The organism is Pseudomonas sp. MPR-R2A5 (assembly GCF_058793055.1).
In genome coordinates this window covers 114,202-229,544 of sequence record NZ_JBXAFK010000004.1, presented here as the reverse complement: position 1 = coordinate 229,544, position 115,343 = coordinate 114,202, and the positions used below count along the sequence as shown (strand labels likewise).

Below are 115,343 nucleotides of genomic sequence, written 5' to 3'. Positions count from 1 at the left end.
GCGGGTGCAGGCAGCGCAGCCAGCAGATCAGGATGACGGTCATGCCCGCCGCCAGGCAGGCGCTGCCCAGGGTGCGCCCCAGTACCCGAGCAACCAACAGCGCGACCACTGCGGCACACAGGTAGCTGCCAATGATCGACCACGGCTGCGCCAGCGCACCGGATGAGACGGCGAACAGCAACACTGCCGAAGCGCCCAGAGGCCCCAGCAAGTGCAGGGCGACTTCCATGCCAAATACTTGGGCGCATACCCAGACACTGAGCAGGGTGCCCAGGGCCATGCCAATCGCGGCACGGCTCCATTCGGCGGGGCGGGTATTGATAGCAGCAGGTAACCAGCGAGCAAGCATTGAGAAAGGGTCCGTCAACAGCAGGCGAAAAAAAAGGCTTGCCTGGTTGCCCGGAAAAGCCCTTTGAACGTTCCAACATTTGGGGGAGGAACCTGCGTAGTGTGCCGGCCCTGATGCAAGGTCGCCAATGCATATTAATGAAGGTTAAGTTCAATAATGATGAACTCAGTTGAGCTGCGGCGAAGGAGTGGGGGCCTGGCAGACCTGGCCGAGGATGCGATTATGCAGTTCATCGCTCAAGAGCCGTTCCTGCAGGTTTTCGCGCACCTTGGGGTCGTTGGACAATGGACCTTTCAGCGCCACCAGGGCGTTACGCAATTCCATGAGGCGTTCCAGCCTGGGGATGGGGATGTAGCCGAGATGGACGTGCTCATGCGTCAACGGAAAAGGAGCATCAAGCAATAAGTCATCGCGCACGGCATCATCCTTTTTAATGAGGTACGCCACTGGGTTGCCTGCGGCTGATAGCGTCCTTGTCGTTATCCATTCGATCAAGGCGTGGCAAATAGTTACCGCCTTTGACGAGCGAGTTTACCGCTGGGCTTCGAGCACGGGGAAGGGGAGCGCCACGCGCCATTACCCATAGTTGTGTAGGAGTTTTCCGGGAAGTGCCGGCCGAAGCCGGCAGCGTCACGGTTGGATGGTTTTGGACAGGTGCAGCAGCACGTAGGGGTTCTTGTCGAACTCGCCGGTGAGCGTTGGCGTGATCGAACGAAAACGCGGGTCTTGCAGCTCTTCAAAGTCAGCTTTGCTCATCACCAGCCATGCTGGCCCCTGGATCGTCGCCAGTTCGGCAGGCAGTTGGGTAAACAGCGGTACCCGGTCGCAATCAAGGTTGACGATCAATTTGATCGCCTTGGCGTCCTTGCCCAGGGCATGCAGCACGACAGGCGCCGGTTGCTGCTTGACCTGCGCCTGAACAGCAAGGCTGAAGGTGCGGGTGTCGTAGAGGCTGCGCTCCAGCGGTTCGACCACCAGAATGTAAGTGCTCCATACCGCCAGCACCGCGGTCAAGGCAGGCGCGAGTGAGCGCAGCCGTGACTTGAATAGCGCCAGCAGCGCCAGTACCTGCAGCACGCCAAGTATGCCGAAGACGCCGCCAAGATGACTCAATTGCTCGGGATAGCGTGGGCGCGCCAGCCACAGGCCGACGATCAGCAGCCCCGGCAGCAGCGTCCACAGCCCCAGCATCAGGCCGCGCAACCAGCCAAACAGGCGGCCCTGCGTCACCTGGAACGGATACGCCGCAATTATTGCCGCCATCGGCAGCATCGGCAGCACATACCGCGCCTTCTTGGCCTGGGGAACCGACAAGCCGAGCATCACCAGCAGGCCCGCCGCCGCGCAATACAGCACCAACTGCAGGGCTGGATCCGGCGCGCGCCGTCCTCCTATCGCCACCGCGAGCAGCACCAGCAAGGCCAACGGGTAGGCCAGCGCGTAATTGCCCATGGAGCTGGTGAAGTAATACAGCACACCGCTGGAGCCTTCACTGCCATCCATGCGCCCCATGAACTGCATGCGGATCACGTCTTGCATGAACACTTCGCCGCCACTGAGCTTGGCCAGCAGCAACAGCAGGCCGACACACGCCACCAGCAGGGCCAGGGCCAGGAAGCCAAAGCTGAACAGCTGGCGCCATTGCCGGTTGATCAGGTAGTAGCTGCACAGCACGCCCGTAGGGATCACCAGGCCGATCGGCCCGCGAATCGCAAACCCCACGAGCAAAAGCAGATACAGCCAGTGCAGGCGCTTGCCCGCACCGAAGTGATCATGGGCATAGCCCAGGTAGAAGACTGCCAGGGCGACAGCCGCGAGCATCTGGTCCAAGGAAACGGCGCGGGTTTCGCTGATGAAGGTGCTGCTGAGCAGCAACATCGCTACGCTCAACAGGCCCCAGCGCTGGGAGTACGGCGCCGTCAGGCGGTACACCAGCATGACAATCAGCGCCGAAGCAATGGACGTTGGCAACCAGGCCGTGAAGCTGTTGACCTGGCCCAAGGGCAAGGACAGCAGCCAGGTCATCAGTGTCGAGGTCGCCAGGTAGTCGGCGTAGGGTTGCCCGTAGGTCGTGGGGAAGAAGCTTGGCCCATGGCGCAGCATCTCCTGGGCGAACACTACGAAGCGCGAGTCAAAGCCGATGATAGCCTGGTGCCAGTTGCCGGCAATGAACAACAGCAACGCCAGCAGCCCCAAGCCAAGGGACTGTCGGCGAATCGTTGCAGTAAGCAGGGGCGCTTGAGCTTTGTTCACGTCTCAGGCTTCCACAACCTGCGGTACCCACTGCTGCTGGGGAATCGGCAACTGGCAGGAGTCGCCACGGCCCATTGGGAAATACTGGAAGCCTTTGCGTGCCAGGCGCTCGCCGTCGTACAAGTTGCGGCCGTCGAAGATCACTGGGGTTTTCAGGCGCTGGTGGATCAGGTCGAAGTCCGGTGCCTTGAACTGCTGCCATTCGGTGCAGACAATCAGCGCATCGGCGCCACTCAGGGTGGATTCGGGGGTGCCCATCAGCATCAGGCGCGGGTCATCGCCGTAGATGCGTTGGGTTTCCTGCATGGCTTCCGGGTCAAAGGCGCGCACATTGGCGCCGGCGGCCCACAATGCTTCCATCAGCACGCGGCTTGGGGCGTCACGCATGTCGTCGGTGTTGGGCTTGAAGGCCAGGCCCCACAGCGCGAAGGTCTTGCCACGCAGGTTGCCCTTGAAGAAGGCATTGACGCGCTCGTACAGCTTGCTCTTCTGGCGCTGGTTGATGGCTTCCACGGCTTCCAGCAGGTCGCTGGAGCAATTGGCCTGCTTGGCGCTGTGGATCAGAGCGCGCATGTCCTTGGGGAAACACGAGCCGCCGTAGCCGCACCCCGGGTAGATGAAGTGGTAGCCAATCCGTGAGTCGGCGCCAATGCCCAGGCGCACGGCTTCGATGTCCGCCCCCAGGTGTTCGGCCAGCTCGGCGATCTGGTTGATAAAGCTGATCTTGGTGGCCAGCATGCAGTTGGCGGCGTACTTGGTCAGTTCGGCGCTGCGCAGGTCCATGAAGATGATGCGGTCGTGGTTGCGGTTGAACGGCGCGTACAGGTCGCGCATGACATCGCGCACTTCTTCGCGCTCGCAGCCGATGATGATCCGGTCCGGGCGGCGGCAGTCGGCAACCGCCGAGCCTTCCTTGAGGAATTCCGGGTTGGAGACGATATCGAACTCCAGGTGCCGGCCAGCCAGGTGCAGGGCTTTCTCGATATGGGCGCGCAAGGTGTCGCCGGTGCCGACGGGAACGGTGGATTTTTCCACCAGGATCACCGGTTCGATGCGATGACGGGCAACTGCGTCGCCCACCGACAGCACGTATTTCAAATCGGCAGAACCGTCTTCATCCGACGGCGTACCCACGGCGATAAACAGCACTTCACCATGTTCGACGGCGAGTTTTTCGTCATAGGTGAAGTTCAGTCGACCGCTTTCCAGGTTCTCCTTGACCATCGCTGCCAACCCTGGCTCGAAAATGCTCACATGGCCCTGCTGCAGCAGCTTGACCTTGTTCTGATCAACGTCCATGCAGATGACATCGTGACCGACTTCGGCTAATACGGTGGCCTGCACCAGACCGACGTAACCACTACCAAATACACTGATTTTCATGGGGCATTCCTGGGGCTTGCAGCGCTAGCACGGCGAGAGTTGATAACCAGTACTCCGAGGATGACCAAGGCCACCCCCAGGGTTTTTGAAAGCGAAAAATGTTCGTTGAACACCGGCAGGCTGGCTGCCAGCAGGTACACCAGCGCGTAGCTGATGCTGAGCAGCGAATAGGCGCGGCCCAGGGGCAGGTGTTTAAGCGCGCCGAGCCAGCAGAGCATCGATAGCGCATAGGCGATGATCGCCAGGATCACTACGCCGAGGGCAGACAGGTCGATGGTGGTGGTGAGCCATTCGTTGGGCAGGGGCAGGCGCGTCATGCTCCAGCGCATGCCCAACTGGGCGGCGCTGACCAGGCCGACACTGCCCAGGGCCAGGGCAAAACCTTGCGCCCGGCTCATACCTGACGCCCCAGCAGCACGACACCGGCAATCACCAATGCCACGCCCAGCCAATGGCGGCTGTCGATGTGCTCTTTGAACACAAAGCGCGCCATCAGTGTGACCAGCACAAAGTTCAGGCTCAGCATCGGGTAAGCCACTCCGACCTCCAGGCGCTGCAGCACCAGCAACCACACCAGCAGGCCGAAGCCCAGGCACAGCAGGGCAGCCCACAGCCAGGGTGAACGCAGTTTCAGCGCCCAACCGTCGGGCTGGTCGCGCCAGCTTTCCACGGCAAACTTCTGCGAGACCTGGCCCATGCAAGTGAGCAGGCAAGCGCTCAGCAACAGCAGCAGGGTGATCATGGTGCAACCTGCGGGAAGATCAGAATCACAAGATTGCCTTGCTCAAAGCGCTGGCCGTCTTCAGGCAGTAACGCAACCTCGGCTATTTCATCCTCGCCTTTAACGCGCATCACCACGCCGACTACGCCTTTTTTACGCGCATCGCTCATCCATTGCTTGACCTGGGTCATGTCGACCTTGTGATGGGTGGCGTCCGGGTAGGCGAGGCCGTATTTCACTTCGCCGACGGTGTTATAGAGGGTGACGTCGGGGCGTTGCAGGCGCCATGCCAGGGCCGATGCCGCTCCCAGGTCATTGCTCAGCAACGCGGCAGACGGTTGAAGGGCCGGCAGGTGATCGATGATGAACTGGTCCGGGGTCTTGTTGTACACCACCGAATGGGGCAGCGCAGCCGGGGCCAACGCCACCAGCAGCCAGCTGCCAAGCACCGGTGCCGCCCACCATTTCAGCGGGCGCGCGGCTTGCAGCAGGTTGACGATGATCCAACCGAACAGGAAAACGAATACCAGCACCAGGCTCAGGGTTTCCTGGCCGTGCTCGTACACCGGTTTTTTCAGTTGAAGCCAGGTCAACGCCAGCAGCGCCACGACCCCGATCACCAGGTTCAGCCAGCCATTGATGCGCAAGGCGCGATCGCGACCCTGAGCCAGTTTATCGGCCAGGGCGTTGCCCATCAGCAAGGCCAGCGGCAGCAGGCACGGCATGATGTAGGACGGCAGCTTGCCCTTGGCCAGGCTGAAGAACGCCAGCGGCATCAGCAACCACAACAACAGGAAGGCGATCCTGGGGGTACGTTTTTCCAGCCAGGCCTGCTTGAGCGTAGCCGGCAGCAATGCCACCCACGGCAACGAGAAGGCTACCAGCAGCGGCAGGTAGTACCAGAATGGCTCGGCGTGCTGGGCGTCCTCACCGGCGAAACGCTGGATATGCTCGTGCCAGAAGAAGAAGTTCCAGTAATCCGGCTCCTGCGAGTGTACGGCCAACGCCCAGGGCAAGCTGACGACGATAGCCACGACCACAGCGACCACGCCGTAGCCGAGCAGCTCGCGAAAGCGTTTTTGCCAGATTGCGTAGGGCAGGGCGATCAGCACGGGCAGCAGCCACGCCAGAAAACCCTTGGTCATAAAACCCATGCCGCAGGCCAGGCCCAGCAATGCCCAGGCGCCCAGGCGACCGTTACGCGTGGTGTTATCGAAGCAGAACCACAGCGCCACGCCTGTCAGGTTGACCCAGAAGGTGAACTGCGGGTCCAGGTTGGCGTAACCGCCCAGGGCGGCGACGCTGACGAAGCTCATGTAGAGCACGGTACTGACCAGGCTCTTGTGCGGGTCATTCCACAGCCGGCGCGACACCAGGTACACCAGCAGGATGCTCAAGCCGGTGCTAAACGCTGAGGCAAAGCGTACGCCGAACAGGTTCTGCCCAAAGATCGCCTGGCCCAGCGCGATCATCCAGTAACCGGCGGCCGGCTTTTCGAAATAGCGAATGCCCATGAAGTGCGGCGAGGCCCACTTGCCGGTCAGCAGCATTTCCTGGCTGATCTGCGCGTAGCGGGTTTCATCCGGAATCCACAGGCCATGGGTGGCCAGCGGCAGCAGATAAAACACACCGAACGCCAACAGTAGCAGGGGCAGCGCCCAACGGCGGATCATGCCTGTTGCACTCCAAGCCAGCCCTCACGCCCACTCAGGGCGCCACGCACCAGGTGTTGCTGGGGCAGGGTGGTCAGGTCCGCGGGCAACAAGTCGCCCAGGGGTTTGAAGTCGATGCCGCGCTGCCCTGCCTGGGCCAGCAACTGGCGAAAATCATTGGCCATCAGAATCCCTTCTACTTCTGCGTGGATCGTGTAGACGTTCAGCTTCGACTCGGCAAAGCGGTCGAGGATGAAGCGGTTGAAGTCCTTGGCAGCCACCACCGGCCCGACGACTTCGTCGAAGGTCGGCAGGTCTACCGGAATTTGTGGGGTGCCCGCGCTGCCATCGGCCAATGTCGGTCGAAACAGGCTGGTGCCCCGGCAATCGCTGTTGTAGCGAAAGTTGAAGCCTTGCTTGGCTTGCACCACGCGTTCATCGGCACGCCAACCGGCCGCCGCTGAACAGTCGATGCGTTCACCGAGGATATCGCTGAGGGTATCGACGCCACGGCGGATCTGCTCCACCAGTTGTGCCTCACTCCAGCGCCCGGTGTTGGCTTGCCAACCGTGGTGATCCCAGGCGTGCAGGCCGACTTCGTGCCCGGCGGCCTTGGCCTGGCGCATCAAGTGCCCCAGGTCACGACCGATCGGCTTGCCCGGCCAGGCGGTGCCGGCCAGCAAGATATCCAGGCCATACAGGCCTACGGCATTGGAACGCAGCATCTTCCACAGGAACTGCGGGCGGATGAGGCGCCACAAGTGGCGCCCCATGTTGTCCGGCCCAACACTGAAGAAGAACGTCGCTTTCACCCCGGCTTCATCCAGGGATTCGAGCAACCGCGGCACACCTTCACGGGTGCCACGGTAGGTGTCGACATCAATGCGAAGACCTGCCTGCATTACTTCTTGTCCGCGATTTCGAGCATGGCTTCTTTCAGGAAGAAGTCGAGGGTGTTGCCGATGGTCTCGCTCATCTCAACGGTTGGCTCCCAGTTCAACAGGCGCTTGGCGTTTTCGATGCTTGGCTTGCGGTGCGCCACGTCCTGGTAACCGGTGCCGTAGAACGCCTTGCTCTCTACGTCGCGGAAACCGGCGAACGGAGGGAAGTTGCTGCGCAGCGGGTGAGCTTCGAACTGACGCAGCAGTTCTTCGCCCAGTTGACGGATGCTGGCTTCGTTTTCCGGGTTGCCGATGTTGATGATCTGGCTATCGCAGACACCGTTGTCGTTATCAATGATACGGGCCAGGGCTTCGATACCGTCGGCGATGTCAGTGAAGCAACGTTTTTGCTCGCCACCGTCGAACAGACGGATCGGGGTGCCTTCCACCAGGTTCAGGATCAACTGGGTAATCGCACGGGAGCTGCCGATACGCGCCGAATCCAGGCGGTCCAGGCGTGGTCCCATCCAGTTGAACGGACGGAACAGGGTGAATTTCAGGCCCTTGTCGCCGTAGGCCCAGATGACGCGGTCGAGCAGTTGCTTGGAGACCGAGTAGATCCAGCGTTGCTTGTTGACCGGGCCGACCACCAGGTTGGAGGTGTCTTCGTCGAAGTACTGGTCCTGGCACATGCCATAGACTTCGGAGGTCGATGGGAAGATCACGCGCTTGTTGTACTTGACGCAGTAGCGCACCAGCTTGAGGTTTTCTTCGAAGTCCAGCTCGAACACGCGCAGCGGGTTGCGGGTGTATTCGATCGGAGTGGCGATGGCCACGAGCGGCAGGACGACGTCGCACTTCTTGATGTGGTACTCGATCCACTCGGTGTGGATGCTGATATCGCCTTCCACGTAATGGAAGTTCGGGTGGCTGCGCAGGCGCTCGATGGCGTCGGAGCCGATATCCAGGCCGTAGACCTCGTAGCGGTCGTCACGCAGCAGGCGCTCGGACAGGTGGTTACCGATAAAGCCGTTCACGCCCAGGATCAGTACACGGGTACGACGTGGCTTGCGGCCGGATTCGGCGCCGCGCAGGACGGAGCCGTCGACCAGGCCCAATTCGTTGGCCAGGGACGGGCCGGCCAGGTACAGGCCGTTGTCATTGCGCTGGCCGAACTTGACCACCAGGGAGTCTTCGCCGCAGGCGATGCGCAGCGGGTTGACGCTGATCACGCGGCCGGGCGCCAGGCCTTCGTTGCCCTTGACGACTTCGGCTTGCCACACGATCAGCTTGTGCTCGCCCACGGCGCAGAAGGCGCCTGGGTAAGGCTGGGTCACGGCACGCACCAGGTTGAACAGTTCTTCAGCCGGCTTTTTCCACTCCAGCTTGCCATCAGCGGCGGTACGGCGGCCAAAATAGGTAGCCTGGCTTTCGTCCTGGGCGGTTTCAGTCAGCTTGCCCGCGGCCAGTTGTGGTAGGGCATCGCGCAGCAGGTTGGTGGCGGCGTCACGCAGTTTGGCGTGCAGGGTCAGGCCGGTGTCGGTGCGCTCGATCGTGACTTTCTGCTGGGCGAGGATAGCGCCAGCGTCGGCACGCTTGACCATGCGGTGCAGGGTCACGCCGGTTTCGGTTTCGCCCTTGACCAGTACCCAGTTGGCCGGTGCGCGGCCACGGTATTTCGGCAACAGCGAACCGTGCAGGTTGAACGCGCCTTTGCTGGCGGTGGCCAACAGGGCTTCGCTGAGCAGGTTGCGGTAGTAGAACGAGAAGATGAAGTCCGGGTTGAGCTTGGCGATGCGCTCGATCCACAGCGGGTGGTTGGCGTCTTCCGGTGCATGCACCGGGATGCCGTTGCGGGCGCACAGTTGCGCGACGGAACCGTAGAAATTGTTTTCCTTGGGGTCATCGGCATGGGTGAACACGGCAGCAATGTCGTAGCCAGCCGTCAGCAAGGCTTCAATGCCAGCACAGCCAATATCGTGATAAGCGAATACAACGGCTTTTGAATTCATGACGAAACCTGATCGGAAGGAGAAGTAGTGGTGGTATGGGAGGACGCCAGGCCGTCGACGACGACCACGGGTGCCGGTGCTGCCGGTTGGTTGCGCAGCACTTTTTCAATAAAGAACCGAGGGCGGGCGCGCACATCGCTGTACATGCGGCCCAGGTATTCACCCAAGAGGCCCATGCCGATGAACTGGCCGCCGGTGAACACGAAGAGCACCGCAAACAGCACGAAGGTGCCATCACCGGCCCATTGGGCACCGAAGGCCAGGCGCAGGATGATCAGCGCAAATGCGAACAGCCCGCCCAGGCCCGCCAGGCAGAAGCCGACAATAGACAGCAGGCGCAGCGGGGTGGTGGTCATGCAGGTCAGCAGATCGAACATCAGGCTGATCAGGCGCATGGCACTGTATTTGGATTCGCCGTGCTCGCGCTCGGCGTGGTTTACGAGGATTTCCGTGGTGTGGCGGGCAAACCCGTTGGCCAGGATCGGGATAAAGGTGCTGCGCTCGCGGCAGGCAAGCATGGCGTCGACGATGGTGCGGCGGTACGCGCGCAGCATGCAGCCGTAGTCGGTCATGGCCACACCGGTGGAGCGTTGCACGGCCAGGTTGATCAGGCGCGAAGGCCAGCGGCGGAAGGCCGAGTCCTGGCGATTGTTGCGCACGGTGGCGACCACGTCGTAACCCAGGGCGGCTTGTTCCACCAGGCGCGGGATTTCTTCCGGCGGGTTCTGCAGGTCGGCGTCGAGGGTGATCACCACGTCGCCGCGGCACTGCTCGAAACCAGCCATGATCGCCGCATGCTGGCCGTAGTTGCGGTTAAGGATCACCGCCACCACGTTGCTACCGTCTTCTTCGGCGGCGTTTTCCAGCAACTGGGCGGATTTGTCACGGCTACCGTCATCCACCAGGATGATTTCGTATTCGTAGGCCAGTTGCTTGCAGGCTGCGGTGGTGCGACGCAGCAATTCAGGCAGGCTCTCTTGTTCGTTGTAGACCGGAATAACGATCGACACACAATGAATAGGGTAGGGTTTCAAAGATTCATGACCTCGGGGTTAGATCAGCTTGGTGCGTGAAAACAGCAGCAATCAGTGGGCGAAAATGCAGGCAACTGATCAAAAGGCAGTGGGGTGCGTGGTGTTCATTCAACGTCCTGAAGGCTGACCGTGTGTTCTTCCTAAGTGAACTGGAGTAAAGACCATTTCGCGCAAAGGTAAAGGGTAATCAACTAGTTAGTCCGTAAAGCGCGGTTTGCTCTCAAGTCCGTGAACCCAAGATTAAGCGTAAAAATGTTGTACGAATATGAAAGCCTGATGAAAAACTCGTTTATTTGACAGGTAGACAGCTAGGGTTCAGCTAGGTACCTAACGTGTTGAGCCGTGCGGTAAATCCGCGAAATAGACGCGTGTTGGCCGCTGATGGGAGCCTGCAGGCAAACAACGGCTTCGACCGCCGAATTTATTCAACAATCTTCTCTGCATTGCCGCTCAAGTGCCGGTAAAGTAAGCCATCTCTTGCCAGGGTACTCGGATGAATAGCGTGCAGCTTTTGCGTGGCCAGTTGCGGCCCGCGTTGATGGGCTTGTTGATGACGATGGCGTGTATCACGACCGTGCGGGCCGATGAGGGGGTGGCGCTGACCCCGGTCACCCAGGTGCCGGAGGGCGTTGAAGTCCGCGGTAAGCAGGTTGCCGCCTATACATGGGACGACCGGCAGGGCAAGAACCTGCTGGTGCTCGCCGAACAACTCAATGAACGCGAGGACGATGGCACCCAATCGGCATTTGTCTATGCAGCCCAATACCTGATCGATGGCGACCGCCCCAAACGCATGTGGATGCTCTACGACGATGTACAGCATTGTGAGTTCGACGCGGCGTTGCACTTCGACATGGCTGCGACCAAGGTCACCGACCTGGCCGGCGACGGCCTCACCCAGGCTACCGTGGGTTACTCGCGCACCTGCACCAGCGATGTCAGCCCTAACGAATTCAAGCTGATCATGCATGTGGGCAAGTCGCAGAAGTACCGTTTGCGCGGTGTCGACCGCTACGGCGCCAGCTGGTGGGACGAAGAGGCCGGCGCACTGCGCGGCATGCCGTTGCCCAAGGACTGCAGCGTAGCCGGGCAACAGGCGCTGGTCAGCCAGTATAAGGAGCAGGGTACCGAACTGCCGTTGCCGGGTTGCTATACCGACGAGAAGGATTTTGCCAAGGCGCCGGAGAACTACCTGACGTTCATGCGCCAGCACTGGTTTGCGCTGATGCAGAAGCAGGATGCCGAGTGGAGCCAGTCCCAGACCCTACCTCAGCCTCAGGAACCCACCGAGGATGACGAAACGGCCCCGTGATGTGGCAGGCGGGCGGGTCCTGCGTTAGACTCGCCCCCTCGCCATTCACTAAATACCTCGATTTAACAATGACTTGATCGAGGTATTTAATCCAAAGGCTGATCTACCTTGACTGAGTCTATCCGCAATCCACTGACCCTCTATCTCACTCGCCTGGCCCCCTCCAGCCAATTGACCATGCGCTATGTGCTGCAAGACGCAGCCGACCGCCTGGGGTACGAGGACATCAACCTCGAAGACATTGACTGGCACCTGCTGCAACCTGAACACGTGATCGCGCTCGTCGCTGCCTTGCGCGAGGACGGCTATGCCCCCAATACCTCATCGTTGTATGTGAACGCGGTGCGCGGGGTGATGAACGAAGCCTGGCGCATCAGCCTGATCAGCCAGGAGCATCTGTTGAAGATGCGTTCGGTCAAGGCGACTCCTGGCAGCCGCCTGGGCCAGGGGCGCAACCTGCGACGCACGCTGATCCGCGAAATGATGGAAGTCTGCGCCGCCGACCCGCGCCCCCAGGGCCTGCGCGATGCCGCTGTGATCGGCATCCTCTACGGTTCAGGTATGCGCAAGTCGGAATCGGTCAACCTCGACCTGGGGCAGATCAATTTCCAGGAACGCAGCTTGCGGGTGATCGGCAAGGGCAACAAGGAGCTGGTCAAGTACGCGCCAGACTGGGCTTTCGCCAAGTTGCAGGCCTGGCTGGCGTTTCGCCGCGAACAGCTCAAGGAAGGTGAACAAGACGATACCTTTCTCTTCAACCGCATCCGTCGGGGCAGCCATATCACACGCGAGCGCATCACCAAGCACGCGATTTACTACATTGCCCGTCAGCGCGGTGAGCAGGTCGGCGTGAAGATCATGCCCCACGATTTCCGCCGCTCGTTTATCACGCGGGTGATCGAAGAGCACGACCTGTCGATCGCACAGAAACTGGCGCACCACACCAATATCCAGACCACCGCCAGTTATGACGTGCGTGACGACAACGAGCGGCGGCGGGCGGTGGACCGGTTTGATTTGTAAACGATCAGCGCACTATTCAACCGTGTGGGAGGGAGCAAGCCTCTCCCACCGGGTAATGTGCAGGATCAGAGGATCGGTTTACCGCCGGTGACGGCGTAACGGGAGCCCGATATGTAGCTGGCTTCGTCCGAGGCCAGCAGCACATAGATCGGCGCCACCTCTACCGGTTGCCCAGGACGGCCCAGCGGTGTTTCGCTGCCAAAACTCTGCACATCTTCATCGGGCATGGTCGCCACGATCAACGGCGTCCAGATTGGGCCGGGTGCGACGCTGTTGACGCGAATACCCTTGCTGCCCAGCAACTGCGCCAGGCCACCGGTGAAGTTGGCTATCGCGCCTTTGGTGGCGGCATAGGCCAGCAACGTCGGCTTGGGCATGTCGGAATTGACTGAACTGGTGTTGATGATCGAACTGCCGGCCTTCATATGGGGCAGGGCGGCCTTGCAGATACGAAACATCGCGGTGATGTTGATATCGAAGGTCTTGACCCATTCTTCATCCTCGATTTCTTCGAGGGTTTCGTGGGTCATCTGGAAGGCAGCATTGTTCACCAGCACATCGATGCGACCGAACTGTTCGACAGTCTTGTCGACCAACGCCTGGCAGTTGGCCTTTTGCGCGATGTCGCCGGGCAACAACAGGCACTGGCGACCGGCTTGCTCGACCCAGCGTGCGGTTTCACGGGCATCTTCATGTTCGTCCAGGTAGGCGATCGCCACATCGGCGCCTTCGCGGGCAAATGCGATGGCCACAGCGCGGCCAATACCGCTGTCGGCACCGGTAATCAGAGCGATTTTATTCGCCAGCCGGCCTGAGCCCTTGTAGCTCTGCTCGCCGCAGTCGGGGTACGGGTCCATTTTTTTCTGGGAGCCGGGTACCGATTGGGCTTGAGGGGCGAAAGGCGGGCGAGGGTAGTCGGTCATTTCAAACTCCATAGCTGTTTAAGGGTGCTATGGAATTAGGTGTTTGCCCGCCCGCGATAGTTGTAATGGATGCCTTCCAGGCCCGACGAATGGTTACGGCGAAGGCAGGCCACTGGAGCGCAAGTGTGCCGGCAGACGGCGCAAGGTCCATAAAGTGGTGAACATTGCGGCCACGGCACACAGCGCGATACCGAGTAGCATGGGGGCCGGAGTGTGGTCTGCAAACAACCCGACCAGGGTCATGGACGCGGCCGCGGTGATCATCTGAATGGCACCGAGCAGGGCTGACGCAGAACCGGCCACCGCGCCATGATCCTCCAGGGACAGCACCCCGGCGGCCGGCAACAGCAAGCCGAGAAAGCCAAAACCGATAAACAGCAGCGTCATCATCAAGGCCAAGTGGCTGCCCCACAGCGTGGTGGTGGCCAACACGAGCATGACCGCCGCTACCGCCACCACCGACCAGCGAATCAACGGCGCCAGGCCAAAGCGTGCGCTCAGGCGTGCGGTGAGTTGGCTCATGGCAAAGAACGAGGCCGCGTTCAGCGCAAAGCACAGGCTGAATTGGGTCGGCGTCAGGCCGAAATACTCGATATATACGAACGGTGCGCTGCCGATAAACACGAAGAACGTCGCCAGGCCAAACCCGCACACCACCGACAACCCGGTGAACACCGGGTCGCGCAGCAGGGCGCCGTAGCTGCCGAACGCGCTGCCCAGGGTCTTGCCCAGCCGGCGTTCGGCGGGGTGGGTTTCGGGAAGTTGCACGATGGTCATCACCAGGCAGAGCAGCGCCACCACGGCAAGTACCACGAATACCTCGCGCCAACTCCAGAGCGAGATGACCAGGCTACCGGCCAGCGGGGCCAGGATCGGCGACACACTCATCACCAGCATCAGCAATGCCATCAGGCGCGCGGCCTCATGGCCGGTGTACAGGTCGCGCACAATCGCCCGGGGAATCACCATCCCGGCACACGCACCAAAGGCCTGAACCGCGCGAAAACCAATCAATACTTCAATGCTCGGCGCCAAGGCACAACCGATACTGCCCACGGCGAAGATCAACAGGCCGGCGTAGATCGGCAGCTTGCGCCCGAATACGTCGCTGATCGGGCCATAGAACAACTGGCACACACCAATGATCATGAAGAACACCGTGAGGCTCATCTGCACTGCCGAAGGCGAAGCGCTCAGGCTGGCACCCAAGGTCGGTAGCGCGGGCAGGTAGATATCGATGGCGAAGGGGCCGACGGCGGTGATCAGGCCCAACAGCACGGCGAGGTGGGCGATACGTTTGGGCATGGCAGTTCCGGGCGAAGCAAAGGCCGATCAGCTTAAAGAACCGCTTGCCTGCAAACAAGCCGCTGCACCGGCTTTGAGGTAAACCGCGCAGTTGCTCGAACTTAGGCTTCAATAACATAGAGCTTCAGCCGATAACGTGTTCAGTGATGTTCAAGCGGTAGGACTACCAACCGGCGGTCCAGGCTATGGGGAAAACCAGCATGACGATCAAACTACGCTTGATGTTGTTGATTGCGACCGGGTTGATCACCGCCCTGATCATGAGCCTGGCCAGTTATCTGGGGAATAACCAGATGAGCGATGCCGTGCGGGACAGCGAGGTCAGCATGACGGTGCTGCGCAACCATATGGAAGCCGACATGATGCACGACGCCCTGCGCGCCGACGTGTTGTCGGCGATGTTGGTGGGGTTGGGCAAAAGCACCAGCACCAAAGCCGAGGTCACTGCCTCGCTGAACGAGCATGCCGAACACTTCCGGCAGGTATTGGGAGATAACCTCAAGCTGCCGCTGGATGACACGCTCAAGGCCGCCCTGGAAAAAATCAAACCGAGTCTCGACACCTATATCAGCGCCAGCGAGCGTATCGTCGCGCTGGCCTTGGAGAATCCAGAGGCTGCTCGTGCCGATCTGGGCGCGTTCAACAGCATTTTCAGCCAGTTGGAAGAACAGATGGCGACCTTGAGTGGCCTGATCGAAAACAACACCCAACAAACCGGCAGCGAGACGCGCCAGACTATCAGCAACGCCAACTTCACCCTGGGCGCGGTATTGATTGCCAGTCTTTTGCTGCTCCTGGCGCAGGGGCGCTGGGTCACCCTGAGCATTATGGGGCCGTTGCAGGCCGCCAGCCGTATTGCCGATAGCATTGCCCATGGCAACTTGAGCGAGCCGATTATCGAGCCCAAACGCAAGGACGAAGCCAGCGCGCTGATCCGTAGCCTCGCCACAATGCAGCGGGATTTGCGCGGCATGATCGAAGTGGTGCGCAGCAATGCCCATGGCGTCAATGGCATGAGCGAGCAACTGAGCCATGGCTGCCATCAGGTGTCAGGCAGTAGCCAACAGCAGAGCGCCGCCGCCAGTACCATGGCCGCAGCGGCGAGTGAAATGACCGCCAGTATTGAGGAAATCACCCGCCATGCCGGACGAGCCCTGACCATGGCCAACCAGGCGCAAGCCTTGGCCACCGATGGTGGGCGGGTGATTCACCAGGTCGTCAGTGACATGGACGGCATTGCCCGTTCAGCGCAGCAGTCGGCCTTGGTGATCCGTACACTGGACAAGGAATCCGAAGCGATCTTCAGCATTATCCAGGTCATCAAGGGGATCGCCGACCAAACCAACCTATTGGCCCTGAACGCCGCGATTGAGGCCGCTCGCGCCGGTGAGCAGGGGCGTGGTTTTGCGGTGGTCGCCGATGAAGTGCGCAGCCTGGCCGGACGCACCAGTGCATCCACCCAGGAAATCGCCAGCATGGTCGGGCGTATCCAGCAAAGCACCCGGGAGGCGGTGACCAGCATGGAGGAGGGCGTCGCCCAAGTCGATAAAGGCATGGCGGTGACCGCTGATGTCGAGCGCGCCATCCGCGAGATTCTGCAGGCCACCCTCAATACCACGGAACTGGTGAACGATATTTCCCGCACCATCAGCGAGCAGAGCCTGGCCAGTAATGAAATTGCCCATCAAGTGGAGATGATCGCGGGCATGTCGGAAAACAATACTCGGGTGATAACACAAACGGCCTCGACGACGGATGAGTTGTCCTTGCTGGCAGGTGAGCTCTCACAGTCAGTCGATCGTTTTCGCCTTTGATGGTTTTTAATGTAACTTGTTGATTTAACTCAACTAAATAGTCATTTAGTTGAGTTGGGTAACGTCAGGAAACTGAAGGCTGGGCGAGGGCGGTTGTTCTTCGCTCGCTGATGCGCTCGACCGTTTCCATATGCTCCGTCCCCCAGGCGCACAGCGCGCCCAGCGCAGTGGCCAGGGATTGCCCGAAAGGCGTGAGGGAATACTCGACCTTGGGCGGTATCTCCTGAAAGTCCATACGCGCAATGATTTCGTCGCGCTCCAGTTCTTTCAATTGCTGGATCAATACCTTATCGGTCACACCGCCAATGGCGCGTCTCAATTCGCCGTAACGGTGAACATCCTTCGCCAGATGATAAAGAACCAACGGTTTCCACTTCCCGCCGATGACTGCAAGGGCTGCGTCGAGCCCGCAACTGAAAGCGTTATTGGCCATGGTCGTGCTCACTGATTGGGTACTTACCAAAAGGTGCATACTATTCAAATTAAAAGCGCGGATCTACAGTTGGGCCTCAACTTTTCTTGGGAAACCATCATGAACAGGCTCATCGGAAAAATTGCAGTCATTACCGGCGGGAACAGCGGCATCGGACTGGCCGCTGCCATACGTTTCGCTGATGAAGGTGCACAGGTCGTTGTCGTGGGACGCCGTCAGGCGGAACTGGACAAGGCGTTGCAGCTTATCGGCCATGACGCCGTTGCGATCCAGGGCGACATTTCCAGGCTGGACGACCTTGAGCGTATTTACACGCAAATCAAGGCGGACAAGGGGCGGATCGACATCCTGTTCGCCAATGCAGGGCTTGGGGATTTCCAGCCCATAGGATCGATCACTGAAGAGTCTTTTGACCGCACGTTTGGTATCAACGTCAAAGGCACATTGTTCACCGTGCAAAAGGCCTTGCCGCTGATGAGCGCGGGCGGCTCGGTGATCCTGACCGGCTCGACGACGGCAAGCATGGGGACACCGGCATTCAGCGTGTATAGCGCCACCAAGGCGGCGCTGCGTAATTTCGCCAGGAGCTGGGCGCTGGATTTGAAAGGCACGGGCATACGCATCAACGTGCTTTCGCCAGGACCGATCTCGACACCTGGCCTGGATTCGGCATTGGCCACAACGGGCCAGGCTGATGCGATCGTCGACGGTATGATCACGCAGTTGCCACTGGGCCGCATCGGCAAGCCGGAAGAAGTTGCCGCCGCGGCATTGTTCCTGGCTTCGGAAGAAAGCAGCTTTATGACCGGGAGCGAAATGTTCGTGGATGGCGGTTTCGCTCAGGTTTGAGACGACGCAGTTTTGGCCGATGGCCAAGAGGGGTTTTGCCTGCTGAAATCCGGTGGGCATTGTCCCTCAATACGTAACATCGTATTACGCATAATGTATATTATGTTAAATTGTGTGTCATGCCAGGTTACTGGCCAATCTCCCGCCAACTGTGACGCCTGATGAAAAAGTAGAAAATGACTGATTAAAAAAAATACCAAGATATCAGTGAGATGCAGCATTCTCCGCTGTCAAGGTTTCCCTTGCCCCCCCTCGTTAACGGTTAAAAAAGGAGAATCCTGATGAGGCTTTTGCCTGTTTAAAAAGCCTAAAAAGAAGACTAAATACTGTGCTATTTTTCAAGAGTACTCGTGACTTCCTTTTAGACCAATGGGATCGTCAATGTCAAAAGTCATAGACCCTCGGCCTGTCCTTGCTGGTCCCGAAAGTATGTCTCTCGATCTCGGGCTGTACTACGCTCGCTACCCCTGCATCGAAGCCTTCCTCAGTAGTCTCTCCGCTAATCTTGATGTAGAAACGGACTTAAAATGCGCTATCCGCTTTCTTGCATATCATAGTCACCCGCTTGGAACCTTTAATAATTACCGAACATTCGTTGAACGTTTGCTCCTATGGAGCTGGATTGTCGCCGAAAAAACTGTACTGACACTAGATAAAGAGACGTTTACGAATTTTATTACTTTTTGCAAGATGCCACCTTCAAATTGGGTTGGATTTTCTACAACCGCTAGATTCGCTCAAGTCGATGGTAATTCGGTTTTCAATGAATCATGGCGGCCTTTCAATATTCGAGCATCTAAAGATGTAGGGGCGCGCAGCCCTAAAGTGGAAACCTTGCGTTTCATTCGTAGCGTTTGTAGTTCATTTTATGGTTTTCTCTGCGAGGAAGATGTGATAGCGATAAATCCAGCTATATCATCACGAACTTTCTATGGAAGAGGAATGCGCGCTACTTACCCTGTGGAACGATATTTAACTTCCGAGCAATTAGGTCAGGTTCTGCAAGCGCTAGAATTTCATGCGCTGGGTGATCCTGCTGGTGAGCGTGCTCTTTTTATAATAGCAGCAACGACTCTTATGTGTTTGCATGCTGCAGACCTTGCAAATGCTGATAACTACTGCCCATGCATGAATTGCTTTGTTCTAGACGATGCCAGATGGTGGTTGATACTAGAGGCGCCAGGTCGGCTGCTAAGGAAAGTTGAAGTCACTCCAGAGTTCCTGCCCTACTTGAGACGCTATCGAAAAAGCCGAGGACTACCCCCGTTCCCAGAGCAGAACGAAGAAATCCCTATCTTGGAGGCTAGTCACGGGCGCCCCGGTCTTTCCGTGCGACAAATACGAAGCATTGTTAAAGAAGCGCTTATGAAAGCTCATGCAAGCATTACTTCTACAGACAAAGGCGGTGAGCACTGGAATATCCTGCTTGGTGGCAGTATGCGTTTTTTGAAAGAAAGCGGCGCAAAGATTCGTGCGCAAAGCTTCCGCCCTGCCGAGTTGCAGAAATATCTAGGCATTTTCAGCTTGGCTTATACCTATGGAAGGTATTATGGTTGATAGAGCGTTCCCCGCTAGCTTAAATTCCTGGCCTATAAGCTTCTCTGGCGGGACGCCCGGCAGACTCATTTCTCCCATTTAAAAATCCGACTCCAATCGTAACTGCATGTTATTAAACGTATTATTTGTAAGGATCATGGGGTTACAGATTTTAAGAAGGACAGCGAGGATTGATCGGAGAAATCTAAGCAATATCCGATAATCACCAGACCCGGATATTGCTCTATACTACGCTGAAAGACCGATATAGACGCATTCGCCCAGGTTGAACCACTTCATGTCGCAGCATCCCCAGCCGCTTTTCGAGACCTTTGATCGCTTCCACGAACTCAACTTTCTTCACCTCAATGGCGAGCTTCCAGCGGTTCGGGACTTCCTCCATGGTTGTGCCGATGAGCTCCAGGCCGTCGAGGGCTATCGCGCCGTTCGGGGATTTCTGAAGTCCTACGCCGGCAACGAAGCCACGTTCAACTCCTATCGAACCCACGTCGAGCGGCTGCTGCTCTGGTCCCTACTGGTGGCTGTCAAGCCCCTTGTTGAACTGCGTCGCCGGGACGCCGAGGCCTTCATGGAGTTCTGCCTCAACCCGCCCGCCGACTGGATAGGTCCGGTCGTAAAGTCCCGCTTCCTGCGCGTGGGTGGTCGCAAGAAGCTCGACACGGACACCTACATCGTCAATTTGCAATGGCGACCTTTCAGTCACACTGTGGCCAAGCGCGAACGCAAGATTGCCGAAGAGGCCGTTGCCGCCCTTCCCTCCCGTCCCTACCGCTTGTCCCAGGGATCGGTGGCTCAGGTATTCGCAGTCTGCGGCAGCTTCTTCCAACACGCGATTGATGAGGGTCTCACCGAGGTGAACCCCTTCCGGGCGGTAAAACAGAAATCCATCTACAAGCAACGCAACACCTTGGATGTGGCGTCACGTTCCCTGACTCCGCTGCAGTGGAGCTACGTGATCGAGACTGCCGAGCAGATGGCCGCGACCGACCCGACACACGAACGCACTCTGTTCATCGTTGCGACTCTGTTCTCCATGTACCTGCGAGTCTCCGATCTGGTCGGGCGTGACAACTGGACGCCTACCATGGGCGACATCCGCCGCGATAGCATGGGCAACTGGTGGTTTCATGTGGTGGGCAAAGGCAACAAGGCCGCCAAGATCAGCATCCGCGACGAATACATCCAGAACTACCTGATACGCTATCGCCAGCATTTACAGCTCTCCCCCCAGCCATCTGCCCACGAGAAAACACCGTTGATCAGTTCCCTGAAGGGGCGTGGTGGGCTATCTGATCGACATATTCGCCTGCTGCTCCAAGGGCTATTTGATCGCGCTATGGGGCGTATGGCTGAGGAAGGCTGGAGCGATGACGAAATAGACCAGTTGCGTTCAGCTTCACTGCATTGGTTACGCCACACCTCCGCAACCTTTGATGCACCATATCGAGAGATGAAGGACCTCCAGGCTGACCTTCGTCACAATAGTCTCAGCACTACCCAAAATACGTACTACAACTCGCTGGACGAACAACGGGCACACTCGGTGAAAAGCCTTCCAATCAGACGTTAGACGCCCATTAAACACACACTTGTTTAGCCATCGCGCATAGCTTGAGAACGAGAAAATTTTCCTTGGCTCAGGTGATGGGTGAGTTATGCAACCAGCGCATGCTCGACCTCGACTCGCGGACATGCCATCTGCTTGCTGGCGCGTTTCTGCGCCAGCAAGAAATCAGGAGGTCGCGCTTCCGTCGTCATTGAAAAAGTCATCACGGGAGATGCGTCCGAAATCGCTGAGGTCTTGGTCTTACTGGTCTTCAGCGACCGTCTCGAAGATCGTCGATCATTGCAGCCTTCGTGCTGTACTTGGCTCCGAGATGTACCAGCCTCTCGATGTTCGCGGCAGTGAAGAACTGGTGGCCGGCAGCGATGACTCTCTGTGCTTTGATAATCCCGTGCAGGACTTCACCCACCCATTTCGCAGGCTGCGATCTTCAGGCGTTGGGGTTCGACAAGGCCCGGTCTCATCGTACGGGGCGTCCTGATTATGATCCGGCTAATCTGCTCAAGATCTGTCAGTACGGCTACGTGCAGCGCAACCGTCACGTTCATTGAAAAGTATGGATGTGATGACCGGCGCCTCAGCACCTGCTAACCATCGAGTTGGCAGCCGCTTCGAGTCTCAAGGCTTTCTCATGATCCAACGCCTAGCCTAGGATCCGACTACGCACAGCGGATCGGCATCTATAGCAGCCGAGACCATGGTGGTTCCATATGCCGGTTGCGAGCGGTCAACCAGAGCACCACACCCGACATGGGTGCGGTGCTCAGTTCCTGATAGCAGTGGATCAGCCGGCAGTCGATTCCAGAGGTTTCTCCATCAGCGTGCAGACCTGACCCGGCCGGTGCCAGAGAAAACCCATAATGGCGGCGGCGCCCACCAGCCCCGGCAGCGCGAACGCCAGAAAGCTCGCCTGCAACGGCAGTTGCGCGGCGTGCAAAGCTCCGCCCAGCAACGGGCCGATGATGGCGCCAATACGGCCAATTCCCATCGCCCAGCCCAGACCAGTGGAGCGGATATGCGCGGGGTAAAATTGCACGGCGCAGGCATTGGCGAGGATCTGCGTACCGATAGTGCAGGCCCCGGCCACGCCGATCAGCAGGTAGAGCACCGGCAGCGGTGACTTCAGCGCCAATAGACTCAGCGACAGCGCACCGGTGGCGAAGAACGCCAGGAGTACCCGACCCAGGCCTATGCGATCTCCCAGCCAGCCGCCGCCGATTGCCCCGAAGATGGCGCCGAAGTTCAGCACCAGCAGGAACGCCAGGCTGGAGTTGAGGCCGTAGCCGGCAGCGTTCATAAGCTTCGGCAGCCAGGAACTCAGGGCGTAGACCATCAGCAGGCAGCAGAAGAAGGCCACCCAGAGCATCAGCGTTTTCAGTGCGCGACCATCCTGGAACAACTGGGAGATGGCCACCTTGCCCGCCTGCCCCTTTGCCAGATTGAGCCGGTCGTGCATTTTGGGCACGTAGTCGGGCTCTGCCCTGGCCAGCAGCTCTTTGGCGCGTTCGACCTCCCCCTGGCGCAGCAGGAAGTTCAACGACTCCGGCAGCTGGCGCACCAGCAACGGCAGCACCAGCAGCGGTACAACCGCCACGAAGAACACCGATTGCCAGCCCCAGCTGGGCATCAACGCCATGCCCAGACCCGCAGAGAGCATGCCCCCCACCGAGTAACCGCTGAACATGATCGCCACCAGGGTGCTGCGGATTTTCTTCGGCGCGTACTCGTTCATCAGCGCCACCACATTGGGCATCACCCCACCGATACCAAGCCCGGCGAAAAAGCGGCAAATGGCAAACTCCTCGGGAGTGCGCGCGAATCCGTTGATCACGGTAAAACCGCTGAACAGGACCACACAGGTCATGATGGTCTTGCGGCGCCCGATCCGGTCCGACAGTGGGCCGAAGAACAGTGCACCGAGCATCATGCCCACCAATGCGCAGCTGCCTAGCAGACCGGCCTGCAGCGCAGAGAGGTTCCAGGCTTGCATCAGCGACGGCAGCACCACGCCGTAGATAACCAGATCATAGCCATCGAAGATAATGATCAGCGCGCACCAGAACAGCACGCGCCCGTGAAAGGTATTGAAGCGGGCCCCGTCAAGCAGGGCGGAAACGTCGATATCACGCATGGCATAGCTCTTCTTGTCATTGTTATAGAGCCGGAACCGGCATCGAGGCCGATTCCGGTAGAACGACGCGCAACTAGGCGCAGTGGCTCAGGGCTGTCCAACCTAGTCGAGCGCGGGCATCTCGCACGTCAGCGTCGAGGTCGTGGTTCCACAACCAGTCGAAGCGGCTAGCCAAGGTAGCTCCCAGCGCCTGTTTGTCATCACCCACTGCCGGGTCACGCAGTTCGTAAAGTTCACCGGCTTCCCAGGAGGTACGCTGCACGCGGCAGGCACGCGGGCGGCGCAAGGCGTCGTAGGCAGCCAGCAACTCATCGAGGTTGCCGCGACTCACCTGAACATCTCCCAGCAGGCGGGCGAGGAAGTAGGCGTCCTCGAGCCCCTGCCCTGCCCCGGCGCCCTGGTGCGGCAGCATCGCGTGGGCGGCATCGCCGATCAGCGCCACACGGCCGTGGACATAACCAGGTAGCTCGGCGAGGTCGTGCAGAGCCCAGTAGGTTGGCGAGGGAATGCACTCCAGCAGGATTCGCGCAGCATCGCCCCAGCCGACGAAGGCGTCGAGCATCTCACGCTGGCTGGCCTGACGAACCCAGGGCGAATTCTCGGGCCAGGTGGGCGCGGGCTGACTGCGGTCAGATACGAAGGCCACCACGTTGATGATGCGCCCCCGCTTAACCGGAAAGGTAAGGATGTGGCCATCCAGGCCCAGGTACATCTGCGGCACGTCCACCAAGTGCTCGTCAACGCCAGCGGCACGGTAGGCCTCGCGCAGGTGCAGGCTATCGATCATGCCACGGTAGGCGCAGGTACCACTGAAGCGCGGCACGGCGGGCGGGGCCCCGATACCCTCGAGGACATGGCCACGAATAGCCGATTTGATGCCATCGGCGGCGATCAGCAAGTCACCGCGATATTCACTACCGTCGGTAAAGCGCACACAGGCCTCATCGCCGTGCTGCTCCACGCCCACGGCGCGCTTATTGAATCGGGCAATGCCCTCCGGCAGTCGGCTGGCGAGCACGTCGAGGAAATCCGCCCGGTGCACCGAAGACTGCCCCACGCCAGGAGCCACGCTCGCGCCAATGTAACCGGCGTCGACGCTGCGGCGCCATTCGAACCACACGTCCTGCCAGGGCTCGGGGGTGCGATCGGCAACCTGGGCGTAAGGCTCTGCAATGCCGAGACCGGCAATGGCTCGCACCGCGTTAGCACCGAAGGAAACGCCCGCTCCCACCTCACCGAAGGCCGGTGCGGATTCGAAGAGCTGGACGTCGAGATGGGAATGGCGGCACAGATCCAGTGCCAGGGCGACGCCGGAAATACCGCCGCCGATGATGCCGATACGCAGGGCAGGCTTGGTGATCATGTTTGTACCCATGATGTTGTTGTTGGAGTGAAGTCATCATGGGCGCACGAGAAATATTGATAAATACCGCAGCCTGCATACAAACTATTTCAAACCTGAATATTCCTACCAACCTATGAGGCAGACCATGGACCTGCGCGACCTGGATCTGAACCTGCTAGTGGTGTTCAACCAGTTGCTGATCGACCGCCGCGTCTCCACCGCCGCGGAAAGCCTGGGTCTGACCCAGCCCACCGTGAGCAACGCCCTCAGGCGCCTGCGTACAGCCCTGCAGGACGACCTGTTCGTGCGTACCTATCAGGGTATGGAGCCTACCCCCTACGCCCAGCAACTTGCTGAGCCAGTGTCGCTGGCCATCCATACCCTGCGCGAGGCGCTGAGTCGCCAAGACAGTTTCGACCCGCTAACCAGCGAACGCACCTTCACCATCGCGATGACCGATATCGGTGAAATCTACTTCACCCCGCGCCTGATGGATGCCCTCTCCCGCCTGGCACCAGGCTGCCGCATCAGTACCGTGCGCAACACCTCCGTATCCCTGATCGAGGCGCTGCAGAGCGGCACCGTCGACCTCGCCGTAGGCCTGCTGCCACACCTGCAGGCAGGCTTCTTCACTCGCCGTCTGTTCCATCATCGTTACGTATGCATGTGTCGCAAGGACCACCCCGTCACCAGCGAGCCGCTCACGCTGGAGCGCTTCTGCGCTCACGGTCATGTGCGGGTCATCGCCGCCACCACCGGCCACGGCGAAGTGGACGCACACATGGCGCGTCTGGGGATAGAGCGGGACATCCGTCTCGAAGTGCCGCACTTCGTCGCTGTGGGCCATATTCTCCAGCGCACCGATCTGCTGGCCACGGTACCCGAGCGCTTTGCCGAGTGCTGCGTCCAGCCCTTCGGTTTGGTGGCCCTGCCCCACCCCGTGCAGCTACCGGAAATCGATATCAACCTGTTCTGGCACGCCAAGTATCACCGAGACTCCGCCAACCGCTGGCTCAGGCAACTGATGTTCGAGCTATTTGCGGACTGACGGCGCCCGAAGTGCCTGACAGCCCATTGCCTGCCATGAGGGATCGGGCTGACTGCCGAGTCCTGCGACGGACTCAATACACGCAGCTCTCGCCCTGGCGCAGATACACCAGGGTATGGATCTCGCCGTGTGAATCCTCATAGACCATGGTCGCCTCGCCCACCTCACAGCCCTGAGGCATCTCGATCGAAATGACCCTGGCGACATCCATGGCCTGGCCATAATGGTATGGCTGCGCATCGTCGGCGACTGCCCACTGAGCGACAAGTGTCACGCCGATCATCCAGTATCTTGCTTTCATGCTGCACCTCGTAATGACTCGATGAGCATCAGCTTAAGGAGTGGTTCCGGCAAGAAACAGCGAACTCCAGGCAAGGTAGTTTTGCCTTTAGCGTAATAATCGAAGAGCGCTAAGCGACAGGGCATCAACCCTGGCCACACCGGTTTGCTCCCAGGGTCACGCCCAATAGGTGGGGTTTTCCACCAGGGTTCGATTACCGCGGAATACCAGGGGTAATTGCTCCTTGAGGAACTCCACCCAGGTTCTCACCTTGGCATCGAGAAAGCGCCGCGACGGGTACAGCGCATAGATACCCCGCTCGTGCAGGCGATGTTCGGCCAGCAGGCGTACCAGTCGGCCCTGTGCGAAGGCCTTGGCCGCTATCAGGTCCGGCAGTACGCAAATACCCATACCCTCTCCTGCCGCCTGGGCCATCGCCTCGGCGACGTTGACCTGAAATGTTTCTCCCAGACGGATCGCCCGCTCGACGCCGTTGTCGGTAAAGGTCCAGCTGTCGCCAAAAACCGGGTCGAGCAGGCGCAGGCAGCGATGCTGGCTCAGCTCGTCGAGAGTCATCGGAATACCGTGCTGCCCCAGGTAGCTCGGCGCCGCACAGACCACGCTGTAGGTAGTGCCGAGCAGTTGAGCGACCAGTTCGGAGTCGGGCAACTCCCGGGCCAGAGTAATGACCACATCCTGCCCCTCCTCGAGCAGGTCAGGGTGGCGCTGGGAGAGCGTCAGCTCAAGGTTCACTTCCGGGTAGAGCTCGCTATAGCGGGCGGCCAAGGGTGCAAGTAGATGGGTGCCCAAACCGGTGATCGCGTGCACCCGCAGGCGCCCCCTGGGCATCAGGTAGGCACCACCGGCCTCGGCGCCAGCGTCTTCCAGCTCGCTGAGAATATGCCGACAGCGCTCCAGGTAACGGCTGCCTACCTCGGTCAGCCCCAGCCGGCGGGTGGTACGTTGCAGTAGGCGTGCCTGCAGATGACTTTCGAGTTCGGACACCTGCCGCGACACCTGCGCGGTGGACAAGCCCAGCGTCTGTGCAGCAGCCGTGAAGGTGCCCGCGTCCACCACGCGAGTAAACACCCGCATTGCCTGAAAAACATCCATCTGACTGTTACCTATTTAGTAAGTGTTCTTTGCATAAGACGGCTATTTTTGCATGAAAGCATGGGAAATATACTGCCGCCTTCGCGGGCCGGCCCGGACTTTCCAGCGTGCGCCCGTCCCCCGACGCTTTGCTTAACCGAGGTATTCATGACTCCCGATCAACGATTTGCCCGCTGGGTTCAAATCGCTATCTCGGCCCTAGCCTGTTGCTTCATCTACTTCCTAACCGCCGACCTGAGCATGCCGTTGACACCACAGGCGCAGTTGACCCGACCGGTACTGAAGGTCGCGCCGCGGGTCGCAGGCCAGGTCAGTGAGCTGGCGGTGAGCAATAACCAGTACGTACAACCTGGCCAGTTACTGTTTCGCCTCGATCCGCAGCCATTCGAGCTGGAGGTGCAGCGGGCCGAGTTGGCGCTCGAACAGGCACACCAGGACAACACTGAACTCGATGCCCTGCTGGCCGCCGCCCGTGCCGAGGTCAGCGCGGCCCAAGCCAAGTCGAACGAGTCGGGCGCTCAGGCCCTACGCCTGTCGCGCCTGCTCGAACGCCAGCATGTCTCGCGCCAGGCCTACGATGCGGCCGAAGCGCAGCATCTGATGGCCCAGGCCCAACTGCGTACGGCGCAGGCCAGAGTCCGTGAACTGCAGGCCCGTCGCGGCGGCGCCGACGGTGCCAATCTACGGCTACGCCAAGCCCGCAATGCACTGCTCCGGGCGCACCTGCAGCGGGACTACAGCGAGGTTCGCGCCGAACGTGGCGGCGTGCTCAGCAACCTGCAGCTCACCCCCGGCACCTTCGTCGCGGCAGGAACGCCGGTGGCCGCTCTGGTCGAGGACCGCCTGGACATCATCGCCGACTTCCGCGAGAAGTCCCTGCGCTACATCGGCGTCGACACCCCAGCCGTGGTCGTATTCGACGCCCGTCCAGGCGAGCTGTTCAGCGCCCGGGTCAGTCATTTCGACGCCGGAGTCCGGGAAGGCCAGATCGATGCCAACGGCGAGCTGGCAACGCCCGCGCAATCCGAGCGCTGGGTTCGCGACGCGCAACGACAACGCGTGCACCTGGCACTCGATGAAGAGCTGCCGTTCCTGCTGCCCACCGGGGCTAAGGCCACGGTTCAGCTGAAGCCCTTCGACAACCCGCTGGTGAACCTCGCCGCTACGCTGCAGATCCGCCTGATCAGTTGGTTGCACTATGTCTACTGAACCCTCCGCGGCGGCACACACACTTGCCGAAAGGGCCACAGCGCCCCGTTTGTCACTGGGCAAGAACGACCTGCGCCAGTGTCTGCGCATCGCCACTGGCGGCAGTCTGGCCTTTGTCCTGTGCAAGCTGTTCGACCTGCAGTACGGTGCCTTCTTCTGCGTCTATCCGATGCTACTGCTCGGCCTGGTGCCGCGCCTGACTGCCCACCTGATGCGCCAGTTCTTCACCCAGGGACTGGTCGTCAGCCTGGAGGTCGCGTTGCTCTACGGTCTGTTCGGCGGCCGACCGCTGCTGATGATTCCGCTGGTGTTCTTGCTGTTTCTCTACCGTTTCGCGCTGATGGCCAGCGGCCCGAACTTCCTGTTCGGCGCCCTCGGCGCAGTATTTCTGTCGATCCAGCTGAACTTCGCCAGCTACCCGCACACCGACGTCATCGCCATGCTTGGGAGCAATGGCCTGGCCATCGTGCTGGCCGCAGCGATCGCCGTGCTGATGTTCTACCTGTTTCCCGACTGCGAGCCGCGCCCCGCACGCACGCCGCCGCCCAAAGACCGCGCCAGTCGGCGCCACGAGGCACTGCTCGGGGCAACGGTGGCGACGCTGTCGTTCAGCGTATTCCAGTGCCTGGATCTGCAGGACTCGCTGTCGGCTCAGGTCGCCAGCATCCTGCTGTTGTTTCCCATGCACTGGAACGGCTCACGCTTCGCCGGCCGTACCCGTGCGCATGGCACCCTGCTCGGCTGCGTGATTGCCCTGCTGATCATGCTGCTGCTCTATGATCACCACGACCTACTGCCGCTGGTCGCCCTGCTGCTATGGATCGCCGCCATGGTCTGCGCGCGCTGGCACATGCTGGAAAAGGGGGTGCCCGGCGTCGGCTTCGGCGCTTTGACCACCCTGGCCATCCTGTTCGGCCAGTCGCTTACGCCCAGCCACGACATCATATTTGCGACCCTCTACCGGCTGAGTTCGGTGTGTGTCTCGGTGCTGTTGACCCTGTTCGTCGTGTTCATGGTGCACCGCTTGCTCAACCGCTTTGTCACTACTCGCCACAGCAGCCATTGAAGCCAACAGCTGCGGCCACGGCGATTGTCAGATCAGCGCGCGTTTTTCCTGCTCGTACACAAAGCCGGCGACCGCGCACCGCTACAATTTGTTATCACGCGTGCAACACTTTCGCGGCAAGACGCGCTTGGCCGTGGATCCGAGCGTTTTACGATCATCTGGGAGAAATGATGCGAACGCGCGTGAACCGGCGAATCCACTTGCTCCGCCGGCCCCGAAACATCAGAAGGGATAAGGCTGATCAGATGGCTCAACAGTGACCCACTTGATTTCTGTGAACTCGTCAATCACAGCGCTTCCATCGAAACGGCCGTATCCACTCTGCTTCATACCACCATAGGGGGCCTGCGCTTCGTTTTGTACGGTGGCGCCGTTGATGTGGACACAACCTGCATCCAACCGACTTGCCAGCTCAAGCGCTTTGGAGACATTGGCGCTGAAAATTGCAGATGAGAGGCCATAAGCCGTGTCATTGGCCACTTCCAACGCCTCCTCTGCCCCGTCGACACGAACGATCGTGGTAATAGGACCAAAGGTTTCCTCGTCGTAGATTTCCATGTCCTTGGTCACGCGGTCGACTAGCGTGGGCTGCATCAAGGCACTGTCGGCGATACCGCCCGCGGCGATGACAGCCCCTTTGCCGAGCGCATCTTCGATCAGATGGTTGATCCGCTTTACCGAGCCCTGGGCGATGACCGGTCCGACTACGCAGGTCGGAGATGCGGTGGGGTCGCCAAGCTCCAGTTTGCCGATTCGCTCGGAAAACTTACTCACGAATTCGTCGGCAACACGCTGATCGACCACGAAACGCTCGGTCGACATGCAGATTTGCCCTTGATACAGGAACGAGCCGAATACTGCGGCATTCACTGCGCCGTCGATATCGGCATCCTCCAGCACTACGAAAGGAGCCTTGCCACCCAACTCCAACAAACAGCGCTTGAGATGGGACGCACAGGTTTCGGCGATCATGCGGCCGACCTTGGTGGAGCCCGTGAAGTTGACCCGGCGCACGGTATCGTGGGCCACCAACGCTTCGGTGACAGCCGATGCGTCTTCGGGCGCGGTAATCAGGAAATTGAGCACACCCGCCGGCAGGCCTGCCTCAATGAAGGCATCGGCCACAAGGGCATGAGTGCGAGGACTGTTTTCCGAGCCTTTGAAGATCACGGTATTGCCGCACGCCAGCGGATACGCGATAGCGCGAGCCCCCAGGATCACCGGCCCATTCCACGGCACAATGCTCAGCACGGTGCCCACCGGCTGGCGAAGCGTCAACGAGAAAGCGCCAAGCTTATCGGTTGGAATCGTCTCACCCTTGATTTGAGTAGTGAGCGCTGCAGCCTCGCGCAGCAGATTCGCCGATGCACCTACGTTGAACTGCGCCCAGAGCTGCGATGCGCCAATTTCCTCAGCCATGATCCGGCAGAATTCCGACATCTTGGCCTCGAGGACATCCGCTGCTGCGAGCAGGAGACGACGCCGCTCGGTCGGTCCGGTCTTGGACCATTTGCGGAATGCTCGCTCGGATGAGGCCGCGAGCCGTTTTGCGTCTTCCAGGGTGCAGGCAGCCGCAGTGCTGACCAGTTTGGCGGACACAGGGTCAAGCCGTTGGATCGTCTTGCCTCCGGTAGCGTCCAGCTTGATATTGTCGATTACCAGTTGTGCACTCATTTCTAGACCTTTTAGACAGTAGGAAAATTGTGTGACGCGACCGCATTCAGTCGGCAGCTCCGGGCATACGCAGAATGGGACTGCGCTGCGCAGCTGCGTCAGTGATTGCGCGACTACGCGTAGCCGGATCTGCTACCCGGCTATTGAAGATGGGCGTTGTGCCCACCCTGCGAGCCAACTCCAGGCGAGAAGGCATCACGTCCACGGCAATGGCGGAGTCATGCGGCCAGGGCCGCTTTCCAGCCTAAACGGCTGTAGGCCAAGTTCAGGTCTTGCTGCAGATCGTGATTCCACAGCCAGTCGAATCGGCTGACGAAGACTGCGTCACAACGATGGGGTCGCAAGGTGCCCACTTCAGCGATAGCCCGCTAACCCAGCAGCTCGACCATGTCCTGGGTCAAGGTGCGCTGCTCATTCAGGCGCCGAACGATGCGCTCGACCGTCTCCAGCCGCACCGCGGCGCCGGCACGCATCTCTGCCATGGCGCCCAGGGCCGCGGCGGACTTCTCCAGGCCGGTGCTGGTGGACTGGCCGATGTGTTCGACTCCCGTCCGCGCCTCCTGCGCCGACTTCTGCAGGCTGCCGGCGATCTGCTGGATCTCGCCGCTGGACTCGTTGGCGCGCTGGGCCAGGTGACGCACTTCGTCGGCGACTACGGCGAAGCCGCGGCCATGCTCACCGGCGCGGGCCGCCTCGATGGCCGCGTTGAGCGCCAGCAGGTTGGTCTGCTTGGCGATGTCCTGGATGCTGCCGACGATGGCGCCGATGCGCATCGACTGTTGCGACAGTTCGTCGAATACCTGATCGATGGTGCCCATGTAGCCGGCCAGCTCGCGGATCGCCGCCTCGCAGGCCTGGATGCTGGCGGCGCTGAACTGCACCTTTTCTCCGCCCGCGCGCGCCAGTTCAGTGGCGAAGAGCATGTCCTGCTCGGTGCGCAGGATGCTCTCGAGCAACTTCGCCAGGGGTGCGCGTAGCGGCAGGCCAGGGTCGGAAGGCGGCTCGGGAGCAGGCGCCGCCAGCAGCACCGGCGGTTCAGGCTCAGGCGCCGGTGGCGGCGCTGGCGCTGGCGCTGGTGGCGGCAACTCGACCAGGATCGGCGGCAACCTGTGGTAGAGCAGGCCGGCCAGGGCGACGCCGGCCAGCGCCAGGGCCGCCAGTGGGCCGTGCAGGCCGCTGTCCAACAGCAGCAGGCCGGCTGCGGCCAGCGCCGCCGTCGCTTGCAGCAACGCCGCCAGCGGCTTCTGCCAGTTTCGGGCAGGGGCGTCGGTCTTCTCGTTCATCGTCAGTCTCCCCGGCGTCACAGGCCAATATGTTCCTGGAGGATCTGCGGCTGGCACTTCAGCTCGACGCTGGGCCCGTCGAACACCACCCGTCCCTTGACCATGATCATGCTGCGGTCGGTCAGGTCGAGCAGCACGTTGACGTTCTTGTCCACCACCAGAGTGGCGATACCGCTGGCCTTGATCAGGCGGATCACGTCCCAGATCTCCTTGCGGATCAAGGGCGCCAGGCCCTCGGTGGCCTCGTCGAGGATCATCAGTTCGGGGTTGGTCAGCAACGCGCGGCCGATGGCGACCATCTGCTGCTCGCCGCCGGAAAGGTTGCCGCTCAGGTGGGAGAAGCGCTCGGCCAGGCGCGGGAAGGTCGCCAGCACCCGCTCCAGGTTCCAGTCGCGGCGCCCGTCCAGGCCCGGGCGGGCGGCCATGATCAGGCTCTCGCGCACGCTCAGGTTGGGGAACATGCCGCGGCCCTCTGGCACATAGCCGATACCGCGGCGGATGATCTGGTGGGTGGCGCGGCCGCTGCAGCGCTCGCCGCGGATCAGCACCTCGCCGCGGCGCGCCGGCGTCAGGCCGAGCAACGAGCGAATGGTGGTGCTCTTGCCCATGCCGTTGCGGCCCATCAGCGCCAGGGTCTCGCCCGGCTGGATCTGCAGGTCGACGCCATGCAGCACATGACTGTTGCCGTAATAGGTGTGCAGGCCGGTGGCCTGCACCAGGGCTTGTGCGCTCATCAGAATTGCTCCTCGCCGTCGCCCAGATAGGCCTGCTGTACCGCCGGATCGTTGCGCACCTGGTCCAGCGGGCCACTGGCCAGCAGCTCGCCGTTGACCATCACGGTGAGACGGTGGGCGATGCTGAACACCGCATCCATGTCGTGCTCGACCAGGACCATGGCGTACTGCTGCGACAGTCTGGCGAGCAGTTCGACCACCCGCGCCGATTCGTCCTTGCCCATGCCGGCCATGGGTTCGTCGAGCAGCAGGAAGCTCGGCTCGGTGGCCAGTACCATGCCGATCTCCAGTTGGCGTTGCTCGCCATAACTCAGGGCATCGGCCAGGGTGTCGCGGTGGGCGGCCAGGCCGCAAAGCTCCAGCGCCCGTTCGGCGCGCTCGCGTACCTCGACATAGGCCTCGCAGCGGCGGAAGAAACGAAAGGAGTTCTTCAGCCGCGACTGCGCCGCCAGCCAGCAGTTTTCCAGGCAGGTGAAGCTGGGAAAGATGTTGGTGCGCTGGAAGCTGCGGCCGATGCCCAGGTGCGACACCCGGTTGGGCGCCAAGCCGGTGATGTCGCGGCCGTGAAAGAGGATCTGCCCGGCGCTGGGCTGAAGATGGCCGGACAGCAGATTGACCATGGTGCTCTTGCCGGCGCCGTTGGGGCCGATGATCGCGTGTACCTCGCAGGGCGCCACGCTCAGGGAAATGTCGTTGACCGCACGCAGGCCGCCGAAGGCCTTGCTCAGTCCGCGGGTTTCTAGAACATGGGCGGTCATACGCCGGCCTCCTTCTTCATCGCGTCGGGGGTGGATACCGTACTTGCGTCGCAGGCCGTGGCTGTGCGCCGGTCGCAGAGCTGCAGCAGCAACCCGGCGAGACCGCGCGGCAGCAACAGAACCATGGCGATGACCACCAGCCCCATGGGCAGCTCCCAGTGCGGGGTCAGGCCGGCGAACAGATGGTGCAGGCCCTCGAAGGCGAAGGCGCCGAAGATGGCGCCGAACAGGCTGCCCATGCCACCGAGGATGACCATCACCAGGGCGTGGGCCGAGAGCTGCCAGCCGACCTGGTCGGGGCTGACGAAACCGTATTGGGTGGCCGAGAGCATGCCGGCGTAGCCGGCGATGGTGCCGGCAATGACGAAGGCCGCCAGCTTGTAGAACAGCGGGTTGTAGCCCATGGAACGGACCCGTTCCTCGTTGTGCTTGATGCCCAGCAGCACCCGGCCGAACGGCGCGCGCAGGAAGGTGCGCAGCAGCAGATAGACCAGCACCAGGGAGCCGAGCACCAGGTAGAACAGGCTGCGCGGGTTCTCCAGGTCGAGCAGATGCACCCCGGCGATGGCCACCTCGGGCTTGAGGAACAGGTAGATGCCGTCCGAGCCGCCGGCGAAGGCCGAGTCGTGGAACAGGTAATAGAGCATCTGCGAGAAGGCGATGGTCGCCATGATGAAGAAGATGCCCGAGGTGCGGATGATCAGCAGGCCCATCAGCAGCGCAGCTGCGGCGCTGACGCCCAGGCACAGCAGCAGCGCCAGCCAGAAGTTCACCGCCTCGAACTCCGGGGCGAACAACACCAGGCTGTAGCCGGCGATGCCGAAGAAGGCCGCCTGGGCCAGGCTGACCATGCCGGTCACGCCCACCAACAGGTCGAGGCTGAGAGCGACCAGGGCGAGAATCATGATGTGGGTCAGTTGCTGCAGGTGGAAGGATACTGTCGATCCCAAGCCATAAGCAATTGCTGTTGCTGTTGCTGTTGCTGTTGCTGACAGGACATGGACATGCCATAGCGATCCTACGTGTAGAAGGTCGGGCAAGCGACCAAGCCTTTCACTTCATCACGCGGCACTGCTGCTCGCCCTACGAAATCAATGCGGGTACTACACGTTCCGTAATAAGGGACTGTGGCACCATGCCATAAAGGAAGTTGCTTCGCCTCACCGACTGACGGATAGCGGTTGGTCAGGTCAACTTTCATGGCACGGAAGACGGGGTCACCAGCTACGCAGTTCTTACGACCTTATGTGCCTCTGCTTGAAGATTTCTGCCAGTGGCTATTACGACTGGAGGGATCGTGATCCAAGCCCCGAATGCTCGCCTGATTGCGACCGAGCGAATTCAATGATGGTAAGTACGCCAACGGCCTGCTTTGCCAACTGCCCTACCCGACCGATGACACGCGTTTGATCATTGCAGCGGCACAGGAGGGAATCAAAAGGCTGTAACGAGAGGGTTTCAGCTATGCCAAAGCCCAAGTGTTGCTGCTAGACCTGTGTAAGCGTGATGAGTACACACAGGATCTATTCGCACAGGAACAGCCAGCTCGAACAGAAAAGCTAATGAGCACATTGGATGCAATCAACGGTCGCTGGGGCGCCTTAAATCATCGCACCAAACCATCTTAGAGAGAGTTCACCGTCGCCCCTAACATGGCATAGGTGATGGATATCACCTTTATCCATACCAGCAGGACTGGCTGTGAAGGCAGCATTACTTCGCCTAATCTAGCGCGGCGGGATTAAAAAGGCGCAGAGCCTAGGTGTAGGACTCCGCGCAACGCTCAATCGTTAGAAATGTTAGGCACCTAGCTCGAACAGGGGGCGCTGTCGACGCGGATACAGGCCTCCAGACTCTGGTTGCGCGGCAACAGCCGTGAGAAGTAGACGGTGACGTAGAAATAGCCCGCGTCAATCTTTGTCTGCGCCACAACCGATGTAGCATGCCCGGGTTTTATAGACCGGGCCAAGATTAATGATGCTCGCCAAGTGGGGCCTGAGCGAGAATCACGTGCCTATTCGCCGGGCTCTTAGATACCACCCAGGCAGAGGTACTTGATCTCCAGGTAATCCTCAATGCCGTACTTGGATCCTTCGCGACCCAGGCCGGATGCCTTGATACCACCGAAAGGCGCAACTTCATTGGAGATCAGCCCAGTATTGACGCCGACCATACCGTATTCTAGGGCTTCGGCCACACGGAACACGCGCCCCATATCGCGGGCATAGAAGTACGAGGCCAGGCCGAACTCGGTGTCATTGGACATCGCGATCACGTCGGCCTCGTCCTTAAAACGGAACAGCGGCGCCAGCGGACCGAAGGTTTCTTCCTTGGCTACGGCGGCGTTATTCGGTACGTCAATGAGGATGCTCGGCTCGAAGAAAGTGCCACCGAGGGCGTGCGGCTTACCACCAGCGAGTAGCTTGGCACCCTTGCTAATGGCGTCGGCAATGTGCTCCTGGACCTTGGCCACCGCCTTGGCATCGATCAGAGGGCCGGTGGTGATACCTTCGTCCAAACCGTTACCAATCTGCAACTTAGCTACCGCGATTTTCAGCTTCTCGGCGAAGGCATCGTATACGCCGTCTTGGATATACAGGCGGTTGGCGCACACGCAGGTCTGGCCATTGTTGCGGTATTTGGAGATCAGTGCGCCTTCCACTGCCTTATCAAGGTCGGCATCATCGAATACGATGAACGGCGCGTTTCCGCCCAGTTCTAGCGACACCTTTTTAATGTCCTTGGCACATTCGGCCATTAGCTGGCGACCAATTTCGGTGGAGCCAGTAAAGCTCAACTTGCGCACGATCGGGTTGCTAGTCAGTTCGCTGCCGACTTCGCCAGCACTGCCAGTGATTACACTGAACACGCCTTTGGGGATCCCGGCACGCTCGGCCAGCACTGCCAACGCCAGCGCCGAATAAGGCGTTTGCGACGCTGGCTTGAGCACCATGGTACAACCGGCGGCCAGGGCCGGGCCGGCTTTACGGGTGATCATGGCTGCCGGGAAGTTCCAGGGTGTAATCGCTGCCGTTACGCCGATGGGCTGTTTGATCACGATCAGGCGTTTGTCCGGTTGGTGGCCGGGAATTACGTCGCCATACACGCGCTTGGCTTCTTCGGCGAACCACTCAAGGAAGGACGCCGCGAAAGCAATTTCGCCCTTGGCTTCGGCAAGTGGCTTACCTTGCTCCATGGTCATGAGACGACCCAGGTCGTCCTGGTTTTCAATCATCAGTTCAAACCAGCGGCGCAGTTTGTTGGCGCGGTCTTTAGCTGTCAGTGCACGCCAGGCTGGCAGGGCATGATCTGCTGCTTCGATGGCTCGACGGGTTTCCGCTGCCCCCATCTTCGGCACACTACCCATAACTTCGTTGGTGGCCGGATTGGTGACCTGAATGGTCTGGCCGCTGTCCGCGTCCAACCAGGTTCCGTCGATATAAGCCTGTTGGCGGAACAATTGGGTATCTTTGAGTTGCATGGCGTGCTCCTTCGCAGACTGCATTCAGTGCTGCTCAGCTATTTTCCAAGCTATGAATTTAAGCCGAGGAGAGCCACATAAAAGCAATTCTCTCCTCCCCCGGATTGATCTAACCAACCCACTGAGTGGTGTCGTCCAGCGCCCTGGCAAAGCGCTCTACAATCATTCCGACTTCCTGTTCGTTGACGATTAACGGCGGGCAGAAGGCCACGGCATCACCCATGGCGCGAGTAATCATGCCGTGTTCCTGGGCTCTGCCGGCCATGTAGCGTCCGAGGGTGCCTAGCGCCTGATACGGCGCCTTGCTCACGCGATCGCCAACTAGTTCTACCGCAGCGATCAGTCCACAACCGCGAATTTCGCCCACCAAGGGATGATCGATGAAATGCTGTAGGCCGCTGCGCAACAACTGGCCCATTTGCGCCGCATGCTCGACCAGGCTCTCCTCTTCAATAATCTTCAGGTTCTCCAAGGCCACGGCAGTAGCTACCGGATGACCGCTGCCGGTGAACCCATGCCCAAGCGCGCCAAGCGCTTGGCTCTGATCAGCGATGCCCTCAAATACTGGGGCATTGATCAGAATCGCCGCTATCGGCTGATAAGAAGATGACAGTTGCTTGGATAACACCATGATGTCCGGCTGGATACCAAAGGTCTGGCTGCCAAACATCTGCCCGGTACGCCCAAATCCACAGATTACCTCATCGGCGATAACCAGGATGTCGTACTTACGGCAAACTTTCTGGATCTTCTCCCAGTAGGTACGAGGCGGCACTATGACACCGCCAGCGCCCATCAATGGCTCGCCAATGAACGCTGCGATAGTCTCCGGGCCTTCGGCGAGAATCTTCTGCTCGAGCTCGACGGCAAGGCGGTCAGCGAAATGCTCTTCACTTTCACCGGCAAGGGCGAAACGATAATGGTGCGGGCAGCCGACATGCAGGAAGCCTGGAAGCGGCAGGTCGAAACCGCGCTGGTTGCCTGGAAGGCCAGTCAAGCTTGCGCTGGCGACGGTGATGCCGTGGTAGCCGTTGACCCGACTGATGAACTTCTTCTTGGCTGGTTTGCCTAGAGCGTTATTGAGGTACCAGACCATCTTCACTACAGTATCGTTAGCCTCGGAACCGGAGTTGGTGAAGAACACCTTACTCATAGGCACCGGCGCCATCTCGATCAGCTTTTCGGCTAACTCGATACTCGGGCGATGCGATTTGTGACTGAACAGGTGATAAAACGGCAGGGTGTTGAATTGCTGCTCAGCTGCCTTGATCAGACGTTGATTGCTAAAGCCAAGCGCGGCGCTCCACAACCCAGCCATCGCCTCGATATAACCCTTGCCCTGATCGTCATAAACATAGATACCCTCCCCGCGCTCGATGATCAGCGGGCCAAGCTCCTGATGAAGGCGAGCATTGGTGTAGGGGTGCAGTTGATACTGAATGTCTTTTTCTGGCAGCGAGGATACTGACTGGTTCATGGGGCGCTCTCAATATGACTAACAAGCATGGTTTCTGGGAGTAGCCTTATAAGTAGGCATCCGGCTTTTGATCACAATCACACACTTCAATTCGGTAACGAGTTCAGTAACGATGACTTGGCTCGGGGACGTTAAGTGCACTAGCCGATAGCCTATTAGACTGAGCCGGTGCGGGGCTTGTCGTCTTGCGCACAGTCTTGTTCGTTCCAGTGCACTGCCGAATTCGCCCCGCACTGCCTCATGCGGGATGTTGGTTTTTTACAAACCTGGGTAGCCCCTGCAGCTGTGCATCAATCTGCTTGATGATGTAGGCGCCTATGGGAATTGCAGAGGTAGCCGCCGGCGATGGTGCATTGCAGACGTTGACGCTACGGCGGGTATTGCGGAACAGGAAGTCCTCGATCAACTTGCCGTCCGCTGAAACCGCTTGGGCGCGGACGCCGGCCGGGTAAGGCTTGAGATCCTGCAGCGTTAAGCTGGGGCAGTACTTGCGTACTTGCTGTAGATAACCACGCTTGAACAGCGAGTTTTTCATCTCGATCAGGCCGGGCCGCAGATTGTCCTTGAGCACTTTAAGAATGCCCGGATTGGTGAGCATTGCGAACGTGTCGGACAAAGATATGTCACGCTTGCGATAGCCCTCACGCTTGAGTGCCAGCACAGCATTGGGACCGACTGTCACACTGCCGTCGATCATTCGCGTCAGGTGCACGCCGAGGAACGGCATGGAGGGATCGGGAATCGGGTAGATCAGGTGATTGACGATCCGGTTGTGCTGCTCAGGCAGCAAATAGTATTCGCCACGGAACGGGCAAATGCTAAAGCCAGGATCTAAGCCCAGTAGACATACAATGCGGTCGGCCATCAGACCCGAGCAGGTCACCAAAAAGCGTGCAATGACTTCTTCATGCTGGGTTTTAACCCGCATCTCCGTGGCGCGCTCTTCCAGGCCGATGACTTCGCTGTCGTAGCGAATCTCGCCACCGTGCCTCTGGAACTCGCGAGCCATGGCAGCGGTGACCTCGGCATAGTTAACGATACCACTGGAGGGCACGAAGATCCCGCCGATTCCGGTGATGTTCGGTTCGCGTTCCTTCAGTTGCTCCGCAGACAGCCACTCGCGCTCCAGACCATTGGCTGCAGTGCGCTCCCAAAGCGCGCGCATGCGCTGCATTTCCACCTCATTGGTGGCGACCAGCAACTTACCGCACTCATCGTAGATAATGCCGTGCTCGTTACAGAACGATTTGGTAGCACGGTTGCCTTCCAGGCAGAACTTCGCCTTCAAGCTACCCGGCGTGTAGTAGACGCCGGCGTGGATGACCCCGCTATTGTGCCCCGTCTGATGCTTAGCTGGCCCGGACTCTTTCTCGAGCAACAAGATTTTCGACTCTGGGTAGGCCTTGATTAATTGCATGGCAGTCGACATGCCGATAATGCCGCCCCCGATGATCACAAAATCGTACACCGCTATCACCTCTACTCGATCTGTTTTGCCCCGTGGACAAACGACAAGGGCTAAACCGCGCAGCCCCTGTTCAATTAATGGCAATTATTGGCCTTGCTGATGGCCGAGTTTGGGGTAACTGAAGTAACCGCGCTGGCGCATCAGTTCACGGCGCAGCCCAGGGTGAGGGGTGAAACGATCGCGGCCATGCAGCCAATACAGGTTATTAATCAGCAGGAAGCAGCCAACTGGCACCGGCACGGAAAGCTTCTGTTTACTGCCCTCCAGGGAGATAGACAGGTCGGTCAGCCAGTTGCCCTCGTCGAAGTCTTTGGGCTGAACAAATTGATCGATATAGCGAATAGTCGGCCGCCCTTCGGCGTCGACATCAAAGATCGAATGGAACACGTCCGTATCGACCCTTTTACTCGGCGGCGCGGTCCAGCGCATGACGCGCCGTGCTAGCGGATGATGGAAGAAAGCATGGCGATCCTCCCAGTCGTCCAGATGCAGGATCAGCGAGTTGCCACCTTCGATATTCTGCTCATCGATCTTCATCATCAGCACGTAGTCGGTGATCTGATCGACGAAAGTACCATCGTTGTGCAACTCCATTACCCGGTGAGGTTGGCGCAGGTAGCTGTCCGAATTATCGACGTTCTCGACCACGAAGCGTGCGTAGAACTGGCCGCTCATCGCATCAAAGTTCGACCGCCCCAGCAGGTGGGCCACAGCAGTCGAGAATTTGACCATATCATCAGCTTGTGCCACATCATTCAGGGCCTCCTGCTTGATTAACAGCCCTCCGGTGGCACGATCCATTAGGGCGTTGAGTAGCACCGGGCGCAGGCTGTTACCGCAGAGATCGTCAAGAATTTTGGCGAAGCGAAATCGCAAGAAGGACTTGTATTCCAGCGCCTGCACCGGCCACTCGGCCACTGCTACACAGAAAGCCTCTATCGTCGCCTTAGTGAAGGTCAGCTCGAACAAACGGGGCGACTGAGCGGAGGGTGAAAGAGAAAACCCCTTAACGGCGGTCGGTAGCGGCATCACAAGATCTTTGAGCTGGGTAAAGGCATTCATGGCAGAGTCCTGACGAAAAAATTGTCTGTACGCCGCCCCGAGATTTACCAGAACAGCCGGACTAAAAATATAGCTATTTTATAAAAATGTCTACGCTTTTATAAAATAGCGACACTCGGCAACTGCATCTCCACTTAGTAAATATTTCTGCAGTTGCGTATGATGGATAAAACCCGTTGAGGAGCATGGTTTATGGATACGCTCGCCCCCCGCCAAAACTCAGCAGTCAGCGGCTATGAGTGGCTCAAGCGGGACATAATTCAGGGCATGTTCAAGCCCGGAGAAAAACTGCGAATGACTGCGCTTAAGGAGCGCTACGACCTAGGCGTAGGCCCTCTGCGTGAAGCGCTATCGCATCTGATTGCGGAAAATCTGGTAGTAGCTATCAGTCAGCGTGGCTACCGCGTCGCTCCTATGTCGCTGAGCGAAATGCAGGACATCTATGACGCACGGGCCAATCTCGAAGCGCTGGTACTTAAGCTCGCCATCGAACGCGGCGATGACGCCTGGGAGGCCCAGGTGTTGGCCTATTCGCATACATTGGCCAAGGTAATGGAGGTCAAGACCCAGGAGCAGATGCTGGAAATATGGGATGCCCGACACAAGGCCTTCCATACAGCTATAGCCTCCGGCTGTGGGTCTAGACACCTGCTGCAGGCGCGCGCCTATCTGTTCGATCAGGCCGAGCGCTATCGCCAGCTGTGGCTGCGGCGCACGGTGCTATCCGAGGAGGCCTTGTCCCTGAAACGTCAAGAGCACAGCGAACTGGTAGAAGCTATCCTTGCCCGTGACGCAACGCGAGCAAGCGCCATGATGCAGGCTCATCTGATGACACCAGTACCGATCATCGAAGGGATCATGCGCAACAGCAACCTGAGAGCATCCCAGTCCGCCCCTGAAATCATGGGATAGTTACCGTGTCTCGCCCTTAGAGGGGGTGCCTGCGGAATTTCAGCATGTTTTTTGCAGGACAGACCTGAAGCAATTACTACCCAACACCATAGCTTTGCACCTAGCATGGTTCCGTCTTACGCTTGTGAAGCCTGCGCCGCTCTCAGCCCGCTCGCGTGAACCTAAAACAATAAGCTTGGCTTGATCAGCAACACCAGCTACGCATGAGTTTGCCAATGCAGACGACAAAGGCTTACCCAAGTTAGCGCCCGTATGGAATATCAGACGCCGATATATAACTGGTACTCCCGCAACGGTGAAAAGGCGTGGAGCCTTTATGGGGAGCTACGCCGAGTGACTTCTAATCCCCCAGAGCACATTGACAATAAAGTAACCGGCTACGGCTTTAACGAAACGGCTCGGGCTTCACTGGCAGTACAACTAAAGTGCTGGCGAAAATGCCGGGAAAATTGTGCCTGATCACTGAACCCCCAACGATATGCCAGCTCACCGATTGATAGGTGGCAGTGGGGATCACGTAGGCGTTGATATACAGCCTCCAATCGTTTCAGGCGAATCCATTCACCGAGACTGTAGGGCGTACTGAAAAATAATTTATGCAAATAGCGAACCGATAAGCCGCAGGCCTGAGCAATATGCTGCGGGTTTAGTTCAGCTGAACACAAGTTTCGGTCGATGTAGTGCTCGATACGCTGCAAATGCAGGGCAGCTAGACTCGAACTCTCACTATTAAGGACGCGCTCATCTTGGCGCAGAGCCATTAACAACGTCGAAAGCACCTGTTCCAGCAGCATATGACGGGCATCCGCATCGCATTCGTCGAAGCGCGCGGCACACATCGCCAGTTGATCAACAAAAATTCGTCCCAATCCACGCCGAGCCTCGAAACAGAAACGGGTGTAGCGCTCGGCTCCACGTATCTGTCCATGTAGCGCGCGCTCAGGCAGCTTGAATACCCAAAGGTCGTTGTCGCAGGAGTAGTGAAAACGATAAGGCGCATCGCCTCGCTCGAAGATGAACCCACCTGGCTTACAATGGAGCTCACGACCGTCTTGCTCGAAGTGTACTTCGGTAAGGCGCGGCACTGTTACAAGGTAACAGGGTTCAGTATCTTCGCTAACCTGGCTCTCGCTGCGCGAATAGCCTAGCTGACTGGAGCGCAGGCGCGATAACGCCAACGGCGTACTGCCCGTTTTCCAAATTTTCAGGCTGCCTTGGAAAATGGCGCTGGAATTGAACTCCAACGACAATGGAAAATATGTATTGCCGATGGCTTCGGCCCAACGCGATTGCCTTTCTCCCTCAGGCCAATACCGCGTAGACAATTGATCTGTCATGAAAGGTCCTCAATTTGTAGTTATTATGAGGGCGGCACCAACGGTGAATGCCGTCGGTGCCGTTGTTACACAATCCTTTGTTAAAAATCCCTGACGGTCAATGACCGGGAGTCAGTTCATATGTGGCCGAGGGATCCAGACTGACCCGCCAGCCCGGTGGAACAACGATGTTTGTGGTCGCTTCCTCAATCACACAGGGACCTTGAATAATCTGCCCTACTTCTATGCGGTCGCCGTTGTACACAGGCGTGTCCTGCCAATCGTCTTGCGCATTGAACAGCATCGGACGATGACCAGCCGGAATCGCGGCCGTTGCCTTGAGCGGGGTTGCAAGTTCAGGCATTGGTGGACGCTGTAACCGCGCGATCACCGAGCACTCTAGATTAACTAGTTCGACCGGGCTGTTAGGCTCACTGAAGGAAAACAGCGCCTTGTGCCGCTGGTGGAAGGATTCGCGCAGGGCCGCCAGGCTGCTACGGTCGAGCCGGTCGCAGCTCAGTTCGACGCTGCACTCGTGGATCTGTCCGAGGTAACGAATCTCCAGGCTGTACTGGCATTCAATACGATTGTCACCACCGAAACCATCGTCTCGCAGGTTCGTCATACCACGCTCGCGTAACTGCTGCAGGGCCTGGTTTAGTTGCTCCAAATCGACGAACTCGTCATCCAAACGCATCGGCAAAGTAGTCAGCTGATCATAGCGGATGTCAGAGAGAATCTGGCCGAAGGCGCACAGCCCCGAAGCCACCTTGGGAATCAGCACAACCTTGCTGCCGATTTCCTCAGCTAGTCGCATCACGTGCATGCCCGCTGCACCACCGGCACCGATCAGGGCGAAGTCACGGGGATCATAACCACGCTCAATGGACACGCGGCGGATACCACTAACCATGCTCAGGTTAACCAGGGTAATGATACCGACGGCCGCGCGCTCGACACTGATACCCAGCGGTTCGGCAATTTTACTGCGGATCGCATCGATCGCGGCTTGTCGATTTAGACGGATGCTGCCACCGAGCAGTGCACCATCAGCCAGATAACCGAGCGCCAGGTTAGCATCGGTTACAGTCGGCTCGACCCCACCCTTTCCATAACACACAGGCCCGGGGTTAGCCCCGGCACTGCGTGGACCGACCTGGAGCATGCCGAAGTCGTCAAGGTGGGCGATCGAGCCACCGCCGGCGCCAAGGGATTCCACCTGAATCATTGGCACGCCGATACGGTAACGGAGGAAGTCGCTGTCTTTGCTGAAGTTGGTGCGACCGCCTTTGCTAAGAGTGATGTCGAACGAGGTACCACCCATATCGACGGTGATTACGTTGTCGATACCGAATGGCTGGGCCACGCACAAGCCGGCTTGCGGGGCAGATGCCGGACCGGAGTTGATCGCGTTGACCGCCCGCTCACGCATTACCACGCCAGGAGCCAGACCTCCGTTGGACTGGAAATAGCGGGTAGGCTGCTGCGCGCCCAGCTCCTCGAACAGCGCGTCGATGCGTTCGATATAACGACCCATCACTGGGCTAAGGTAGGCGTTGACCACGGTTGTCGAGGTGCGTGTGTATTCGCGAATCTGCGGGAACACCTCGTGGCCGCTGCAGACAAATACGTCAGGTAAAGCCGCACGCACCATAGCCATAGCGCGCTGCTCGTGACTAGGGTTGCGCACCGACCAGACGAAGGAGATCGCCACCGCCTGCACCTGTTGTTCGCGGAAGTAGTCGATGGCGGCATGAATCGCCGCCTCGTCTAGCGGGCTGAACTCGCTGCCGTCACTGATAATACGCCCGCCGATTGGACGGCGCAGGTGGCGCGGCACTAACATATGCGCCGGTGGATAAGTGGCGTCATAGCGATGGCCATCTTCTTTGTGGCCAAGGCGAATTTCCAGGCTGTCTTCATGGCCATCGGTACACAGCAGGCCCACCTTGACCCCGGTCTTTTCGATCAGTGCGTTGAGCGCCACAGTCGTCCCGTTGATGCACAGATCGCAGTCGGCAATGATCTCGGCTGGTGTACGGCCGAGGGCATCGGCGATTTGCGCCAGACCGTTGCGTATGGCCAGGGTGCCGTCATGTGGGGTGGACGGCGCCTTGAACAACTGCACGTTGCCCTGATGGTCGGCGAGGATGAAATCAGTGAAGGTGCCGCCGGCATCGATGCCCAGGCGATATTGTTGTTTGCTCATTTTCGAATTCTCTGCATTGCTCAAAGGGGCTGTGCTCAGTGCGCGGCTCGGTGTGCGTGGGTTGCGGCTTCATCGAGTTGGCCGTTGCCGTCAATCACTACGCCGTATTCAAGGCGCGCGCCGTCAATCGAGACCAAGCCGTTGCGCACATCGGCTAGAACCGTGGCCAGCGGACGACGTAGTGGGTCGCCATAGCCACCACCGCCCGGGTTGACGTTGATTACGCGCTCACCTGGTTGTGCGGTCAGCAGAGTGTTCTGGATGTAATGGTCTTCCTCACCGTCGACATGTCTATGGATCAAGCGGCCGAGCTTGGGCTCGAGCAGAACATTCTTCGCCCCTGCCGCACCGGCGGTAGGCAGCTGCCGGCCCTCACCGAAACCGACCACGGTCATGGCGTGCTTCAGCGGCTCGAGCTCCAGGCGAGTACCAGAGCCACCGCGGAATTCACCGGCGCCACCACTGTCGGTCATCAGGCTGTAGCGGTGTATCAGTACCGGATAGGAGTACTCAAGCAGTTCGATATCGCCGGACGTCAGCGCGCCGAAGCAGCACAGCGGGCCGCAAGCAGGCCAACCATCCATAGCCTTGTTAGCGCCAGCGCCGGAGATGACCGAGGCCAGCACCATGGTCACATATTCATCGTTGTTGTTGCGTGGGTCGTGCCCAGCGATATTGATCCCGCTGGCATGCCCCCAGGAGGCGGTCACACGCTCCGGAGCCGCCTGTTCAAGGGCCAGACGCACGGCATCGGCGAGGGTTTCCATCGGAGTAGTGGTGCAGTTGACGTGCGGTGCCGGCTCCTGGGCGTTGCACAGAGTACCGGACGGGCCAAGGTCTACACTCACGCAGCGATAGAGGCCTTCATTGTAGGGCGGTGGCACCTGGGCGAACATCATCAGTCCGAGGTAAACCCCGGAGATCGAATTGCCCGCGTAGGAGTTGATGAAGTAAGGCACCTGCGGCGGGCTCTCTATCAGAACGTGCGCCTCGTCGCCGCGAATTTCCACCTGGGCAGTGATCGACAATTCTCCCAGACCATGACCGGAGTCTTCGAGAATGGCAGTGCCGCTGTAGAAACCGTCTGGCACATCACGCAACAATGCGCGCATATGACGGTCTGCCATATCTTTCAGCTCGGTAATGCACGCTCGGACCTGGTCGACGCCATAGCGATCGAGCAACTCGATCAGGTGACGCTCGCCCACGCTGCAAGCACCGTACTGGGCATTCAGATCGCCTTCTTGATAGGCGCGGGCGCGCATGTTGGTCAGCAGCAGGTTGATTACGTCTTCCCGGCGCTGGCCCTGGGCCCACAACTTGACAGGCGGGATGCGCAGGCCCTCTGCGTAGATTTCTTTTGCGTCCGGGTTGTAGCCGGCCGGTACCGGGCCGCCAATATCGGTCAGGTGGCCCTTGCAGACCGTCCAGAACACCAGCTCGCCCTTATAGAACACCGGTTTGTACATGCAGCAGTCGAGGATATGACTGCCCATGTAGGCTGGATCGTTATGATAAATAACATCGCCCTCGGCAATCTCATCACCGAAGAAGCCAGCAACGCATTTCATCGCTGGGATAAGCGAACCGAGATGAATAGGAAGGTCCTGGCCTTGCAGGATCATTTCCGGGAGGTGATCGAAGAGTGCGTTGGAATAGTCGTGGGCGAGGTTGAACACGCTCGAGCGACTGGTCTTTTCCAGCGTCAGGGTCATTTCTCGCTGGGCTGTTTCGAGCGCACCGCGCACGACTGCCAGGGTGATCGGGTCTACTATGTTCATGGGTCACCACAAATCTTGTTTTTGTCTGGGGAGGCGTGACGGATGTCTTGCCCACATCGCTAAGCTACGCGCGGGCCTAGCGGCTGGCTTGTCTTCAAGCGCACCGTTTTTTGGCCTGAAGTGAACTGTTTCTACTGGTGCATCTACTCAAGATCTAATGCCGGGAGGCCGGAACGCTGCGATCGGGTAGGAGGCGGCCTCACGGCCGCCGTCCTCCCACACCACCGTGCGTACGGTTCCGTACACGGCGGTTCAGGCCATGCGGTTAAGCCGATTGATCGTATCCAGTATCGAGACCAGTCAAAGTCTGTCCCATAGCTTCTTCGGCAGCGCCTGATTCATATGCGGCGCTCCTGAGTTCCACCACGGGCCTCGGCCATTGAAGGCCGACTTGCAGGCACGCTCCTCGCTCAATCCCAGGCGCATCAGGTTGCGCGCCCTCGTAGAGGGCTGCTTCCATTGCCGCCAGATGACACAGCGAAGTTTGTGCCTGACCCAGCCATCCAGCTCTTCCAGTGGACGCTTGCTCTGGCTGAGCTTGAAGTAGCCTGCCCAGCCTCGCAGCACCGGGTTTACCCGCTCGATGACATTCGCCATCTTGTGGCCCCGCACCCCTCGCAGCAGTTCCCTGAGACGGTCGCGCACACGGCGCAGGCTCATGGTTGCCACTCGCAGTCTAGGCTGCGAGTGCCAACTCATCCCATACCCCAGGTAGTCGCATTTCCACGACCCAGCCACGCGACTCTTGTCCCGATTCAGTCTCAGTTTCAGACGGTGATTCAGGAACCGCTCGACACTGGCCAGCACTCGTTCGCCAGCACGCGGACTACGGACATAAATGTTCGCGTCATCGGCATAGCGCACGAAGCGATGGCCTCGCCGCTCCAACTCACGGTCGAGTTCATCGAGCAGGATGTTCGACAGCAGCGGCGAAAGCGGGCCGCCTTGCGGCGCCCCCTCCTGCCGATGGCTGACAACCCCGCCCGACATGACGCCCGCTTCGAGGTAACGGCGGATGAGTCTGAGCACCTGTTTGTCTTCGACATGGCGCTCAACACAGAACATCAGGATGTCGTGGTTGACCCGATCAAAGAACTTCTCCAGATCGAGTTCCACGCAACACCTATGACCCGCCGCCACATGGGTGCGGGCCATCTCGACAGCCTGGTGAGCGCTTCTGCCCGGACGGAAGCCGTAGCTATAGTCCGAGAACAGCGGATCGAAGATCGGCGTGAGCTGTTGCAGCAGGGCTTGCTGGATCAGGCGATCCACGACACTGGGAATGCCCAGTTGCCGCATACCGCCCTGCGGTTTGGGAATTTCGACCGCCCGCACTGCCTGGGGATGGTATTCACCTGCCAGCAGCCTGACCTTCAGGATGGGCCAATACTGTTTCACGTAGCCTGCCAAGTCGGCGACCGTCATGCCATCGGCACCCGGCGCCCCCTTGTTGCTGACCACGCGCTGATACGCACGCTTGAGATTGAGCGGCGCAAGCACCCGCTCCATCAGCGTGTCCGGCTCCGCGTTCATCCACGTCACCGACGCCGCCGATACCTCTGCGCTGTCAGGCGTCATCCTCGGCCTCTGGCCGGGACTCGGGGTGACAGTCTTCTCTTGGAGAAATTTCTGCATTTCGGTTATCGACGAGACGCTGACGCCTACTGGCGGCATGACCTGTTCGGCCCTTGATGGCGTGGTTGACCGCCACTTACTACGGCCTCGGCTGACTTCTGCACGCCCATCCCGTCGCCTCTCGACAATCGGTAGCACAATGGCAAGCGTACAGATCTCCCAGGGTAATTCGCGCGACCTTCCTGCTTATGCCTGTCGGATCTACGTCGCAGCGTTCCGTGCAAGTATCGGGCTTTGGCGATTATGGCCACCTCACCCCGCTGCGCCGCCTCATCCGCTTCCTGTTCGTCAGGCCAGCATTTTGTCTCGGGCTTCCTTCAGATTCGCAGTCGCCCGCGACACCCTTGCCTTCAGCTAACACTTCCCCTTGCCGGGTGTGTAGAGGACTTTCACCTCCAAGTCGCCAGGCTCACCACCACAGTGAACCCGACAGCGCCAGTCACGGCGCTACGCGCCATGCCTGGCGCACCATAAAAAAACGCCAGCACATGGCTGGCGAAAATAGGAGCGTGAGTGGTTGCTAGGGGCGCTTATTGCCTCAGAAGTAGTAACCGATATTGGTATACAACTGGTTTTCCCAGCGTTCGCTACCGCCGGCGCCCAGGCTCTGGGTGTAGCTACCGCCACCGATGTAGGGATCGTGCTTGCCGTGCAACCACTCGACGGCGATCCATAGGTCTTTCAGCGAGAAAGATGTGCCAAGGATGAAGCGCTGGGAATCCTCGAAGCTGGACTCATCCTTGTCGAACAGGCTGTAGTTACCGTAAACCTTGACACCAGAGAGCCACCCGAGTGAGCCAGGAATGTCATAGCTGAGGTCGGCTACATAGAGGTTACCCTTGGCGGCAACGTTAAAGGTGCCGTCGAAGCTGCCGAAGCTAACCAGCTTGTCTCTGCCGGGATTCTCCGGGCTCATGTCCTGGCGAGTGGCTTGCAGTTGCACGCCCCAGGGGCCATTCTTGCCCGAGTAGTGGACTGCTAGGGCATTTCGGCGGCCGCTATCACGACTGTCCTGGTTCTGCAGCGTCGAGGTCAATGCCGAGGCGCCGATCTCCGACTGCCAGCTCCCAAGCTTTAGGTTGCGGGCCAGACGCCCGACTAAGATGTCGCGCTCGTGGTTATCGCTGCCGTCGACGACGTAGTCATCTGCCGTAGCAACACTGGTTGCATAGGTCCGCCCGCCGCGGCTTGTACCTTGACCCTGATCAGCCGGGCTTAGGTAGTAAGCGAGTTGGAAGTTCCAGTCATCCTGCTGCTGGATGTATTTAACACCAAGGTTCGCAATGTCTTCCAGGCCGATCACGCTGCCCAAGGTCAAGAAGAAAGTGCTGCCGGCATAGGGCAGCAGGCCGAACGGAATCTTGTTTAGTCCCACCTGAATCTGACGCGACTCATCGAACTTGTAGCCGATCCATGCATATTCGGCGAAGGCGATGTCACCGATCTTGTCGGTATAGTCGAAAGGGTAAGCGTCGCCATAGAAACGGTATTTAGCCGCGCCGATCCAACTATCGGAGTTGTAGGTAGCGGTGAGAAAGGCAGTATCGAAACTCAGCTTCTCGATATCCCGGTCGGGGTCGTAGTCGATACGCGCACGCACGGCGCCGCCAATGTCCAAGTTGTCATTGATAGCCACCGCACCTGCGGGTAGCGCGAGCGATGCCAACAATGGAAGTAATATGAGAGTTGCTTGTGGGTGCAGGTTGATCATTTTCATGAATTGGCTCTTAGCATTGTTAGTCTTTTTTTCAGCTACGCAGCACTAAGCCGCTGCGGTGTTGCGGCTTAGTTTTGGATCGGGTTTGGTAGCTGCAGCAAGTTGCCGGAGCCGAATACATCGGCCCGGTGGGCGCCGATATTGGTTTCAGCTGCAGCTGGTGCGGACAAACCAGCTGCGTTTGGCGCTGTTGAGTAGCAGCCAGTAGCTGGCGAACGCGCAGACAAAGGTCACCGGCGCTGAGAAGGTCGCCAGCGTTGCTCCGCCGAAATTCAGCAGCACTATCCCCAGGCCAGCGGCAAAGAACCAGGCGATCAAGCCGCACGGGTTGAAGGCGTTGACTCGTTCGAGAGCGAATTCAATATTGCCCTCGAACAGCTGGGTATATTTCGGCGAGAAAATATGCGCCAAAGCGATCGCTACCCAAGCCACTACAAAGATGCTCTGGTATGCCAGGGCTTGCAGAATGTAGCTGAACACATTGAGCAACATCATTGTGTAGACCACGATGCCAACTACTACGGCCCATGCCATATAAGGCACAGCCGCCAAGCCAAAACGGCCGAAGAACGCATGCATGTTGCTAGCGGCCATGAAGAAATTTGCGGTATTGATACGGGTCTGGCTGACCCAAACGAACAACAACCCCCAGATACCCATCAGCTCGACAATGGCCAGCACCACCGAGACCTCAGACAGGCCGCCCTCTGTGGGAATGGTGGCGGCGAGAAAGATGCCGACCAGACCGTTAATAAGAAAGCTGAAGATATAGAATGGTAGGCCGAAGTTAAATTTAGCGTGGTAGCTGGCGTCCTGCTTACGACCGAAGCGTGCGTAGTCCCAGGTGTACATCATGAGAATCCACACTCCCATGAAATAGGTGAAACAGTCCCACCAGCCATTACTTACTGGCCCGCTCTCAGGCCCCATTTCCAACCAGGCAGAACTGTAGCCGTATTCACCGACGGCCATCGCTACTACGGCAATCAGACCAATCAGGTAGAGCGGCAGCAGCACGCCATTGAACTTATCCAGCCAGGTCTGCACGCTACCGAACACCAGTGGCACGCTGTATAGCACCACTATTAGGTAGGCTTGATTGAGCGTGATGTCGGACACGTAGTGTTGGATAGCAATGGCGATCACCGAGCCTTCAAACACGCTGTAGTAGATCGCCGTGGCGAAGAAAATCAGGGTGGCCAGTGCTGCGCCGGCGCGTCCGAATAGCACCCGGGAGAAGAGTGCGACCGATAATCCGGTCTTAATGGCGTAGCGGGCAATGACCCCGTTGATGGCCGCATAAGTTACGACCGACAAGAGTAAGCCGATTATGGCATTCATCGTACCAAAGCTCATTGCCAGGGTGGCGGACACCACCAGCCAAAACATAGCACTGCAGATGGCCCACCAAGCCATCGTCAGTGAGCCTTTGCTCATGCGGTGTTCTTCCGGAACCGCGACGGTGCTGTAGTCGATACTATCGACCTGTTTTTTGATGTTTCCGGCCATGGCTCTTCTCTTGTTTTTGTAATGAGTGGAGTCATGATCATAAGTACTTCAGGCGGGCGACCACTTGCTGCTGAGCGCACTCTCTTTTGTCATACCTGAAGCTTCTTGCTCTCTGGAAGATGGCCCACCCAGACGAAACTCCTCCAGCGGAAAGCGATGAGAAAATCTCTCAGGCTGTCCAAGTCAGAATAAAAGACCTCAATGACGCTATGGCTTACATCTCTTTCCGAGAGAGCGTTATTAGCGAGCGAGTCACCTAACAACACCTACACTCAGCGTGATAGCCAGACAGACAACATAGCGCTTAAACGTTTCAAGCCAGTAGGACTACAAGCAAAGCACTCAATGACGGGCTCGAGGCCGATTCAATCTCGGCACAACCACCCTAAGCCAGCAACCAGCACTACATGCTACAAGAAGTCAAAACCGGGTACAAAACCGGGTACAAAGAATAACGAAAACAACCAGAATGCCTAAGCTCAAACGCTCAAGCATCAGACTTACCGCATAACGTGTAAGTCAAAAAATTGTCTTTCCCGCACGTCAACTCTATGTTTCAAATGCATTAGCCCTGAAACCCGCACGCCACTTGAGTATGCACGCATAGCACAATTCTATAGGTATTGCAACACATTCCTTTAGGGCTTCAGATCACTTGCTGCAACTGCGGCACGACCTCGAACAAGTCACCCACTAGACCGTAATCCGCCACCTGAAAAATCGGCGCCTCTTCGTCCTTGTTGATTGCCACGATGACCTTGGAGTCTTTCATCCCGGCCAGGTGCTGGATGGCACCGCTGATGCCGACGGCGATGTACAGCTGCGGCGCGACGATCTTGCCGGTCTGGCCAACCTGCATGTCGTTGGGCACGAAACCGGCGTCGACCGCAGCGCGCGAAGCACCGACGGCGGCGCCGAGCTTGTCGGCCAGGGCATACAGGTGCTTGAAGTTGTCGCCGTTCTGCATGCCGCGACCGCCGGAGACGACGATCTTGGCCGCGGTCAGTTCCGGACGATCGGACTTGGCCAGCGCCTCAAAGACGAAGGCCGAGATGCCGGCGTCGCCGCCAACGGCCACGGCTTCCACGACAGCACTGCCGCCTTCGCCGGCCACCGGATCGAAACCGGTGGCACGCACGGTGATCACCTTCACCGCCGCCGAAGACTGCACGGTGGCGATGGCGTTACCGGCGTAGATCGGCCGCTTGAAAGTGTCGGCGCTTTCCACGGCGATGATTTCGGAGATCTGGTCGACGTCCAGCTGGGCGGCGACGCGCGGCAGGATGTTCTTGCCGTTGCTGGTGGCGGCGGCGAGGATGTGGCTGTAACCCTTGCCCCCTGCTTCTTGAACAAGAGCAGCTACCAGCGGCGCAACGTTTTCCGGCAGCTGATGGGCGAAGGCGGCGTTGTCGGCCACCAGCACCTTGGCCACGCCGGCGAGCTTGGCAGCCGCTTCGGCGGCGGCGCCACAGGCGGCACCGGCAACCAGGAGGTGGATGTCGCCACCGATCTTCTGCGCAGCGGCCACGGTGTTGAGAGTGGCCGGCGCCAGGGCGGCATTGGTGTGTTCAGCGATAACCAGGATAGTCATTTAGATTACCTTCGCCTCGTTCTTCAGTTTCTCGACCAGTTCCGCCACCGACTTGACCTTGATGCCGGCCTGGCGGGCAGCCGGCGCTTCGACTTTCAGGGTCTTCACGGTGGACGCGGTGGCAACGCCCAGGGCGTCCGGGGTGAGCACCTCCAGCGGCTTCTTCTTGGCCTTCATGATGTTCGGCAAGGAGGCGTAGCGCGGCTCGTTCAGACGCAGGTCGGTGGTGACGATCGCCGGCAGGTTCAACGCCACGGTCTGCAGGCCGCCGTCGATCTCGCGGGTCACGTTGACCTTGTCGCCCGCCACTTCGACCTTGGAGGCGAAGGTGCCTTGGCCGAAGCCGGTCAGCGCGCCGAGCATCTGGCCGGTCTGGTTGTTGTCGCTGTCGATGGCCTGCTTGCCGAGGATCACCAGCTGCGGCTGCTCCTTGTCGACCACGGCCTTGAGCAGCTTGGCCACGGCCAGGGAGTTCAGCTCGTCAGCACCCTCTTCCTTGACAGCCTCGACCAGGATGGCGCGGTCGGCACCGAGGGCCAAAGCAGTACGCAGCTGCTCTTGCGCCGCCGTCGGGCCGATCGACACCACGACGATTTCACTGGCAACGCCCTTCTCTTTCAGGCGTACGGCTTCTTCCACGGCGATTTCGCAGAAGGGGTTCATCGACATCTTAACGTTGGCGAGATCGACGCCGCTGTTGTCCGCCTTGACGCGAACCTTGACGTTGTAATCGACCACACGCTTGATCGCTACGAGGACTTTCATAAAGGCTCCATGGGAAAAATTGCCCCGGCAAGCTGGCTGGCCGGGGCATGGCAGGTTCAGCGTTCACCAAGCTGTTCGATGATGCCTTGTGCCTTCAACTCGGCCAGGCGCTCATCATCGAGACCCAACTGGCGCTTGAGCACCTCATCGGTATGCTCACCCAGCATCGGCGCGGGGCGCAGGTACTCGACCGGTGTGCGAGACAACTTGATCGGACTGCCGACCGTGACGAAGTCGGCTTTCAAGGGATGGGGAATGTTGACCAGCATGTTGCGCGCCAGTATCTGTGGTTCGTCCAGCGCCTGGGCAATGCTGTTGATGGCCCCTACCGGTACGCCCTGCGGGTGAATGCGCCCTACCCACTCATCGGCGAGCCCTCCGAGAAAGTGACGCGACAGGATGGCAACGATCTCCTCGCGGTTGCTGACTCGGTCGGCGTTGCGCGCGAAACGCGGATCTTTCGGCAGCTCTGGCAGGCCGATGGCGTCGCACAGTGCGACGAACTGTGAGTCGTTGCCGCAGGCAATGATGAAGTCGCGATCACTGGCGCGAAACACCTGGTACGGCACAATGTTGGCGTGGGCGTTGCCATAACGCCCGGGCGGCTTGCCGGAAGCCAGATAGTTCTGGCTCTGGTTGCACAGTGTGGCGACCTGAACATCCAGCAACGCCATATCGATATGTTGACCAAGCCCGGTCTTTTCTCGGCTGAGCAGCGCAGCTTGGATAGCCACCGTCGAGTACAGGCCGGTCATCAGGTCCGCGAAGGCAACGCCTACCTTTTGCGGGCCGCCACCGGGCAGATCGTCGCGCTCGCCGGTGATGCTCATCATTCCACCCATACCCTGAATGATGAAGTCGTAACCCGGTTCTGCGGCGCGCGGCCCGGTCTGGCCGAAACCCGTCACCGAGCAATACACCAGGCGTGGATTGAGCGCAGCGAGGCTAGCGTAATCCAGCCCGTACTTGGCCAAGGAACCGGCCTTGTAGTTCTCGATCAGTACGTCGCAACTGGTAGCCAGGGCCCGCACCATTTCCTGCCCCTCGGGGCTGGCGATGTTTAGCGCCACCGACAACTTGCCGCGATTGGTGGACTGGTAATAAGAAGCCTCGCCGGTGGACTCGGCGTTCTGCCCCTTCATCCATGGCGGCCCCCAGCCACGGGTGTCATCACCCGCGCCCGGCCGTTCGATTTTGATCACTTCGGCACCCAGATCGGCCAGAGTTTGGCCGCACCAGGGACCAGCCAGAATGCGGCTCAAGTCGAGCACGCGATACCCAGTCAAAGCACCCATTTCATTTCACCTTTGCTTGCGCGCACTTACACACGCTCCATCACCATGGCGAGGCCTTGGCCCACGCCGATGCATAGGCTCACCACAGCGTAGCGTTTGCCGCTCTGTTGCAGCGCGCGAGCGGTGCTCAGGGCCAGGCGCGCACCGGATGCACCTAATGGGTGGCCGACGGCGATGGCGCCACCGTGTGGGTTTACCCGCGGGTCGTTGAACGCAACACCCAGACCTTTCAGGCAGCCCAGCACCTGGCTGGCGAACGCTTCGTTGATCTCGATAATGTCCATATCCGCCAGGCTGAGCTGCGCGCGAGCCAATGCCTTATGAATAGCCTCCACCGGGCCGACGCCCATAATGCGCGGGGCCACACCCACGGCGGCGGCCGACAGAATGCGCGCCATCGGAACCAAGCCGTGCCGTTCGCCCGCCGCGGCCGAGCCAATCAGCAATGCCGCCGCGCCATCGTTGACGCCTGATGCGTTGCCGGCGGTAACCACACCACCTTCGGAGAGAGGATTCAGGCGAGCCAAAGCGATCAGGTCCGATTGCGGGCGCGGGTGCTCGTCCTGCTCCACCACATTGGGTGGCGTCTTGCGCCCGGTGGGCACGCTGACCGCGAGCAGTTCTTCCTGAAAGAAACCTGCGCTACGTGCGGCTTCATAACGGGCCTGAGAGCCGGCAGCAAAGACGTCGGCCTCAGCACGGGAGATGCCGTACTCCTGAGCCACGTTATCGCCCGTTTGCGGCATGCTGTCGTTGCCAAACTCGGCGACGATCTTCGGGTTGGGAAAACGGGCGCCAATGGTACTGTCGAACACCGTCAGTTCGCGGCTATAGGCCGCTTCTGCTTTAGCCATGACAAAGGGTGCACGGGACATACTCTCCACCCCGCCGGCGACAAACAGTTCGCCTTCGTTACAGGTCACTGCGCGGGCGGCATCGATCACCGCCGCCAGACCACTGGCGCACAGGCGGTTAACTGTCTGCCCAGGTACGGTCACGGGCAAGCCTGCAAGCAGTGCGGCGTGACGCGCGATGTTGCGGCTGTCCTCCCCTGCCTGGTTGGTATTGCCCAGAATCACGTCCTCGATGGCTTCGCCAGGGATGGCGTGGCGAGCGAGCAATTCGTGGATCACATGGGCGGCGAGGTCGTCTGGGCGTACCGAAGCGAGTGCGCCGCCGTGGCGGCCAAATGGCGTGCGCAGTCCCGCGAAGATGTAGGCGTCGAGCATGGGAAAATCCTAGCGTTGAGGTTCAGTCGGGAGTGGTTCGTTGTGACGCAATGAAAGGCCCAAGGCGGCCCGTCGCCGCAGCCAGGGACCCGGCCGATAACGGGGATCGCCCGTCAGTTCGGTCATGCGTTCAAGAGTGGTGAGCAAACGCTTGGGCCCGACACTATCGCCCCAGGCCAGCGGACCTTGCGGATAACCAAGACCACGGCGCACGCCTTCATCCAGGTCATCGACACTGGCGATACGCTGCTGAACGATATCGCCCGCCAGGTTGACGATCATGGCCAGTACCCTTTGGGCCACAAAGCCGACACTGTCATTGATCACACTGACGCCCACGCCATCGCGGCCCAACAGCGCATGGGCGGCATCGCGCATGTCGGCATGGGTAGCGGGATTTAGCATCAGCGTGCGGTAGCGGGCGATATCCAGCAGCGGGTCGATGCACACCGTGCGCTCAGGATCGGTGCCAAACAGGCCGACGGCGCCGGTGGCATCCAGACCGTAAGGTGCCAGCAAACACAGGGCCTCGCTGCTTGGGACCGTGCCCTCTTCGACCCGCGCGCCCACCTGCTGAAGAAGCTCGGTGAAACGTGCACGATCCTCGGGGTTTTCAGTGCCAAGCCAAACCGGCGGAAATGCTTCCAGCGCAGGTACTGCCTGTGCGGCGGGTGGATCGATCATCTGGCCGTCGGCGTATCGGTAAAACCCACGCCCGACCTTGCGCCCGACGTAGCCGGCATCCAGCATCTGGCGTGTTAGCGCTGCAGGCCGATACCGCGGTTCCTGGTAGAACTGGTTGTAGATCGACTCAATGACTGGATGGGAAACATCAAGAGCCGTCAGATCAAACAGCTCCAAGGGCCCCATGCGAAAACCCAGACCCTCGCGCAGGATACGGTCTACCTCGGCGGGTTCGGCTACGCCTTCCTTGAGAATTTGCAAAGCCTCAGTGCTATATGCACGGCCGGCGTGATTGATGATGAACCCTGGTGTGTCCTTCGCCCGAATACCCCTATGCCCCATGCGGGCAGCCAGGGCTCGGAGGCTGTCGCCTACCTGCGGGTCAGTCGCCAGACCATCGATGACTTCCACCACTTTCATCAGCGGCACAGGGTTAAAAAAATGAAAGCCAGCGATGCGTTGGGGAAGTCGGCAATTGCGAGCAATGCTGGTGACGGAGAGCGATGAGGTGTTGGTAGCCAGAATGCAGTCATCGGCAACCACGGCTTCCAACTCGGCGAGCAAGCCCTGCTTGGCGTCGAGGCGCTCGATAATGGCTTCCACTACCAGGTCGACGTCGCTCAGTTCCGTAAGGGCGCTCGCCACTTGCACGCGGGAGAGCGTGGCCAGCGCATCGGCGTTGGCAATCTTGCCTTTGTCGACCAGCTTGTCCAACGTGCCTTTCAAGCTTTCGCGGGCGCCCTGCGCAGCGCCTTCGCGACTATCAAACAGCGTGACGCGAATGCCCGCCTGAGCGGCGATCTGAGCAATACCTGTACCCATGACTCCGGCGCCAACAACCGCCATCCGGTTAATTTCACGTGTCATCGCTCATTCTCCTGAGAAGATCGCTTTGCGTTTTTCCAGGAAGGCTTGAGCGCCCTCTTTCTGGTCGCTCGAATCGAATAGCAATTGGAAGGCCTTGCGCTCCAACACCAGCGCGCTCTCCAGCGGCAGGTCAGCACCGGCCAGCATCACTTCTTTGATCTGCGCGACGGCTAGCGGCGGCAAGGCGGCGATTTCAGTGGCCAGCTCTAGTGCACGGACAATGGTCTGCTCGTCGCCCACCACTTCACTCAGCATGCCCATGGCCAAGGCTTGCTGGGCCGAGACCAAGCACCCGGTAAGGGCAATGCGCATTGCCTGGAACTTGCCGACCGCGCGGATCAGACGCTGAGTACCGCCGGCGCCCGGCATCAGGCCGAGTTTGACTTCTGGCTGGCCAAAGCGCGCCGACTCGCCGGCGACGATGATGTCGCAGTGCATGGCCAGCTCACAGCCGCCGCCAAGGGCGAAACCATTCACTGCAGCGATGACCGGCTTGGGGCAGCGGGAGATGGCTTCCCACAGCAGCTCGGTATGGCGCAGGTACATTTCAATCGGGCGCGCTTGGGCAAACTCGCGGATATCGGCTCCGGCCACAAAACAGGTGTCACCGCCGGTAAGTACAATCGCCCGCACCTGCCCATTGCGAGCCAGTGCCCGAAAGTGCTCGGCGAGTTGTTCACGCACCGCGCTATTGAGCGCGTTCTTGGCTTCTGGCCGGTCGATGCGTACGACGGCAACGCCGTCTTCTCGAATTTCCAGGTTCACTACAGATTCAGGTTCGTGACTCATACCCACCTCTAAACACGTTTCGCTATACGAAATTGCATTTCGTATTTACGAGATATCATAGGTAGGGTCGCGAATTCATGTAAATCAGAAATCTGAACTATTTTATTATTTCTTTATTAATCAATATATTATCTATCTAAAAATGAGCGTTTTGCATTTCATCTCGGCTCAAATATAATTTCGCCTGACGAAACGTACTTTTATTTGCTTGCAATTTCCAAAAATGAGGTTCTACCATGGCACGCAACAAAGCGGATCAGCAGAAGGCTGAGAGCAGCACTGGAGCGGATGAAATCGCTTTACTGAAGATGGGCATGCTCGACCCGGCCAGTGCGTCGAGTGAGGACGAAACCAGCGGCCAGTTCGTGACTGCGCTGGCACGTGGGCTGGAGCTGATGCGGTGCTTTACCCCGCGCGACAACGTGCTGGGCAATCAGGAACTGGCGCGGATGACCGGGCTACCCAAGCCGACCGTGACGCGCTTGACCAACACCCTGATGCGCCTTGGCTGCCTCAAGCGTGAGGTGCACTCGGGCAAGTACCAGCTGGATGTCGGTGTGCTGGGGTTCGGCTACGCCATGCTGTCGAATCTGTCGATTCGCTCGGTGGCGCACCCGCTGATGGAAGAGCTGGCCAATCACGCTCAAGCCGCAGTGGCAATGGCGGCCCGGGATCGCCTGCAGATGGTTTACCTGGACGTCGTTCAGGGCCAAGGCAATACCACGATGCGGCGGCAGATCGGCAGCTACTTGCCACTGGCGCAAAGCTCGGCGGGACGCGCATGCCTGGCGGCGATGCCAGAGAGCGAGCGAGAGTTTCTCCTCGACCACATGCGCCAACGCGAAGCAGCACAGTGGCCGGTGATCCGCAAGGGCCTGGATCGCGCGTTTCGCGATTACACCGATTACGGCTTTTGCCTATCGATCGGCGAGTGGCACCGCGACGTCAACTCAGTCGCCGTGCCGCTGTTACACCCGCAGTTCGGGTTACTGACCTTCAACTGCGGTGGACCGAGCTTCCAGCTTCCACGGGACAAGCTCACTGACGATATCGGGCCTCGCCTGATCAACATGGTTAACAACATCGGCGCCGCCGCTCGGTAACCCTTCAGGGTGACGGTGCACCGTACTACATCGGCCCACTTCCGGGCCCAGAGGAGCGCACATGATCCGTGATACCGAAACCCTGCAGATTCTGCTGGATTCTCTTCGCCAGTTCGTCGGTGAGGTACTGATTCCTCGGGAAAACGAGGTGGCTGAAACGGATGCGATCCCTAAGGACATCGTCGATCAGATGCGCGAGATGGGCCTGTTCGGGTTAACGATTCCGGAAGCCTATGGCGGCCTGGGCGTGACTATGGAGGAAGAGGTAAACATCGCCTTCGAGTTGGGTCGCACCTCACCGGCTTTCCGTTCCTACATCGGCACCAACAACGGCATTGGCTCAATCGGCATTTTGCTTGACGGTACAGAGGAGCAGCGCAACCAGTACCTGCCGCAACTGGCAAGCGGCGAGCTGCTCAGCTCGTTCTGCCTGACCGAGCCAGATGCCGGCTCCGATGCGGGCTCGTTGAAAACCAATGCTGTGCGTGACGCTGACAGCTACATCCTCAACGGTACCAAACGTTACATCACCAACGCGCCACACGCGGGCATTTACACGGTGATGGCCCGTACCAACCCGGAAATCAAAGGCGCCTCCGGTATCAGCGCCTTTATCGTTGAGCGCGGCACACCCGGCGTGTCGCTGGGCAAGACGGACCACAAGATGGGCCACAAAGGCGCCCATACCTGCGACGTGATCTTTGAAAATGCGCGAGTGCCCGCCAGCCAGTTGATAGGCGGCGTCGAAGGCGTTGGTTTCAAGACCGCGATGAAGGTGCTGGATAAGGGCCGCCTGCATATCGCTGCACTGAGTGTCGGCGCAGCCGAACGCATGCTGGACGATGCCCTGCACTATGCGCTGGACCGCAAACAGTTCGGCCAGCCCATCGCGGAGTTCCAACTGATCCAGGCGATGCTGGCTGATAGCAAAGCCGAAATCTACGCGGCCCGCTGCATGGTGCTGGATGCCGCGCGCAAGCGCGACGAGGGCAAGAACGTCAGTACCGAAGCCTCCTGCGCGAAGATGTTCTCCACCGAGATGTGCGGTCGTGTCGCCGACCGCTGCGTGCAGATCCACGGTGGCGCCGGCTACGTCAGCGAGTACGCCATTGAGCGCTTCTACCGTGACGTGCGGCTGTTCCGTATCTACGAAGGCACCACACAGATTCAGCAGGTGGTTATCGCCCGTAACATGATCCGCGAAGCGCAGCGGTGACACGGCACCTGCTCTGACACCAGTTGGGCTCCAGTCGCGCCGAGACTCAATAGCGCCACATCCTGGCTTCAAGGTAGTTGTTCGACATGAGTGCGTGTTCCACTGGTGTGGTCCCGAAAGCCTCAGCCTGCGAGCTTCCCGTCAACCTACCCCCAGATGAACTGCGGGGTAGCTGCACGAAACTGGAATTCCAACTACGCCACAGTAGGTCGCACAGCACAGTGCAGGCGCTGCCAGCGGCAACGATGAGGCTATAGGGAAAAGTCGAGCTGGCAATACCAGCAAGATTCACCTGGCGGTGGACGCCCACGGCTTGCCCATCGAGTTTGAAATCACAGGTGGCCAAATCAATGACTGCACTCAGGCACCCGCGTTGATTTCCAAGCTCCCGGCGGCAGAAACCATCGTCGCGGATAAGGGCTATGACAGCGAGAGAATCCGGGAGCAGGTTGAGCTACAAGGGGCCAAGGCCGTGATCCCGAGAAAGCGTAACTCCGTGAAAGGCAACGCGGATCTGGACAGAGGTCTTTACCGCAATCGGCACCTGGTGGAAAACGCCTTTGCCCGGCTGAAGCATTACCGGGCGGTGGCATCTCGATTCGACAAGCTCAAGAGAAATTACGAGAGCGTGGTGGCCATGGCCTGTGCCTTCCTATGGCTACCCATGTGAAATGGCAACAGCCCCTAGCGGTACTTAGCAACTGTTGATCGCCGGTGCGCCGGTAAATGGCGGGCTGATTGGAGAAATAATTTCTACATATAGGCGATTTACAGCGTGTTTATCGCCTTCTGTATCTCTCCTATTCTCTCTCGACTGCTCTGCTGCATTGATTGGCTGAGCCCGGACTGACCGCATGGTTAGCCCTAATCGCGCTAAACCCAACCTGAATAGAGGATCACTCCATGCCCGTTGTACGAGTCAGCTGGTTCGAAGGAAAAGACCACGCCGCGAAGGAAGCTGTCGCTGCAGAAATCACCCAGAGCATCGTGAAAAACACCGGTACCGATGCCAATTACATCTACGTCATTTTTGAAGACGTGGCGCCATCGGATTGGGCCGGTGCAGGCAAGCTGTTCGGCGACGATCCGAAGAAGACCTAAGGTCATTCGGCGTTAATGGCCAGTGGGCTGCAAGGAGTGTTACATCTTCTTTGCAGCCCGGGCTTGGCTCTTTTGTGCTGGGTAGCCGGACTCCCAGTCGACCTGCTCAAACTGTTCGACCAGAAAATTGATAAATGCCCGCACCTTGGATGCCAGGTGTTTGCGGGTTGGGTAGACGGCATAAATACCCAGTTCTACCGAGCGATACTCCGGTAGCAACTCCACCAGATCACCCCGCCGAAGATCCTCACTTACCATAAAGCTTGGCTGCAGCAAAATGCCGCCAGCAGTCAACGCAATAGATCGGCATGTATCACCGTTATTGCAGCGAATGACCGAACGCGTGTTGACCTTATGCTCGCCATCGGGCCCGGTAAAACTCCATTCGTTCCCACTGGAAAAGTTGCTATAGGCAATCACCCGGTGCTCGGCCAGGTCTTGCGGCACTTCTACTGGTGCATGGCTTTTGATGTAGCTCGGGGCTGCACACAGGCGCATCCGCGTGCTGGCAAACCGGCGCCCCACCAGTGAAGAGCTTTCCAACCGGGCGATGCGCACCGCGACGTCATACCCCTCCTCCACCAAATCGACCTGGCGATCGTTCAGGCTGATATCCAGCTCAATCTTCGGGTTTTGCTCCAAAAAGGCAGTCCACAGCGGCGCCAGGTGCAACACACCAAAACTCACCGGCGCATTGACCCGCAGCACGCCGGCAGGCTCATGGTTGCCCGAAGAAACAGCGCTTTCCGCCTCCCCCATCAACGCCAGCACTTCCCGCGCTTGCTGGTAGAAAACCCGTCCTTCTTCGGTCAGTGATAAGCGTCGCGTGGTGCGTTGCAGCAGGCGTACGCCCAGGCGTTCCTCCAGCGCATTTACATGCCTGGAAACGGCGGCCTTGGACATTTCCAGCGCATCGACGGCACCGACAAAGCTGCCCTTGTCGACCACGGCGCAAAACACCTGCATCTCCAACGCGCGATCCATTATTGCCTCACTTATCGGAACTATAAGTCACATTAAATCATGTTTATCTCGTAAATCGAATCTTTAAACTGGATCCCATCACACACAGCACGAGGCAAAAGACATGAACATTACCCTTATCGGTACCGGCAACATGGGCTCGGCTTTCGCTCAACAGTTGTCCCAGTTTGGACACCATGTTCGTATCACCGGCCGTGATCTGGACAAGGCGCACGCCCTCGCCGCGCAGCATCAAAACGTCGAAGCATTCGCCGCTGATCAGGCCCTTGGCCAGAACGAAGTGGTGATCGTCGCCACTGCTTACCAGGACGCCTTAACCGCGCTGAAAAGTCTGGGCAGTCTCGAAGGCAAAGTGGTCATCGACATCACCAACCCGCTGACAGCCGACTACATGGGTCTGACCATCGGCCACAGCACCAGTGCAGCGGAGGAAATCGCCAAGGCGCTGCCAGGTGTGGAGCTGGTCAAGGGCTTCAACACCCTGTTCGCCCAAGTGCTGGCCAGCGGTCCCACATTTGCCAACGAGCAGCAAGGCAGCGTGTTCCTGGCCAGCGATAGCGCACGAGCCAAACAAACCGCCGTTGCTCTTGCGCAAAGCCTGGGTTGGAAAACCGTGGATGCCGGCGGTTTGGTAAACGCGCGTTATCTGGAAGCGTTGGCCGGGTTGAACATCTACCTCGGCTATGGCGCAGGGCTCGGCACGCAGATCGCGCCGGTCTGGCTCAATCGTTAATTCCCACTTACCCAATGCCTGGCGCCACGGCCGAAACAGCTGTGGCCCCGGGCAACCCACACTCCCCGTATTGGAAAACACCCATGACCGCCGCTAGCCGCACCCTCCCCTATGCCGCCCTGGTACTACGCCTAATCCTTGGCGTGATGTTTCTCGCTCATGGCCTGACCAAGCTGCTGGTGTTCACCCCGGCCGGCACAGCAGGTTTCTTTGAGTCCGTTGGCTTCTCCGGCTTTCTTGCCTATCCGGTCATTGCCTTTGAAGTGGTCGGCGGCCTGTTCCTGATCCTTGGTGTACTCGCTCGCTGGGTAGCGGCCCTAGCCACCGTGCAACTGCTGGTGGCAGCAAGCGTGCACTTCGGTAATGGCTGGAGCTTCACCAACGCCAATGGTGGCTGGGAATACCCGGTCTTTCTGGCATTCACTGCACTGGCCTTGGCGCTGCTGGATGACGGAGCCTTCGCCTTGAAACGTTCAGCACGTAACTAACCGCTCGCTGCTTTCGGCCAGGTTGCCTTTGCCGGGTTCTCGCCAAACTTGGCAAGGGTAAAATCCAGAAAGCTTTTCAGCCTTGGTGTCATGCCCCGGTCCGGCGTACGCAGCACATGAAAGGGTCGAGTGGGCATGGGATATCGAGGCAGTTGGACGATCTATCCGCTTGGCTTTCAAGTCTTAAATAAACAAGGTAATCCCCCGGCTTAGCCGAGGGACTCCTTGAGGTTGACCGTGTGATGCGGTCATCAGGAACCTTCTATCTCGACCAAGAGATAGGGGTACCCAATGAGAGATTACCAAAGCCTTGCTCACACGAAGTGGGACTGTAAGTACCACGTTGTATTCATCCCGAAGAGGCGTAAGAAGGCGATCTTCGGAGCGATCCGCAAGCACCTGGGGGGAGGTGCTACATGAGTTGGCGAGGCAGCGTGAGTGCCGGATCGTGGAGGGTCACTTGATGCCAGAGCCGAGCCCGAACGATAATTTCAAGATGGAGCCGGACTAATGCGACGCGTCGTTCAGCCGACGCGTATCCGGACTTTCAATCCGTAATTCACTAACCCACCGACTTCAGTCGGTGGTTGTTTAGTGCTACCACCGGCGTAGACGAACTGATGATTGATGCGCGCATCTACGACCCGACGGCGCGTTGCCGTTCGTATCAACTGGCAGCGGAATCGATTGGAGATCTGCTCACTCACTGACAGCGTGCGCGCCGGTGACCTTCAGGTCACCCGTGCGGAACACACGTGCCAGGTAGTCAAGGGTTCAGAGGATATCGTCCACCACGCCGCCATCGACCCGCAGCGCAGCGCCGCTGGTGGCTGACGCCTGGGTGGAGCAGATATAGACGACCATATTGGCGACCTCATCGACCGTGGCCGCACGTTGAATCAACGAGGTGGGACGGTGGGTCATGACGAATTCGGCAGCGACGGCCTCCAAGGATTTGCCGGAGCGGGCAGACTCTCCTTTGAGCAGCTCAGCCAAGCCATCAGACAGTGTCGGGCCTGGCAGCACGCTGTTAACGGTTACGCCGCTGCCGGCCACACGTTTGGCCAAGCCACGCGACAACGCCAGTTGCGCCGTCTTGGTTACGCCGTAATGAACCATATCGGCCGGGATATTTCGGGCTGACTCCGAGGAGATAAACACCACCCTACCCCAACCTCGTTGGACCATGGCTGGAACCAACGCGCGGCTCAGGCGAACACCGGACATTACGTTAGTTTGCCAATAGTCTTCCCAGCAGTCGTCATCGGCCTCGAAGAAATCGGCCAAACCATAGATGCCGGCGTTGTTGACCAGAATGTCGATGGTGGGAAGCGCAGCTGTAAGAACGCCAACGCCGTCGGCATTGCCCAGATCAGCCGCGACTCCGCTGAAGGTGGCCTGCGGTACCGCTTCGCTCAAACGTGCCAGGGCTTTTTCGACCGAGCTGTCACTCCGCCCGTTGATGATCACGATAGCGCCGGTGAGCGCCAGGCCATGGGCAATGGCGAAGCCGATGCCGCCTGTGGAGGCAGTAACCAAAGCGGTCTTGCCGGCAAGATTGATGTGCATGCGTATTGACCCTCTAGCGCCAGGTAGTACCCGGCAGGTTAGATCGGTTGCTGAATAGTCAGCGGTCTTGTCCGCCGGCTACTGACTGGCGGTGTCAGGTCCGGGTAAACCCATCAAACGGATTCATGTACACCGCGCCAAAGGCATCCAGGTGCTTGCGCGTCGGCGCGTCTGGGTTGCCATAAACTAGCAGGCTGGTGATTTTCACCAGCTCGAGAAACTTTTCGCCGAACGGCGCGAAGGTTTCTTCAATATGGTTAACGACAGCATCGGCACGGTAACGCTCGATAATGTGCACCTCAGTGCGAGCCTCGTTGACGCTGTATTCGTACATCAAGGTGCCAGGCTCTTCGCTCGTAGCGGCGACAATCTTGGCAACCAGCGTTTTAAATTCAGGGAAGTCTTCCGGAGCCAGGCTTAGGGTAAAAATGCTGATGACTTCGTCTTTCATGGGGCGTCCTCACAGAAGTAAATGACCAACCCCATGCGATAGATGCAGAGGGTTGCTGAGTCAGCAGCCATGCTAAGGTAGAGCAGCAAGCTGATAAACAACCTTGAAATCACAGATAGGTAGCGTAATTTGCTACCAACTCTTGCGCCTAGGAAAACGGCAATGACCTCCGAAGATTCCTTCAGCGGCATCCATATTTTTCTCGCCACCGCCCGCTCTGCGACCTTCACAGAGGCAGCCGAGCGCCTGGGGCTGTCCAAGTCGGCCGTAGGTAAGGCGATTGCACGGCTGGAGGCACGGGTGGGTACCAGCCTGTTTTATCGCTCGACCCGCCGCTTGTCCCTGTCTCCGGATGGCGAGGCCTACTTCACCGTGTGGTCCAATGCGCTGGAGGAGATCAAGGCCACCGAGAGCAACCTCGGCAACAAGTTAGGCGTGCCCACAGGGCGCTTGCGGGTGGACATGCCGGTCGCGTTCGGTAAACAGGTGGTACTGCCGGTGCTACTGGAGATGAGCAAACGCTTCCCGCAGTTGCAACTGACCTTGACCTTTAGCGACCAACTGGTGGACCTGACGGAAGAAGGTATCGACCTGGCCATTCGTTTTGGCAGCGTCGACAACGTCCCCGGCCTGGTGGCCAGACGCCTGACGTCACACCGCTGGGTAACCTGTGCAGCGCCGGGTTATCTGGAAGAATATGGTACGCCGTTGACGCTCGAGGACATGGGCCAGCACCGCAGCATCGTCGGCTATCGCCGCGGCAGCCTAATGCCCTGGAAAATGGCCCAGGCCGGGCAATCCTTGAAGTTCTCGCCACCACCGACCTATCAGTTTGACGATGCCGAAGCGATGATTGAAGCCACGCGAGCCGGCCTCGGTATTTGCCAGATGCCGCTCTGTCTATTTGAAAAGGACATCGCCCAGCAGGTTGTTGTTACGGTACTCGAGCCCTTTGAACCGGCGCCTGTCGAGGTCCACGCACTATGGTCGAAGAGCAATCATCTGCGGCCCAAAATTCGTTACCTGGTCGACGAGTTATTGAAGCTGTATGGCCACAGCTAACGGCAGAACGGACAGCTACTGCGCGACCTTGGCGCGGGGTTGATCAACGCCAGCCCCATTAACTCAGGGTGCCACTCAGCAGCCATAGCGATGAGCGCGGACTGATCTGTAACAAAGCCAGGGAGCCCCCAAATACTAGAGCCCGCCGACCAGGGATCTACTCACCAACCTGCGTTCTGGCCAGGCGCAGGGGGCAATATTGGCACCTTGATGTGTAGCTCAGCGCTCCGGCTGGCAGCGGCCTGAAGAGTCGACAAGTGACCGCCAATTATCCCGGTTTTCGAGATAGTTATTCACCAATATCTGAGTTTATCTCCAAAATCGAATCTATAAACTTTGAGCCATCCCCAGCCAATCAGTGCGCTGTGGGTAGGCAGGTCAGTGAGCGGCGCACACGCTTTGCAACGCCGATCAGTCCACCTCTTGCTGCTGCGGCCCCAATATCTAAGCAGGATTTCAACCATGAGTCTGGCCTATCCAGTGTTGTTCGTGTCCCACGGAGCACCAACCTTTGCCATCGAACCCGGCCAGGCCGGGGCACGCCTGGCTGAGCTAGGCCGAGCGCTGCCACGGCCTAGCGCCATCGTAATCGTCTCTCCTCACTGGATGACCCGTGGGAGCGTGCGTGTAGGCAGCAGCAAGGCGCCGGAAACCATTCACGACTTCGGAGGCTTTCCGCAAGCACTGTATCGCCTGCAATACCCTGCAACCGGCAATCCTGCATTGGCCGAGCAAATCTGCAACCTGCTTTCCCGCAATGGGATTGCCGCAACTACCGAATCGAATCGAGGCCTGGACCACGGCGCCTGGGTGCCGTTGCTGCACCTATTGCCCACTGCGGATATCCCGGTGGTCCAAGTGTCCATGCCCCACCCGCTCAATCCATTGGGTGCCTGGCAGCTTGGCCAGGCACTCAAGCCGCTGCGCGATCAGGGCGTGCTGATCATTGGCTCCGGCAGTCTGACCCATAACCTTTATGAGTTCCGTAGCAACTACGGCGACCCGGCTGAGTACGTAGCGCGTTTTTCCGACTGGATCCGTGACGCCCTGCAAGCCGGTGACCTGCCAGCGCTGCTCGCCTACCGCCGCAATGCCCCGGAGGCCGAGCGTGCGCACCCCAGTGAAGAACATTTGTTGCCGCTATTTCTGGCGCTCGGTGCCGCAGGCGAGCACTACGCCGTGGATGTGCTAGAGGGCGGTGTCGCCGACGGCGTACTGGCTATGGACAGCTACCTGTTCAAAAGCCCAACCGCCACTCAGGAGATTACTCAAGCATGAACCTGCCACTAGCCATTTCAGAACTGCAGCAAGAACCGCAATCCGGCCTTGTCTATCGTCGGGTAATCCGTGCTGCTGCCCCTCGTGCACGTCTCCTGCTATTGCATGGTGTAGGCGGTAATGAAACCAATCTGGCAGGCCTTTCCGGCTTTATCCCAGAAGGAATTGAAATATTGCTGGTACGCAGCCGCCTGCAAATCGCAGCTGAGGGCTTTGCCTGGTTTCAGGTAAATTTCACCAACGAAGGCCCGGTGATCGTTGAAGAGCAAGCGGAAACCAGCCGCCAGAAACTAGTGGAGCTTGTAACTGCCTTACCACAAATGCCTACAGTGATAGCTGGCTTTAGCCAGGGCGGTATTCTCAGTGCAAGCGTCGGGCTTAGCGCCCCTCATTGCGTGCTAGGCTTTGGCTTGTTCAGCGGCAGAATTCTCCCTGAGCTGGCACCACACATTGCCAGCGCTCAAGCATTGAGTTCGCTATCGGCGTTTATTGCTCATGGCTATGGTGATAACAAGCTCCCCGTGTCTTGGGCACAAAAAGCGGATGCCTGGTTGCACCAACTGAACGTGCATCATGAAACATACCTGTACGACATGGGCCACGAAATCACCAATGAAGAAGTGGAAGATTTCATTCAGTGGCTGAAGCCTGTATTGAACATCGCCTGAGCGACCTTGATGGTGAACTCCCGCAGTAAACTTACGGAAGTGGATCTACTTCTTAAAGCGTTAGCCAGCCCCCAGCGCCGGTTGATCCTTGAGTGGCTCCGTGACCCAGAGAAACACTTTCCGCAGCAGGAACATGCATTCCTGCTCGGTGTGTGTGCCGGCCAGATTGAGCGCAAGTGCAAGTTGGCCCAATCGACCGTGTCCGATCACTTGCGCACGCTGCATCGCACAGGATTGATTACTTGCCAAAAGCTCGGCCCGATCCATTTTTTTCAAACGCTGCGAATACACCATCGAAATGCTGGTGAAAACATTGAAAGCGATGCTGTAAAGGGGATTTGAGAGCTCTGCCATGACTATTCGCGAGGACACATTTGCATCCATCGATCTCAATTTATTGGTGGTTTTTATGTGTATTTACAAGGAACAAAGTATAACGTTAGCAGCCAAGAGTCTTGGCGTAACACAGCCAGCCGTAAGCAATTCGCTGGTCAAGCTACGTGACAAATTTAATGATCCGCTCTTTACTCGTTCGGGCAGGGGTATTGTGGCAACACCGAAAGCGAAAAAAATTGCTTCTGAATTATGTCCAGCGATGAGACTGATTACAGCCACACTAGCATCGAACTTTAGATAATCCTCTTTGCAGCAGAGCACTATTGGCCTGCTCTAACCTCTCATGACTGGCGGTGTCAGGTGGACTGACAGATGACTGGAGTCTATGTCGCTGGTGGCATCATGTTATGCCGACGCAAGCTGAACATTCCTGTCTGTAATTGAGCAATCATCTGATGGCGAACTCTCATGGTTTACCGTCGCCCTTTCGATACGTATCAATAACACCAGCCACATCAAGGCCAAAGCCCAGCATTGGGTGTAATTGCTCCGCGGAAACAAAGCAGCCATCACCGGAAGTGCTGAATGGCTTGAGGCGGTCAACTGCCCGGCAGTGCAATTGGACGAGGCAAACTCGACAAAGCCTCCGCCTCCAGGCCTGGCACCATCGGCCGCAGTTGCCCGGGGAAAAAGCCGGTGCTGTCCACATAGAGCAGTACCGACTTGGCATCGCGCCAACCGACATAGCCCATCAACGCCTTCTGGTCCCAGCCACTGCGCGTGGCCCAGGTGGCAAAGCCACGGCGTAGGGAGTGGCTGCTATACAACTCGGCGGGCAATCCGGCCGCTTTCAGTACCGCCCGCAGCAGCGGGATGACGCTGTGCGGGTGCAGGCCCTGCTCGCGCAGGTGACCCCAGCGGTCAATGCCGCGGAACACCGGACCGCGGGCGATGCCGGCGACACAGATCCAGTCGTTGTAGGCCTGCACCGGGCAGAGGCGGGCCAGCGCCGGCGCACTGTAGGTCTGTCCCTGGTTGTCACGGTCGCCCTTGCTCCACGGCAGGAACAGCTGCATGCCCTCCCCCGGCCGTACCTGGATGTGCTCGACCTGCAGGCGGCACAGTTCGTCGCTGCGAAAGGCGCGCCAGAAGCCGATCAGCAGCAATGCGCGATTACGCCAGCAGCGCAACAGCTGCGGCAGGTCGCCCTCGTCCAGTGCTTTCTCGCCCGCCCGCTCCAGCCACGCCACGCACTGCTCCAGTTCGCGCAGCTGCAGCGGTTCGGCCTGCTTCTCCGGCTTCGGGTGCAAGGTACGAATGCCCTTGAGGATCTGACGAACCAGCGGGGTCTTGGTCGGATCCGGGAAGCCCTGGCTGACATGCCACTGCGCCAAGGCCGCCAGGCGCAGCTTGAGGGTGTTGCTGGACAACGTGGCGGCGTGATCGACCAAGTAACGCACGATGGCATCGCTGGTCGCCGGCAGAAAGCCGCCCCAGGCGACCTCGAAGTGCTCGAGCGCTTGCCGGTAGCTGCGCCGGGTGTTGGGGCGGGTACCGGCCTGCAGGTACCGCTCGATCTCGTGGCTCATCGACGCACATCCCCTTGATGTACTGGTGAGCGACTGCCAAACGACGAAAAAATCGCCTCACCTTGGATAATTAAAGATTATCCGACCTTATTTATTGGATAGTGGAAATATAATACGTTGGACGTATCATATATTACTGATCAGATGCCGTTGATCGACGAGCCCACCCTAGACCCCAGTAGATTGGCGTTGAAGGCTCAGGAGGCGGCCGCAGGCTTTGTTGCCAGCGGCACCGCCGAAAACACGGTACGGAGCTATCGCAGCGCCCTCGCCTACTGGTCGGCTTGGCTGCACCTGCGCTACGGCGTTGCGATGGGCGATGCGCCTGTACAGTCGACTGTAGTCATTCAGTTCGTGGTGGATCACCTGGCGCGCCCACTGGCAAATGGTGCATGGACCTATCTGCTACCGCCGACCATCGATGCCGCGTTAGTCGCGGCACGTGTGAAGGCAAAGCCGGGACCTCTGAGCTACAACACGGTATGTCATCGGCTTTCGGCACTGGGCAGGTGGCATCGCTTCAACAACTGGGAAAGCCCAACTGAAGCACTGGCAGTGAAAACGCTGCTGCGAGATGCGCGAAAAGCCCAGGCGCGCCAGGGGGTAGTTGTCCGCAAAAAGACGGCAGCTGTGGTGGAGGCTCTGGAGGCCATGTTGGCGACCTGTACGGATGGCATTCGCGGTACTCGTGATAGCGCCCTCCTCCTGATGGCGTGGAGTGGCGGCGGGCGTCGTCGATCCGAGGTGACCGGCCTGCAGGTCGACGATGTGCGCAAACTGGATGAAGACACTTGGCTCTATACGCTGGGCGTCACCAAAACAGACACCACGGGATCCCGTCGCGAAAAACCTCTGCTGGGTCGCGCTGCACACGCGTTGACGGCTTGGCTCATCGCCGCGCCCGCCGATACCGGTCCGCTTTTTCGGCGCCTCTACAAGGGCGGCAAAGTCAGCCCGTTCGGACTATCGTCTGATCAGGTAGCACGGATCGTTCAGCGCCGCGCCAAATTGGCTGGCCTCGACGGCGACTGGGCCGCGCACAGCTTACGCTCGGGCTTTGTAACGGAAGCGGGTCGCCAGGGGGCCCCATTGGGTGAAGTGATGGCCATGACTGAACATCGCAGTGTCGAAACCGTTATGGGCTACTTCCAAGCCGGAGTGCTGCTGAGCAGCCGCGCCTCGATGTTGCTTCAACCCCTGCCCGCCCCATCAGGCCCAACCAACCAGCCTGACTAGCGGTCGACGCACCGCGTCGGAAAATGCCGCGCACGCGTGTCCTATTGAGAGGTGGAGCTCCTGGTTATGAGTCCATTGCACGGTAGCGGAATTGATGCGCAACCCCAGCTGGGCACTCGCAACTCCGGGTGTAACCAATACATGACCGCATGGCGACGCCCAAGCAGCCAGCATCTCAGCATGCTTCGTCTACTCGGGTAGTTAAGCAAACAGCTGGCGGCCCTGCGCTAGACAGCGAAGGCTCCGTCGCAGGGGCAAGATAGTCAAGTGCTTACCAGTCGCTGTGGCCTGCGCTCGCCTTATGAATACGCCTGGTCGGCAGGTGCGCTTCAAATACCCACACTGAAAGTCTTACCAGACTCGACCCTGTGCTTGCTGCACAAGTCGCGAAGCTTTTTTTCCGAACCGTCAGGATGAATTTGTACGAGCACGCCATCCTTCGCCATTATCAGTGAATGCCCTGCGGCAACCGCACGCAGATACGCAGCATTAGTGGCGACGGCGGCCAGCTTAGGAATCATTGCCTCTAGTCGGTCTATTTCATCATCACTGAGTTCGCTCATGCTCTGTTCTCTGCTCCTGCCAGCCTGATGTCGATGCTGCCCGTAGAAAAGATATCCATGAGCGACCCTACGCCCCGATCACAGGTAAGTCGATCCCATTTTTGACGCACACAGTGAAGCCTCGACTTAGCCGCTCAGCACTCCACAGCGTACGTGCAAATTCGAGTCGATGTGACAGCAGCCTTGATGTGAACAAACCATCGTAGCCGTAGCAAGATGAGTGCATTCGCTTCTAAGCATCTGAGCCCTCTTCAGGTGGACAAAAAATGCCGTCAGCCCTTGGAAGGCTAGACCGCCAGCTGTCACCGGGCATGATCCGGCACATGTACAGATCGAACAGCGGCGCGGTAAAAGCGGCGCCGTTGTGGGGCGGCGACCAGATCATCCCTTTGCTAATCAGGGAGTTGCGAATTGAGGTGAGAGATCGGCTTGTACGGCCCAGGGATGCCGCAATGTCGCCCGAACGATGAGGCCCCTCCCCAAGCGAAGCCATGGCGCGCAAATAAATGTGTTCTGCCACGGTCATTCGGTCGAGTCTTACCCTAAAAAAACCTTCGTCCAGAGCAGCAATAACGTGCCCGGACGCCTTCTGGACGTCTGCAAGCGTGATGTGGTTATTCTGCCCTGCGTCCCAGACATGACTGCCCCACTCTTGAATGAAATAAGGGTAGCCGCGTGTGAGGTGAGCAACCATGTCGGCCGCTTCTGAGTCTACAGTCACGCCCTCGGCCTCCGCTGGTTTTACAAAGGCCAGACGCGTCTGGTGTGGCTCCAGCGAACCGACCTCTAGGTAGTCGAAGAGGCGCTTCGCGTGGTTTTTCACATGTCCAGCAGGGTGTCGGAGTTGTGGGAGGCCTGCACCGACGAGGGCAACCGGCAAGATCAATCGCGAGACGCGATGCAGCGCTGCGATAAGCGCGGCGAGCTGTTCTTCTGCTACGTTTTGCAGCTCATCCACGAAAATAACAAGGACGGTGTGAGCTGCTTTGGCGGCTTCACCGAGTTTAGTCAGCAGGGTTGTAAATTCCTCCTCGAGATCACCTTTGCCCGCCAGAGCTGCCTCGGCTTCGTAGTCAATACCGACCTTGAGATCGCTGAACTTCGGCTCCAAAGCCTTGGCAAAACCGGCTAAGGCTCGCAGTCCAGTTATCGCTGCGTTCTTGGCAGGTACGATACAGCTCAGCCGCAGCAAGGCGAGACGGAGCTGTGGCGCGAGTATCGCTGGCAGAGAGCGATACTCGGATGACTCAACGTAGACGGCGAGATTGCCCGAGGCTTCGGCATCTCGCAGCATCTGGTTCAACAGTACTGTTTTGCCGACACCCCGCACCCCAACCAGGATTACGCTTTTGGCAGGTCGGCCCACGCGAATTCCCCCGATCGACTGACGGACCCGCTCGCGCAGTTGATCGCGACCTGCCAGCTCAGGTGGAGGCGTACCAGCGCCAGGGGAGTACGGATTGCAGACGGGGTCCATATGCACCCGCGTTAATAGGAATAGCGAACAGCGGGAATGGGCCGATAAACAGCTAAATCCAAGCTTTTCACCCCGCCATCACCTGCATACCCGAGACTCGGCAAATGTTGGTCCAGCTGGAGTTACCTATCAAGCCAAGCTGCCTCCGTCATTGAAAAAAATCATCGCGAGCGACCCGTCCGAAATTGCCTAAGTCTTCGTCGACGTCGATGAACATGGTATTCACCATCCGCGCGCTCTTCAGGTCGGCCATTGTTCTGAAAAAAAGGGTTCGCAGAGATGGACCTCATAACGCTCACCATCATGAACCGAGCCGAATCCCCAACTGCCCTGAAGGGTCCCAAATTGCAACCCATATCCTTCAACACGCGTACTATCGCCGCAAACATCACAAAGGACGTCACTGACGCATTCGAACTGTTCCGCCGCTGTGATTTTCATTGAGAGGCTCCTTTGGGTCCAGTGAATCAGCTTGCTGCAGCGAGCCTGCGACCCGCCAGCATCACTCCGGTAACCGCCTGTACGGTCAGGCGTCGCCAACGCCTGGCACAGGCGGACCACAATGAGCCCGGATCCCGCCCTATCTCGCCATGCGTACCTTTCGGCATGGCCTGTTGTACGGTCGGCAGATCGAGTTAATGGCGGACGCCATTTTGTGCAGCATTTGCGGCGCAGATAAGACCGCACTTGGGGCAGTGCTGATCGGCGACAGACGATCCAAGCTATCCGTTCTGGACGAACTAGCAAATTGCATGTGCGCGATGCGCGCCACTGATGCCATGGCGCTGACGTGGGCGTCTTTAGCACTCCTTCAAGGCTTGCTCCAGTCAGCGACCCCTCCTTCAAACAAGACGCATCGAAGAGCAGTAAATTTGTTGCTTTGCTGCAGCCAAGGTGTGGCGGCAGTCTCTTTGAGAGTAGGTATGGCCCGAGGCCGTCTTAAAGTCGTAACCCATGACTCGCTCGTCCTGATCATAGACCCTAACGAGCTCTATGAGCATCTCCATCGTCCAATTACCGGATCCATTCAGCCGCGATGGCAACACCACCTGAACTGCCTCAATCAGTGTTCCTTCAGCGCGTTTCACTAGCATCTGCTCGAACTCATCCTCCGTTGGAATCAAGAGCATCGTCCTCCATGCGGCTGCCTTCTGGCGGCGGTTAATCATCACGTAAAACCAAGGGCGATGATCATCGAGCTCGACGAATCGCCACATCTGGGAGTCGTCTCCAAACAGCGCTGGATACATGATTTCAGCGCGCTTGTACGTAATAAACATCAGCACACCCTCTTTTAAGCTGTATATAGCATAGCTCCAGAAGCACTAAAAAGGCTTCATCGTTCCTTTTGCGAGACAGCAAATGGAACTGAATGAAGCGCTTGGTTTGGTGATCAGGAATCTACGTATTTCGAAGGATATGCCTCAGGAAGGGCTTGGGCCTAGTCAGAGCTATATCAGTGCGATCGAGCGCGGCAAATGGAAACCATCGATTGAAAAGGTTGAGCAGATTGCTGAGATCATTGGCATTCATCCCCTAACGCTTCTGTTCCTGGCTTATCAAAGGCAAACACCCGAACTAAAACCCGAAGACTTACTGAAAAAAATCCATCGAGAAATCACGAGCTTGAAGGGTTGCCTGAGACTTGAGTAGGTTCGACATGGAATCGAATCGGCAACCGATCCCAAAAAGCATTTGATCGCAACGTCGCCAGTTGCTCTGCTGCCCGGCGCGCGGGCTTTCTTGCTCGCAATCAACAGCGAGCATGAATTCAGTCGCGAATAGCCACTGCATGAATTCGAGTGATAGACCTCGCCCATCGCAACAAACATCGATGACACGTGCTTAGCGTGACGCAAGCCTTGAAGAGTCACGCCTCCACTGATCCGGCAAGGCTACTCCCCAAGGGACCTTCGGCAGGCGTTCCATGCTGTTCCGGAGGGCCTGTGCACATGCGATGTCTAACCCTTCGAGGGCGCCTGAGATAGCGACACGCCGACCATCTGCTCTTGATATGGGAAGTGTTCGGTACCGCCGTTCTGAATGGTAAGGTGTGATGTCGGCCATTTTGCCGCAGGGAACAGGGTATTGAACGGAACATTCTTTCCCGATTGCGGCGGGTGCTCCAGCAGGCAGATCTGCCCAAGGGACGCTCTGACGCCTACGAACACTTTTCACCGTAACAGTGATCCTACTGTCGGGCTAAATACCTCTAGCTTCCGCAAACGGCCAGAAGCGGACGGTACAACCCGGATTGCGACTTCAACACAGTTCCTGCCAGAATGTCGTTCGGCTCGACCTGCATCGCGTCTAGCGCCTTTAAACGTTGGGGGCGGGTGTTAGCCGGAAACGAACCGAGGTCAGCCAACTGTTGCCGACGCTAGAGCGCAAATACGTTGGTAAGAGTTCGCGTCGCTCGATCCTGCAAGCATCCCACAACGAGGTGACATGGGATGGTCGGCGTATCCAGTGTGAACAAGCTCGCCCGGTTTGAGGTGAGCAGTACGATCGGATCAACCACAATGTTGCAGATACAGAAGCCGCGCACTCTTATCGAGTGCGCAGAAATAACGGGCAAAACAGGCGCAGCAGCCCCAGCCGGTAGCTCAGCGTTATGGCCGTTGCTACGGCGGCGACCGGCAACAGGGTGAGCCAGACCAGCACCGCCATCGACGGATGGTCAGCCTTGAAGCAGCACACAGCCGATACCATCAGCGCCAGCCAGCCCAGGCTGCGTAGATAGTCCGGCGCAACCTCGTCGGCGCTGAACACCTGGCGCCAGTGCGCCGGCAGGGACAACGCCAACCAACTGGTCGCCAAGCCCATGCTGGCGGCGGCACCCAGCAACCACAGACCTGCATTACTCATAGGCCACCCCACCGATGCGAGTCCGGTCCGCGACCTCAACCGGCCTTGCCAGACGACGCGCGGTGAGTAGCGCTATCAGCGCGCAGGCCAACAGGCTCAGATCGACGCCGGCCACGGCCCAGTAGGGTTCAAGCAGCATCCTTTTGACCAGGTGGTCCCCCGTGGTGATCCAGTTGAGCAGCACCGCAGCGACGCAGAGCAGCGCCAGGCCGGATTGTGCCGCGCCTGGGCCACTGGTGCACTACGCAACAGCGCATGCAGCAAACTCAGCAGCCAGGCACCCCAGAACACCCACTTTTCCCATTCGCCACGGCCAGGCATGGGCTCAGGCAGCAGCCGGTTGGCCGCCAGCATGGCGACCGCTGCCAGCAGCATGCCGGTAACCGTGGTGACTGCCATGGCGTCAACCAACCGACAGCCCTGCAGCCCGAGTCGGGCGTGCTCCTGCTTGCGTATCTCGACGAAGAACACAAAACCGCTGGCGATGCACACACAGCCGAGCAGACCGCCCGCCACGTACAGCCAGCGCAGCGCCCAGTGTTCGAAGTGCTGCAGGTGCAAGCCGGTGAGAAATTGATTGACGGAACCAACCGGGTCACTCGGCGGGTCGTTGCGCAGTAGCTCGCCGGTACTGGCCTTGAAGTGAATGCCCTCCCCGACCAGCGCCACACGATCACTGCCGGCGCGGTAGATGCTGACGTAGCCGTTGGCGTCATTTAGATGCTCGATAGTCAGCAGCCCGACCTCTCCCGGCATATCGCGCGTAGCCCAGATGCGCTTGGCCTCGGCCACCATGGCATTGGCGGAGGCCATCTTCGCGGGCACACCGGCCTCATCATGGGGCAAGCCGGTATGCGCCGCCTCGATCACCTCATGCCGATTATGCAGCGGTTTGAGCAAGGTCCCGGAGACCGGGAAGTAGTACATCGACGCGAAGATCACCAACCGGTGAAGGCAAAAAAGAAGTGGAACGGCAACGCCACCACGCCAGTCATGTTATGCAGGTCCAGCGCGCTGCGCTGGGTCCGCTTGCGCGGACGGAAGGTGAAAAACTCCTTGAAGATCTTACGATTGATCATCCGCTGGGTCCTTTGGCTGGTTGGGGATACCAAACTCGCCACCAATGCTCAGCACGGGATCTCGGTGGGTGGTGTAGGCATAGAGCGAGACCATGGGCATGGTTTCCGGCGCCGGCAGGTCGCCGATTACCCGCCCTTTGGTTGCCGCCATATCCACCGGATGCGGTTTGAGATCGGCAAATACCTGTTTCAGCAGGTTGTTGTAGGACGGCATAGGCTGCGGCTCGAAGCGCGTATCGGGGATCGCCCAACGATCGATCTCGCGGTCGAACACCGACAGTGCACCGAAAAAGAAGACGACCATCAGCACGAAGCCCAGCACCAAACCGAACCAGGTGTGTACCCAGGCCATGGATTGGCGAAAGTTGTTCAGCATGGCTCTGCTCCTATCCGATGATCATGCGCTGCAGCTGCCAGGCAACAGCCAGCATCAAGACGCTGCCGAGCGCCAGTACCATCGAGACCCGCCACAGACTGGCTGCGGAAACAGCGCGAGATACAGGACGAAGGCCAGCATCATCATCGCCTGCTCGGCGGCATGGTAATCGACCCCAACCCCATTCAGCGCCGCCACGCCCTAGACGAATGCATAGCAGCCGAAGATCGCGGCCAGAACACGAGATACCACCACAACAGGAGCCATTACTGACAGGCTCACCAGCTGTAGCTCAGCTTGGCGGTGAGTTCTCGGCCCGGATTGTAGTAATCCGCAGTTCCGGAGCCCACGACATGCTGCTCATCCAAAAGATTACTGACATTGACCGCCAGATCCGTGTCCTTGGCAATCTGGTAATTGAAGGCTGCATCAAACAAGGTCGTCGCCTCGCTCTCGCCGGTGTCATTGAAATACCTTGAACTGAACCGTCAGCCCAAGCGAAAGAGCAGGATTGCGCTGTTCTGGAAATCCAGCCAAGCTCTTCTGAGGAAACGAATAGCTGCGGAGTCGTGGGTATGCCGTTCTCTCCAAAGCAGCCATCGCTTAGCACCCAAGCATGCAAAAAGATCAGCATAGACGCTCGCAGGTATGACGCAGGAGGGGCAAGGCGCAAATATATAAACTGCTTTATATCAATAATATACAGGTCTTATGTCCTGATTTTCCTTAATCTCGGCATAATCCTTACATTAACTAGCAGGAAATTAAATGTTAAAAGCCCTGCGTGCATCTAGCATGTGGAGTTTTTCTCCTTGCAGCCAGCCGGCAACGATAGGCATGCGCATTTAATAGCTCATTGTGAGTATCCGAATAGACGCTTGCCAAGGACACCATCTTGAACATACGAATGTTCTTGAAGTTGAAGATGGCGATCTAGCAACGGAAAATCTTTCCTAGGGAAACCCCCTAAAAAACGGTACAAGGTTTCATAGCCTGCCCTGTTGATATATGGAAAAATCGCTGCCTTATGCAGGTCTCTTGGGATCAGCATCCCGCCCCTTCTTTTCTCACACAGTTTAGTAAATATCAAAAACCTTGAGTAGGGGATAATCTCCAGTAGTGATGCGGTTAAGACCAAACTACCAAATCTACTTGATGGATCGGCCGTGGACGCCCCCAATAATATACTCTGCTCAAAAGAGCTTGCGTCGGGTGCTCGTGCATCTTTCCTCGTTTGCAAGTGGATTCTAGCGATTCCGCCTCTACTACCACGAAAGGGACATTGAAGGAAAATATTGAATAGCCTATAAAATAAATCGTGCAATGTAGGTTGTTGATTGTCTCTACTGATCAGAGCATGCTCAATCTTTGTGAAGGTACTTGAGCAAAAACGAAAGAATAGAGTTTCCTCTATGGAGGCATTGTTTGATATCGAATTGCAGCTTTGGACAAACGCATCCCATGCCCTTGAGTAACGCGGTGTATCAACTAGTCTCACCAACTCTCGATCATGGGCAGCGCAGACACAAGAATAAATGTAACACCAGTCCTTCCGCCATATAGGCAAACGACCATTCGCCACATCATCGCGTAAGCAATCAGGGCAAAAAAAACGGCGATACCTCCATTCGACTAATTTATCGCCTCGAAGGCAAAAAAAATTTCGTAATAGTTCAGGGGTAATGTCCCCGGCTACACAACTTAATCGCTGGCTGGCGGATAAGAATTCTGAGTCTGGGTCCGAATATTTGATCTCCACACCCTCCCACCAATACGCTGGGCGTTCTGTTGATGATAATCGAGGGAAGCCAGCGGCGTTTGGATTAATGCTGCATCGAAACAACCAAGATGAAAGTGTTTCTTCAGAACTTGGTGTTGGCAAGCCAGAGAAACTCACTACTAATAGCCCCAAGGATTCTTGTTTGCTCGCCGCAGCATATCAACATCCACCTTCTCCCCCCCCATTTTTATGGCATAACAGGCAGCCGCCCTTATCAATTCGAGTGTTTTGTCCATGCGCCCATTCGACATAGATAAAATAGTGCCTACCATCTCCTCAGAGTACAAATGTGATGGCTGTTTTAGCGGTAGGGACTCCTCTACCTCCAAGAGGAATGACCTGAACTCCTCACTCTCTATCCAGTCATCAAGAGCAACTTCGTGAAAACGTCTCTTAAATTCATAATTGGATTTAAGTGCGTTGCGCGCACTAGCAGTGCCAAAGCAAAATAGTTTCAATCCATATTCAGGGCCGAGCAGCTTTTTAAGAATAGACATGTTAAAACGCTGCTCTTGCTTCGAGCGTAGCAGTGCATCATGAAACTCGTCGATCACCAGCCCCCAAATTTGCCTCAGCCTAATAACCTCTCTAATCTCGCTTGGCAGGTCAGAGCTACTTCGGCGACTTGAGCCAGAGCCAACTGGTATTCCGAGCGCTAAAGCTATCTCATCTTTAAGGCTTTTTTTGGTATCTATTTCTGGGGATGCAGCCAAGGAGACAAAAATCAACCCTGCACTCCTTTTTACATGGTTTGGAATCTTAGATATTATAGCCGTCTTTCCAGAGCCACCTGGGCCAACCACAAGCAAAGCAGGCGCACTCATACGATCTGGTACATCCGCGATATTATTCATCATGCGAAAAACAGCTGCACTAGAGTTATTGTTCACCCATATTTCTTGATGAATTAAGGCTATTCGCGTATCAATATTAGAAGACAAATATTTTCTGATGTCCGACCGGACGTGCTCATCACTCATGACTCATCCCCAGGTCGAAATTTTTTTGGAGAGGCTGAATAATTTGGCTTGATATGTTCCCTGTCAGCGTTAAAGCTACTACTTCTAGGATTTGGATTTGCCTCAGTATAGACTTTTTCAGCGGCCTCTCGGCGTCTTTCCTTCTGCGTTAACTTTTTACTTTCCTCTTCAATTTTTTGCTTCCCTCTGTAGGCTTTTAACCCGCCATCACTATCTATGGCTCCGATGCGGACTGGGTGACGATAGAGCTTGCCGGCACGATATTCCTCATAGGTAGGAGCCTCAACGGTTACGTCAGACAGGTGTATTGGGCAAAATTGGCCATCCAATTTCACCCATACAACATTCATATCGTACGGGTCATATTTGACTATGACATTTCTAGTCCCCACATGAGACCCCAATATAGGATCCCAATAAACTTGGCCATGCAAATTAATGCCACCAGGATTAATTTTTCGGTCTTCTTGAGGCATGAACCAAATCTTTAATTGCTCGGAATTCAAGCCTGCCGGGGGGTAAGGAAGCCCTCCGTTGGGCGCGAAATAGTTTGTCCACGCTTGTCGCGGGCTACACTTTAATGCGCTATGAACTGTTGAGTGATAGACAACTACTTCGCGAGAGAACCAGCGAAAAAAATCAGAGAAGGTCATGGTTGCATTTCTTTCGCTGTTAAGTCCTCTGCGCGCAACAGAATTTGACATTGTAGTCCCCGGCAAGAAATGCACCTTAGTAGTCATGAACGTGCCTATCAGCCGTTCAACATGACCGCCAAAATGTTTTCTTCCTACAGGTCGGTATTCGGGGGAAATCCCAAAAGATTCACACCCTACTTTAAATTTTGGGCTGGTGAACTCTGCGGCATTGTCCATATGAAGGACTTCAGGCTTTCCATAGTAGGGGTAGTCTTCTGGATCCAAGCCAACACTTGCCGAAAAGTTTACTTTAGGAAGGACAGAATGACTAAGAGCGCAAGCCACTGAAACAGTAGACGGGACGTAAAGGCTAAGATAGTAACCAAGAATAACCCTGGTATAGACATCAATTACAATTGTCAGCCACGGGCGTCCAATAATATTTATGCGATCATCAGCCAACAGAATTATATCGACGAGGGTGTGATCCATCTGTACCCATTGCAGCGGCCTTTCAAGATTTTTTTTACCCGGGCGAGCTGAAAATTCTTGCGTCGCGGCATCAGGACCTTCTTTAATTCTCATTCTTGTTTTTTCTGAGAGGATTAAGCGTACACGCCTCAATACCGTATCTTTGGAAGGGCATGAAAAACCTTGCTCCTTACATGCAACATCCACCTCGCTCCACACTTTGCTGTAGCTGGCTCCTTTCGACTTGAATTTTTTAGCAGCCTTGAAAATTATGACCTCAACCGACTCATCCAGTCTCGTAACGCCTTTCTTGACACCCCGTGTCTGCGCAATTAAAGATAGTGGGCCTACGTCAGCGTCAAAAATTTTAGCCAAACGATAGAAGTAACTCTTTGATACACCCAGTAAAGAACAGTACTTAGTGACTACCCCTCCCTCAACCTTCCACTTTCTGATAATTTCAAAACGCTCAGCTGCCAATGAAAGTTGATCAACGGTGTAATCATTGACATTCAAACCCTCCCCATGATCACTACCATTAATTGCCGTAACACTAGGGATTCGCTGAATGTCGCGCGCCGACACCAGTATTACTTCACCAGAGTCGACAATTGTTACCCTTATCGTTTTGTCACTAAATACCTGTTTGACTTTCGCAACTTTTCCCTTGGCGACAATGAGTTCCCCAGGGGTTAGCTGATTTGCCATGGATGTACTCTCCACAACGCTAATCTAGGCGAAGTCTGCCGAGCGGCGACTTACATCAGTCTCTATCAACGATCGAAATTGGCTGCCGAACACGATACGACGTCACGTTCAAAAAATAGACTATTGCTAGCTTTTCTGCCGCGTCAGTCTATTTTTTAAAAGTTAATCAAGGTATGTGATTGATTATTAGAGATAAATGATATTCTTTTTTTTGATCGGGCATCACACCAGGCTAATCGGACACGATGCTTTTTGAGGCAATCGCGAAATAAAGAGACGTTACTTCGAAAAGCGCTTAACAGATTGATTTTACTGGGCATTACGAAAAATGTAGCGTAGGCCTCACCAACTGTTGCAACGTAATTATGAGACTACCGTGTAGCCAGAAGTTGGCGTGTAAGCCTTTATTTGCGAGAGTTTCAGCCTATTCCATCATTTTATTACTAGCTCAGAGTCTATCAACCGATCGTGAGACAACGTCGCGTATCCACGTTTGCGCAACTAATATAAAAATCAATAATATCAATCAGTTAACCATATTTTAAAGAAATCTTGAGACATAACCCGCAGCGCTTTTGGTGAAGGTTTGACGAGACACTTCTGGGCCCGAACGCTCTGGCGGCATAGGAAGAATTCCGCGCCAATCCACCGCTCGGATTGCTGAAGACCAAGCCTGACGCGAGTTTTCCTAAAATATTTTTTGGAAAAACTGGGCTGAGAACTGCTCTGCACTAGACCCATCCTAGAGCTATGGTTTTGGCTTCCCGGCACGAAATCGTGAGATATCACCAGTGGACTTACACTCCTGGCTACCCGCCACCCAGAAATTCCGGGCATTGGCGGGAGTGTGAGGTTTTCACGATATTTAGCCGTGCCAACGACGGGGAACGGAATTATGAGACTAAAACGAATTTTTAAGGACGTTCTGGTCTGTCGGATTCGACAGGTACGCGCCCTCCTCCAGGTTGTCTTCGACAAGGCTCTTGAAAGTATGCGCATCGAGGGGCGTGCGGTTCACGAGATGGAAAGCTTAAAGGTCGCTTCTCTGCACTGGCTGCGCCATACATCTGCGACGTTCGACGCGCCCTTGCGTAACGCCAAAGATCTACAGGTCGATCTGCGTCATAGCAATCTCAGCACTACCCAGAACACGTACTACCACTCACACGATCAGGAACGTGCACACTCAATTAAGCGCTTAGGTTTACGCGATCGTGGGTAAATGTCTTTAGCTCCAGACGTGGCGATGTGCAAATTGGCCAAGAGCTGGGAACGTTTATTGCGCAATATCCGAACAGAAAAAATGCAGGCAGGTATCTGACGGGCCGCGGCGTTCCCTCGCTGTGTATCTTCATTCGAGATCTCACGCAGCCTGCTCTTCAGAAAATGTCTGGGATGTCGACTGGATCTACGGGTACCAGGTGCTGAGCCAGCATCCGCAGCTTACCAAGCAACTCGTCAAATGTGACGACCTCGACGTCCTTACAGGCGTTGCGAAAGATCTCGAAGCTGCGCCGGCGGCCCTCTTCGGTTGGCTTGGTACCTGCAATGACGACGCACCTCGCTGTGTCTGGTTGCAAGTCTCGCATCGTCGGGTCTTGCAGGTGTGACAGCCAGTTGGAGCGCATCAGGCCTTGCTGATGCAGTACCTGAGTGATCGCTCCACTGAGCTGCAGATGTGGGCCGAAAACATCGCGATTGCGATACGGCCTGGTCTGCATGAGTGGGGTGGAAGGCTTCTTGATCTCCACGATGGCCAGCTCGCGTCCCTGCGCGAAAAGCAGGTCGCCGATGTGGGCGCCAGCTCCATTGACCATGGATCCCCGAGCATGGAACTGACTATGCAGAAGTGCCACCGGGCGCGCGAACACCATCCCTAAGATGAACACATTGGCCTCGAAAAACTGCTGCCAGAGCCCCTCGTTGAGGTTCTGGCCAAGCATGGTCTCGAACTTTTCGATCATCACAGCCAAGGTAACCCTCTCGATCTCAGCGCGCAGTTCGAAAAGTTCGCGAGGAGCTTCCTTTGCCAGCATCTCAACACCGACCTTCATCTCCCTAAGCTGGTGACGCCGCGCTCGCACAGCAGCTTGTGCAATTGTATTGCCGACCTTACGAGCATTCGTATCGCTCACCAGTACAGGGCGACTGCCTTCGAACACTACATTGGGCATCAGCGTCGGAAACACCTGGCTCATCACCCAGTGCAACTGGGCTGACGTCTCACTCTTTTTTCGGGCCCGGGTAATCCGCATGCATGTTCTACGGCATTCATCCACCCTCGCCTCACTCACAAAGACAATGTCGTCTGTGATCGAGGTGTCAATATCATCCGATATGACTAGGGTTTTTAAACCAGGAGCGAATCGCAAGCCTCGCCAGAGCGGGGTGAGCTGTTTCACAAGCCCCAGCCCTTCATCACAGGAATCAAACAGTTTGCGAGGGAGACTGACGTCGATATAGAGCACGGCATCATCCGGAGTGTCTGGAAAGTCGCGCGTCGACTGATGGCTGTACAGGATGCAACCCACGTTTCCGTTCTTAGGGCTCCGATAGCGCTGAGTGTGTGGGTTGGTGTAGATGGGATACATCGTAATCCAGCTAGGCTCGATCGTTGCTAGGTGATGCCATCCGTCTTCGGGCAGTGACCGCCATTTGTCCATGGAAACTTTTTCGAAGACCTGAAGATACAGGTCAACGCAAAAGCCGCTTTTCAATGGCCGGCGAATGGTGATGAAGCTCGGCTCAAGCACGTCCTCCCCATTCCACATGTCCTGCGAGGTTTGCTTAGGCCCTTCCATTGCTCTATCTCCATGACGATTGTTATTGGTATCGCTGGTTGCTGAACATGAGGCTCACATGCCAAGGACTGTCCGCGATATTGCCTAGCGAAGGCTGGTTGAGCTGACAGTGCAATGCTCTTACAGCATAAAGAGTCGGGGGACTTGCCTGTCGGCCCTTGCGACCCTAAATGCCGCACCTAGCTAACCAGTCCCTGGGGTAACCCCAAATAGTGATTTCGCCAGAGAGAATATAGGTTGTTGCCTAGAACTAAAGTTTGCCCCCTCGCAGGCGCCCTGCTCCTCTCAACTACGGCACCCAAACCGGCAGTTTCGAGTTACCAGGTTTGTCGATGATGATCGCTAAGCTTTGCTTGGCCCGTGTAGCAGCAACATAAAAGGCAGCCGCTGACGTTGCCTCCAGATAGGTCTGCTTCTGAATAAAGGCCTTGATTGGCGCGGTAGGCATGATCAGCACGCGCTCGAATGTGGCACCTTTCGACAATTTGAAATTCATGAAATCCAACGCAAACTCCTTGCCAGAAGCTATGGTGCTGCGCAGGCACTGAGGTCGGTATTGCTCAACGTATTGATGAACGTGCTTGGAATTCACTAAGTACACGCCATCATGTTCAGACACCGCGTGGTTCTCTGACTTGGTTCCTGGGAAGCCCCATGACGCATCAAAAATGGTGTCAGAGAACGTCGCGATTTCAGTTCGGCAGCGGTAAGTCGTGGTCGTATAGTCAATGCTAAGCAGCCCTACTTTTTCGCGTACAAGAAACCATTCAAGCGCACCTGCGTACCCATACCGTTTGTTTTTCTGTCCCCTCGGGTTTGTCGAGAGCACCGCTTGGCGCACGTCACCAACCATGCGGACGTCGATCCCCGACCCAAGTAATTCATGGACGATTTCCCAATCGTAGCCACTGAGATCTTGTACCTCGTCGATAAGAATCTCGTCGTAGATAGACTCCAGTCGTCGTAACAACATGGGTGTGGCTGCCATCAACTCGCGTGCGAGACGGCCGAGCTCGCATGCGTAGATCTGGTTGCTAACATCCATAAATCTCTGTTTGCCGTTCGCGTACATGCTTGGGCGACCCTCGAAGTTGAAGCCCCCTACCCGCTCCCTTGGGAATTTGAATGGCAGGAACGGTTTTGCAAAGTGGCGAAGCAAGAATGTGTACCAGCCCAGAACCTCGAGGTTGTGGCGATCGCCGACCTGGGTGCCGAGGCGATGGATCAGTTCCTGCTGATTCGTCTGGGTGAACGTGACAATGAGCACACGTCGATCGGTAGGCAACTCTTTGCAGTGATCGACCAGTCCTTGAGTTTTTCTACCACCAGCGACAGCCAAGGTCAGAAGGTTAGGCATTGTGGATAAACTCCGCAGCGGCCTTCATGTAGGCCGGTGGGGTGAGTACTTCAGTCGACTCAGCCAGTCGAATTGCCCCTTCTGTTTTCTCGCGCGCCATCCAGGTCAATAGGGTCGCTGCTGCAGTGATACCGAGCATCTTGCGCAACTGAGACTCGCCGTTCGCGGTGATGAGCTGGGGTTCGAGCGTGGTGCCGTCAGCGACGGAGCCGATGAACAGCTCTCTGCGCTTCACGTCCAGCCACTTTAGAACCGGAGTACGTAGGTCGATTGGGTCAACGCCGTCGTTGTCGCGCATCACTGCTACAGGTTTGTTGATCGCTGCACAAAGCTCAAGGCATCGCGCCAGTGCCAGTCCACGCATGCTGATGACATCTATCCCGTGGGCCATCGGGCGTGCGCCGAAGCAATCGTTGTAGACGCGTTCGAATATGATTTCGTCGGATGGCCCCTCGACCAAGACGACTTTTTTCGCTAGCACTAAGCGGAGGGTGTCGTAGCCAGGCAGCTTCTGAAAGTAGCTCACTGTATCCGGATCAAGTTCTGTGATTTTGGACGCACTGTTGCGGTGAAGAAGCAGCAATGCATCGAGGCCGAGCCGGTTCAACACGTAGGTGCTGTGAGTCGAAATGAAAAGCTGCTGCTCTTCCGTCGCCAGATCTTCAATGCGATTGAGTAGGGTTGTCAGGCTGGTGTGAGATAAATGGTTTTCAGGCTCCTCGATCATCACGATGTTCGCCTTCGAGGAATGACGCTTCATCGCGAGAGAGATCTTGATAGCAGCCTGTTGCCCCTGGCCTGCCATCGCGAACGGAAGCCCGTCGACATGTGGAGTAACCACGCTTTCCCAAGACGTACGAGATGTCTGATCCATTGCCAGCGCCATAGGCTCTGACTGTAGCGCGGCGCCCAGACCGGAAAGTCGCTTGTTCACCGGTGCCAGCGCGCCATCAGTCATAGATGCTTTGATACCTCGGTAGTCCAGAGAAATCTGTGCTTTCTCGGATGTTTCCAAGTGGTCGCTAAGGATCTGGCGGAGATGATAATCAACGCCGGCAGCGGATTTGACCGTGCGAGAATCGATGGTGGCCACCGAGAGCGCCCGTGGCCGTCGTGTGAGTTCTCTATCAGCGAAGGAGCGCCATTCGTAGGTGTAATACTCGACGGGGAGCAGTACGGATGGGGCTTTCAGCCATTCATCCAGCTCATACTGATACTCCTCATTGGGGGCAATAGAAAGAACGATTCCAGGACAGGCGTTCGTTGGGACGTCCGCGTTAACGGCGCCGAGCAACACCTGGAGTTCCAGTGTGTCTTGCAGGTAAAGCTCAAGCAGGATTTCCGGGAGTTTAGGCTTCTTTCCCGCATTCCTGAGAGCAAGAAATTCAGCCACCATCTCGGTGTTGAACCAGTGAGGGTTCAGCTCCTCCAGGATCCCCCGCCCACCGATCCGTCCGTTAAGCGCCAGCGAGATCGCCTCCATCAGCGTGGACTTGCCGGCGTCATTGTCACCGACCAGGATGTTCACGCCCGGGTTGGGCTTCAGGAGGAAATCTTTGTAGATGCGGTACCCACGGATGCGGATTTTGGTGATCACGTTCGACGTTCCTTGGCGAGTGCTGCTATATGGCGCTTTGATGGCCATGTTGCCTTATGCATTCATCACTAGCACTGCTGCGATGGGAGTCATTTCCAAGGGCTGGGCGAAGAATTCGCGATGGAAGAAAGCGTCCATTTCATCGACCATGTACTTCAGCTGAGGCGGTGAAGCAGCATGACTTCGGGCAACCTTGTCCGTTGCTGCCAGGTATTCAGCCAGTGTTCCTGCAGACATTTGCATCAGACCCTCCCGAGCGACAATGCATACCAACTATGCACGAGGCAACTTTTCGAAACGCGCTTTGAGCTTGGTCAGTTCGCGCCCCTTCCCAAAAACATCCCCGATAATCTGCAAGTCATCCTCGCTAAGCGCTGACTCATCAACTCCCGACAATGCGGCTTGTGTGCCGAGGGAAAAAGCAAGCCGAGCGAGATTGGTTTTGATCGTGACCGATGAACAGCCAGAGATCGTACCCAACAGAAGCTTCGAAGTGGTCAGTCGGCTCTCCTGGTCACTCAGGCGGTTACAAATCGATTCCAGGTCATTGTTAACAGCCGCTGTGGTCTCGGGTGCCGTTGCCAACGGCAACATTCGGACGCTTAGGTTGATCAATTCATCAGGCGCTGGCGCAGGCTTCAGCGATGCGACCTGACGCCACAGACGACGCCTGCCGTCATCGGTGGTGTCGCTAGACAGCAAGGCTTGCACCAGCACTTGATAACCGCCTACACCGAGGCAACTGATCCATAGGGATAGTGCTTGGTCTGGCAATTTAGCGCTACCGACCGCCCCCAACGCGAGCACCAGCAAAGTCGTCGCAGTTCGTTCCGACGTGTCGAGAGCAGGTACAGCTTTTCCCCAAGCGCCTTTGAGCCAACCCACTTCCTCAGTCGACTCCCAGCTTATGGCGCCTGGTAGTTGGGCGATTTGGCTGGGAGTGAGTTTTCTGGATTTGCTCATGAGGAACTGCTGCGCTTCAATTGGGTGGGTCTGCCAGATCAAGCAGGCCAACTCCATCAGCTCAACTTCACGCTCATGCCCAACAACTCCCGACTCGAGCATGGAGTCCAGAGAGCGGAGCAGTCCGCGCCCAGCCTCATTCGGGCTCCGCCGGCCCACGTTAATCGCCTCGACGAATATCGTGTCTGGCCCATAACCCGGCTGTACCACATCTGTAGAGGGCCATTTGCCGGCGAGAGACAGATGCAGCTGGTTATGTTGAGCTGGATAGCTGGCCGCAGTGGAGAACGTATCTCGCAAGCAAGTTGCGATAGTGGCGGGCGAACCATGGAGATAGATTTTCGAAAGCCCGCCCATCAAAGCCTCCAGATCTTCTACCGACCTAGAGACTCTCGAGGGAAGCCGGCTCAACGAGCGATCTAGGTGATCATGCAGTTGACCAGAATCCCATGACTTGCGCGGGATGTTCGACGCGGCGCAGGCATAAAGCTCGCCGAAGCGATCAGGCAGAGTTGAGGCAGTAAATCCTGTATCAAAATACGCGATGATCTTGGTCTGCACCTCTTCCGGAACACCCTCATAAGCTCTTAGGAGCGAGGCACAGCAATCGAGCGGCAGGTCATCTGCAAAATCCTCGACCCAATTAGTACTTACCTGTGCCAACAAACTAGACTCGCGCTGAATGATCTGCTCGAAAAGCGCAACTGCATCCGCTTGGTAGGCCTCCCCTCCCGATAAGTTGTCACAAAGGTCGGCAAGGCTCGATTTTGCATCTTTTGTAAGATCTGTAAACCGCGCCGATGCGGTCGCTAGCACCCAGAGGAACCCCCGCTCATAATCGACCACTGGTTCTGGGTGAGCGATAAGGTTTCGAACAATGGAGACCAAGCAAGTCGACAGTGGCTGGGCGCCAGCCAATTGATGCGAATGCTCCAATGTCGTCAGGGCGCAGGCCTGCAATTCGGGCGGTGACAGCTTGAGATAGCGCTGAACAAGCTTCCAGAGCTCCTCGCGGCTTTCTTCCCCTTTCGATGCAAGGCTTGCAAACAGTTGATCCACTCGACCTGAAACGATCGGTAGCGCGATTGCCTGCGATCTACCTGCTTCAACCTCATCGGCTACAAGCGAGGCGTAGTCAGCACCTAGCATCACTAGCAGCATTTCCTCGTGACTGCCGATCCACTGCTCAAGAGTGTTGAAGTCGAAATGGTATGAGCCTTTGCCTAAGGTCACATCTCTGATCTTCAGCCATTCAACGAGTTTGCGTTCTTGCGGTGCAGGTAGCCCATGGCGCTCTCGAACGTTGAGTGCAATTTCACAAGCTTTGCGCACCATTGCCTTCGCTTCATCCAGGCTCGGGGTCTGCATGGTTTCCAATCTAAATTCAATTTGATGCTGCGTCGTCAGCAAGTCATCAACGAGCTCAGCCGCGATCTGCCTCTGTTCCTGTGCATTGGCGAGCGACACTACGGATTCGATTTTATCCAAGCCAACCATCGCCCTGAGATCCAAGGATGCGGTCAGCTCATTGCAGAGCTTGCCTAGCATCAATCGCACAGTTCGCGGCGGTAGATGGTCAAGCAAGTTCGCTATCACGCGCATTGCGTTGTGTCGTCGTGACACCGTCTCCAGATGCAGGTCGCTAATCAGTTCATGAAGCAGCTGAGCCTGGTCTTCGCTGAGCACAATTTGATCTGTACGAGTGGACAGTTGCTCGATCAGCCCCCGGGTATCACCAGACACCAGCATGTTATATAGCGTGCTTGTACCTGCGCCGAACTTGCGAGTGATTGGATCCTCAGACAGCAAAAGCAAGCTCTGCAGTGAGTCCGGCCAGCGCAGCCCTACGAGGCTCGAAAGGAATTGGCGTAGGTCTCTGCACCCCTCTCGTATTGTCGCCTTGCCTTCCTTATCCTCAATGACGTAACGCTTAACCAGCAGAGCTCGCGCTTCAACAGGCTGGTTCGAGAGCTCCCCCTCATGCACCAAAAGCTCTGTCAGGCGGCCGAGCAGCTGTGGGTCATCCTGTAGATCGCGATAGAAATCAGGGAAGCTCACCCGGGCAGCACTGAGCGCGCCGAGCGATATGGGATGATTGGTTACTGCGCCTTGGTGAAGTCCACCAGGTCGCTCGCCTGCGCTGCCCTCGTACTCGCGTCGTTTTGCCAGCCACCATGACTGGGCAAATGCATTGACAATCTGCAAGGCATTACGCGGATCCACCACATTCACATGAATCATGCGGTCGATCACTTGCTCTGGACTTGCGCCCAGGTCATTCAAATCATTCACGATGTCAGCGAACGATGATAGATGCTTCAGAGCGAACTGCCTCATATCCCCCCTCGGCGCAGGGGGAATTTCCAACCGGAACTGGAAGATTCGGTCGAGATACCTACGGGCATCCATGTGGGTGAATACGGTACCAGGCTGCTCTGGATTTCCGCGACCACGAGCTAATGCATCAGCGACCTTAGCTTCGTCGCAGGAAATAACAAAGACTAGCCCCAGACCGCATGGCAGCTTTTCTGGAGGAATTTCCATAAACGCCCGAACAGCATCAAGGCCGAGTACCATTTCCTCAGCTGAGAGCCGATCAAGGTCATCTACAAAAATCACCAGGCGCTCACAGGGATCTGCCTTGGTAAGGATACCCGACGCAGGGCCCTTAAACACCTTGAGCTGTTCAAGAAGCATCTCTTCATACTGCTCAGCGCTAGCGCTCGGCAGGGACACCTTGGTGATAGACCGATAGCTATCCACCTTCGAGGGCTTCAAATTCTTGAGCAGATAGCTGTAAGCACCGCTAATCGCCAAAATGAATGTCGATTGAACAATGGGATTGCTCCAGGGAAGTATGGCTAGGCCGACCCATACCAAGCCAAAGAGTAGCACCATTGCCCCAACGAACGCCGGCAATGGAAGCGACCAAGCGCGCCAAAGCTGCACTGCATACTCTCTCCACCCTTTCCACTGGGTTTCGACCTGCGTGACACTTCGAAAAAGCTTGTCGTGCAGAGCTTGCTCGTCGCCGCCCAACTCCATGAACACGTGGCGTAGTAGCGCTCGCTTGATGTCCTGATCCTTCCCGCCGAATCGCCAAGCGTTGAAGGTAATGCTTTTGATGCGATCTCGACGCGATGGCTTCCCCGTGCCGTCAGATGCAACATCAGCAAGTCCTCGGGTATATAGCTCTTTGATTGAGCTTTTACCTGTACCCCAGCCACCAAGCAAACCAATGCTAAACGGTGGCTTATGGTGTTCAGCCTCAACCAGACTTTGCAGAGCCTGAGCAAAGTGCCTATGCCCAAACGCATCCTGAGCTTCGTTTTCAATTTGCCGATCAAGCACTGCCGGCATCGGCTGATAGGGTTCAGGCATGCGTTGCGTTCCTTCATCAACGTATTACTGGCGGGCTGCCACTATTAAGCAAGCGTAATGGAAGGTTGCTGGATTACACAACTCTGTTCGCGGTCGCACCTGATCAGGTGGAAACGATTGAAATCGGCCTTGTGATCGATCCGGAAAAAAACTTGAGATCGTCGATGAGTTCCAGCGCTTCATTCGACCGCGGATCAACAGCTACGAGATATATCCGCGCCGAGCCAAAGCAAGTCGAGAGCGGTCGTCTTAGACGACCATCCTCTCACCTCAATTAGCGCGAATGTTTATGCCCTTTCAAACCTCATGGAGTGCTTTACAAACGGGTAAGTGATCAAAAGAAACAGCATCATTCCGCAAACATCAGCGACGAAATTTCCGTAGGCAGAGGTGAAAGGAATACCGTTTGTAGCCGGATCGACAATCACCTCATTGCCAAGGGCGAAGAATAGCGTAAAAGCAACACCCATCAATGGGCTCCACGGTAGACCCTCCTTGAAGTCACGGACGATGGAACGCCACATGGTACGGACTCCGGCCAAAGGCCAAGCGTGTGCCGGAACGCTCATGATCCGATTGAAGACTTCACGCAGGCGGATCTGCTCTACCTTACCAGGGGGAATAGCCAAATAACTGAGGAAGAAAGGAAAGGTGAATCCAAAAAGCATATGGCAAACGTTATAGTTCCATACAACAACGTCGAACAAATTTAACTGAACATACAGAAACGTCAAGGAAACGCTGAGACCGATGAGCGCTGGAATCAGAATGTTGGTTTTTTTCAACTGCATAGAGGCTCCAAAGTAGCTGGGGGGGTATTTCACGATTTCAAAAATATATACCTACCAATACGATGTAACTCAAATGGCTGAATAAATATACTCGCGAAGTAGGTGCGAAGTGCTCATGATGTCGTCTCATCACGTTATTTCCCATTCAATCGGAAACATTGAATGTCTGCCGCTTACACTTCGGTATTTTTCCACGCAGAATAGGAGCACGACAATGTCGAAAATTCCCGCTGTAGATGCCAGTGATGATGAGTGGTTTGAGTTCTCCGAAGCACGGTCTGAGGAATTGATACCTCACCTGAGGGATTTCATCCTGGAGCGGTTTACCTACAAGCCCAGGTTTGTCCAGCATCGAGTCTGGAGATCATTTGCAACAGTCTAGGCGCTTAGCAGGCAGTTCGATCTCTATTTCCGTTTATTCGGAAGGCCCGACGCTAACTGTCCACGGGACACTTTGGTGATCGCTCGAATCGGATTCAAGCACCAACGCGTTGGACATGGACGAGCCTTAATTGAGCGCCTGGTAGAGCTGGCGCCGACGTTTGGCTACCGACATCTGCTCATTGAGAGTGCCAACGCTAAAGCATCTGCTTTTGCTGAGCGGCTGGGCTTTGCGCACTACGATAACCGCCAACATTGGGTCGGATCAGTTGATGCTATCCGGGAAGCACTAGAACAACAGACAGCCTGATCTAGGAATGACTAGCTTCCCAGAAAATGGCTAACTTATGGCTGCGCCTATTTTCGGTGAAAACCGAGGCTTCCCGCTACGGTCGGGAGCAACGGTTGCCGGTGAGACATGAACTCTCTGGATTTTTTACACTTGGGTACCACTGCCCTAATCCGCAGCCTTAGCCCCAGTTGTAATGCAAATCGCACCTTGACGCTCACTCTGGCTGTCAGTTCCAGCCAGTGGTATTACCAGCAGCCTTTCGATAAGTATTGACGCCCCCTTAGGGAGGCCTTTGTAACAACGACCTTGCCGCGCCTAGCCAGCTTCAGCGCTTGAGCTCGAGGCCGGCTAGGTAACCTTGTTGGCAGCGCCTCAGATACAGTCGTCTTAAGTGGCGAAGGTTTGGAATTCACTGGAGAGCTCTTCATCCGACCTCACAGTAGTCCAATCGTGGCACAATGCTCGTAGTGAAAAAAGCCCGGCACTCTGCTCATGATTTTTTGCCATCTGGGATTTGGTTAGTCTTCAGAACCAACGAATTTGGAGGACGATCATGGACAACCAACTACGAAAGCATTCGAAAGAACTCCGCGAGGCGGCCGGCGTCAGCGTCAATCTGGCCGCGATGTGGGCCAACGTTGCCGAGAGAACATGGAGATCCTGGGAAACCGATAGCGGCAACGTAACCTCACGCTTACCCTCCCCTGCTGCGCTGTGGAGCTTCCTGGCTCGTTCAGGGATCAACCTGCGGAAACTGGGTCTTGATATTGATGTAAAACCACGTGGGCTCGCGCTAGCTATCGCCTGCTACAAGGGGGGGGGTTGGAAAGACATCCATCACTGTGAACCTCGCAGTCGCACTTGCCGAGTTGGGGTTTCGAGTAGCAGTCGTGACGAATGACTATAACCACCGTTATGCATGCGAAGATGGCGAACAACCGGCCCCAGGCAGTTGGGCAAGTCGAGTTGGGTTCTTCGATGAGCGCGACCTCATCACATTCCCATCGGCAGTGAAGCAGCGTCGCAAGCGGATTCGCGATCAACTGGCGGCTTTGCCCCCAAACGAACAAGCGAAGTACCAGTTCGTTCATGCCGATGAATTAGAAGCACTGGAACGAAAACAGCGAGCTACAGAAAAACTCAACGAACTCATCGCGCGGCATGATTACGTGTTGCTTGATGTGAACGCTGAGCTCGAACTGGTACGGCGCTTTGCAAATCTGGTTGCAGTGGTCGTGGACACCAACTGTTCGATGGCTGTGCGCAGCGCTGGGAGATTCGTCTCGGCGCTGCAGAACATCAAATGCCGCGAGACAACACCAAGCTACTTCGGCTTGCTGACAAACTGTGATGTCGGAGGCGTCAGCAGTGAGCTCGAAGAATTTGTTGGCGATTTTGTGAAGCTGAGTGATGAACAGTATCAGGACATCATCGACTCGAAATACTCGACCTGCCGGCGCCGCGAGCGCGTGCTCGAGCTGGTCGACTCACTGGAGTTTCCTCCTCTGCATACTGAGCTGACCGGCGCTTACCGGATCGCCATCGAGATGCTGGAGGACGCCCCTCCTCCGGGACAGGAATACGGGTATTTCAGCGCATTCGTAGATTTCGCACCGCGTTCACATGCCGCTCGTGAGATGCGTCGCCTGGCAGATGAACTCATCCATTGGCGACTTCCCAACAACTGGAAGTAATATAGAAAACTCGGTTTGCAGGGCATGCTGTTCAACTCGGCACGCGGTTCCACCACCAAAGAGAAAGATTACGATTCGAGATTTTTGTTTTGGCCTCAAGAAATGCTTCCAGCCCAAAGACTCCAAACTCCCGACCGACACCGGACTGCTTTACCCCGCCGAACGGCGCCAGCAGCTCTGGCGAAATTCTGTTGATCAACACCGAGCCGGCCTGCAGTTGGGTTGCCAGGCGTTGGGCACGTTCCAGTTGCCGGGAAAACACATAAGCTTGCAAACCGTAGATACTGGCATTGGCAATAGCGATCGCTTGTTCTTGCGAGTCATACGCAATGATCGATAGCACCGGGCCGAAAATCTCCTCTTGCGCGATGTCCATGTCACTGCTGACCTCGGCAAAGACCGTAGGCCTGACGAAATAGCCCTTATCCAAGCCGGTTGGTCTGCCCTCCCCGCCGATAATCAACGTCGCGCCTTGCGCCTGCCCGCGGCGGATGAAAGCTTGTACGCGGTCGAATTGGGCGCGATTGACCAGCGGCCCGAGCGCAGTGGCCGGATCCTGCGGATTGCCGACGACCATCGCTCCAACCAGGCTTTTGACGCGGTTGATAATGTCCTCGGCGTGCGTGCGTGGCACCAGCAGACGTGTGCCGGCGACACATGCCTGACCGTTGTTCATGAACGCAGCATTCAGAGCCAGGGGAATGGCGATGTCGAGATCGGCGTCATCCAGGATGATAGAGGCCGACTTCCCCGTGAGCGACAGACTCACTCGCTTCATGGTCTCGATTCCGGCGCGTGCAATGAGCTTTCCGGTGGCGGTGGACCCGGTGAATGAAACTTTCGCGATGAGTGGGCTGGCGCTGATTTCGTCACCCACATCACTGCCGCGTCCCAACAGAATGTTGAAAACCCCTTTGGGCAACTCTGCGCGATGCAACGCATGGGCGAGCACGGTGGTCTGCAAGGGGCTCAACTCGCTCGGTTTGATGACCGAGGCACAGCCAGCCGCAATGGCCGATGCCAGTTTGCTGCATATCGTCCCGGCGGTGCTGTTCCAGGGGGCAAACAGCGCCGCGACTCCGACCGGCTCCATCACCACGGTAGCGTCACCGACCGAACGACTCAGGTCGAAGTGTTTCAACACCAGCGCCGCATTGGTAAATGACTGCGAGGCGTAGCGACTGACCCATTGCGCACGGGCAAACGGCGCACCGTACTCTTCGATGGCGGTATCGCGAATTTCATTCGTGCTCGCCAGCACGGCAGCCTGCAACTGCTCGAGCATGTCGATACGCTCGGCCTTGGAGGTGCGGCCCATCGCGACTTGAGCACGCGAAGCCGCCGCGATAGCGTGCTTGGCATCTTCACGATCAGCCAGGGTGAGCGTACCGATGACCTCCTCGGTAGCCGGATTGATGCATTGCACCGTTTCATTGCCCTGAACGGGAACGAATGCTCCATCAATGTAACTGTGATTGATCTTCCACATCGTGGCGTACCTGATTGATTGCGGTTGCCCGCGATAAGCACAACGCCCGGTATGCCCAGGCGTTGGCCTCGTCGTCGCCCCACCCTCTCCTGCTTTTCAGCCGGGCATCGGCTCACGTGCGCCCCTCCGGATGACGGGCGCGGAAATCTGCAGCCTCCCGAATGGGCCCTCTTTGGAAAGGTTACTTACGAAACACGGAGGGTGATGATCAGAGCGATGTCTCCCCACTGCCGCTTCGCCCTTGGCGTGTTACTTCGCCGTGGCGGCTTTTTCGATTAGGCGGGCAACCGGTTCCGGGTTCGATACCATCACGACATGTGAAGCGCCCTTGACCACTTCCACGGCTTTGGCAGCGGCGCGCTTGGCCATGAACGCCATGGCTTGTGGTGGAATGTTCTTGTCCTTGTCGCCGTAGATGTACCAGGACGGAATATGCTTCCAGGCAGGGCTGCCGGACGCTTCGTTGAGCGCCGCTTCCGTTACCGGACGTTGGGTGGCGGCCATCAATGCCGCCTCTTTCGCGGGGACGTCCGCGGCGAACTGGTTGTGAAATTTGTCCTGCTGGATGTACAAGTCCTTGCCCCCATCGGCCAGTGGTACAGGCGCAGCCAGCGTTGGGCCCAGCGTGCTGCCTGGGAATTTGCCGGCCAGCCCGGCGACGGTTTCCCCGGCCTCAGGTGCAAACGCACTGACGTAAACCAGGGCTTTGACGTTGACATGATCGTTGGCCGCATCACTGATAACGTTGCCGCCATAGGAGTGGCCGACCAACACCACCGGCGAATGAATGCTCGTCAGCAATGCCGAGATTGCCGAACCATCGCTCTTTACACCGCGCAATGGGTTGGCAGCGGCAACCACCGGGTAACCGTCCTTCTCGAGAATCTTCACGACGCCATTCCAACTCGACGCATCGGCAAAGGCGCCATGTACGAGCACAATCGTGGGTTTTTCAGTTTGCGACCAGGCGTGTGTCGCCATGCTCAGGCTGACGGCGACGGCCAGTGCGGTTAATACTTTTTTCATTGCTAACTCCGGGTTTGACGGGAATCAGGGGGCGAAGCGAGTGAAGACAAAGTCGTGATTCCGCACTCGCGCCTGGTGACAGGCGAAGCAGGTTTCGTGTTGGGCTTCATCGGCCGGTTTACCGTTGATAAACCGCCCGAATCCCCAACCCCCGGTTGCTGCATATTTTTTCGAGTCCTTGACCATCACCTGCACGGTCGTGGCCGGCCCCGGGATGGACGCCGGCTCGAATTCCGGGGACTGCACATGTTTCCAGGCCAGCTTTACCAGCACCGTGCCATCGGGGAATGGCAGCGTTGAGTCCTGATAAGCCTTGATGGCCGAGTCATTGCCCAGCACGGCTCGCAGTTCATTCAGGGGGGCTGCTTCCTGCGCCGGCGCAATCAGCGGCCATAGGCGGTAGTTTTCAGGCAATTCACGCCATAGATCGGTGAGGCGTCGCCAGTACTGGCGTCGCCCGAGGTAACACCGGTAGCGGTCAACGCTGCGATTGCAATGGCAGCCGACATCGCGGCAAGAAATTTCAGCTTCATCATCGCCATCCTCTCAGCCGGTGTTCAAAGATGATCGGCATCGATCACCGCCTGGGCGAAGGCTTTCGGCGCTTCCTGCGGCAAGTTGTGACCAACACCGCCGGTGAGCAATCGGTACTCATACTTGCCAGTGAAGCGCTTGGCGTACGCTTCGGCAGGTGGGTGCGGTGCGCCGTTCGCATCACCTTCCAGGGTGATGGTGGGCACGCTGATGGATGGAAATACCGCGAGTTTCTTCTCCAGCGCGTCGTATCTGGCCTCGCCCTTGACCAACCCCAGGCGCCAGCGATAGTTGAAAATCGACACGGCCACGTGATCAGGGTTTTGCAAGGACGCCGCGCTGCGCTCATAAGTGGCGTCGTCGAAATTCCACTGTGGCGACGCCAGCTTCCAGATGAGCTTGGCGAAGTCATGGGTGTTTTTCTCGTAGCCCAGGCGCCCGCGCTCGGTCGCAAAGTAGAACTGGTACCACCACTGCAGTTCGGCGGCTGGCGGCAATGGCGCCTTGCCCGCCTCTTGGCTGCCTATCAGGTAACCGCTCACAGCGACCAGGGCTTTCACTCTTTCCGGCCACAGTGCGGCAACGATATCTGCAGTGCGGGCGCCCCAGTCAAACCCACCCAGCACCGCCGTCTTGATCTTCAGCGCGTCCATGAAGTCGATCAGGTCAGTCGCCAGCGCAGCAGGTTGACCATTGCGAACTGTCTTGGCCGAGAGAAAATGCGTATCGCCATAACCCCGCGCAGAAGGGATCAACACTCGATATCCCTTGTCCGCCAAAGCAGGAGCGACATCAGCGTATGCGTTGATATCGTAGGGCCAGCCGTGCAACAAAATGACCACAGGGCCATCGGCTGGGCCGAGTTCCGCGTAAGAAATGTCCAGCAGCCCCGCTTTCACATGCTTAAGAGCACCGAGAGAGGTGTGGGCTCCCGGCGTGATAGCCCCAATGGTGGACGCGGGTACATCAGCCGCGCTGGCTTGGGAAAAACCGACAACCACCGCTGCGAATTGCAGCGCCGCTGCTGCCAACAGCGATGGGGCAAGACCCCGCAGGCGGCTGGATTTATTTTGGTTGTTCAGCAAGGTCGTCTCCATGGTGCTTCTCCGTAGCGAGCCGCCGAATAGCGGCCCGGTTGTGTTGACTGGATTGCGTGTGAGCTACTGGGCTGTCTTCGTTGCGCTCAGCTTGGCGCGCAGCGGCCGGAAGGCCTCCCGCAACTCTTCGCTGAACAATTGAGGTTGCTCCCAGGAAGCGAAGTGGCCGCCCTTGTTAACCTGGCTGTAGTAGGAAAGTGATGGGTAAGCGCGTTGCGCCCAGCTTTTTGGCGCCTGATAGATCTCGTGCGGGAAGACCGTGATCGCCACCGGCACCTTGATGCTTGCGGTGTTCTGCGCGGCGGCGCTGAAATTGTTGTTGTTGTTTTCCCAGTAGAAACGCGATGACGATGCGCCTGCGTTCGTCAGCCAGTACAGGCTGATATCGTCCAGCATCTCGTCACGGGTCAATACCCGTTCAGGCTGACCATCACTGTCCGTCCACGCGGCGATTTTTTCGTACATCCACGCCGCAGTACCGGTAGGCGAATCGGCCAGCAGGTAACCGATAGTCTGCGGGCGCGTAACCATCATCGCGCCGTATGCTGCATTGCGGCCGAAGAAGGTGCTCAAGGAATCAAACGCCTTGCGTTCAGGCTCAGTGAGCCCGACAGGGGCCGGGTCACCACTATTGATCGGCTTGACCAATTCGGGCGGGATGGTGGCCGGCATGTTCAAGTGAATGCCCAACAGACCCGGCGGATTCAGGCGGCCTAATGCATCCGATATCACCGAACCGTGATCTCCGCCCTGGGAAACATAGTGGGTATAACCCAGACGCTTGATGAGCACATCCCAAGCCTTCGCGACTCGATCCGGCCCCCAGCCCAATTCAGTTGGCTTACCGGAAAAACCGTGTCCCGGAATCGATGGAATGATCACGTCGAACGAATCTTCAACCTTACCGCCGTAAGCAACGGGATCCGTCAGCGGGCCGATAGTCTTCAGGAACTCAAACTGTGAGCCTGGCCATCCGTGTGTCAGAAGCAGCGGCATCGCGTTGGGGTTTCGCGAGCGAACATGGATGAATTGAATATCGACGCCGTCGATAGTCGTGATGAATTCAGGCAGCGCATTGAGCTTTGCTTCGGCCTTGCGCCAGTCATAGCCGCTGCCCCAATACTTCACCAGCGCCTGGACCTGGGCCAACTGCACGCCTTGGGAAACGTCATTGACGGTCTCTTTGTCCGGCCAGCGGGTCGCCGCAATGCGCTTTTTCAGATCGGTCAATTGAGCTTCATCGACGTGAATTCGATAAGGTCGAATCGATTCGGGATTGGTCGAGGCCGAGTTGGCAACTGACGCATCGGCGGCCGGGCCAGCAGCCCAGGCACCACCGCTGCCGGCTATCAGGGCCAACCCCAAAACGCCCATTCTCACGGAAGAAGCCAGACAATGGCGCCAGGTGAAACCGAACGTAGCTGCAGGCATTTTGAATTTCCTATAAGTCATTGGTCGACAACGTCGCGAAACGCGCAGAGATAGCCGCGAGTTAAATGAGTCATCCATTGGAGAAGGTTTGCGCCTTCTCGATGGGTTCATTTAAAGCCCCGCAGGTATCCCGTATGTGTCATCAACCGACTTAAAAGAATCGCTGTGTATCTATCCAAAGCGCAGATACAAAACAATACAAACCGACCACTCGCTCATCAGAAAAACCAATGCCCCGACTTGTCGGGGCATTGGTTTTTCTGGGATGTGGAAAACATAAGGGCTTTTCAGCCCATCAAGCCCGGCAAAGGGCATCGAGACCGCGTCGATTGCCAGGCGGCATAACTACCCAAGGAACGGGCAGATACCCCGCTCAACATTCGTAAAGCGCTAAGAGTCACTAAACGTTAGCCGAAGAAAATCCAGTGCGCGCGGTCGATGAACTCGACCTGGGCGTACTGGGTTTTGAGGGTATCGATCCTGCCACAACCGGTCGTCCGGCCTGCAACCGATCCGCTGCGCCAGGCGCTCGACAGAGATAGCTCTGGAGTCTTTCCGGTGGCACATGACCGATCACAATCGACCTGCCGAACGCCCCTCAGTCGTAACAGTGACAGCACAGGACAAGGCAATTACAATTTGATTAACATCCAGCGATTGAGTGATTGAATACCCCATGGAAAGCAAGACTGCGCGCCTCACTGTGCTCATCGATCCCATCAAGAAAAAGGCATTCGAGGAACTCTGTGCAGCACAGGATTTGACGCCTTCGCAGGTGGTCCGTCAGTTGGTTCGTGACTACCTGGACACCCACGGTGCCAGCTATTCGACCAAAAGCAAGTACGCCACCAGCAACAAGTCATAACCGAACACGGGCAGTTAGCCTCTAGAGGGTCGATGTGTCCTCCACGAGACTGACAGCTTTCGCCAGCGCGGTGTTGAAGTCGGTGTGGTAATGCTCCGCGCCGATTTCTTGCAAGATGCCCACCCTATGGAGCTTGTTGAGTACCTTCGTATTCGCCTCGCAGAGTTTCACCACGATATGCCGCTTGTGCAGTTGCTGGATGACTTCTTCCAACACCTGTAAGCCCGTGATATCCATAAACGGTACGCGCTTCAAACGGATAATCAGCAGGCGCGGGTCGGTATGAGTCTGTGCAAGGACACGCTCGAACGTCTCGGCCGCCCCAAAGAACAGCGGCCCCTCAATCGTATAGATCAATACTCCCGGCGGCAGTTGAGCATGGCCATTAGCTTTCAGCTCTTCTTCAAGCTCGTACTCGACGACCTGTTGCACCTCCACGGATGAGGCCATGCGGCGTATGAAGTGCAGCATCGCCAGAATGACGCCGATATTCACGGCGATCACCAAATCACTGAACACGGTGAGGCCGAAGGTGATGAGCAGGATCGATACGTCCGCGCGCGGGGCTCGCTGGACCATGCGCTTGAAATGCTTTAGCTCGCTCATGTTGTACGCGACCACAAAAAGTATCGCGGCCAGTGCGCACAGCGGGATGTTTGAGGCCAGAGGTGCCAGAAACAGAATAATCAGCACCAAGGTGACTGCGTGCGTAATGCCGGCCAGCGGGCTTGTGCCGCCGTTACGGATATTGGTGGCCGTGCGGGCAATGGCCCCGGTAGCGGCGAAGCCGCCGAACAATGGCGTGACCAGATTGGCCACCCCCTGACCGATCAGCTCCTGATTGGAGTCGTGCTTGGTACCTGCCATGCCATCGGCCACCGTCGCGGACAACAGTGATTCGATTGCCCCGAGCATGGCGATAGTGAACGCCGGACCAATCAGATCGATGACCCGCGACAGCGTGATTTCAGGCAGGCTCAACGCGGGCAAACCTTGAGGTATGCCACCAAATGCACTGCCAATCGTGGCGACCCCCTCGAAGTGAAAGGTGGACTGGATCGCTGTCGCGACCGCCATGGCGATCAGTGGGCCAGGCACTTGTTTGAGACCGGGAATTCTGGGCGCAGTGATGACCAGTAAAAGGCTAAGTACCGCCAGCAGGGTCGTGGCCATATGAAGATTCGGCAGGGCCTGGAGCAGATGCCAGAGCTTTTCATGGAAGTGCTCTCCTCCGACCTTCGGTAATCCGAAAAAGTCTCTCCACTGCCCGACCCAGATGATCACGCCGATGCCCGCAGTGAATCCGACGATCACCGGGTCGGGGATAAACTTGATGATTGCACCGAGCCGGGCCATCCCCAGCAGTAACAACATCGCCCCCGCCATCATCGTGGCGATCTGCAGGCCGTCGACACCATGCTCGGCCGTGACGCCCGCAAGAATCACGATGAACGCACCTGTCGGCCCGGCAATCTGCAAGCGGCTTCCGCCAAAGAGCGAAACCAGCAGGCCACCGATGATGGCGGTGTAGATGCCTTGCTCAGGTTTGACGCCAGATGCAATGGCAAACGCCATGGCCAGCGGGAGTGCCACGATCCCGACGATCACGCCAGACATCACATTGCGAAGCCAGTGTCCTCGTCCCAACAACCCCGCCTTCCATGCCTCACCTATCGCAATCATGGCTAGCTCCTCAGTGGATGCATGTGCATAATATTAACATCCAGTGATAATTGAAATCCCCTGGCGCCACTGCTTCGTGCGGCTGGAGATGTCTAGGGTGGAGCTCAGAGGGAGCTGAGCGAGCATGCACTGCCAATAGAGAATTTTTGAAAACGCGCGTAGCGTGGTGACAGACATGAATCGTCAAGCTGTGAAAACCAAACATGCCGAAGGCGTGACCTTCGACACGCATGTGATCGCAAACCCAACCAACCCCAAGGAGTGGATTGTGTTCTTCAAGAAGGACGCCGGGAGAAGTTATTTTTTGGTTGATGACAACGAGGAGGTCGAGTCTTTCGGGCATCTGGATGACTTGGTCGCAGAACTTCGCGACTTGGGCCTCAAGGCGGCTGAAATCCACTTTTAACCCTGGGTACTTCATGCAGCCAACACGCCGTCCCTGTTCCAAACCTTTCAAAGCCCAAGTGTTTGCTGGACGACTATAGACGTGCTCGCGAAGCGATCTCCTTGATCGCTCCGCGAATTGACTTGCCCTCAGGTCTACGTCACTTCAGCCATACATCGACCCGCTGTTCAGTTCCCTCTATAAACACCAAAGCCTCAACCTGACCTGCTTCGATCAAGTCCTGGCGAACGCCTTTTATCCTTTCAAGCTGCGCAGCCCCGTCAACCAGTTCAACACGTGCTACCGAAGCCTTCATGGATTGGCGGGCGTCAGATTTTGCTTTGCGAATCGCAGATAGCACGGCACTGACACTCATCAATAAGCTTTCAATAGACGCGTCAGGACAAGCATCCCCTTGCGGCCAAGGCGCATTGTGCACTGAGCCGCAATTCCAGGATTGCCAGACTTCCTCACACACAAATGGCAGAAATGGCGCAAACAGTCGCTGCTGCACGCTCAGTGCATGTGCAAAAGCATTACGGGCCGAATGGCCTTCTGGTCGATAGGCGCGACGCTTGACCAATTCGACGTAGTCATCGCAAAACCACCAGAAGAACCCTTCGATACGTGACAACGCCACGCTATAGTCGTACGCCTCCAACGCGCACGTAGCATCATGGACTACGCCGCCCAGGCGTTTGAGCATGGCCTGATCCAGCGGCTGGTCGATATCCCCGTTGTCATCCTTCGCAAAGCCTTGAACCAACCTCGATAGATTGAACAGCTTGACGGCCAAACGGCGGCCGATCTTCATCTGCTGTTCTTCAAAGGCTGTATCACTGCCGAGCCGCGCTGAGGCTGCCCAGTAGCGCACACCGTCACTTCCATACTGGTCGAGCAAGGCTTGTGGGGTTACCACGTTACCCTTGGATTTAGACATTTTCTTACGGTCGGGATCAAGGATCCACCCAGAGAGCGCGACATTACGCCATGGCACGCAACCGTGTTCAAAATGGCTGCGTACCAGTGTCGAAAATAGCCAGGTGCGGATGATGTCGTGACCTTGAGGCCTGAGATCCATGGGGTATATTTTGGCGAACAACGCGTCGTCCTCTCCCCAGCCTCCGGCGATCTGAGGCGTCAGCGAACTGGTGGCCCACGTATCCATGATGTCCTGTTCGCCGACAAAACCATTCGGTTGACCACGTTGCTCGGGGCGATACCCTGGCGGAGTATCCAGGCTCGGATCAACGGGCAGGCTTTCCTCACCGGCAATAATCGGCGCGCTGTAGTCTGCTTCGCCTTGTGCATCCAGCCTATACCAGAACGGAATCGGTACGCCGAACGTACGCTGGCGACTGATGAGCCAATCTCCGTTCAAACCGCCTACCCAATGCTCGTAACGCCTGAGCATGTGCGGCGGATGCCAGTCCAGCGTCTGGCCTGAGGCACGCAACAAGTCCCGCAGGCTTGCGTCGCGTCCGCCATTACGCAAGTACCATTGCCGAGTGGCAAGAATTTCCAAAGGCCGGTCGCCTTTCTCGAAAAACTTTACCGCGTGTTGAATCGGTCGGGGTTCATCCTGCATGGCGCCGCAGTCGCGAAACATCGACACGAGCTGTGTGCGAACCTGGGACAAATTACGGCCAGCCAGGCCTGCATAGGCCTGTTGGCTGCGGGGTGTCGTCAACCAGGGGGGCGTCTCAAGCAACAGGCGCCCATCTTTTCCCAGTATTGACCGCGTTGGCAACTGCAACTCCCGCCACCAGATCACATCGGTAAGATCGCCAAAGGTGCAGACCATCACCAAGCCGGTGCCCTTGTCAGGATCGCCCAAAGGGTGTGCCAGCAGCGGTACGTCCACGTCAAAAATCGGCGAGCGCACGGATTGTCCGAGCCGCGCCTTATAACGAACGTCGTCCGGGTGAGCCACCAGCGCCACGCATGCCATCAGTAGCTCAGGCCGAGTGGTAGCCACCCTCAATGGGGCGCCATCAGCCGTCTCGAAACGGAGTTCGTGATACGCACCCGCGACCTCACGCTCTTCAAGCTCTGCTTGAGCCACGGCTGTCTGGAACGTTACGTCCCACAGGCACGGGGCTTCCTGGCTATACAGTTCGCCACGCTGATAGTTACGAAGCAAAGCGCGCTGACTCGCTCGTTGGGAGCGCTCATCAATGGTGGCATATGAAAGGCTCCAATCAACGGACAAGCCCAGTTGCACGAAGAGTGCACGGAACGCTTGCTCATCAATGGCCGTCAGTTCGTGGCACAACTCGATGAAGTTGCGCCTGCTGATGACAGTAAAGTCACCTCGCTTTAATGGAATGGGCTCAGGTGGCCTGAAACCAGGCTGATAAGCTGCCAGCGAGTCGCAACGTACGCCATAGAAATTCTCGACCCTGCGTTCGGTCGGCAAGCCGTTGTCGTCCCACCCCATGGGGTAGAACACAGCCTTACCTCGCATGCGCTGGTATCGAGCGATGATATCTGTATGGGTATAGCTGAAGACATGACCGACATGCAGCGAGCCTGAGGCCGTCGGCGGGGGTGTATCGATGGAGAACACAGCGTCGCGTTGGGCTGTGTGGTCAAAGGCATACGTGCCTTCGAGCTGCCAACGTTGAGACCAGCGTGTTTCAAGGTTTTCGAGCGAGGGGGTGACAGTTTGATCGTTTAGAACTTCATCACGTTTAACGGTGACATAGCATCCTCCTGTTAATATCAAAGGGCACGACAGTGAGTCGTGCGCCGGGCTGAATTTTATATTGAATCGCCTTTGAAAAGTAAACCCCCTAATCCAGTGAGATCAGTCTGAACAAGGACATCCCTGGTTTTGTTTTAATGGCTCAGCGAAGCCCAAATCCCATTCGTTTCAGCTCTTCCACCAGCTCTTCTCGCCCATGGAGGTTTGCGACACTGCGAAGCCTATTGACCACCTGCTCCGACCACCCGGAAGCCTTCATGCCCTCACGTTGGTAGAAGGCGCCCAAGCGCTCATCGTATTGAGCGACCGCAGCCACATCTGTCGCTGCCGAATAGGTCTCATGGTGCAGCACGGCGCGTTGCGGGAGCCTTGGCTTCACTTCCGCTGGCCGTTCGGTAGAGGGGTGGCCGACACAAAGGCCGAAAACGGGATAGACCTGCGCAGGGAGACCAAGCTCCTTGGCCACGCCTTCAATGTCGTTTCGGATGGCGCCAATGTACACACTGCCCAGCCCCAGCGATTCCAGGGCAACCACGGCGTTCTGAGCCGCCAAGGCGGCGTCGATCGTGCCGAGCAACAGGCTCTCGAGGTAAGGGACGGCTTCCAGCTCCACCTCTTGCTGCTCAGCCACTCGAGCGATCCGGGAAAGGTCAGCAAGCCAGACCAGAAACAGAGGCGCCTGGCGGATATAGGCCTGGTTTCCCGCCAGGGACGAGAGACGCGCCTTGCGGTCGCTGTCCTGAACAGCGACGACGCTCCAGACCTGCAGGTTTGACGAGGTTGAGGCTGATTGCGCCGCGGCGACCAGGGTCTCGAGGGTGCCGTCAGGCAGTGGCTGATCAGTAAAGGCACGAACGCTGCGATGGTCGAGCAGCAGGTCGATCGTCTCGTTCCAGGGCTTGAGGGGCGAGATGTCCGCCGCGCCATAGCGGGCAGCCAGTTTCGATTGGGCGTTGGCTGTCATTCGATATCTCCAAATAGAAATCGAGGCTACCAAATCCCCGGCAGCGCAGCACGCCTCCCGGGGGAAGTTTCATCTACCACGCAAACCAAACCGATCCACACAGGTACGTTCAGTGTGTCAGCCAAACCGCTCACTGACCTGCATGCACCAGGCCGCTCAAAAAGCCGGCGACCAAACGATTGAACACTTCGCCTTGATCATCATGAACATAGTGACTGGCATCCGCCACTTCCACGGCTTGGACGTGCGGGTTGCTGGCGCACATGGCCTGCAGCATCACAGGGGGTAGAAAGTCCGAGCGGCCACCGCGAATGAACAGGCTTGGGCAATCCAATGAGCGCACCGCCGGCCACAAATCAGTGGGTTCGATACTCAGTCGTGCCTCGGCAATCCCTTGCTGATCATGGCGCCAGCCAATCACTCCGTCGCGCTCCTGCATCGAATGCGCCAGCCTTGATTCCACGCCCTCCTCCGACAAACCTGGACGTGAGGCCTTCCAGAATGCACGGGCCGCGTCCCAGCTTTCGAACTGCAATGGCGTCTGGGCCATCTCGCGACGAATACGCGCGGCGCCATCGCCTTGGGTTGAAGATCCGGGGCCGATATCCTCGATCAGCAAGCCCATCAAGCGTCCCGGGTGTTGCCGCGCATACTCGAGGGCGTTGGCGCCGCCCAATGAGTGGCCCAGCAATACAAAACGCTGTAGGCCAACATGCTCGATCAAATCCTCCAGATCCTCGACATACGATTGAGTGTGGTAACTGGCGGGTTCGGCCCAGTCGCTCAGCCCCCGGCCGCGCTGGTCCAGGGCATAGACGCAGTAGCCCTCCCCCAGGGCCTGTACCAGCGACTCCCAGGTCTGTGCATAGGCTCGCAAGCCGTGCAATAGCACCAGGGGCACGCCTGTCGAGGCGCCCCAGCGCAAATAATGCAGGCGCAAGCCCGAACGATTGGTGAAGAAACAGCTCTCAGCAGGCATGGCCTTGCTCCTTTAGAAACGGTCGAAGCGATAAGGGCTCGGGTCAATGATCGGCGTATGCCCACTGACCAGATCCGCCGCGAGATGGCCCGCCGCAGGCGACGTACCGAACCCGTGCCCCGAGAAGCCGGTGGCCACGGTCAAGCCTGGGATCTGCGCTACCGGTCCGATCACCGGGTTGGAATCGGGTGTCACGTCGATAGTGCCCGCCCAGGCATGCGCGATCCTTGCCTGTTCGAACACCGGCCAGGCGGCAATCAGATTGTTCAGCGCGTCGTTGTTGAGCTGCGGATTGGCGGCTGGATCCTGCACCCTGATGCGCTCGAACGGGCTGACACTGTCGGCGTGCCAACGACGTGCCAGCATCAGGTCATTAATAAACGGCTTGCCCAGCGACACATTCAACACGCTGCGTTGCGCACGAAACTGCGGCATATATTGTTTGGCAAGCAACAGGTGATCGAGGGTCAGGAAAGCATCCAACTTACCGCGCTGGGTAATGATGAAACCGCCGTCCTTGTGCTTGCGAAACGAAAAATCCGGGGCGCCGACGGCAATCTGCGTCGGCCCTTCCATCGGTTGGGTACGCAGCACAGAGCAGGTCAAGGGCAAGGTCGGCAACGACACCCCCAGATTGCCCAGAAAGCGACGGGACCACATGCCGCCTGCGAGCAATACGTGATCACAGCGAATTTCACCTTTTTCCGTGACCACGCCACTGACCGCACCTGCGGACATCTGCAGCGTACGCACCGCGCACTGCTCGATGATCACTACGCCCATGGCCATGGCGGCGTTGGCGATGGCGCTGCTGGCCAGCGTCGGTTCCGCACGTGCATCGGAGGGTGTAAAAATACCGCCGGCCCAGTCACCCACGCCGCCCGGCACCAGCGCATCAATCTCACGCTTGCTGAGCAACCGCGAATCCAGCGACAAATGCTCTACCGACTTGAGCCAGCCCTCATGCATTGCCATTTGCGCCGGGGTACGGCCTAAAAACATGATGCCTTCCTGGCGATACCCCACATCCGCCCCTACCCGCTCAGGCATCTGCGCCCACAAGCGGTCAGCGGCCAGGGCCAGCGGTATGTCGGCCGCGTGACGGCTGGTTTTGCGCACCCATCCCAAGTTACGAGATGACTGCTCGGCGGCGATCCGGCCTTTTTCCAGGACCACCACCGCGATATTGCGCTCAGCCAAGGCGAGCGCAGCCGTCAGGCCGATGATCCCGCCGCCAATGATGACGACGGACGTCGCGCTGGGAAACACGGTGGAGGTTGTGACGGGCGCTATTATCGGTGCCATGGTCAAGACTCGGTTAGCGAATTAGGGAAGCCACGCATGCACATCGCCACGTGACGATTATTGCGACAGGCGAATGACGTCGACCTGCGCCTTCGAGGCGTTGCGATACGCAGTCACTTCCAGCTCAACCTTGTAGACCGTCGAGCCCAGTGGCGGGCAGGTAACGGTGCTGGCCGGATCGACACCGCGAAACTTTTCGCCGATCAACCCCATCACGGCCGGCACGTCCTTGGGGTCCTGGATAAACACCCGTGAACACACCACATCGGCCAGGCTCGCATCGACTGCCTTCAGGGCTGACTCGATGTTGGCAAACACCTGGAGAGTCTGCTCCAGGACATCTTCGGGAATCAGCTTGGTCTGCGGGTTACGGCCCGCGGTGTTGGAAACGTAGATCCAGTTGTCCACGGCGACCAGGCGCGAATAGCTGGCCTGGTCTTCGAATGGGGAACCGGTCTTGAGCTTGGTGATTTTTGTCATGTCGAATATCTCGTCAAATGGGATGAAGATGAGGCTTAGCGCAGTACCGGGGTTTCCCACAGGTTCAACGTCACGCCGATGCCTTTTTCGATGGCGTTGCGATACACGACCGTGCCCCAGGCCACGTCTTCGACGGGCATGCCGCCCACCGACATGATGATGATTTCTTCATCGTTTTTGCGGCCTGGTGCGGCCCCGGCGATGATCTTGCCGATGTCCTCGACTTCATCGAGTTGCATCTTGCCCTCGGCAATCATGTCCATGAAGCGCACGCCAATCACCGGCACGTTGTGATGCGCAGGCTTGGGTAACTCTTCGAACCAGGCCTGGTACAGACCGGTGTTGTCCAGCACCTTGCGCACGTCGGGTTCTTCCATGCCTGCGTCCAGCGAGCAGGCCGCCGGCATCGCGAGGAACGCACCTGGCTTGACCCATTCACGCCGCACAATTGGGTAGGTCGACGGGTCACCCGTTTCCCCGGAGCTACAATAAGTAACAAGGTCCGAGTCGCGGACCACCGCTTCAAGGGTGTCGACCACGGTAATCGTGGTGATCTGCGGATAAGTTTCTTTGACCCACGCGATAAAGTTGTCGAGGCTCTTCTGGCCACGCCCCTTGATCTTCAGGGTGTCGATATGCGGGCATACCGCGATGAATGCCGCCAGCGTGGTCTTGCCCATGACACCCGGGCCAAGCAGCCCGACGACTTTCGAGTCCTTGCGTGCCAGGTGGCGTGCGCCCACGCCAGGAATCGCACCGGTGCGGTATGCGGACAACAGGTTGGCCGACATGTGCGCCAACGGCGCGCCAGTGTCGGGATCATTGAGCGTGAACATCAGGATGGAACGCGGCAGGCCTTTTTCGCGGTTGGCGATATTGGAGCCGTACCATTTCACGCCGGCAGTGCAGAAGCTGCCGCCCAGGTAGGCCGGCATCGCCATCATGCGCCGGTCAGCCGTGGGCTTGGGCATGTTCGGGAACGGCGAATCCTGCGGGAAAATCACCATCGCACCATGGGAATCATTGTTCGGGCCGGCCATGCGGTAGTCACCGGCATACAGCAAGCCGAACATCTCCTCCATGGTATTCACGCAGGCCAGCATGTCGGTCACTCCCGCGCGGATCATGTCCTGCTCGGAGAGGTAGATAAAGTCGATTTTTGTAGTTGTAGACATAGTTATTCTCGGACTGAAGGTGATATCACTGCGGTAGGCGCAGCTCCACGCTGTCGAGATCGAGTATCAGGTGGGAGATGTTGGCGGTATTGTAAATTTCGGACATGCCGCTCAGTCTGGTAGGACGATAGTTGGCGCGATAAATGCGTTAAACTTCCCGTAGCGCTGCCTTCCCAAGGTGCAACCATGATCAAACAGAACGTGCCGACTCCCCGGCACCACACCGCGAACGAACAGCCCTGGTTCGTGCTCAACTCTTCACGCTATTCGGTGATGCCTTGCGCACATCCGGCGATCTCGCACTTCTATGCCTTCGATGTGGCGCAATCGGCCAACCTGCTGGCCGTCCCGGACGGCTGCGTAGATATCTTGTTCGACTGTGATGCGACGCGCCCTACCGCGCGGATCTGTGGCACGCCGCTGGTTGCCCAGGCGGTCGAGTTGCACCAGCACCACCATTACTTCGGCGTACGCTTCTCACCGGGCGTTATTCCGGGCTTCGTCAATGTGCTCGCAGAAGAGTTGACCGAACGCGAACTGGACCTGCTGGAGGTCTCCGAGTTCGCCCAACGCATCTTCGAAAGCATCGTCCAGACACCGCTGCTGGGCGATCAGATGCGACTGTTCAACGACTACCTGACCCCACGCCTGATGGGCAAGACCTCGAAACTCACCGCCATGATCATCCAGCAGACGATGCGCCATCGCGGCGATATTCGCGTCCAGCAACTCGAAGACCTCAGCGGCTACACCAGCCGCACCTTGCACCGCCAGTTCAACCAGGACACCGGTATGTCACCCAAGACATTTTGCCGGATCATCCGCTGCCAGGCGGCCCTGGACACCCTCAATACCCAGCACGATGTGTCGTTTTCGCAGTTGGCCCTCGACCTGGGCTTTTCCGATCAATCTCACTTCCTGCGCGACTTCAAGAAACTGGTCAGCACCACCCCCTGCGACTACCAACGCAAGATGACGCAAAACGCCTACAGCGACAGGATCAGCTACGCCTGACCAGGCTGTTGGCAAATAAACCCGCGTCTCCATCGTTTCTCCATAAAACCTCCCATGAAAGCGCATGCTCGTGGTGCACAGTAGCCTTCGTCGTTACAGGGTAATTCGCCATACTGTAATGACCGAACAGCACGACCGAGCCAACCATGACTGAATCGCACCTTGAATCGACGCCAACGGACTTCGCGGATAAACGCCAGGCGTTGATATTGATCGCTGAAGACGAGCCCGAAATCGCCGACATCCTGACGGCCTATCTCAAGCGCAGTGGCTTCCAGATCGCCCATGCCCTGGATGGGCGCCGTGCCCTTGAACTGCATCAATCGCTCAAGCCCGACCTGGTGTTGCTGGACGTGCTGATGCCGAAACTGGACGGTTGGATGGTACTGGCCGAGATCCGCCACCGGGGTACCACGCCGGTGATCATGCTGACCGCCCAGGACCAGGACGTGGACAAGTTGATGGGGCTGCGTATCGGTGCCGACGACTACATTGTCAAGCCGTTCAACCCCGCCGAAGTCGTCGCCAGGACCCAGGCAGTGCTGCGTCGTTCGCTCGATCACGGCTACGGTGCGCGCCAGAGTGTGCTGCGGGTAAATGCCTTTGAAATCGATATCGACAGCCATGAAGTCAATGTGCAGATCGGGGCACATAAGCATTCGCTCAACCTGACAGTGACGGAGTTCAGGCTATTGGCACAACTGGCCA

Annotated in this window: 95 protein-coding genes and 9 pseudogenes (2 of these 104 only partly in view); 32 read left to right on the top strand and 72 right to left on the bottom strand. The window is 57.7% G+C overall.

Annotation, left to right across the window (positions count from 1 at the left end):
- The 10 genes from AC1Q6I_RS05055 to arnC form a co-directional block, all read right to left on the bottom strand.
- Positions 1-349 carry the start of an HPP family protein gene (locus tag AC1Q6I_RS05055; protein WP_102623379.1) on the bottom strand. It extends 362 nt beyond the left edge of the window, so 349 of the gene's 711 nt are visible here — the first part of the coding sequence; it begins with the start codon at positions 347-349; its stop codon lies beyond the left edge, outside the window.
- A gap of 165 nt (positions 350-514) precedes the next feature.
- A complete protein-coding gene (locus AC1Q6I_RS05050) occupies positions 515-766 on the bottom strand; it encodes a type VI secretion system contractile sheath small subunit (protein ID WP_081329281.1) in 252 nt (83 codons plus the stop codon).
- Positions 767-979: 213 nt separating this feature from the next.
- Positions 980-2,602 (bottom strand): ArnT family glycosyltransferase, encoded by a 1,623-nt coding sequence (locus tag AC1Q6I_RS05045; RefSeq protein WP_024075401.1) that lies wholly within the window; start codon positions 2,600-2,602, stop codon positions 980-982.
- A gap of 3 nt (positions 2,603-2,605) precedes the next feature.
- Positions 2,606-3,985 carry a UDP-glucose dehydrogenase family protein gene (locus AC1Q6I_RS05040; RefSeq protein ID WP_024075402.1) on the bottom strand — a complete coding sequence of 460 codons (1,380 nt, stop codon included), beginning with the start codon at positions 3,983-3,985 and terminating at the stop codon, positions 2,606-2,608.
- Complete coding sequence (gene arnF / locus AC1Q6I_RS05035) at positions 3,982-4,383, bottom strand: 4-amino-4-deoxy-L-arabinose-phosphoundecaprenol flippase subunit ArnF (protein ID WP_024075403.1); 402 nt, start codon at positions 4,381-4,383, stop codon at positions 3,982-3,984. Before arnF ends, AC1Q6I_RS05040 begins: the two co-directional genes overlap by 4 nt.
- Positions 4,380-4,727, bottom strand: a complete 348-nt coding sequence (gene arnE / locus AC1Q6I_RS05030; protein ID WP_024075404.1) for a 4-amino-4-deoxy-L-arabinose-phosphoundecaprenol flippase subunit ArnE — start codon at positions 4,725-4,727, stop codon at positions 4,380-4,382. Before arnE ends, arnF begins: the two co-directional genes overlap by 4 nt.
- The gene (arnT, locus tag AC1Q6I_RS05025) at positions 4,724-6,379 is read right to left on the bottom strand and encodes a lipid IV(A) 4-amino-4-deoxy-L-arabinosyltransferase (protein ID WP_024075405.1); all 1,656 of its coding nucleotides are present in this window, start codon (positions 6,377-6,379) and stop codon (positions 4,724-4,726) included. Before arnT ends, arnE begins: the two co-directional genes overlap by 4 nt.
- Complete coding sequence (arnD, locus tag AC1Q6I_RS05020) at positions 6,376-7,260, bottom strand: 4-deoxy-4-formamido-L-arabinose-phosphoundecaprenol deformylase (protein WP_024075406.1); 885 nt, start codon at positions 7,258-7,260, stop codon at positions 6,376-6,378. The genes arnT and arnD overlap by 4 nt, the downstream gene beginning before the upstream one ends.
- On the bottom strand, positions 7,260-9,251 hold the full coding sequence (gene arnA, locus AC1Q6I_RS05015; RefSeq protein WP_024075407.1) for a bifunctional UDP-4-amino-4-deoxy-L-arabinose formyltransferase/UDP-glucuronic acid oxidase ArnA: 1,992 nt from the start codon (positions 9,249-9,251) through the stop codon (positions 7,260-7,262). Before arnA ends, arnD begins: the two co-directional genes overlap by 1 nt.
- Positions 9,248-10,285, bottom strand: coding sequence for an undecaprenyl-phosphate 4-deoxy-4-formamido-L-arabinose transferase (gene arnC, locus AC1Q6I_RS05010; protein WP_024075408.1), 1,038 nt, complete (start codon positions 10,283-10,285; stop codon positions 9,248-9,250). Before arnC ends, arnA begins: the two co-directional genes overlap by 4 nt.
- Before the next feature lie 493 nt (positions 10,286-10,778).
- On the opposite strand from arnC, the gene AC1Q6I_RS05005 reads away from it, so the two are divergent.
- A complete protein-coding gene (locus tag AC1Q6I_RS05005) occupies positions 10,779-11,597 on the top strand; it encodes a M949_RS01915 family surface polysaccharide biosynthesis protein (protein WP_024075409.1) in 819 nt (272 codons plus the stop codon).
- 108 nt (positions 11,598-11,705) lie between these two features.
- Entirely contained in the window at positions 11,706-12,620 is a 915-nt protein-coding gene (locus AC1Q6I_RS05000; RefSeq protein WP_024075410.1) for a site-specific integrase, read from the top strand.
- Between the two features lie 65 nt (positions 12,621-12,685).
- Here the strand turns inward: AC1Q6I_RS05000 and AC1Q6I_RS04995 are convergent, their stop codons facing one another.
- Both AC1Q6I_RS04995 and AC1Q6I_RS04990 read right to left on the bottom strand, forming a co-directional pair.
- Positions 12,686-13,543, bottom strand: coding sequence for an SDR family oxidoreductase (locus AC1Q6I_RS04995; RefSeq protein ID WP_102623378.1), 858 nt, complete (start codon positions 13,541-13,543; stop codon positions 12,686-12,688).
- A gap of 93 nt (positions 13,544-13,636) precedes the next feature.
- The gene (locus AC1Q6I_RS04990; RefSeq protein WP_102623377.1) at positions 13,637-14,848 is read right to left on the bottom strand and encodes a multidrug effflux MFS transporter; all 1,212 of its coding nucleotides are present in this window, start codon (positions 14,846-14,848) and stop codon (positions 13,637-13,639) included.
- A gap of 185 nt (positions 14,849-15,033) precedes the next feature.
- Here AC1Q6I_RS04990 and AC1Q6I_RS04985 point away from each other — a divergent pair.
- Both AC1Q6I_RS04985 and AC1Q6I_RS04980 read left to right on the top strand, forming a co-directional pair.
- Positions 15,034-15,804 (top strand): annotated as a pseudogene (locus AC1Q6I_RS04985) (MCP four helix bundle domain-containing protein); the annotation flags it as partial.
- Positions 15,799-16,662 (top strand): methyl-accepting chemotaxis protein, encoded by an 864-nt coding sequence (locus AC1Q6I_RS04980; protein WP_370531123.1) that lies wholly within the window; start codon positions 15,799-15,801, stop codon positions 16,660-16,662. The pseudogene AC1Q6I_RS04985 and the gene AC1Q6I_RS04980, both read left to right, overlap by 6 nt.
- 64 nt (positions 16,663-16,726) lie before the next feature.
- On the opposite strand, the gene AC1Q6I_RS04975 is transcribed toward AC1Q6I_RS04980, so the two are convergent.
- On the bottom strand, positions 16,727-17,095 hold the full coding sequence (locus AC1Q6I_RS04975) for a winged helix-turn-helix transcriptional regulator (protein ID WP_024075414.1): 369 nt from the start codon (positions 17,093-17,095) through the stop codon (positions 16,727-16,729).
- Between the two features lie 99 nt (positions 17,096-17,194).
- Between AC1Q6I_RS04975 and AC1Q6I_RS04970 the strand changes: the two genes are divergently transcribed.
- The 3 genes from AC1Q6I_RS04970 to AC1Q6I_RS04960 all read left to right on the top strand — a co-directional run bounded on the left by AC1Q6I_RS04970 (position 17,195) and on the right by AC1Q6I_RS04960 (position 21,071).
- Positions 17,195-17,944, top strand: a complete 750-nt coding sequence (locus tag AC1Q6I_RS04970) for an SDR family NAD(P)-dependent oxidoreductase (protein WP_069077397.1) — start codon at positions 17,195-17,197, stop codon at positions 17,942-17,944.
- 429 nt (positions 17,945-18,373) lie between these two features.
- Positions 18,374-19,501 carry a site-specific integrase gene (locus AC1Q6I_RS04965; RefSeq protein WP_073663301.1) on the top strand — a complete coding sequence of 376 codons (1,128 nt, stop codon included), beginning with the start codon at positions 18,374-18,376 and terminating at the stop codon, positions 19,499-19,501.
- 277 nt (positions 19,502-19,778) lie between these two features.
- Positions 19,779-21,071: a tyrosine-type recombinase/integrase gene (locus AC1Q6I_RS04960; RefSeq protein WP_028688854.1), complete on the top strand. Its 1,293-nt coding sequence runs from the start codon at positions 19,779-19,781 to the stop codon at positions 21,069-21,071.
- Positions 21,072-21,849: 778 nt separating this feature from the next.
- Here AC1Q6I_RS04960 and AC1Q6I_RS04955 read toward each other — a convergent pair.
- Both AC1Q6I_RS04955 and salA read right to left on the bottom strand, forming a co-directional pair.
- Positions 21,850-23,196, bottom strand: coding sequence for an MFS transporter (locus AC1Q6I_RS04955; RefSeq protein WP_023629719.1), 1,347 nt, complete (start codon positions 23,194-23,196; stop codon positions 21,850-21,852).
- Positions 23,197-23,269: 73 nt separating this feature from the next.
- Positions 23,270-24,559 carry a salicylate 1-monooxygenase gene (gene salA, locus AC1Q6I_RS04950; RefSeq protein ID WP_024075419.1) on the bottom strand — a complete coding sequence of 430 codons (1,290 nt, stop codon included), beginning with the start codon at positions 24,557-24,559 and terminating at the stop codon, positions 23,270-23,272.
- Positions 24,560-24,686: 127 nt separating this feature from the next.
- On the opposite strand from salA, the gene AC1Q6I_RS04945 reads away from it, so the two are divergent.
- Positions 24,687-25,589, top strand: coding sequence for a LysR family transcriptional regulator (locus tag AC1Q6I_RS04945; RefSeq protein ID WP_023629248.1), 903 nt, complete (start codon positions 24,687-24,689; stop codon positions 25,587-25,589).
- 73 nt (positions 25,590-25,662) lie between these two features.
- On the opposite strand, the gene AC1Q6I_RS04940 is transcribed toward AC1Q6I_RS04945, so the two are convergent.
- A complete protein-coding gene (locus AC1Q6I_RS04940) occupies positions 25,663-25,890 on the bottom strand; it encodes a DUF2790 domain-containing protein (protein ID WP_023629249.1) in 228 nt (75 codons plus the stop codon).
- Between the two features lie 156 nt (positions 25,891-26,046).
- Positions 26,047-26,982: a LysR family transcriptional regulator gene (locus AC1Q6I_RS04935; protein WP_023629250.1), complete on the bottom strand. Its 936-nt coding sequence runs from the start codon at positions 26,980-26,982 to the stop codon at positions 26,047-26,049.
- Positions 26,983-27,129: 147 nt separating this feature from the next.
- Here AC1Q6I_RS04935 and AC1Q6I_RS04930 point away from each other — a divergent pair, with 147 nt between their 5' ends.
- Both AC1Q6I_RS04930 and AC1Q6I_RS04925 read left to right on the top strand, forming a co-directional pair.
- Complete coding sequence (locus tag AC1Q6I_RS04930) at positions 27,130-28,191, top strand: HlyD family secretion protein (protein WP_023663266.1); 1,062 nt, start codon at positions 27,130-27,132, stop codon at positions 28,189-28,191.
- The gene (locus AC1Q6I_RS04925; protein ID WP_078451698.1) at positions 28,181-29,257 is read left to right on the top strand and encodes a DUF2955 domain-containing protein; all 1,077 of its coding nucleotides are present in this window, start codon (positions 28,181-28,183) and stop codon (positions 29,255-29,257) included. Before AC1Q6I_RS04930 ends, AC1Q6I_RS04925 begins: the two co-directional genes overlap by 11 nt.
- A gap of 222 nt (positions 29,258-29,479) precedes the next feature.
- Here the strand turns inward: AC1Q6I_RS04925 and AC1Q6I_RS04920 are convergent, their stop codons facing one another.
- The 10 genes and pseudogenes from AC1Q6I_RS04920 to glaH form a co-directional block, all read right to left on the bottom strand.
- The gene (locus tag AC1Q6I_RS04920; protein ID WP_023630205.1) at positions 29,480-30,931 is read right to left on the bottom strand and encodes an aldehyde dehydrogenase; all 1,452 of its coding nucleotides are present in this window, start codon (positions 30,929-30,931) and stop codon (positions 29,480-29,482) included.
- A 368-nt stretch (positions 30,932-31,299) separates the two neighbouring features.
- Positions 31,300-31,692 (bottom strand): annotated as a pseudogene (locus AC1Q6I_RS04915) (methyl-accepting chemotaxis protein); the annotation flags it as partial.
- 539 nt (positions 31,693-32,231) lie between these two features.
- On the bottom strand, positions 32,232-32,948 hold the full coding sequence (locus AC1Q6I_RS04910; RefSeq protein ID WP_024075421.1) for an ABC transporter ATP-binding protein: 717 nt from the start codon (positions 32,946-32,948) through the stop codon (positions 32,232-32,234).
- The gene (locus AC1Q6I_RS04905; RefSeq protein ID WP_023048108.1) at positions 32,948-33,706 is read right to left on the bottom strand and encodes an ABC transporter ATP-binding protein; all 759 of its coding nucleotides are present in this window, start codon (positions 33,704-33,706) and stop codon (positions 32,948-32,950) included. Before AC1Q6I_RS04905 ends, AC1Q6I_RS04910 begins: the two co-directional genes overlap by 1 nt.
- Entirely contained in the window at positions 33,703-34,656 is a 954-nt protein-coding gene (locus AC1Q6I_RS04900; RefSeq protein ID WP_024075422.1) for a branched-chain amino acid ABC transporter permease, read from the bottom strand. Before AC1Q6I_RS04900 ends, AC1Q6I_RS04905 begins: the two co-directional genes overlap by 4 nt.
- Positions 34,638-34,949 (bottom strand): annotated as a pseudogene (locus AC1Q6I_RS04895) (endonuclease); the annotation flags it as partial. The pseudogene AC1Q6I_RS04895 and the gene AC1Q6I_RS04900, both read right to left, overlap by 19 nt.
- A gap of 786 nt (positions 34,950-35,735) precedes the next feature.
- On the bottom strand, positions 35,736-37,187 hold the full coding sequence (gene gabD / locus AC1Q6I_RS04890; protein ID WP_024075423.1) for an NADP-dependent succinate-semialdehyde dehydrogenase: 1,452 nt from the start codon (positions 37,185-37,187) through the stop codon (positions 35,736-35,738).
- Positions 37,188-37,296: 109 nt separating this feature from the next.
- Entirely contained in the window at positions 37,297-38,664 is a 1,368-nt protein-coding gene (locus AC1Q6I_RS04885) for an aspartate aminotransferase family protein (RefSeq protein WP_023048105.1), read from the bottom strand.
- 238 nt (positions 38,665-38,902) lie between these two features.
- A complete protein-coding gene (gene lhgO / locus AC1Q6I_RS04880; RefSeq protein WP_023048104.1) occupies positions 38,903-40,132 on the bottom strand; it encodes an L-2-hydroxyglutarate oxidase in 1,230 nt (409 codons plus the stop codon).
- An 84-nt stretch (positions 40,133-40,216) separates the two neighbouring features.
- Complete coding sequence (glaH, locus tag AC1Q6I_RS04875) at positions 40,217-41,194, bottom strand: glutarate dioxygenase GlaH (protein WP_023628647.1); 978 nt, start codon at positions 41,192-41,194, stop codon at positions 40,217-40,219.
- Between the two features lie 192 nt (positions 41,195-41,386).
- On the opposite strand from glaH, the gene csiR reads away from it, so the two are divergent.
- Positions 41,387-42,106: a DNA-binding transcriptional regulator CsiR gene (gene csiR, locus AC1Q6I_RS04870; protein ID WP_023048102.1), complete on the top strand. Its 720-nt coding sequence runs from the start codon at positions 41,387-41,389 to the stop codon at positions 42,104-42,106.
- 377 nt (positions 42,107-42,483) lie between these two features.
- On the opposite strand, the gene AC1Q6I_RS04865 is transcribed toward csiR, so the two are convergent.
- The 12 genes from AC1Q6I_RS04865 to AC1Q6I_RS04810 all read right to left on the bottom strand — a co-directional run bounded on the left by AC1Q6I_RS04865 (position 42,484) and on the right by AC1Q6I_RS04810 (position 59,493).
- Positions 42,484-43,443, bottom strand: coding sequence for an AraC-like ligand-binding domain-containing protein (locus tag AC1Q6I_RS04865; protein ID WP_033902870.1), 960 nt, complete (start codon positions 43,441-43,443; stop codon positions 42,484-42,486).
- A 97-nt stretch (positions 43,444-43,540) separates the two neighbouring features.
- Entirely contained in the window at positions 43,541-45,631 is a 2,091-nt protein-coding gene (capA, locus tag AC1Q6I_RS04860; protein ID WP_033902869.1) for a caprolactamase subunit alpha, read from the bottom strand.
- Positions 45,632-45,666: 35 nt separating this feature from the next.
- Positions 45,667-47,412 (bottom strand): caprolactamase subunit beta, encoded by a 1,746-nt coding sequence (gene capB, locus AC1Q6I_RS04855; RefSeq protein WP_033902868.1) that lies wholly within the window; start codon positions 47,410-47,412, stop codon positions 45,667-45,669.
- Positions 47,413-47,712: 300 nt separating this feature from the next.
- Positions 47,713-49,086, bottom strand: a complete 1,374-nt coding sequence (gene ltrA, locus AC1Q6I_RS04850) for a group II intron reverse transcriptase/maturase (RefSeq protein WP_049950174.1) — start codon at positions 49,084-49,086, stop codon at positions 47,713-47,715.
- A gap of 499 nt (positions 49,087-49,585) precedes the next feature.
- A complete protein-coding gene (locus AC1Q6I_RS04845) occupies positions 49,586-50,758 on the bottom strand; it encodes a porin (protein WP_031637015.1) in 1,173 nt (390 codons plus the stop codon).
- Between the two features lie 153 nt (positions 50,759-50,911).
- A complete protein-coding gene (locus AC1Q6I_RS04840; RefSeq protein WP_024075428.1) occupies positions 50,912-52,273 on the bottom strand; it encodes a purine-cytosine permease family protein in 1,362 nt (453 codons plus the stop codon).
- Positions 52,274-52,919: 646 nt separating this feature from the next.
- Positions 52,920-53,864, bottom strand: coding sequence for an electron transfer flavoprotein subunit alpha/FixB family protein (locus AC1Q6I_RS04835; protein WP_023662939.1), 945 nt, complete (start codon positions 53,862-53,864; stop codon positions 52,920-52,922).
- Positions 53,865-54,629 carry an electron transfer flavoprotein subunit beta/FixA family protein gene (locus tag AC1Q6I_RS04830; RefSeq protein WP_023048095.1) on the bottom strand — a complete coding sequence of 255 codons (765 nt, stop codon included), beginning with the start codon at positions 54,627-54,629 and terminating at the stop codon, positions 53,865-53,867. It lies immediately after the preceding gene.
- Between the two features lie 56 nt (positions 54,630-54,685).
- Positions 54,686-55,924 (bottom strand): CaiB/BaiF CoA transferase family protein, encoded by a 1,239-nt coding sequence (locus AC1Q6I_RS04825; protein ID WP_023048094.1) that lies wholly within the window; start codon positions 55,922-55,924, stop codon positions 54,686-54,688.
- Between the two features lie 26 nt (positions 55,925-55,950).
- Entirely contained in the window at positions 55,951-57,153 is a 1,203-nt protein-coding gene (locus AC1Q6I_RS04820; RefSeq protein ID WP_023048093.1) for a 3-oxoadipyl-CoA thiolase, read from the bottom strand.
- A 9-nt stretch (positions 57,154-57,162) separates the two neighbouring features.
- Positions 57,163-58,704 (bottom strand): 3-hydroxyacyl-CoA dehydrogenase, encoded by a 1,542-nt coding sequence (locus tag AC1Q6I_RS04815; RefSeq protein WP_023048092.1) that lies wholly within the window; start codon positions 58,702-58,704, stop codon positions 57,163-57,165.
- 3 nt (positions 58,705-58,707) lie between these two features.
- Positions 58,708-59,493 (bottom strand): enoyl-CoA hydratase, encoded by a 786-nt coding sequence (locus AC1Q6I_RS04810; protein WP_023628973.1) that lies wholly within the window; start codon positions 59,491-59,493, stop codon positions 58,708-58,710.
- 236 nt (positions 59,494-59,729) lie between these two features.
- Between AC1Q6I_RS04810 and AC1Q6I_RS04805 the strand changes: the two genes are divergently transcribed.
- The 4 genes and pseudogenes from AC1Q6I_RS04805 (at position 59,730) to AC1Q6I_RS04790 (ending at position 62,913) form a co-directional block, all read left to right on the top strand.
- Positions 59,730-60,596: an IclR family transcriptional regulator gene (locus AC1Q6I_RS04805; RefSeq protein ID WP_023048090.1), complete on the top strand. Its 867-nt coding sequence runs from the start codon at positions 59,730-59,732 to the stop codon at positions 60,594-60,596.
- A gap of 61 nt (positions 60,597-60,657) precedes the next feature.
- The gene (locus tag AC1Q6I_RS04800) at positions 60,658-61,812 is read left to right on the top strand and encodes an acyl-CoA dehydrogenase family protein (protein WP_023048089.1); all 1,155 of its coding nucleotides are present in this window, start codon (positions 60,658-60,660) and stop codon (positions 61,810-61,812) included.
- A 214-nt stretch (positions 61,813-62,026) separates the two neighbouring features.
- Positions 62,027-62,482 (top strand): annotated as a pseudogene (locus AC1Q6I_RS04795) (IS5 family transposase); the annotation flags it as partial.
- 233 nt (positions 62,483-62,715) lie between these two features.
- A complete protein-coding gene (locus tag AC1Q6I_RS04790) occupies positions 62,716-62,913 on the top strand; it encodes a tautomerase family protein (protein ID WP_023048087.1) in 198 nt (65 codons plus the stop codon).
- Positions 62,914-62,952: 39 nt separating this feature from the next.
- Here AC1Q6I_RS04790 and AC1Q6I_RS04785 read toward each other — a convergent pair whose 3' ends face one another.
- The gene (locus AC1Q6I_RS04785) at positions 62,953-63,897 is read right to left on the bottom strand and encodes a LysR family transcriptional regulator (protein ID WP_023048086.1); all 945 of its coding nucleotides are present in this window, start codon (positions 63,895-63,897) and stop codon (positions 62,953-62,955) included.
- A gap of 88 nt (positions 63,898-63,985) precedes the next feature.
- Here AC1Q6I_RS04785 and AC1Q6I_RS04780 point away from each other — a divergent pair.
- The 3 genes and pseudogenes from AC1Q6I_RS04780 to AC1Q6I_RS04770 all read left to right on the top strand — a co-directional run.
- Positions 63,986-64,630: pseudogene (locus AC1Q6I_RS04780) on the top strand (NADPH-dependent F420 reductase); the annotation flags it as partial.
- 83 nt (positions 64,631-64,713) lie between these two features.
- Positions 64,714-65,118: a DoxX family protein gene (locus AC1Q6I_RS04775; RefSeq protein WP_023048084.1), complete on the top strand. Its 405-nt coding sequence runs from the start codon at positions 64,714-64,716 to the stop codon at positions 65,116-65,118.
- 291 nt (positions 65,119-65,409) lie between these two features.
- Positions 65,410-65,584, top strand: a pseudogene (locus AC1Q6I_RS04770) (transposase); the annotation flags it as partial.
- 308 nt (positions 65,585-65,892) lie between these two features.
- Here AC1Q6I_RS04770 and AC1Q6I_RS04765 read toward each other — a convergent pair.
- Together AC1Q6I_RS04765 and AC1Q6I_RS04760 are read right to left on the bottom strand one after the other, a co-directional pair.
- Positions 65,893-66,687 carry an SDR family NAD(P)-dependent oxidoreductase gene (locus AC1Q6I_RS04765; RefSeq protein WP_023628975.1) on the bottom strand — a complete coding sequence of 265 codons (795 nt, stop codon included), beginning with the start codon at positions 66,685-66,687 and terminating at the stop codon, positions 65,893-65,895.
- Positions 66,688-66,781: 94 nt separating this feature from the next.
- Positions 66,782-67,138: a putative quinol monooxygenase gene (locus AC1Q6I_RS04760; RefSeq protein WP_023048080.1), complete on the bottom strand. Its 357-nt coding sequence runs from the start codon at positions 67,136-67,138 to the stop codon at positions 66,782-66,784.
- Positions 67,139-67,300: 162 nt separating this feature from the next.
- On the opposite strand from AC1Q6I_RS04760, the gene AC1Q6I_RS04755 reads away from it, so the two are divergent.
- The 5 genes from AC1Q6I_RS04755 to AC1Q6I_RS04735 all read left to right on the top strand — a co-directional run bounded on the left by AC1Q6I_RS04755 (position 67,301) and on the right by AC1Q6I_RS04735 (position 70,783).
- Positions 67,301-68,200 carry a LysR family transcriptional regulator gene (locus AC1Q6I_RS04755; protein ID WP_023048079.1) on the top strand — a complete coding sequence of 300 codons (900 nt, stop codon included), beginning with the start codon at positions 67,301-67,303 and terminating at the stop codon, positions 68,198-68,200.
- A gap of 462 nt (positions 68,201-68,662) precedes the next feature.
- Complete coding sequence (locus AC1Q6I_RS04750; RefSeq protein ID WP_023048078.1) at positions 68,663-69,478, top strand: DODA-type extradiol aromatic ring-opening family dioxygenase; 816 nt, start codon at positions 68,663-68,665, stop codon at positions 69,476-69,478.
- Entirely contained in the window at positions 69,475-70,146 is a 672-nt protein-coding gene (locus tag AC1Q6I_RS04745; RefSeq protein ID WP_023048077.1) for an alpha/beta hydrolase, read from the top strand. The genes AC1Q6I_RS04750 and AC1Q6I_RS04745 overlap by 4 nt, the downstream gene beginning before the upstream one ends.
- Before the next feature lie 9 nt (positions 70,147-70,155).
- Positions 70,156-70,488, top strand: coding sequence for an ArsR/SmtB family transcription factor (locus tag AC1Q6I_RS04740; protein ID WP_223194054.1), 333 nt, complete (start codon positions 70,156-70,158; stop codon positions 70,486-70,488).
- Positions 70,489-70,498: 10 nt separating this feature from the next.
- Complete coding sequence (locus tag AC1Q6I_RS04735; protein WP_071576115.1) at positions 70,499-70,783, top strand: LysR family transcriptional regulator; 285 nt, start codon at positions 70,499-70,501, stop codon at positions 70,781-70,783.
- 298 nt (positions 70,784-71,081) lie between these two features.
- Here the strand turns inward: AC1Q6I_RS04735 and AC1Q6I_RS04730 are convergent, their stop codons facing one another.
- Positions 71,082-72,071 (bottom strand): site-specific integrase, encoded by a 990-nt coding sequence (locus AC1Q6I_RS04730; RefSeq protein ID WP_023628979.1) that lies wholly within the window; start codon positions 72,069-72,071, stop codon positions 71,082-71,084.
- 117 nt (positions 72,072-72,188) lie between these two features.
- On the opposite strand from AC1Q6I_RS04730, the gene AC1Q6I_RS04725 reads away from it, so the two are divergent.
- Positions 72,189-73,307, top strand: coding sequence for a site-specific integrase (locus AC1Q6I_RS04725; RefSeq protein ID WP_028688847.1), 1,119 nt, complete (start codon positions 72,189-72,191; stop codon positions 73,305-73,307).
- Between the two features lie 329 nt (positions 73,308-73,636).
- Here the strand turns inward: AC1Q6I_RS04725 and AC1Q6I_RS04720 are convergent, their stop codons facing one another.
- The 4 genes from AC1Q6I_RS04720 to AC1Q6I_RS04705 all read right to left on the bottom strand — a co-directional run bounded on the left by AC1Q6I_RS04720 (position 73,637) and on the right by AC1Q6I_RS04705 (position 76,627).
- Positions 73,637-73,870 (bottom strand): hypothetical protein, encoded by a 234-nt coding sequence (locus tag AC1Q6I_RS04720; RefSeq protein ID WP_023048074.1) that lies wholly within the window; start codon positions 73,868-73,870, stop codon positions 73,637-73,639.
- Between the two features lie 232 nt (positions 73,871-74,102).
- Positions 74,103-75,347: an ATP-binding protein gene (locus tag AC1Q6I_RS04715; RefSeq protein WP_023628980.1), complete on the bottom strand. Its 1,245-nt coding sequence runs from the start codon at positions 75,345-75,347 to the stop codon at positions 74,103-74,105.
- A gap of 240 nt (positions 75,348-75,587) precedes the next feature.
- Positions 75,588-75,788 carry a hypothetical protein gene (locus AC1Q6I_RS04710; RefSeq protein ID WP_370694611.1) on the bottom strand — a complete coding sequence of 67 codons (201 nt, stop codon included), beginning with the start codon at positions 75,786-75,788 and terminating at the stop codon, positions 75,588-75,590.
- 401 nt (positions 75,789-76,189) lie between these two features.
- Positions 76,190-76,627: a hypothetical protein gene (locus AC1Q6I_RS04705; protein ID WP_023628983.1), complete on the bottom strand. Its 438-nt coding sequence runs from the start codon at positions 76,625-76,627 to the stop codon at positions 76,190-76,192.
- A gap of 82 nt (positions 76,628-76,709) precedes the next feature.
- Here AC1Q6I_RS04705 and AC1Q6I_RS04700 point away from each other — a divergent pair, with 82 nt between their 5' ends.
- A complete protein-coding gene (locus AC1Q6I_RS04700) occupies positions 76,710-77,000 on the top strand; it encodes a helix-turn-helix domain-containing protein (RefSeq protein WP_023628984.1) in 291 nt (96 codons plus the stop codon).
- Between the two features lie 897 nt (positions 77,001-77,897).
- Here the strand turns inward: AC1Q6I_RS04700 and AC1Q6I_RS04695 are convergent.
- The 7 genes from AC1Q6I_RS04695 to AC1Q6I_RS04665 all read right to left on the bottom strand — a co-directional run bounded on the left by AC1Q6I_RS04695 (position 77,898) and on the right by AC1Q6I_RS04665 (position 84,244).
- On the bottom strand, positions 77,898-78,215 hold the full coding sequence (locus tag AC1Q6I_RS04695) for a DUF3325 family protein (protein ID WP_024075430.1): 318 nt from the start codon (positions 78,213-78,215) through the stop codon (positions 77,898-77,900).
- Between the two features lie 96 nt (positions 78,216-78,311).
- Positions 78,312-79,142, bottom strand: a complete 831-nt coding sequence (locus AC1Q6I_RS04690) for a PepSY-associated TM helix domain-containing protein (RefSeq protein WP_196448527.1) — start codon at positions 79,140-79,142, stop codon at positions 78,312-78,314.
- Between the two features lie 11 nt (positions 79,143-79,153).
- Positions 79,154-79,294 carry a PepSY domain-containing protein gene (locus tag AC1Q6I_RS04685; RefSeq protein WP_196448528.1) on the bottom strand — a complete coding sequence of 47 codons (141 nt, stop codon included), beginning with the start codon at positions 79,292-79,294 and terminating at the stop codon, positions 79,154-79,156.
- The gene (locus tag AC1Q6I_RS04680) at positions 79,281-79,670 is read right to left on the bottom strand and encodes a PepSY-associated TM helix domain-containing protein (protein WP_090515957.1); all 390 of its coding nucleotides are present in this window, start codon (positions 79,668-79,670) and stop codon (positions 79,281-79,283) included. Before AC1Q6I_RS04680 ends, AC1Q6I_RS04685 begins: the two co-directional genes overlap by 14 nt.
- A gap of 278 nt (positions 79,671-79,948) precedes the next feature.
- On the bottom strand, positions 79,949-80,107 hold the full coding sequence (locus tag AC1Q6I_RS04675) for a TonB-dependent receptor (RefSeq protein ID WP_023628987.1): 159 nt from the start codon (positions 80,105-80,107) through the stop codon (positions 79,949-79,951).
- Between the two features lie 1,462 nt (positions 80,108-81,569).
- The gene (locus AC1Q6I_RS04670) at positions 81,570-82,430 is read right to left on the bottom strand and encodes a TniB family NTP-binding protein (RefSeq protein ID WP_024075431.1); all 861 of its coding nucleotides are present in this window, start codon (positions 82,428-82,430) and stop codon (positions 81,570-81,572) included.
- A complete protein-coding gene (locus tag AC1Q6I_RS04665) occupies positions 82,427-84,244 on the bottom strand; it encodes a TnsB C-terminal domain-containing protein (RefSeq protein ID WP_024075432.1) in 1,818 nt (605 codons plus the stop codon). The genes AC1Q6I_RS04670 and AC1Q6I_RS04665 overlap by 4 nt, the downstream gene beginning before the upstream one ends.
- A 918-nt stretch (positions 84,245-85,162) precedes the next feature.
- On the opposite strand from AC1Q6I_RS04665, the pseudogene AC1Q6I_RS04660 reads away from it, so the two are divergent.
- Positions 85,163-85,466: pseudogene (locus AC1Q6I_RS04660) on the top strand (site-specific integrase); the annotation flags it as partial.
- Between the two features lie 157 nt (positions 85,467-85,623).
- On the opposite strand, the gene AC1Q6I_RS04655 reads toward AC1Q6I_RS04660, so the two are convergent.
- The 6 genes from AC1Q6I_RS04655 to AC1Q6I_RS04630 all read right to left on the bottom strand — a co-directional run bounded on the left by AC1Q6I_RS04655 (position 85,624) and on the right by AC1Q6I_RS04630 (position 95,134).
- Complete coding sequence (locus AC1Q6I_RS04655) at positions 85,624-87,045, bottom strand: Shedu immune nuclease family protein (protein ID WP_102623376.1); 1,422 nt, start codon at positions 87,043-87,045, stop codon at positions 85,624-85,626.
- 289 nt (positions 87,046-87,334) lie between these two features.
- Positions 87,335-88,402, bottom strand: coding sequence for a UvrD-helicase domain-containing protein (locus AC1Q6I_RS04650; protein WP_102623375.1), 1,068 nt, complete (start codon positions 88,400-88,402; stop codon positions 87,335-87,337).
- The gene (locus AC1Q6I_RS04645; protein WP_102623374.1) at positions 88,395-89,999 is read right to left on the bottom strand and encodes an ATP-dependent nuclease; all 1,605 of its coding nucleotides are present in this window, start codon (positions 89,997-89,999) and stop codon (positions 88,395-88,397) included. The genes AC1Q6I_RS04650 and AC1Q6I_RS04645 overlap by 8 nt, the downstream gene beginning before the upstream one ends.
- 54 nt (positions 90,000-90,053) lie before the next feature.
- Positions 90,054-90,242 carry a hypothetical protein gene (locus tag AC1Q6I_RS04640; RefSeq protein ID WP_102623373.1) on the bottom strand — a complete coding sequence of 63 codons (189 nt, stop codon included), beginning with the start codon at positions 90,240-90,242 and terminating at the stop codon, positions 90,054-90,056.
- 30 nt (positions 90,243-90,272) lie between these two features.
- Positions 90,273-94,343 carry a KAP family P-loop NTPase fold protein gene (locus tag AC1Q6I_RS04635; protein WP_102623372.1) on the bottom strand — a complete coding sequence of 1,357 codons (4,071 nt, stop codon included), beginning with the start codon at positions 94,341-94,343 and terminating at the stop codon, positions 90,273-90,275.
- A 287-nt stretch (positions 94,344-94,630) separates the two neighbouring features.
- Complete coding sequence (locus AC1Q6I_RS04630) at positions 94,631-95,134, bottom strand: hypothetical protein (protein WP_102623371.1); 504 nt, start codon at positions 95,132-95,134, stop codon at positions 94,631-94,633.
- 457 nt (positions 95,135-95,591) lie between these two features.
- Here AC1Q6I_RS04630 and AC1Q6I_RS04625 point away from each other — a divergent pair, with 457 nt between their 5' ends.
- Positions 95,592-95,825 carry a GNAT family N-acetyltransferase gene (locus AC1Q6I_RS04625; RefSeq protein WP_158244418.1) on the top strand — a complete coding sequence of 78 codons (234 nt, stop codon included), beginning with the start codon at positions 95,592-95,594 and terminating at the stop codon, positions 95,823-95,825.
- Between the two features lie 803 nt (positions 95,826-96,628).
- Positions 96,629-97,501: pseudogene (locus tag AC1Q6I_RS04620) on the top strand (ParA family protein); the annotation flags it as partial.
- Positions 97,502-97,532: 31 nt separating this feature from the next.
- Here the strand turns inward: AC1Q6I_RS04620 and AC1Q6I_RS04615 are convergent.
- From AC1Q6I_RS04615 to AC1Q6I_RS04595, 5 genes and pseudogenes are all read right to left on the bottom strand, one after another.
- Complete coding sequence (locus AC1Q6I_RS04615) at positions 97,533-98,990, bottom strand: aldehyde dehydrogenase family protein (protein ID WP_102623369.1); 1,458 nt, start codon at positions 98,988-98,990, stop codon at positions 97,533-97,535.
- 249 nt (positions 98,991-99,239) lie between these two features.
- Positions 99,240-100,016, bottom strand: coding sequence for an alpha/beta fold hydrolase (locus tag AC1Q6I_RS04610; protein WP_024075434.1), 777 nt, complete (start codon positions 100,014-100,016; stop codon positions 99,240-99,242).
- Between the two features lie 24 nt (positions 100,017-100,040).
- A pseudogene (locus AC1Q6I_RS04605) lies at positions 100,041-100,549 on the bottom strand (cytochrome P460 family protein).
- Between the two features lie 24 nt (positions 100,550-100,573).
- Complete coding sequence (locus tag AC1Q6I_RS04600) at positions 100,574-101,647, bottom strand: alpha/beta fold hydrolase (protein ID WP_102623368.1); 1,074 nt, start codon at positions 101,645-101,647, stop codon at positions 100,574-100,576.
- Between the two features lie 63 nt (positions 101,648-101,710).
- Positions 101,711-103,078, bottom strand: a complete 1,368-nt coding sequence (locus AC1Q6I_RS04595) for an epoxide hydrolase family protein (RefSeq protein WP_102623367.1) — start codon at positions 103,076-103,078, stop codon at positions 101,711-101,713.
- Between the two features lie 676 nt (positions 103,079-103,754).
- On the opposite strand from AC1Q6I_RS04595, the gene AC1Q6I_RS04590 reads away from it, so the two are divergent.
- The gene (locus AC1Q6I_RS04590; RefSeq protein ID WP_024075438.1) at positions 103,755-103,943 is read left to right on the top strand and encodes a ribbon-helix-helix domain-containing protein; all 189 of its coding nucleotides are present in this window, start codon (positions 103,755-103,757) and stop codon (positions 103,941-103,943) included.
- A 21-nt stretch (positions 103,944-103,964) separates the two neighbouring features.
- Here the strand turns inward: AC1Q6I_RS04590 and AC1Q6I_RS04585 are convergent, their stop codons facing one another.
- Positions 103,965-105,626, bottom strand: coding sequence for a SulP family inorganic anion transporter (locus AC1Q6I_RS04585; protein WP_102623366.1), 1,662 nt, complete (start codon positions 105,624-105,626; stop codon positions 103,965-103,967).
- A 175-nt stretch (positions 105,627-105,801) separates the two neighbouring features.
- On the opposite strand from AC1Q6I_RS04585, the gene AC1Q6I_RS04580 reads away from it, so the two are divergent.
- Entirely contained in the window at positions 105,802-106,032 is a 231-nt protein-coding gene (locus AC1Q6I_RS04580) for a hypothetical protein (protein ID WP_041160937.1), read from the top strand.
- Between the two features lie 139 nt (positions 106,033-106,171).
- On the opposite strand, the gene valS is transcribed toward AC1Q6I_RS04580, so the two are convergent.
- The 6 genes from valS to AC1Q6I_RS04550 form a co-directional block, all read right to left on the bottom strand.
- Positions 106,172-108,739, bottom strand: a complete 2,568-nt coding sequence (valS, locus tag AC1Q6I_RS04575; RefSeq protein WP_102623365.1) for a valine--tRNA ligase — start codon at positions 108,737-108,739, stop codon at positions 106,172-106,174.
- Between the two features lie 121 nt (positions 108,740-108,860).
- Positions 108,861-109,682, bottom strand: a complete 822-nt coding sequence (gene nfsA / locus AC1Q6I_RS04570; protein WP_024075441.1) for an oxygen-insensitive NADPH nitroreductase — start codon at positions 109,680-109,682, stop codon at positions 108,861-108,863.
- 130 nt (positions 109,683-109,812) lie between these two features.
- On the bottom strand, positions 109,813-110,661 hold the full coding sequence (locus AC1Q6I_RS04565) for an alpha/beta fold hydrolase (RefSeq protein WP_069075961.1): 849 nt from the start codon (positions 110,659-110,661) through the stop codon (positions 109,813-109,815).
- A gap of 12 nt (positions 110,662-110,673) precedes the next feature.
- Positions 110,674-111,966, bottom strand: a complete 1,293-nt coding sequence (locus AC1Q6I_RS04560) for an NAD(P)/FAD-dependent oxidoreductase (RefSeq protein WP_069075960.1) — start codon at positions 111,964-111,966, stop codon at positions 110,674-110,676.
- Positions 111,967-112,023: 57 nt separating this feature from the next.
- On the bottom strand, positions 112,024-112,446 hold the full coding sequence (locus tag AC1Q6I_RS04555) for a RidA family protein (RefSeq protein WP_024075444.1): 423 nt from the start codon (positions 112,444-112,446) through the stop codon (positions 112,024-112,026).
- 35 nt (positions 112,447-112,481) lie between these two features.
- Positions 112,482-113,621, bottom strand: a complete 1,140-nt coding sequence (locus AC1Q6I_RS04550) for an ornithine cyclodeaminase family protein (RefSeq protein ID WP_024075445.1) — start codon at positions 113,619-113,621, stop codon at positions 112,482-112,484.
- A gap of 186 nt (positions 113,622-113,807) precedes the next feature.
- Between AC1Q6I_RS04550 and AC1Q6I_RS04545 the strand changes: the two genes are divergently transcribed.
- Both AC1Q6I_RS04545 and AC1Q6I_RS04540 read left to right on the top strand, forming a co-directional pair.
- Complete coding sequence (locus AC1Q6I_RS04545; RefSeq protein ID WP_102623364.1) at positions 113,808-114,635, top strand: helix-turn-helix domain-containing protein; 828 nt, start codon at positions 113,808-113,810, stop codon at positions 114,633-114,635.
- Between the two features lie 146 nt (positions 114,636-114,781).
- A protein-coding gene (locus tag AC1Q6I_RS04540) for a response regulator (protein WP_024075447.1) crosses the window boundary here: on the top strand, positions 114,782-115,343 show its 5' portion. 185 nt of this gene lie beyond the right edge of the window; 562 of the gene's 747 nt are visible here — the first part of the coding sequence; its start codon is at positions 114,782-114,784; its stop codon lies beyond the right edge, outside the window.

Bases quoted from the DNA above. Each gene is read 5' to 3' on its own strand.
- AC1Q6I_RS04995 (WP_102623378.1), bottom strand. From the start codon at position 13,543: ATGACCGACTACCCTCGCCCGCCTTTCGCCCCTCAAGCCCAATCGGTA.
- AC1Q6I_RS04700 (WP_023628984.1), top strand. From the start codon at position 76,710: ATGGAACTGAATGAAGCGCTTGGTTTGGTGATCAGGAATCTACGTATT.
- ltrA (WP_049950174.1), bottom strand. From the start codon at position 49,086: ATGCCGCCAGTAGGCGTCAGCGTCTCGTCGATAACCGAAATGCAGAAA.
- AC1Q6I_RS04990 (WP_102623377.1), bottom strand. From the start codon at position 14,848: ATGCCCAAACGTATCGCCCACCTCGCCGTGCTGTTGGGCCTGATCACC.
- AC1Q6I_RS04545 (WP_102623364.1), top strand. From the start codon at position 113,808: ATGATCAAACAGAACGTGCCGACTCCCCGGCACCACACCGCGAACGAA.
- AC1Q6I_RS04685 (WP_196448528.1), bottom strand. From the start codon at position 79,294: ATGATCAATCGTAAGATCTTCAAGGAGTTTTTCACCTTCCGTCCGCGC.
- nfsA (WP_024075441.1), bottom strand. From the start codon at position 109,682: ATGACAGCCAACGCCCAATCGAAACTGGCTGCCCGCTATGGCGCGGCG.
- AC1Q6I_RS04920 (WP_023630205.1), bottom strand. From the start codon at position 30,931: ATGAGTGCACAACTGGTAATCGACAATATCAAGCTGGACGCTACCGGA.
- AC1Q6I_RS04785 (WP_023048086.1), bottom strand. From the start codon at position 63,897: ATGGATCGCGCGTTGGAGATGCAGGTGTTTTGCGCCGTGGTCGACAAG.
- AC1Q6I_RS04910 (WP_024075421.1), bottom strand. From the start codon at position 32,948: ATGAGCGCACAAGCCCTGGTGCAGGCCACCGGCCTGCACACCTATTAC.
- AC1Q6I_RS04730 (WP_023628979.1), bottom strand. From the start codon at position 72,071: ATGAGCCACGAGATCGAGCGGTACCTGCAGGCCGGTACCCGCCCCAAC.
- arnD (WP_024075406.1), bottom strand. From the start codon at position 7,260: ATGCAGGCAGGTCTTCGCATTGATGTCGACACCTACCGTGGCACCCGT.
- AC1Q6I_RS04555 (WP_024075444.1), bottom strand. From the start codon at position 112,446: ATGACAAAAATCACCAAGCTCAAGACCGGTTCCCCATTCGAAGACCAG.
- salA (WP_024075419.1), bottom strand. From the start codon at position 24,559: ATGATCACCAAGCCTGCCCTGCGTATCGGCATCATCGGCGGCGGTATT.
- AC1Q6I_RS04980 (WP_370531123.1), top strand. From the start codon at position 15,799: ATGCAGCGGGATTTGCGCGGCATGATCGAAGTGGTGCGCAGCAATGCC.
- AC1Q6I_RS04975 (WP_024075414.1), bottom strand. From the start codon at position 17,095: ATGGCCAATAACGCTTTCAGTTGCGGGCTCGACGCAGCCCTTGCAGTC.
- arnF (WP_024075403.1), bottom strand. From the start codon at position 4,383: ATGAGCCGGGCGCAAGGTTTTGCCCTGGCCCTGGGCAGTGTCGGCCTG.
- AC1Q6I_RS04905 (WP_023048108.1), bottom strand. From the start codon at position 33,706: ATGACCGCCCATGTTCTAGAAACCCGCGGACTGAGCAAGGCCTTCGGC.
- AC1Q6I_RS04735 (WP_071576115.1), top strand. From the start codon at position 70,499: ATGACTATTCGCGAGGACACATTTGCATCCATCGATCTCAATTTATTG.
- AC1Q6I_RS04970 (WP_069077397.1), top strand. From the start codon at position 17,195: ATGAACAGGCTCATCGGAAAAATTGCAGTCATTACCGGCGGGAACAGC.
- AC1Q6I_RS04690 (WP_196448527.1), bottom strand. From the start codon at position 79,142: ATGTACTACTTCCCGGTCTCCGGGACCTTGCTCAAACCGCTGCATAAT.
- AC1Q6I_RS04600 (WP_102623368.1), bottom strand. From the start codon at position 101,647: ATGGAGACGACCTTGCTGAACAACCAAAATAAATCCAGCCGCCTGCGG.
- AC1Q6I_RS04615 (WP_102623369.1), bottom strand. From the start codon at position 98,990: ATGTGGAAGATCAATCACAGTTACATTGATGGAGCATTCGTTCCCGTT.
- AC1Q6I_RS04835 (WP_023662939.1), bottom strand. From the start codon at position 53,864: ATGACTATCCTGGTTATCGCTGAACACACCAATGCCGCCCTGGCGCCG.
- AC1Q6I_RS04755 (WP_023048079.1), top strand. From the start codon at position 67,301: ATGACCTCCGAAGATTCCTTCAGCGGCATCCATATTTTTCTCGCCACC.
- AC1Q6I_RS04760 (WP_023048080.1), bottom strand. From the start codon at position 67,138: ATGAAAGACGAAGTCATCAGCATTTTTACCCTAAGCCTGGCTCCGGAA.
- csiR (WP_023048102.1), top strand. From the start codon at position 41,387: ATGGATACGCTCGCCCCCCGCCAAAACTCAGCAGTCAGCGGCTATGAG.
- AC1Q6I_RS04800 (WP_023048089.1), top strand. From the start codon at position 60,658: ATGATCCGTGATACCGAAACCCTGCAGATTCTGCTGGATTCTCTTCGC.
- AC1Q6I_RS04655 (WP_102623376.1), bottom strand. From the start codon at position 87,045: ATGGAAGGGCCTAAGCAAACCTCGCAGGACATGTGGAATGGGGAGGAC.
- AC1Q6I_RS04815 (WP_023048092.1), bottom strand. From the start codon at position 58,704: ATGACACGTGAAATTAACCGGATGGCGGTTGTTGGCGCCGGAGTCATG.
- AC1Q6I_RS04680 (WP_090515957.1), bottom strand. From the start codon at position 79,670: ATGCTGAACAACTTTCGCCAATCCATGGCCTGGGTACACACCTGGTTC.
- arnE (WP_024075404.1), bottom strand. From the start codon at position 4,727: ATGATCACCCTGCTGCTGTTGCTGAGCGCTTGCCTGCTCACTTGCATG.
- AC1Q6I_RS04650 (WP_102623375.1), bottom strand. From the start codon at position 88,402: ATGCCTAACCTTCTGACCTTGGCTGTCGCTGGTGGTAGAAAAACTCAA.
- AC1Q6I_RS04740 (WP_223194054.1), top strand. From the start codon at position 70,156: ATGGTGAACTCCCGCAGTAAACTTACGGAAGTGGATCTACTTCTTAAA.
- AC1Q6I_RS04610 (WP_024075434.1), bottom strand. From the start codon at position 100,016: ATGAAAAAAGTATTAACCGCACTGGCCGTCGCCGTCAGCCTGAGCATG.
- AC1Q6I_RS04550 (WP_024075445.1), bottom strand. From the start codon at position 113,621: ATGTCTACAACTACAAAAATCGACTTTATCTACCTCTCCGAGCAGGAC.
- arnT (WP_024075405.1), bottom strand. From the start codon at position 6,379: ATGATCCGCCGTTGGGCGCTGCCCCTGCTACTGTTGGCGTTCGGTGTG.
- AC1Q6I_RS04845 (WP_031637015.1), bottom strand. From the start codon at position 50,758: ATGATCAACCTGCACCCACAAGCAACTCTCATATTACTTCCATTGTTG.
- AC1Q6I_RS04590 (WP_024075438.1), top strand. From the start codon at position 103,755: ATGGAAAGCAAGACTGCGCGCCTCACTGTGCTCATCGATCCCATCAAG.
- AC1Q6I_RS04805 (WP_023048090.1), top strand. From the start codon at position 59,730: ATGGCACGCAACAAAGCGGATCAGCAGAAGGCTGAGAGCAGCACTGGA.
- AC1Q6I_RS04930 (WP_023663266.1), top strand. From the start codon at position 27,130: ATGACTCCCGATCAACGATTTGCCCGCTGGGTTCAAATCGCTATCTCG.
- AC1Q6I_RS04825 (WP_023048094.1), bottom strand. From the start codon at position 55,924: ATGGGTGCTTTGACTGGGTATCGCGTGCTCGACTTGAGCCGCATTCTG.
- AC1Q6I_RS04820 (WP_023048093.1), bottom strand. From the start codon at position 57,153: ATGCTCGACGCCTACATCTTCGCGGGACTGCGCACGCCATTTGGCCGC.
- AC1Q6I_RS04765 (WP_023628975.1), bottom strand. From the start codon at position 66,687: ATGCACATCAATCTTGCCGGCAAGACCGCTTTGGTTACTGCCTCCACA.
- gabD (WP_024075423.1), bottom strand. From the start codon at position 37,187: ATGCAACTCAAAGATACCCAATTGTTCCGCCAACAGGCTTATATCGAC.
- AC1Q6I_RS04940 (WP_023629249.1), bottom strand. From the start codon at position 25,890: ATGAAAGCAAGATACTGGATGATCGGCGTGACACTTGTCGCTCAGTGG.
- AC1Q6I_RS04710 (WP_370694611.1), bottom strand. From the start codon at position 75,788: ATGAAAATCACAGCGGCGGAACAGTTCGAATGCGTCAGTGACGTCCTT.
- AC1Q6I_RS04665 (WP_024075432.1), bottom strand. From the start codon at position 84,244: ATGGCAAATCAGCTAACCCCTGGGGAACTCATTGTCGCCAAGGGAAAA.
- AC1Q6I_RS04720 (WP_023048074.1), bottom strand. From the start codon at position 73,870: ATGAGCGAACTCAGTGATGATGAAATAGACCGACTAGAGGCAATGATT.
- AC1Q6I_RS04635 (WP_102623372.1), bottom strand. From the start codon at position 94,343: ATGCCTGAACCCTATCAGCCGATGCCGGCAGTGCTTGATCGGCAAATT.
- AC1Q6I_RS04750 (WP_023048078.1), top strand. From the start codon at position 68,663: ATGAGTCTGGCCTATCCAGTGTTGTTCGTGTCCCACGGAGCACCAACC.
- AC1Q6I_RS04580 (WP_041160937.1), top strand. From the start codon at position 105,802: ATGAATCGTCAAGCTGTGAAAACCAAACATGCCGAAGGCGTGACCTTC.
- AC1Q6I_RS04830 (WP_023048095.1), bottom strand. From the start codon at position 54,629: ATGAAAGTCCTCGTAGCGATCAAGCGTGTGGTCGATTACAACGTCAAG.
- AC1Q6I_RS04630 (WP_102623371.1), bottom strand. From the start codon at position 95,134: ATGCAGTTGAAAAAAACCAACATTCTGATTCCAGCGCTCATCGGTCTC.
- AC1Q6I_RS04935 (WP_023629250.1), bottom strand. From the start codon at position 26,982: ATGGATGTTTTTCAGGCAATGCGGGTGTTTACTCGCGTGGTGGACGCG.
- AC1Q6I_RS04965 (WP_073663301.1), top strand. From the start codon at position 18,374: ATGTCTCTCGATCTCGGGCTGTACTACGCTCGCTACCCCTGCATCGAA.
- AC1Q6I_RS04595 (WP_102623367.1), bottom strand. From the start codon at position 103,078: ATGCCTGCAGCTACGTTCGGTTTCACCTGGCGCCATTGTCTGGCTTCT.
- capA (WP_033902869.1), bottom strand. From the start codon at position 45,631: ATGAGCAAACAACAATATCGCCTGGGCATCGATGCCGGCGGCACCTTC.
- AC1Q6I_RS04840 (WP_024075428.1), bottom strand. From the start codon at position 52,273: ATGGCCGGAAACATCAAAAAACAGGTCGATAGTATCGACTACAGCACC.
- AC1Q6I_RS04945 (WP_023629248.1), top strand. From the start codon at position 24,687: ATGGACCTGCGCGACCTGGATCTGAACCTGCTAGTGGTGTTCAACCAG.
- AC1Q6I_RS04695 (WP_024075430.1), bottom strand. From the start codon at position 78,215: ATGAGTAATGCAGGTCTGTGGTTGCTGGGTGCCGCCGCCAGCATGGGC.
- AC1Q6I_RS04955 (WP_023629719.1), bottom strand. From the start codon at position 23,196: ATGCGTGATATCGACGTTTCCGCCCTGCTTGACGGGGCCCGCTTCAAT.
- AC1Q6I_RS04560 (WP_069075960.1), bottom strand. From the start codon at position 111,966: ATGGCACCGATAATAGCGCCCGTCACAACCTCCACCGTGTTTCCCAGC.
- AC1Q6I_RS04705 (WP_023628983.1), bottom strand. From the start codon at position 76,627: ATGTTTATTACGTACAAGCGCGCTGAAATCATGTATCCAGCGCTGTTT.
- AC1Q6I_RS04775 (WP_023048084.1), top strand. From the start codon at position 64,714: ATGACCGCCGCTAGCCGCACCCTCCCCTATGCCGCCCTGGTACTACGC.
- arnA (WP_024075407.1), bottom strand. From the start codon at position 9,251: ATGAATTCAAAAGCCGTTGTATTCGCTTATCACGATATTGGCTGTGCT.
- AC1Q6I_RS04960 (WP_028688854.1), top strand. From the start codon at position 19,779: ATGTCGCAGCATCCCCAGCCGCTTTTCGAGACCTTTGATCGCTTCCAC.
- AC1Q6I_RS04565 (WP_069075961.1), bottom strand. From the start codon at position 110,661: ATGCCTGCTGAGAGCTGTTTCTTCACCAATCGTTCGGGCTTGCGCCTG.
- AC1Q6I_RS04715 (WP_023628980.1), bottom strand. From the start codon at position 75,347: ATGGACCCCGTCTGCAATCCGTACTCCCCTGGCGCTGGTACGCCTCCA.
- AC1Q6I_RS04865 (WP_033902870.1), bottom strand. From the start codon at position 43,443: ATGACAGATCAATTGTCTACGCGGTATTGGCCTGAGGGAGAAAGGCAA.
- AC1Q6I_RS05005 (WP_024075409.1), top strand. From the start codon at position 10,779: ATGAATAGCGTGCAGCTTTTGCGTGGCCAGTTGCGGCCCGCGTTGATG.
- AC1Q6I_RS04810 (WP_023628973.1), bottom strand. From the start codon at position 59,493: ATGAGTCACGAACCTGAATCTGTAGTGAACCTGGAAATTCGAGAAGAC.
- AC1Q6I_RS04585 (WP_102623366.1), bottom strand. From the start codon at position 105,626: ATGATTGCGATAGGTGAGGCATGGAAGGCGGGGTTGTTGGGACGAGGA.
- capB (WP_033902868.1), bottom strand. From the start codon at position 47,412: ATGAACATAGTAGACCCGATCACCCTGGCAGTCGTGCGCGGTGCGCTC.
- AC1Q6I_RS05040 (WP_024075402.1), bottom strand. From the start codon at position 3,985: ATGAAAATCAGTGTATTTGGTAGTGGTTACGTCGGTCTGGTGCAGGCC.
- AC1Q6I_RS04885 (WP_023048105.1), bottom strand. From the start codon at position 38,664: ATGAACCAGTCAGTATCCTCGCTGCCAGAAAAAGACATTCAGTATCAA.
- AC1Q6I_RS04670 (WP_024075431.1), bottom strand. From the start codon at position 82,430: ATGAGTGATGAGCACGTCCGGTCGGACATCAGAAAATATTTGTCTTCT.
- glaH (WP_023628647.1), bottom strand. From the start codon at position 41,194: ATGAATGCCTTTACCCAGCTCAAAGATCTTGTGATGCCGCTACCGACC.
- AC1Q6I_RS04925 (WP_078451698.1), top strand. From the start codon at position 28,181: ATGTCTACTGAACCCTCCGCGGCGGCACACACACTTGCCGAAAGGGCC.
- AC1Q6I_RS04790 (WP_023048087.1), top strand. From the start codon at position 62,716: ATGCCCGTTGTACGAGTCAGCTGGTTCGAAGGAAAAGACCACGCCGCG.
- AC1Q6I_RS04745 (WP_023048077.1), top strand. From the start codon at position 69,475: ATGAACCTGCCACTAGCCATTTCAGAACTGCAGCAAGAACCGCAATCC.
- AC1Q6I_RS04640 (WP_102623373.1), bottom strand. From the start codon at position 90,242: ATGCAAATGTCTGCAGGAACACTGGCTGAATACCTGGCAGCAACGGAC.